This window comes from Brevibacillus parabrevis, from assembly GCF_022701015.1.
Classification (GTDB): Bacteria; Bacillota; Bacilli; order Brevibacillales; family Brevibacillaceae; genus Brevibacillus; species Brevibacillus parabrevis.
The window spans coordinates 1,859,688-1,974,335 of the sequence record NZ_CP064090.1 but is presented as its reverse complement, the minus strand read 5'-3'; the positions used below and the strand labels follow the sequence as shown (position 1 = coordinate 1,974,335).

Here is a 114,648-nt window from a genome sequence, read left to right as displayed (position 1 = left end):
TGCTACTCTCTTGGACTCGCTGTTTTTGGTTGGCGTGAGCATGCTGGTTTTCAATCCGCTTCGCCGCAATCTCGGCGTATCCGGCGACTTTCTTTCGCTGATCGATCTGTTGGAAGCGCTGTTCGGTCTGCTTTATTTAGTTCTTTTGACATGGTGGACAGGTCAGACGCTGGGCAAGCAAATTATCGGCATCCGCGTCATCAGCGCCAGGCACGCTCGCGGCAGGCTGACTGGCGGACAAGTCATTTTGCGCGAGGTGCTTGGCAAGCTGCTTTCCTCGCTCGTCTTTTGCATCGGCTACATGTGGGTGGGCTGGAATCCGCAAAAGCAGGGCTGGCACGACTTGCTCGCCAAAACGTACGTCATATGGGATCGCAAATGACAAGCCTCCACTCTTGCAGTGGGGCTTGTTCCTTTTTTCGACATAAATTGCATCCTTAGCCTCTGTTTTTCGCCTGTGCATACACCGATACTTGTATCAACCAAAGCTTTTCCATCCGAGGAGGTAGACAGATGAACAAGAAAAAAGTAGCCAGCATCCTCGCCTTTGGCCTTTCCCTGGCGCTGTTGGGTCAGCTGCAGCCCACTTTTGTGACAGCGGCTTCCCCTGTCTCCACCCAGCAAGCTGCCGTCAAATCCGTGTCGACCTACGGGATTGCGCTCGGAATGACTGCCGCGCAAGTCGAGCAAAAGCTGGGCAAGCCAGCACGCAAAGACCCGAGCCACACAGGAGTGGAATGGTGGATTTACAATCGGGATTTGAACCATTACATACAAGTAGGCATCCAGAATGGCAAAGCCGTCACGCTGTTTTCCAACGGAGCGAATGTAAACGTCGGGGGAGTGACCATCGGTTCGACCACGAAAGCTTTGCAAGATGCGTGGGGAGCGCCGAAAAGCACTTTGCCGATCACGTCTGGCTTGCGCATTCAGGAAAATACGCTTAGCCATCCGACCTATATGCAAAACAATCAGGTATTCACCTTTTCCATCGACCAATTGGGCGGAAACAAGGTCGCAGGTGTCCGCATCTCTACGCCCGAGCACTTTGCCACTATTGCCATGGGCTTGATGTATCCGATTGTGTACACGGAATTGCCCGCTGCACCCAAGCTGACGGATGCGCAAATCAAGCAAGTGGCAATCGCCTATGAGAAAGAAAATTTTGACTTGCTGAACGTAGCGCGGCAGCGTGCCAAGCTGCCTGTCCTGACGTGGGACGAGCAGGTAGCAGTCGTCGCCCGTGCGCACAGCAACGACATGGCGCAGCATAATTATTTCAGCCACAATTCGCCGACGACCGGAAGCCCGTTTGACCGCCTGAAAAAAGCGGGCATTCGCTACAGCTATGCGGGAGAGAATATCGCCTACGGCCAGTTGGACGGCATTGAAGTCCACATGGGCTGGATGAACTCCTCCGGGCATCGCCAAAATCTTTTGAATCAAAACTACAAGCAATTGGGCGTCGGTGTCGTGATCAAAGCCGGTCAGCCGTTCTACACGCAAAACTTCGTCACCAAATAAACGCTATAGCCAAGAAAAACACGCCAAGGACTGACCTGGCGTGTTTTTTGTGGGCAAAACGTCGCGACGTCCTGCCCCAAAGTTCATGTAACCGAGCGTGTCTACAAGCATAGTCGCAGCTGTCTTTGCTGCACCAAATCGTTCCCCGCCATTACGGCTGGGCAGCAGCGTTCGCAGCAGGAGGATTCGCGGGCGGTGTCTGGCCCTCGTCAGAAAAGAACGGGATAACGACCAGACTGAGAACGAAAAACAAAATCCAGACGAGTCCCCGCTTGAATATGCACGGAGTCAGCATCGGGTCAACCCCTTCCACAAGCATTTCTACTTTATTCATACGCTTCCCTCCCCTGCGCCCGTTTATGCTTTTTTCCCGCAGAAAAAAACCATCCCTCGAACAAACACGAGAAATGGCGATCTGGCTTGCCCCCTGTCACCCTTGTTTTTGCAAAGGCAACGAGCATTGTGTATCTTGCGACTTGCTGTTTTTCGCAAACAGGCAGGCTGCGGCAAAAACAACCAGCAGCGCCCCCATTACCCAAAACATCGTCCACGGCTCCCACCACTCCATGAGCACGCCGTTGACATTCGGCGCGAGAATGCTCGCCACGCCGAAATTGATTCCGGCAATGATCCCTGCGGTTGGCACCATCGCCGCCGGCAAAATATCGGCGGAATAGGCCAAACCGAGCGAATAAAATGAACCGACTGCTGCTCCGGCAATCGCCAGCAAAAGCATCATCAGCCAAACGTTTTCCCCGGCGAGCGGGAACAGGAAAAAAGCAACTCCGCCGACGATGGCGCAAGCGAGCATGACTTGCCTGCGGCCGATCCGATCGCTCAAAGTGCCAAGCGGCATTTGCAAAATGATGCTGCCTACCACAAACGCCGGGAGAATAAGCGATACCCATTCAATCGACAGCCCGGTACGCAGCGCGTAGACCGGGAAGCTGCCGTTCAAAGAAGTCTCCATGAATCCGTACAAGAAGGAAGGAATCAGGGACAGCCAGCCGATGCGCAAAACCGTGGCGTACTTGTTCTGTTTCTTTTCCGCCTGCACAATCGCTTCGGGAAACTCGTTTTGAATCCGCAAGATGAGCAAAAAAGCGATGGCGTACAAAAACAGCAGCACGCCAAAAGGCACCCACAGCCCCAGTGGCAACAGATTCAAGCCCAGCGGCCCGATACTGAAGCCCACTCCGTACGCCAAACCGTACAGGGACAAGTCGCGCCCGCGCGTTTGCGGCGAAGCGATCTTCGTTACCCACATTTGACTCGAATAGTGCAAGCTGGTATCCCCGATCCCCATCAGCATCCTGAGCACGAACCACACGGCCAGATGGCTGAACAGCGGAATCAGCCCTGTCGCGACGGTAAGCAGCAGCATCCCCCACAAAATCGTGGATCGGTAACCAATCCGCCGGAGCGGAATTTCCAGCAAGGGCGAAACCAATACCATCCCGATGTACAGGGCGGCGGCGTTCAGTCCGTTCATGACAGATGACACGCCCTGCTTTTCCAACAGCACAGCCAACAACGGAATGCTCAACCCTTGGCTCAGTCCCGCTATGGCTACCACCAAAATCAACACCCAGAAGGTGTAGCGCGATGAAGACATGGTGTTGAAGCTCCTTTCTCTCCAAAAAACCTCTATCCACCCAGTTTAACAGAAACACTGCCCTGTTGAAGCTGGTACATTTTTTGATACAGTCCATCCTGCGCCATCAGTTCCTCGTGATTGCCCCGCTCCACAATTTCTCCCCGGGAGAGGACGAGAATCTGGTCGGCATGCTGAATCGTCGAAAGCCGATGGGCAATGATAAACGTCGTACGTCCACGCGACAGGACGTGCAAAGCTTCCTGGATCGCCAGCTCTGTTTCGCTGTCGATACTGGCGGTCGCCTCGTCGAGAATCAGAATGGCCGGATCGGCAGCCAGCGCGCGGGCAAAAGAGATGAGTTGCCGCTGACCAGCTGACAGCGTCATCCCGCGCTCCACGACTGGTTCCTCGTAGCCGTTCGGCAGGCGGGTAATAAATTCATCAGCCCGCACCGCCTTGGCTGCCTGCACGACATCTTCATCCGAGATCGTGTCGTCGTACATGCGAATGTTGAAGCCGATCGTTCCCGTAAACAAAAACGGATCTTGCAGCACAAGCCCTACGTGGCTGCGCAACGAATGCGTATCGATCTCGCGCATGTTTTGCCCGTCAATCAAAATGCTTCCTTTTGTCACCGGATAAAAACCGAGCAGCAGATTCATCAGCGAGCTTTTTCCCGATCCGGTATGACCGACAAGCGCAATCGTCTGACCAGGCTTTGCCGTGAACGAGACGTTTTTGAGCACGTAGTCATCCTCGTTGTAAGCGAAGGATACTTGGTCGAAAACGACTTCCCCGCGCGGCCGCTCGATTTGCTTGCCGGCCTGCTCCGTTTCCGGCGCCGTATCCAATATATCGAACACGCGAGCCGCGGCGATCGTTGCCTGCTGCATTTGCGACAGACGATTCATGATCATGTTGATCGGCTCGAAAAAACGTCCCATGTAATCGACAAAGGCGAACAGCGCCCCAAACGAGATGACACTGTGAAAAGACGCAGAACCGTAATACCAGATGATCACCGTCAGGGCGATTTTCCAGATCAAGTCGACGGCAGGCCGCAGCAAAAGAGATTCCAGGTTGATCTCCTTCATCCGCATCTTGAAGTAGCTCTCATTCACCTGCGCGAACTCTTCCTGCACGCCTTTTTCGCGGCGAAACGCCTGGACAATCGTCATGTTTTGAATCATTTCATTAATAGTGGCATTCATGTCGCCCAGCTTCGCCCGAATCACCGCATAGTAGCGCGAGCTGTATTTTTGGTATACATAAATCAAAGCGACGAGCAGCGGAACCGTCAAACAGCAAAACAAAGCGAGCTGCGGCTGGAGCACGAACAGCGCGATCAAAATCCCGACCAAATAAATGCCGTTCTGGACAAAAGTAGCCAGCACACTCACGTAAAGCTCGCGGATCGCTTCGGTATCGTTGCTGACGCGGGAGACGAGCGAGCCGACAGGTGTCTTGTCAAAAAAGGACACCGGGAGCTTTTGCAAATGAACGAACAGCTTCATCCGCATGCGCTGAATGATGCGCTGGGCGGTCGTCTGCAACCACAAAATCTGGATGTAGTTGAAGCACGCCGACAGCAAAATCAGCGCCCCGTACCCGACTGACAGCCAGATGATCGGCTGCACGTCGTTTTGATACAGCGCCAGCACTTCGTCGGCTGTCAGCTTGATGCCCGTCAACGTCGTTTCCGTTCCGTCAGCAGCTTCCGTCGTTACCGCGAAGCGCTCCCGGCCATTTTCCGGCTCGACTGGCGCAAACTTCTTTTCCGTATTTTGGGCATTCTCACTGAGCTTGCCCTCCATTAAATAGTACGTAGCTCCTTCGGAAAGCACGGTCATTTCTGCGCCTCGGACGCTTTCCGGAGTCAACCCCGCCTCCTGGAGCGCATCTTCGCGCATATAATACCGATCCTGGATGGCGACCGCTTTTTCGGCTGACGCTTGCGGCCGTTCTTCCAGCTGATACCACGGCTTCTGGATCGCCAAAATGTGATTGTCGATCATCACCTTGGCGAGAAAAGGGCCTGCCAGCTCCGCGCTGGTTCCAAGTAAAAGCAGGAACAGCGCTCCCCATATTTGTTTCTGAAACGGCCGGGCAAATTCAACCAGCCGCTTCCAGCTTTTTTCTTTACTCACGAAACGCTCTCCCTCCCTCTATGCCGATTTATCCAGCAACGTCTTGCTCCATCTGCTGCCTGCGATACTGCTCGGCGTACCAGCCGTTTTGCTGCATCAGCTCGGCATGTGTTCCCCGCTCGACAATTCGCCCCGCATCGAGCACGAGAATCAGTTCGGCATGCTGGACGGCAGACAGGCGATGCGCCGTAATAATCGTCGTCTTGTTGGCACGCTCCTGGCGCAGATGGCGCAAAATCGCCTCCTCCGTGCGTGCGTCAACCGCCGACAAGGAATCGTCCAAGACGAGGATGCCCGCATCGAGCAGCAGGGCGCGGGCAATCGAGATTCGTTGCTTTTGTCCCCCGGAGAGCGTCACGCCTTTTTCTCCGACCATCGTTTTCAATCCTTCGCGGAATTGCATCAGGTCGCTCTCCATTTCCGCCAGCCGCATCGCGTGCAGCACTTCCGCCTCGCTCGCACCCGGCTTGCCGAACGAGACGTTTTCCGCAATCGTGCGGGAGAACAGCAAGTGCTCCTGGGGCACATACGCGATCTTTTGCCGCAGCGTATCAAAAGACAGCTCCTCAATCGGCACGCCTCCGACGAACAGCGTCTGACTTTTCATTTCATACTGGTGCAAAAGAGCGCGGCACAAGGTCGATTTCCCGCTCCCTGTCCGGCCGACAATGCCCAGCGTCTCCCCTTCGCCCAAAGAAAACGTAATGTCGGACAGCGCCAGCTTGTCACTGCCCGGGTAGGCGAACGAAAAGTGGCGAGCTTCTACTGTATGGGGTGTCTCTGCCGCAATCGGATGGTCAACCTCGTGCACATCGGGCTGCTCCACAAGCAGCTCGGACAGACGCTTGTGGGACGCGCCGCCACGCTGCAACACATTGACTAGCCAGCCAAAAGCGAACATCGGCCAGATCAACAGCCCGAGGTACAGGTTGAAGGCGACCAGATCCCCCAAAGAAATCGCGCTCGTAAAGACGAGATATGTTCCATAGCCAAGCCCGATCAAAAAGCTGAAACCTATAATGATGGCAATTGTCGGCTCGAACAGGGCGTCGATCCGCGACACGCTGACGTTTCGCTCCAGCGTTTTCTCGCTGACTCTTCTGTAGGCTTCAATATCTTCCTTTTCCTGCACAAACGCCCGCAGTACCCGCACGCCGGAAATCGACTGCTGGACGTGATCGTTCATCTCGCCGAACGCTTCCTGCGCCAAGTAAAAGCGCTCATGCAGCAAGCGGCCGTAATAGGCAGTCGACCAGGCCAGAAAAGGCATCGGGATCAAAGCTGCGAGCGTCAGCTTCCAGTCGATCGCGGTCACCATGACTCCGAGCGTCAAAAGCGTCATGAACAACGAATCGACCAGCGTGAGCACTCCGGTACTCGCCGTCTGCTCGATGGCGGGAATGTCGTTGGTTGCCACAGCCATCAAATCACCGCTGCGCTTGCGATGGTAAAAAGACGGCGTCATCCGGGTCAAATGCCCGAAAAGCCGCTCTCGCAAAGTTCGCTCCAAAATCAACGCGCCGCCGTTCAGCAAATACCTCCAGGCAAAGCGCATCGCGTACAGCCCGACCCCAAGCGCGAGCAAAATCGTGACTGTCCGCGTCAAGTCTTGGGCAGTCAAAGAGCTGTTGCGCATCGCGTCGACAGTCTCGCCGATCAGCCGCGGCGGCCAGAGCATCAAAATGTCGATGAAAAACAAAAAGGCTATGCCGATCGTGTACCGCTTCCAGTGGGCACGAAAAAACCAGGATAGCTCCTTGAGTGTCTTCAAGCTAATCACCTCTTTTTATCGAGCAAAAAAGGGCGTGCGAATCGCGCAGCCCCTTTTTGCTTCCTTCATCGTAATTGACTGAATTTTCTTTGTCAATCTACCTTTTTTGTCTGGCTCTTTCCTGCCATTCTTCCTTCAACATGCTGTACACGGCATGGTCGACAAAATGGTCATACAAAAACTCATTGCGCCGCAGGATTCCCTCCAGTTGAAAGCCGAGTCTCTCGGGGATCGCTCTGCTTTTCGTATTGCCTGTCGCCGCCTGAATCGTGATTTTCTCCAAGTTCCATGAACCGAAAACAAGGTGATCCATATACGCCGCCACTGCTTTGGTCATCAGCCCCTTGCCCTGAAAGCCGGCGCCAAGCCAATAGCCCAGTGATGTCTTCTTGTTGATCCAGTCCAGATTGTGCACACCGAGAGTCCCGGCCATCCGTCCGTTATACCAGATTCCGTAGTGAATCCCTTGATTGTCGTCATACTGTTGAATCGTTCTTTGGATGAAATAGCTCGTGTCATCCTCGCACTTCGTGTAATTCAGCCAAGGCAGCCACTCTTTGAGGTAGGATCGGTTCGTATCGGTGAGCCAAAACATTTCGCTGGCATCCGACAACTCCAACTGTTTGAGAAATGCTTCTTCGGAAATCGGGATCGTTCTCATGATAACCGCTCCTCCTTCTCATTCGCTTTCAACGGGCAAGCAACTTCTTACGCTCGATTATGCGGCTGGTTCCATAATTTAGCAAGAATCAGACGATCTATTCCTGAAAAAAAGCGCCCGCCATAAAAAGGCAGACGCTCCTGATACGACGGACTATTGTTTGCTTTTCGCGATCTCTTCCGGCTTGAAAATGCCCGTCTCTGTCACAATTGCGGTAATGTACTGGGCTGGCGTCACGTCAAACGCCGGATTGTACACCTTGATATCATCCGGTGCTACCTGTTTGCCCAAGCCGTGTGTGATCTCTTCTGCCGGACGTTCCTCAATCGGAATTTCCGCACCTGTCGCCGTCGCCAGATCGACAGAGGACAGCGGCGCCGCTACATAGAAAGGAATGCCATGCGCTTTTGCCAAAACGGCTACTCCATACGTGCCGATTTTGTTGGCGACGTCGCCGTTGGCCGCTACACGGTCTGTTCCCACGACAACGGCCTGCACTTTGCCTTGCGACATGACCATAGCTGCCATGTTGTCGCAAATCAAGGTGACGTCAATCCCAGCCTGCTGCAATTCATAGGCGGTCAGGCGAGCGCCTTGCAATACGGGGCGCGTCTCGTCGGCGTATACTTTCAAATCCCACCCGCGTTCTTTTGCCAAATAGAAAGGAGCGGTAGCCGTACCGTATGCAGCAGTAGCCAGCGCACCCGGATTACAGTGTGTAAGCACGCCCATGCCGTCTTGCAACAGCGTCAGCAAATGTTCGCCGATCGTGCGACATACTTCTGCGTCTTCTTTTTGAATCGCCAGTGCTTCGTCGAGCACAGCTTTTTTCAGCTCGTCAACGGGCAAGGCGGAGTTTTGTTGCACGCGTGCTTTGATCCGGTCAAGCGCCCAGAACAGATTCACAGCAGTTGGCCGGGACGTTCCCAAATAGTCTGCCTGGCTGTTCAGCTCTTGCCAAAACTGTTCATACGTTTGCGCTTCGCTGCCGCGGATTCCCAAATACAGTCCGTAGGCGGCGGCCATGCCGATTGCCGGTGCTCCGCGCACTTCCAGGCGGCGAATCGAGCCCCATACTTGTTCGGCGGTCGTCAGCTGCAAATAAATCGTTTCTACTGGCAAACGCGTCTGATCAAGCAAAACGAGTACGTCGTCTTCCCACTTGACTGGCGTTGTTTGTGTACTGGTTGTCATACTGTCGTTGCCTCCTGATAGTAGCGTGCGGTTACGTTGCGGACGATGTCCGTGATGTCTGTCGATTCCTCAATGTCGTTGCGTCCGAGAATCAGCGCTTCCCCGATCGCCAGCGCCAGTCGTTCTGCTTCGGCGCGTTTTTCGGCGTCTGCGATGGCATTCAGATCAGCCACTCCTGCCAGGCCGATCACACGGCGCAAAATTTTGCATCCGGCATAGCCTGCCGTATCCTGAATCAGTCGTTTCACGTAGCTTTGCCACAAGCCCTCGACATGAGCGCTGCGTTCTTTAGCCTGCTTGTGCCAGAGCTGGACAAACTGGGAAACAAATTCGTTCCAGACATCTTCAACCGTTTCCAGTAAGTATTCGCGGTAGGAGTCGCGTTCTCCTTGGTCATTTTGCAAGCCGTGCTGACCGGCGTAGTTGAGCAGCAGGTTGGCGATAACGGCACCGATGTCAAAACCGATCGGCCCGTAGTAGGCAAATTCGGGGTCGATCGCTTTCAGGCTGCTCTCGGTGATGAAGATGCTGCCTGTGTGCAAATCGCCGTGCAAAAGTGCTTCTGCGCGAGTCAGGAAATCGAATTTCAGCTTGGCGATTTCCAGCTTGAGCGGCTTGTTGTTCCAGATGGCCTCTACTTCTTTGCGGATCAGCGGGTTAAAGTCGTTGGTCGGCGCATTTTCATACGGGTCGGTAAAGACGAGATCTTCTGTGATTTTGCATAATTCCGGATTTATGAATGTTCCGACTAGCGCTTTTTTGTCGTACGGATGCGCCCCCAAATCGGATGTGTAGAACAAGGTTTGCGCGAGAAAACGTCCGATCTGCTTCGGAAAAAGCGGGTAGCGCTTGCCCTCAATCAAGCCTTTGCGCATGATGACGTGGTCGCCTACGTTCTCCATCACCGTCAGCGCCAGCTCCTGATCGAAGTGGTATACTTCCGGCACCAGGTCAGGCACGTATTTGTGCTGGATGCGGAGCGCTTCACTCTCGATGCGGGCACGGTCAATCGTCAGCGGCCATGATTCTCCCACGACTCTCGCAAACGGCAACGCTTGCTTCACGATGACTTTTTTTCCGGTAGCCGGCTCCTGGATATCGAACACGAGGTTCAGATTCCCGTCACCGATTTCGCGGCTGGTCAGCTCTGCTCCTTCTGTAAACAGACCCGGCAAGCCTTTTACGTACTCTACTGCTTCCTGCTCAGTCAATGCGCGGTATGCCATGATTGATTACTCCCCTCACAAATCGTTTTTTTCTCTATCTCGAACGGAATGACAAAATGGTCAGGAATCCGTGTCCAAACGCACAAAAAAGACCTCTTTCCCGAAGAAAAGAGGTCGCTGTCGCCACGTATAATAAACGTGTCATGTCCCCCTTATCTTCCAGACCACTTTTGTTTCTGCAGGAATTAGCACCGTGCACGTCGCTTTTTGTTTCAGCCGCTGCTCGCGTTGAAATAGCGTCGTGTCGGTTGCCGGGTATCATCGGGCCAGTCCCTCCACCTTCTCTGGATAAGGTATCCAAACGTATGCGGTTTTGATTTAGTTTGAATCATACAACCTGCCGTTCCACGATGTCAACACCCTTTTTTCGCAAACCGCGCTTCTCTCCTACCAGACGTGCTGAGTGCCGGAAGCAGCCGGGCGATCCCAGTTCCACCAGTCAATTTGGCCGACAAAGGCAGCGGTAATCGACTTCTCATCCTTGAGTTTGAGCAGTTCCTTCGTCGGTCCGGTCAGGACTGCTCCGTAGAGGCGAACGCCTTTTTCCTGCAAGTAGCGATAGCGCTCCTCGACTTGCGGATCGCTTCGCGAGACCAAATATTGTCCCATGTCGCGCGCGAGGCTTTTTTGCTCGACAAGGTAGGCCATTTCCCCCAAAAAGGCTGCCATCCGTCGGCTTCCTTCTCCGTTGACCTGAATCGGAGCCGCTCCGTAATTCAGCTCGTGCTCCGCAAATCCCCATGCTTCTCCCGGCCCCAAGAGCAGGTAGCCGTCTTTTTGGTCTTCGTGCCTGGCTTCCACTCCGGTGTCCACTGCCAACCAGACCGTATCCTGGTTGGCGGAGCTGATGTAGCGGGAGATTCGCTCATAATACTGCTCGTACGTCAAAAAATCAGCAAAAGAGACAGCCAACTGGGCAACGGTTCCTTCGGGGAGCTTCTCCAAAGTCGTCCAGGCTGGCGTGCGCCAATGCGCCAGTTCGTCTGCGTCCGGTTTTTGCCCGCTTTGAAGCGGATAGCGGAAAAACAGCTTTTGCTCCCTCACTCCGTTGGTCCATTGCGGCTTGGCGTTGACGTTCCACAACACGTTGGTGCTTTCAAAGCGGCCTGCGTTTTTGATGTCCGCCCCTACTCGCTCGCGAAGCTCCATCTGGATGCTGCCGTACAGCAGTCCCACCTGCGCGCCGCTGCTGCCCACGCTGACACCCGGCTGCGTAAAATTGACCATGTCCTTCGCTACCCGGTGCAGATCATCGTGCATCGACGACCCTACCCATCCGTTGACGCCCAGAAATACCACGCCAATTACAAACGGGATGGCAAAAGCGTACACGGAACTGAGCAAGCGATTTTTCCATTTTCCCCGCCGGACAATCGCCCTCTGCTTCGCTTCGGAAAGCTGGCTGTGCCCGCCCTCGTCCAGCGCGTCGAGTTCCCGTGGTTGCTGCTCTCCTTCTTCGCCCAGCAAAAGCCGCTCCAGCCGCTCTGCGCATGCCTCATCGGCTGCCAGCTCCTCGCCAAGCCGCTTTGCTTCTTCCCCTGTCAGTTCCCCTCTCAAATAAGCGAGCAGCTTTTGCTCGCGATCATGACCGTTTTGGTGCGTCATGGCCCTTCCTCCTTCCACAGCTTCCGCATCTTTTGCCGACCGCGAAACAGCGAGCGTTTGACGTCCGCCAGTTCGATCTCCAACACCTCTGCCATTTCCGCGTAGGAAAATTGCATGGCTGACAGCAAAATGACCTGTCGTTGCTTGGGCGGCAATTGCTCCAGATGCGCATATGCCTCTTTCCACAATTCCTGAGCGACCAACAGTTCCGCCGGGTCGCTCGCGGATGCGTCCGGTCGTTCCGGCATCTTTTCCATGTAGTCGACCGGGCGGCGCTTTTGCTTGCGGTGCCAATCGATAAAAGCGTGGTAAGCGACCTTGAACAGCCATGGCCTGACCTTTTCGCCGCGGTAGTCTTCCAGGGAGGCATACGCCCGGAAAAAAACCTCCTGCGTCAAGTCCTCCGCATGCCTGGTATCGCGTGTCAGCCGGAAAAGGTAGCGGTATATGTCGTTTACGTGCATCTGGTACACATACTCCAAGCCTACTTTCCCAATGCCTCCACATCCCTTCTTTACGTACCACGCCCTCTAGCGAAAAAAGTTTCACTTCCGGCCGCTTTTTCCCTCTCTACAGAGAGCACATTCCGGCAAAAAACAAAGATTGACTACGGACAACAGAAGTCATATCATGGGTGTAGCACACACGGCTGACTGGCCTGTGAACCACATAACTCTTATCGCGAGCTGGCTGAGGGACTGGCCCTATGATGCCCGGCAACCGGCGCTATTTTTTTCTTGAATAGCGAAACGGTGCTAATTCCAACGGATAAGAGTCGGTACGAGAAGCGGCATTGTTGCGTCTTCTTTCCCGACTACTGACCCGAGAGATGAGAGGAGACGAGACGTTTTTATAGTCGACAACCGCCTCCCCGCTCTGGGGAGGCTTTTTTACATGCCCGAAAGCTTCACGAAACTTTTCAAGCTGCCCAAGGAGGACTAGCATGAGTGATCAACGCATCCTCGTCACTTATTTGACGCAAGCCAAAGACTTACACAAAAAAGCAGCCGCCATCGCCGTTGGCATGACGGTCGGCTCCTGGACGGATTTGCCCGCAGCGAAGCAAGCTGAGCTGGCCCCTTATCTCGGGGAAGCCGTGAGCGCTACGCCGCTTGAGACATTGGAAAACGGCGAGACGCGCGGACTGATCACCGTCAGTTACCCGACGCGCAATTTTACGCACGACATTCCTTCGCTTTTGACCGGAATCTTCGGGAAACTGTCCATGGACGGAAAAATCAAGCTGGTGGACATCACTTTCCCTGAGTCGTTTCTACAAGCTTTTCCCGGACCAAAGTTCGGCATTGACGGACTGCGCGGACGTTTGGATGCACAAAACCGCCCGCTGTTGATGAGCATTTTCAAATCTTGCCTCGGTCTTCCGTTCGAAGATTTGAAGACGCAATTCCGGGCACAGGCGCTCGGTGGCGTCGATCTGGTCAAAGATGACGAAATCTTCTTCGCAGACGATCGCGCGCCGTTTTTGGAGCGTATCCGCGCCTTCAAGGAGATCGCGCAGGAGACAGAAGCGCAAACTGGCAAGCCTGTCCTCTACGCGGCCAACCTGACTGGCCCGATCAACGAGCTGAACGAAAAAGCAAAGCGTGCCGTGGAAGCTGGCGCAGATTGCCTGCTGTTCAACGTCCTCGCTTTTGGCTTCGATGCCTTGCACCGCCTGGCAGCCGATCCGGACGTCAACATCCCGATCATGGCCCACCCCGCTCTCGCTGGCGCTTACTATCCGTCGCCTGATTACGGGATCGCCACTCCGCTTTTGCTCGGCACCCTGATGCGAATTGCCGGAGCAGACCTGGTGCTGTTCCCGTCGCCATACGGCAACGTCGCCCTGGACAAAACAGAAGCGCTGCAACTGGCGACCAACTTGACCACTCCGCTGGAAGGCGTGCGCCGCTCGTTCCCGGTTCCATCAGCCGGCATCCATCCGGGACTCGTCCCGCAGCTTTATGCGGATTTCGGTCTGGACCAAATCGTCAATGCTGGCGGCGGCATTCACGGACATCCGGGCGGCGCTACCGCAGGGGCCAAAGCGTTCGTCGATGCAATCGCAGCAGTCACGGCTGGACACACCCTGGGAGAAGCGGCGAACCAATCGCCTGAACTGGCGGCAGCCCTGGAGAAATGGGGTGGCGCACGATGAGCAAAAAGCTCGTGCTGTTCTGCGATTTTGACGGAACCATTACGGAAAAAGACAACATCGTCGCGATTGTAAAAAAATTCGCTCCCCCTGAGTGGGAAGCTCTTACCGAACAAATTTTGTCGCAAAAAATCAGCGTACAGGAAGGCGTCGGCAAGCTGTTTCAGCTCTTGCCCTCCTCCCTGCGCCAGAACATTGTGGACTACATCGTGAACGAAGCGACCATTCGCCCCGGCTTTGCCGATTTTGTCCGCTTTTGCCGCGAGGAAGGCATCGAACTGCTGATCACGAGCGGCGGCATCGACTTTTTCGTAAAGCCGATCCTCGCTCCGTTTGATTTGGATCATGTCCCGATTTACTGCAACGGCAGCGACTTCTCCGGAGAGAACATCACGATTACGTGGCCGCATTCCTGCGACGAGCATTGCACAAACGGCTGTGGCATGTGCAAGACAACCATTATTCGCCGCTACGATCCCGCCACTCACTATCGTGTCGTCATTGGTGATTCCATCACTGACCTGGCTGGCGCCAAAATTGCCGATTTCGTGATCGCCCGCTCCTTCCTCGCGCAAAAAGCCGAGGAGCTACAGCTGTCACACAGCACTTTCGCCACCTTCCACGACGTGATCGCCACACTTACGCAACTGAAACAGGAGGTTGTCTGACACATGACCGCAACACTCGAACAGCGTCTGGACGCGTTTCGTCGTCTCGATGACGCCAAGCTGACATTTGCCCGCCGGGACTGGTTTCCCGGCACAAGCGGCAATCTCTCCATCAAGATTCAAGACGAGCCGCTGCAATTTGCCGTGACGGCAAGCGGCAAGGACAAGACGAAGCTGTCGCCGGAAGACTATCTGGTGGTCGATCAAGATTCCCGTCCCGTGGAGGCAACCTCGCTCAAGCCGTCCGCCGAAACGTTGATCCACGCAGTCGTCTATCAAAAGTTTGCCAAAGCAGGTGCCTGCTTCCACGTCCATACGGTCTGGAACAATCTCATCTCCGAGCTGTACTTCGGCCAACGGGCTTTCACCATTCAAGGCCAGGAGCTGATCAAGGGCCTTGGGATTTGGGAGGAAAATGCGCGGATCACTGTTCCGATTGTTGAGAACTTTGCCGATATTCCGACCCTCGCAGCCGCGATCGAAAAAGTCATCACCCCGGAAATTCCGGGTGTTCTGATCCGCAACCACGGCATTTACGCCTGGGGCGGCAACGACTTTGAAGCGAAGCGCCACCTGGAAGCATTTGAATTTCTGTTTGAGTACCACGCCCGCTGGCTGCAGCTGCGCCAAGCTGTCGTGTCCACTACATCCAACTAATCAAGGGAGGCAAGCATCATGGCACAAATTCGTTTCCACGACAACAACGAGTACATTTCCGCTCCGGAGGAAGTCATTTCCTTCCTGGACACCCAAGAAATCATTTATGAAAAATGGGATGTAGCTCGCCTCGATCCGAAGCACCGCGACAACTACAGCCCGACAGACGAAGAAAAGCAAGAAATTCTCGACACCTTCAAGCCGGAAATCGATGCGATCAGCCAACGCCGCGGCTACTTGACTGCCGATATTATCGTCCTCTCCGACAAAACGCCGAACCTCGACGAGCTGTTGGTAAAATTCAAAGGCGAGCATCACCACACAGATGATGAGTGCCGCTTCTGCGTAGACGGGCACGGCATTTTCGCGATCAAAGGAAAAGACGGACGTTACTTCGACGTTGAGCTTTCCCCTGGCGATCTGATTTCGGTACCGCCGAACTTCCGCCACTACTTCACGCTGATGGATGACCGCAAAATCAAAGCGATCCGTCTGTTTGTCACACCTGCTGGCTGGGAAGCTATCTACTAATACAAAGTGCGGAATGCGAAACACCCTGGAGCGAATGCTGCACCAGGGTGTTCTTGTTTCTTTTAACGTATTTTAGCGGATGACGCCGTTGCCCTTGATCGACAGCTCCGGCACGAACTTCACTTCCGCCTGGGCAAAAGCTTTGGGCCAATTATCTTGCACCTTTTTCCACTCCTGATACGCATGCGCTCGCGCGTACAACCCGAATCCGAATGGATCGACTTCATTTTGCTGGCACTTCACGACCAGTTTCTCAAATTCTTTGCGCAGCTCCGCATTAACCATCTGCTCCATGTCCTTATAATCCTTTTCCATGTCAAAAGGGAACAATCTCTCCGAAATACCGCCGCCGAACTTCATCTTTACTTCGAAATGAAACTTGCCGTCCCGAAAGGTCGTCTTCACTTTTTTGGATGCTTGCTTTGCGATGAGGCTGACTCTGTGCTTGATCATCTTTTTGCTGTCATTGGGCGCAGGGATCGGCACCGTAAAGGTCACTTCGCCCTCTTTTCCGTGCAGAAACAACTGGAGCAGCATCGTTTCCTGACTTTGCAGCAGCTCGACATACGTGCCCTCCTTGCTCAGCACCGCTGTTCCCAAAATCTTGATCGCTTTTTCTTTGCCCACAGCCGTGATGGTTGGATTAATCCCTTTTTCAAACATTTGCCGATGAAAATCTTGCGCCCTCGTCCGCACGGTCAAATTCCGCTGATTAGCGGTATCGATCAGCTTGGTCAGATGCAGGGACAGCCTCGGCTTGTCTGGCGGTTGAAAGTGAAACAAGTCACCTACCTCGCCGTCAAAATAGACCATCCGGGCGTTGACCGTAAAGCGCGCATCACGGAAAATGACGTCGAGAATCTTGAACCAGTCAGGGTGCTCCAAAAGTCGCTTTCCCAGCACGATCGCCTGGATTTTCCCTGAAAGAGTAAGCCCCGTCACCATCTCGTCCAATCGTGCCCGCGCCTGTCGGAAAGACTCCGCTTTTACGCCAAATTCTTCGCTTTTTTTCTTCGCTTCTCGGCTGAAAACCGGACTGGACAAATAAAACAGCAGCTCATCCTTCTCATTCACGTCAACTCCGGCCATCAGCGTAATCGTCGCATCTTCCAAATCGATTCGATCCATGCAGCCCGACAAAAAGAAAAACAGCGCCGAGATCAACAGCAGCTTTCCGGCTTTGCTCATCCCTTTTGCCCCCCTTTTCCGCGCCGAAACAACTGGATCGCCAGCCACCAGATCACGGGGATGATGTATCCGCCAACCATTCCAGTCATGCTCCACACCTCGCTCCACTTTTTCAGATCGATGAACGTGGGCGTATACAGCCAGGCTCCCACGACGATCAGGATCATCAGAATGAACAAGTGCTTGCGATGATCGGCTGACCCGACCATTTGGCTCGTCGTGAACACCGTAAAATACATGTACGGCAGCGTGGTCGTCGACAAAAAGAACAAGTAGAACGCAAGAAAAATGATGTCGATTCGCTCCAGAAAGCGATACTCGATTACTTTCCACAAATTGAGTGTCGGCCACGTATATTGCGTGATTTCATCCGGACTAAAAAAGGAAAAGCTGAACACAGTAATATGCATAAAAATCAGCATGGACAATGTGTTTGCCACCACAATTCCCAGCGAGGCATACTGTTTTCGCTGCAAAAACGGGTACAGAAAAAACGCCAGCTCAAACCCGAGAAAGGACAAAATCGTCGATTTGGTTGCGGAGAAAACCGGCATCCACCCTTCTTTTAGCACAGGCAGCAAGTGAAGCCAATTGGAATACGGCAAGATGGAAAAGACAACGATCGGCATCCACAGCGTCAAGTAAAAAATCAACTCGGCATACCGTCCCAGCACCCGCAGCCCGCCCTGCACAACCATATAGGTAGGGATCACCGTCAATATCGCCAAAACGTATCCTGGCGTCTGGGACAAAATCCACACGTTCACAATCCCGATCCCGTTGGCGATTACCGTCATGGCGGCGAGGGCGCAATAACAGGCGACAAGCGCGGAAACGACCATTCCCAGCCATTTGCCAAAAAAGACGGGAATCAAATCGACGATCGTTTTGCCCGGATAGCGCTTCATGATGTTCACAATGAGGAGGCTTGCCACAGTAGCGCATACCCAGCCAATGAGAATGGAAATCCATCCGTCCGTTCCCGCTTCCTCGGCCAACTCTCGCGGCATGGACAAGACTCCGATCCCCACTTGTGTTCCATGAATAAAAAATACGTACTGGAGGACAGTCAGCTCGTTAAATGCGTATTTTTTCATTCGCCATCCCCCCGAGGACGGTTATCCCCCTGACGCTTGGACTGGACGACGCGGGCGCTGGCCGGACGATTTTTCATGCTCCACAACGGCAAGCGCAGAAACAAGTCCTTCCAGTCTGAAAATCGTACGGGTGCCAGGGGACTTCCGTAAGGCACGCCCAAAGATTCCAGCGAGATCAAATGACCGATCAGCCCCATCATCCCGATCACAATGCCAATAATCCCGAACATCGCAGCCAGTCCCATCATCAAAAACCGCAGCAGCCGCACTGCTGACGCCATGTCGTAGTTCGGGATGATAAAGGAAGAGATCGCGGTAAAAGCGACTACAATCACCATGATGTTGCTGACGATCCCGGCCTGTACAACCGCCTGTCCGATAACGATACCGCCGACGATGCCCACCGTCTGTCCGATCGGCGCAGGCAGCCTCACCCCGGCTTCCCGCAACATTTCCAGCGTCAGTTCCATGATCATCGCTTCCAGCAAGGGAGGAAACGGCACTCTCTCCCGCGACTCTCCCACTGACAAAATCAAGTCGAGCGGAATGACCTCGTAGTTAAAAGAGATCACCGCGATGTAGACGGCTGGCAAAAAGGTAGCCACCAGAAACGCCATGAAGCGCAACAGCCGGATAAAAGTGGCGACCAGCCAGCGGGTACTGTAGTCGTCCACATTTTGAAAAAACGAGGCAAAAGTCGCAGGGCCGATCAAAACGCTGGGAGAGCGATCGACGACAACAGCAACCTTTCCCTGCAAAATGTGCGAAGCAACCGAGTCCGGCCGTTCTGTCATCATGAATTGCGGAAAAGGCGAGTACGGGTTGTCCTCCACCAGCTCCTCCAGCTCTCCCGTGTTCAAAATCGAATCGATCCGAATCAGCTTGATTCGATCCTCAAACTCTTGCAGCACCTCGGGATGAACCACATCTGCCAAAAACAGCAGCGACACCCTTGTCGGCGCCCTGTCCCCCACCCAATACTCCTTGATCTTCATCTCCCGATTGGGAAGATAGCGGCGGATCAAGGCGATGTTTTGCATCCCTGTCTCGACGAAGCCTTGATGCGCTCCCTTCAAGGACGCTTCAAGCTGAGGGTCCTCGATGGCGCGCTGCGGCCAGCCATGTGTCTCGACAGCGAGCGCTTCTTTGCGCCCCTCGATAAACAGCAAGCTGCTGCCATCGAGAATCTGCCTTTCGACCTCGTGAAAATCGTATATATTAAACACTTTTCCTACGGACAAAAGATCGTAGATGCTGGCAGGCCCTTCGCTTTGCTGGGAAAGAAGCGGCCGAAGCACATTGTTGTTCACCGAGCTTTTGTCTACCAAACCCGTCAAATAGACCAGCGCGACGCTTCCCTCGACAAACTTGCTCTCGAACGTACGGATTACTAGATCGGGCGTCAGGGTAAACATCGTGCGCAACTCTGTGATGTTATCGCTTAAACTGTCACTGATCTCACGCGCAGGCACCGGGACAGAAGAGTGACTGAATCTGTCTTTTGCCGATGCCCTTCTTCGTCTCAGCCATCCTCTCATCCCCATCTGTTTTGGTTCCCATCCTCTGCGTAGTTTGTTGTATTAGCGTTCGTGACTGATTCCAAAAATATGCATTCAACTTCTCACAAGCGAACGCGAAAATCGCATAAATCCAAACGACCTGCAAATACTGACAGGAGAACTGGAACAGTTTGGCGGGAGACTCATGAAAAATGGACTAGCCTTTACCCAAATCGTAGTGATGCTGATGCTGACAAATGGACTGATGAATCACGTTCTGGTCATCCCCATGATGTTGGACTCGGCCAAAAGAGATTCCTGGATATCCGTCCTGTTTGCAGGCGTCTTATACCTTATCTGGACGGCTCTGCTCTATTTCATTTACCGCAAAACAGGCAGCGAGCCGCTCCTGCAATGGATGAAGCAGCGCTATGGCCCGGCTGTCGCTTACTTTCTGGCCATCTTGATCTCGCTCTATTGCTTTGTCATCGCCACGACCACCTTGACAGATACGGTCACGTGGATCAATTTATCCTTTGCCCCGCAAACCCCGCTCTCTGTCCATGCAGGTCTGTTCGCCCTGCTTTGCCTGGGAAATGCTTTGCTCGGCATCCGGTCGATTGCCGTGACTTCGACCGTTTTATTGCCCTTTGTCGTAGTGCTCGGATTTTTCGTGATGGCGACCAATTTCCAAAACAAAGACTACAGTCTGCTGCTCCCGATCATGGAAGATGGCCTGGCGCCTGTAGCCAAAGGCATGGTGTACGCAGGGGCAGGCTTTACCGAGATGATCCTGTTTTTGCTGATCAAACATCACTTGCGCGCTCCAATGCCCTACTATCAAATTTTTTTGCTTGCTGTCATCTTCATCGGTTTGACCATCGGACCGACCATTGGCGCCATCGTGGAGTTCGGGCCGCTGGAGGCGACCAAGCTGCGCTATCCGGCTTACGAGGAATGGCGGCTGGCCAACATTGGCCTGTACATTGAGCATCTGGACTTTTTAAGCATCTACCAGTGGTTTAGCGGAGCGTTCACACGCGTCTCCCTATCCCTGCTCCTCATTGTCGATGTATTTTTAATTCCAAAAGGACGCTCGCGCTTCTGGTGGCTGCTCGGACTTTGTTTCCTCGCGACCGTGCTTTCGCTCTATCCGATCAGTACGATTGAATTTTACAGTTTGCTGTCCAAGCTGATTCTGCCTGCCATGCTCGTCCTGGCTGTATCGCTTTCCCTTTTGCTAGCGCTCCTGACAGCCTTTGCCCCAAGGAGGAAGCCACATGAAAAATCGTAGGTTTGCCAAGGTGAAGCAGGTGCTGGAACACTCTACTGCCACAGCGGACCATGCAGAGCTTTCCTCCCTTAGCATGCGGTCTTTTCATGAGCTGTTTACGGACTGCAATGACGTTTGCATCGAGGAACATACATTGATCCCTGGCCCCGAGCCCTGCTATGTCTCCTTCGTATACTCCGACTGCATTTGTGACCTGGACCGGATCAGCGAATATTTGATGCCGCAGCTGACCCGGCTGTTTTCCGACGAGGAGATCAGGAGCGCGGATGATTTGCGCGAGAAAAAGCTGTTTTTCATGAACGAGTTGACGTACCCGACCGATATTGGCTGGATTTGCAGGCACGTCTTTAGCGGAAACCTGCTCATGGTGTTCGAGGAGTTTCAAATCGCTTTTTACGTCGAGACAGGCAATCCGCCCAAGCGCGATCCCGAAGAGTCCAATACCGATGTGTCCATCCGCGGACCTCGGGATGGGTTCACGGAGGAGATCAGTACGAATCTGGCTTTGATTCGCAAAAGAATGCGGACACACCAGTTGAAGTATCTCCCATACATCCTGGGCAGCCACACCCACACACGAGTCGGTCTCTTGTACCTGAAAGACCAGATCGCGCCAGAGCTGGAACGCGAGATATGCTCGCGCCTGGATAAGTTGGGCAGCAAGGGCATCATCAGCGGGTTGCAAGTAGAAGAGAACTTATCCCACACCCCATTGACATTGCTCCCGGAGTACCAATACTCGGGAAGACCTGACTACGTGACCAACGCTTTGTTAAAAGGACGTTTTGCCATTTTAGTTGACGGTTCCCCGACCGCCTTGATCGGCCCTGTCAACTTTTCCATGCTGCTGAACGCCGCAGAAGATGCCAGCTCCTCTGTCTTCTCGATCGCCTTTGTCCGGTTTCTGCGGATTTTCTGCGTGCTGATCGCCCTGTTTTTGCCCGGCTTTTGGGTCGCCCTGATCACTTATCATCAGGAACAGCTGCCCTACACATTGATCGCCACCATCGTAAAATCGCGGCAAGGAGTGCCGTTGCCTGCTGCCCTCGAAGTGTTGCTCATGGTGCTGCTGTTTGAGCTGTTCAAGGAGGCTGGCCTGCGTCTGCCCATGGCGATCGGCCAAACGCTTTCGGTCGTCGGCGGATTGATCGTCGGACAAGCTGCGATTTCAGCCGGACTGACCTCTACAGGCAGCCTTGTAATTGTGGCGCTTTCTGTCATGGCAACGTTCACCCTGACGAACCAGCACATTGTCGGAACGATCACCTTGCTCCGGCTTGGCATCAGCGTAGTCTGCTCGCTTTTGGGGATGTTCGGTTTTATGATCTCGGCTCTGGCGACACTTTTGTACTTTGCCAACATGCGTTCCTTTGGCTTGTATTACTTGTCTCCGCTCGCACCGACTTTCTGGCCCGATTTGTACAAAACCGTGTTTCGCACGCCATGGCGCAAAGCCGAACGAAGTCCCGAGTTCCTGCACGACCCTTCGGAAAAAGGGGAGGGCCAACGATGATGCCCCACCTTCGAGCGATTGCAATCACACTCGTTTTCCCTGTTTTGCTCTGCGGTTGCTGGAACGCGCGGGAAATTGAAAATTTGCTTTACGTCAACGCCCTCGGCATCGATTACGTTAACGATGAGTTTGTCGTGTACGCGCAAATCTTGAGCTTTTCCAGCATCGCCAAAACAGAAGCTGGCGGCGCGCGCTCCACCAGTGGATCGGCTGTGGCCAAAGGAACTGGCAAAACGTTCGTAAACGCGCTGTTCAACATTTATCCCACCAGCCAAAAGCAAATGACCTGGAGCCATATCCGCTCCATCGTCTTTAGTGAAAGCGCCTTGGAAAAGAAACATATGGAGGAGATTTTGGACGAGCTGGACCGTTTTTACGAGTTTCGCTACACGCTCTGGACGTTTGCCACCAAAGACCCGATTATCGACATTTTCAATGCAAAGCAGGTGTTCGATTTGCCTGTGATTTACTCGCAACTGGCGAATCCATCCGATCTGTATGAGCAAAACTCTGTGCTGCGTCCGATGAAGCTGTTTCAATTCATCGCGAGAAGAGATGAACCGAACCTCGTTGTCTACGTCCCGATTCTTTCGATCAACCGAAACAGCTGGAGCGAAGACAAGAAAGCGTTGCCCAAATTAAAGATGATCGGCGCATGCCTGCTGCAAAACTTGGAGTCCCGAGGCTGCTGGCCGCGCTCAGACTTGCTGGGGCTGCGCTGGCTCGATGAACACACCGTCCGGACACTGCTAGGGATCAGCAAAGGAGGGCAACTGCTGGCGATGACCATCCTCGAAAAGCCCAAAGTGAAAATCGAGCCACGATTGCAAAACGGCACCGTAACCTTCGCCATCGACATTCACGCCACTGGCTATATCACGCAGGTAGTGACAGTCGGGCCGATCAATGAAATCGAAAAGGAAGCAGCGAAAAAAATCGAGGCGGAAGTACGGGCGCTTTTTGCAAAGGGCCGAAAACATAACATCGACACCTTGCAGCTGGGACACGCTCTCTATCGCAAATACCCGCAAGAGTGGAAACGATTGCAGAAAAACAACGCGCTCCCGCTTTCGCAAGAATCGCTGTCTGCCGTCAACGTTCAGGTGAAGCTAAACAACGGGGGCATCTCGAAAGTGAAGCAAGCCAACTGAGGCAATCCGTCGACTGCAAGCAAACATCTCCCGTATCAGAAAAGTCGGCGGGACATTTTTCGCACACAAAAAAGAGCAGAGATATGTCCCTGCTCTTTTTTCGTGCCTGTTTTAGCTTATACGACGTAGCCGCCTGCTTCGATCACGCGATCAGCAATAGCCCGCTTCAATCCAACGGTGTTGATCGGTGTGCGGCGAGTCAGTTTTTTCAAAATGGAGAGACGCAGGCGCAGTTCATCGCCTTCTTCCATCGCAGCGAGCGCTTCTTTGGCCCACGCCTCAACGCGGTCAAACGCTTCATGCACATACACTGCTGTCAGCGCGAGCTTGTGCTGCTCGGCTTCCAGTCCGTTTGCGGCAACCGCTTTTTCCGTACGCTTCACGATGCTGTCCATCGCGTACAGCTCGATCAGCATGTCGGCAGCAAAAGCGAGCAGCTCCTGTTCTTTGGAGATCGCTTGCTGGTATTTCATCAGCGCAGAGCCTGCGACCATCAAAATGATTTTGCGAGTCATGCCGAGCAGATGCTTTTCGACAGCAAGCGGCGCATCCTCGATTTCCTCCGGGTAGTAGCTCATCAGCTCGGCTTGCAAGCTCGTCGCTGCTTGCATGAGAGGCAGTTCGCCTTTCATCGCCTTTTTCACCAGCGTATCCGGGATGAGCAAGCGGTTGATTTCATTCGTCCCTTCAAAAATCCGGTTGATCCGCGAGTCGCGGTACATGTTCTCAATCTCGTATTCCGACATGAAGCCGTAGCCGCCGTGGATTTGCACGCCCTCGTCCACGCAGTAGTCCAGCACTTCCGTAGCAAACACTTTGTTGATCGAGCATTCGATGGCGTAATCGGCAATCGCCTTCGCTACTTCCGCGCCGTCATCCGCTTTCTCGCCCAGGCGGCTAAGCGCGGTGTCGAACAAGCCAACCGTCCGGTAGACGGAGCTTTCTGCGGCGTACGCTTTGGTAGCCATGTTCGCCAGCTTGTTTTTGATCAGCGTGAAGTTGGCGATAGGTGTTTTAAACTGCTTGCGTTCCTTCGCGTAGTTCGTCGCCAGCTCCAATGCTTTTTTCGCCGAGCCGACCGCCCCAACAGCCAGCTTGTACCGGCCTACGTTCAAAATGTTGAAGGCGATGACGTGGCCTCTGCCCGGCTCGCCCAACAGATTGGCTACTGGAACAGGCACATCCTGCAAAATGACCGTACGAGTCGAGGAGCATTTGATGCCCATTTTCTTCTCTTCCGGGCCAAACGATACGCCAGGGAAGTCCCGCTCCACGATGAAAGCCGTGAACTTCTCGCCGTCAATTTTTGCGTACACAATGAACACGTCTGCAAAGCCTGCGTTGGTGATCCACTGTTTTTCCCCGTTGAGAATGTAATGGGTGCCGTCTGCGGAAAGAGTCGCTGTCGTCTTGGCGCCAAGCGCATCAGAGCCGGAGCCTGGTTCGGTCAGGCAGTACGCTGCGATCCGTTTTCCATAGGCCAGATCGGGCAAGTAGCGCTGCTTCTGATCCTCGTTCCCGAAGTACACAATCGGCAAGGAACCGATTCCTACATGGGCGCCGTAGCTCAGCGCGAAGCCGCGTGCGAGCGAAAATTTCTCGGTGACGAGCGCGGTGCTGACTTTATCCAGACCAAGCCCATCGTATTTCTCCGGCACATCGCCAGCCAAAAGTCCCAATTCCCCTGCTTCCTTCAGCAACCGCACGGAAATGTCGAAGCTGTGCTTTTCCAGTTCCTCCAGATGCGGGCGAACTTCATTGACGACAAAATCTTCCGTCGTTTTCGCGATCATTTTTTGCTCGTCGCTGTACTCCTCCGGCACGAATACATCGTCAGCCGAACCAGCATCAATCAAAAAGCTCCCACCGCGGATCAATTCTTTTGTATCTGCCATACTATCCCTCTCCTTTTATGAAAATAGACGTACCTACTCCCCGACCATTTCAAAAACGCCAGCGGCCCCCATTCCTCCGCCAATACACATCGTAACCACTCCGTATTTGCCGCCCCTGCGCTTCATTTCGTTCAGAAGCGACACGGTCAGCTTGGCTCCGCTGCAACCGAGCGGATGGCCCAGTGCGATAGCGCCGCCGTTGACATTGACCTTTTCCGGGTCGAGTCCAAGCTCGCGAATCACCGCGATCGACTGGGACGCGAACGCTTCGTTCAGCTCGAACAAATCCACATCTTCCAGGCCGATTCCTGCCAGCCTCAAAGCTTTAGGGATAGCGACAACCGGACCGATTCCCATCACATCCGGGTCGACCCCGCCTACCGTAAAGGAACGGAATTTGGCAATCGGCTGGACACCCAGCTCGGCTGCCTTTTCGGCTGACATCACCAATACTGCTGCCGCTCCATCGCTTGTTTGCGACGAATTTCCGGCCGTTACGCTGCCCTGGACGTGAAAGACAGGCTTCAGCTTGGCGAGCGCTTCCAGGGACGTATCTGCACGAGCACCTTCATCCTTGTCAAAAATAGCTTCACGAACATGCACCTTGCCCGCGTCATCGACGGAGTAATTTTTCACAGTCAGCGGAACGATTTCGTCCTGGAACTTGCCTGACGTGATCGCTGCCGTCGCTCGTTGATGGCTGCGGAGGGCAAATGCATCCTGCTCTTCTCTCGTCACGTTGTATCGTCTTGCTACTTCCTCTGCCGTGTGCCCCATGCTCATGTACGCTTCCGGCTTCGTTTCGACCAGCGCCGGATTCAGCGCGACCTTGTGGCCGAGCATCGGCACCAGACTCATGCTCTCCACCCCGCCTGCCACCAGGACGTCAGAGCTGCCGACCATAATTTGCTGCGCTGCATAGGCAATAGTCTGCAAGCCCGAGGAGCAAAAACGGTTGATCGTAATTCCCGCTACATTCGTCGGCAACCCGGCGCGCAATCCGATCAGTCGCGCCATATTCATGCCTTGCTCCGCCTCCGGTACGGCTGTTCCCATAATGACGTCCTCGATGTCCGCCGGGTCCAGCTGCGGGACGCGCCGCAACAAATCGGAAACGACCGCCGCTCCCATATCGACTGGATGCACGTCCCTGAGGCTTCCTTTTTTCGCTCGGCCGACCGCTGTGCGGGCTCCTGCGACGATAACTGCTTCTCTCATCGTTATCCCTCACCCTCCCCTAGTTGCGCAAAGGCTTGTTTTTCGTCAGCATATGCTGCATTCTTTGCTGGGTTTTCGGCGTCTTGATCAGGGCAAGGAACGCTTGCTTCTCCAGCTCCAAAATGTAGCTTTCTGTCACTTCCGTACCCGCCGGCACATTTCCGCCGGACATGACATAGGCGATTTTGCTTGCGATCAGCTCATCGTGCTCGGAAATGTAGCCGCTCTTTCTCATCGCGTAAATGTTTTGGCGCAAATTGGCGTAGCCCGTCTCCCCGATCACGCGGATTTTGCGCGGCGCAGGCGGCGTGTAGCCTTCTTGGTCCATCGCAAGCACAAGCTGTTTCGCATCGTACAAAAGGTGGTCCGCATTGACACTGATCCGGTCGGTCGGCCGCAAATAACCGAGATTGATTGCCTCCTGTCCGCTGGTCGACACTTTTGCCATCGCAATCGTTTCAAAAGCTCTTGCGACGAACGGGAACGGATCAACTGGCATGCTGCCTCCTTCCGGCACGTTTTCCATCGCCCTAAACAGCATTTCCTTCGTTCCCCCGCCGCCTGGCAACAGCCCGACACCGACCTCGACGAGTCCGAGGTACGTTTCTGCCGCTACTTGTACACGGTCAGCGAGATAGGTCACCTCGACGCCGCCACCGAGCGTCATGCCGAAAGGTGCTGCGACGACTGGACGGTGCATGTAGCGAATCGCGCGAGCGGCTTTGTGGAAGTTGCTGACGAGCATGTCTAGCTCCAGCCAGTTTTCATCCTGCGCCTCCATCAAGGCCATCGCGAGATTCATCCCGACGCAGAAGTTTTTGCCCTGATTGCCGATGACCAGACCCGCGAAGTTTTTTTGCACCTCTTCCGCAGCCTGGTTCGCCATTTGCAGCACATCCAGACCGAGCGCGTTATGGGGAGAGGTAAATTCCAGACACGCAACGCCGTCGCCAAGATCGATCAACGCCGCGCCTGCATTTTTCTTGATCAGCTTGCCTTGTTCTTTGAGGGCAGCGAGATTGATATTTTTCTTGTCTTCCTCTATCGCTTTATACTTGCCGCCGATCGAAAAGGCTTCGCGCCGTCCTTCCGCTTTCTGATAGAACGTCGTTTTTCCACTTGCCAAAAGCTCCTCGACCAGCGCCGGAATCTGTTCGTTCTCCGCGCGCATTTTGGCGACTGATTTTTCCACGCCGATCGCATCCCACGTCTCGAACGGACCAAGCTCCCAGCCGAAGCCCCATTTCATCGCCTGATCGACTGCGACGATGTCATCCGCGATTTCGTAAGCTTTTTCAGCGGAATACAGCAAAACTTTCTTGAAGACGCTCCAGACAAACTCGCTGCCCTTGTCCTTGCCGTATGCGAGCGCGCGCAGTTTTTCCGGCAACGTTTTTGCCGTCTTCGCAGCATCTAGGGAAGGGTACTTCGGCTTCACGCTCGGGCGATACTCCAAGGTGTTGATATCGAGCGCCAAAATTTCTTTTCCTTGCGCCGACTTGACCTGCTTGAAAAATCCTTGCCCGGCCTTTTGACCGATCCAGCGCTTCTCCACCATCTGCAAAACAAACTCCGGCACCGCAAAAACAGCCCGTTCCGCTTCATCCGTGCTCTTGTTGCGGACGTTCCCCGCCACGTGCACATAAGTGTCCAGACCGACGACATCCAGCGTGCGGAACGTGGCGCTTTTCGGCCTGCCGATGACCGGACCAGTCAACGCATCGACTTCATCCACTCCCAGGCCGAGGCGCACCATCTCGTGGATCGAGACTTGCAGCCCGTATGTACCGATGCGATTGGCGATGAAGTTCGGCGTGTCCTTGCAGACAACCATGCCTTTTCCGAGCACATGCTCCCCGAATTGCTTCATGAACGAGACGATTTCCGGGTCGGTATCATGCCCCGGGATCAGCTCCAAAAGCTTCAGATAGCGCGGCGGGTTGAAAAAGTGCGTGCCGAGAAAATGCTTGCGAAAATCGTCCGAGCGCCCTTCTGCCATCTCGTTGATCGACACACCGGATGTATTCGAAGTGACGATCGTCCCTGGCTTGCGATGGGCTTCTACCTGGGCGAAGACGCTTTTCTTCACATCGAGATTTTCCACGACTACTTCGATGATCCAGTCGACTTCTGCGAGGAGTGGCAGATGATCCTCGAAGTTGCCTACCGTGATCAGTTCCATGTTCTTTTTATCGTAAAGCGGTGCCGGCTTTTCTTTCAAAAGCCTGTCTTTGCCCGCTTGTGCAATCCGGTTTTTGACGACAGAATCAGCCAGTGTCAGTCCCTTTTTGCTCTCGTCCGCCGTCAATTCCCGTGGCACGATGTCAAGCAAATAGGTAGGAATCCCGACGTTTGCCAGATGAGCTGCAATTCCCGCACCCATGACACCGGAACCGAGAACCGCCGCTTTGCGAATTTTGCGTTCCATCTCCAAATCCTCCTTTAGAAATCCTCTGTCGAGGCTACTCACGGTTGTTGCCATAATCCCATAATTTTCTGACTACTAGATCATTTTATTTACTTCTACCATTCTTAAAGATATTCCTGTATGCAAAAGCTCATGTCTTAGTTGAATGAATACTCATTCATTAGATGGGCCAAAAAATACATCTCGCATATTGGCTAAAGCTCCCGCCTTGAGATGTCAGATCCGGCTGCCACTTACTGAGTCACCGTTCAGTTTTATTGTAATCGAAAATTCTGTCATTTGCAATCGTCACTTGTCGGTGCGGTATTAAAAAAATCAGGGCATTCGCTATGGATGCCCTGATTTTTTTGCCTATTTTTCGCTGTAGATTACCGCAGTAATTTTGCGTCCAAATGCATTGGCGTCTGCCTGCTCCAGCTTGTATTCGATTTGAAAATCTCCTTTTACCGGATCGGGATAAAAACCGATCAGCCAGAGAATTTTCGGATCATTGATGTCTACTTTGCTCGTGATCGTTACCGGGCCGTTGTACTTGGGAACTTGTGGGAGCGTGGCCATGCTTTTCAATGCGTCAGGACTAAATACGACGGACAAACGGGCCTGATCTTTTTTCTCCCAGGCCAAATTGGCTGAACGCAAATACAACTGAGCGATTTTTTGCTGCTGATTGATCGCGGCACGAAATTGGGCCAGCGTGTCTATGCGATAATAATCAAGCAAACGCTTCATGACTACAGCGTATTCTGCCCGCGTCATGACCTTGTCAGGCGAGAATGTCTTTTCCGTCAAAAACAGCTGAAACTCTCGAATAGCCAATGGGTAAGGCGAGTATGTATCGCGGTAATACCGATCCTGCTTCCACTCATAGAAGCTGTCGAAGTACGTAGCCGCGTCCTGTGGTTTTAGATTGGCTGTTCTGAATTTTTGCGGTGCAAGCACATGGAAGAGCAACAGGCTGGCCTCTTCTCTAGACAGCGACTGCTGCAAAGCTGCACTGGACAGCCACCATTTCGGATTTTCTTTCTGTTGCTTTTTGATCAACTGACCGCTTTCAGCGAGATACAAGTAATAGAGCATCCTGTCGCCAGGATCGTACGTCGACAGGGCATTTGTCTCGACTTGCCAAACCGTTTTCATATTGACCAGCAGCTGTTCTACTTCCCCCCGGAGCAGAAAGTTGTAGTCAAGATTTTCCTTCCGCTGCGGAAGATCGAGCGAACCGTATACTTTCTCAACAACGCGATTGAGCAGCGCCAAAGCTTCGCCGCGTGAAATCGGCTTGTTGGGATAAAACAAGTGTTTGCCGTTCGACTTGATAATCCCCAGGCTCGCCAGTTCATTAATTTGTTGCTCTGCCCAGTGTCCATCGATGTCGTCAAAACCAGCGGCGGCATTCGCTCCGTTCGTCCACACAGCCTGAACAAGCAGCCATGCCATCAAAAAACAGAGAGCAAAACGCTTCATCATGTTTGCAGTTACTCCTTTCTCCTTTGCCAGAGTCTTTATTCCCTTTTCCCTTGCGAGCGTCGCCCCGGAACCGACTATAGTCCCGAATGCAAAACGATCTCCCTTACATGTATCGGGCGGTATCACGCACTTCTTTATACCCTCTTTTCGCAAAATGTGCTCGGTAAAACGTCATAAGCAAAAAAAGCCGCGCTCCATCAAGGGGAGAACGGCTTTTGCAAGCATCCTAGCGTATCCTCACTCTTCGATCTTTTCCAGCCATCCTGGTCCTTTGGCAACAAGCAGTCTGTAAATCAAAAAATCGAGGAGTACAAAAAGCACAAAAAGTCCCAAAGCCGTGACCCAAAGCGAAGCCCCGATCAGGAAGTTAGCCACAACGACCAACCCTCCCGCCACCAAGCCGATCATAAACAGCAGCAACGTATTCATGTTTTGCTTTACTGCTTCCTGTTCTGAACCCCATCCAAGCTTGGGATGAAGCAGATCAATCGCGATGCCAGCCAGGTTGATGAACAGCACGGACGGAATCACGCACAAGGCAGCGAACAAGAGGAACTCGCCAGGCAGCGCCAGCAGCCAGGCAGCTTCGGCCAGCAGCACAAGAACACTGATGCCACTGAGGAGCAATCCCGGCAGCACCTTCGCCAATATTAGCTGCCCAGGCCCGATCGGCAATGTTTTATTGTAAAAAAACCCTTGCCCATCTCTGGAGATGGCTGTTACCGATGTACTATTCATGCTGCCCAGTATCAAAAACGCCCCGAACACGATCGCCAGGCCGATCCCGCCCGCCTGCTCGCCTTGCATGAGGCTTTGCAAATGCGCAATCAGCTTTTCGCTATCCTCGCGTGCCAAAAGCGGCAGCAAAACAAGAAGCGGAACGAGGATGCTGGATAACGTACAATTCAGCAAAAACGCGGGCGTTCGCCAAAGTATTTTCCATTCTTTTAAAAAGTAAGACGCAAGCCTGGAGCGCTCACGGATCAGCTTTTGAAAAGCGGCCTCACCGACCATTTTTCGCTTGGCTACCGCTTCGCTGATTCCCATTACCCCGGCAAAGTAAAAACGGTTTCCAATCACCAGAAACACGCCGAAGCTCGCCAGTGCCACCAGCAGGAAACTGGCGAGAAAGCCCCAGGAGAGCAACGTTCCGCTGTTTTGCAGGGCGAGGGCTGCCAGCTTGCTTGCCGGAAAGAACTGCGTAATCATGTTCAGCAGTCCGTTTTCCTGGCTGACGATCATCTGTTGCAACTGTTCAATGCTGTCCGCCTTGCTGCTGACCTGACGCTGCACAAACATCTGGAAGCCGAGCGCGACACCAATCGCCAGCAAACCGCTGATCAAGCGGAAGCGTTCCTTGCTTTTGCCTACGTTTGTGAAGCGCATGAACAGCATGACGACGAGAGCCGCCATCACGAGCGGCAAGATCGGCACCAGCAAAAAAATGAACAGGGCAAACAAATAGTAAAAAAAGCCCCCTCCGCTCTTCACTCCGTATGTTATCAGAAGCGGCCCCAGCAAGACCAGTGCCGTAAGATACTCATAGACCAGTGCAACCAGGAATTTGGCACTGAGAATGTGCCCAGGCGACAGAGGCAAAGGCAATAGCTGCTCCACATCCTGCGAGTAGTAAAAAACGCTCAGAACGTACAAAATTCCGAACATAAAAATCGCCAGGGAAGCCACTGTCACCCCGAGTCCGAGCAATGCGGCCTGCTGCCCAATCAGTTCCAGCCCGTCATATAGCGCGGAAAGAAAGACGACAGCCCCGAGAATCATCGGGATCATTCCCATGGCAATCGCAATCATAATCAGGACCGTCTTCCAGGCGCTGGCTTTTTGCTTCGTCCCTCCTGCATTTTTGAGCAGCACTTTTGTCAAACCCACTACTTTATTCATGCTTGGTCAACTCCAGGAACAAGCTTTCCAGCGACACGTCCGACTGAAAATGCTGCTGCATCTCTTTAAAGGTGCCGCAAAACAAAATTTTCCCCTTGTTGATGATCGCGACCCGATCACACAGCTTTTCGGCCACCTCAAGCACGTGGGTGGAGAAAAACACGGTCCGTCCACTGTCTGCATGCTCCCGCATCATTTCTTTCAACGTAAACGACGATTTCGGATCAAGTCCTGTGAGCGGTTCATCGAGAATCCACACTTCCGGATTGTGCACGAGCACGCCCATGATCATGATCTTTTGCCGCATGCCGTGCGAATAGCTCTGAATGGAATCGCCCAGTGCGCTCGTCATGTCGAATCTTCTGGCCAGCTCCATGATTCTCTGCCCCCGCACTTCTTTTGGCACCTGGTACATATCGGCCATGAAGTTGACGTACTCCAGCCCCTTGAGCCGCAAAAACTGATCGGGACTATCGGGCACATAGCCAAATTGCTGTTTGGCTTCAAGCGGGGTCGTGCCAATATTTTTTCCGTTAATCGTGATCTCGCCCTGGTCGGGGCGAATCACTCCTGTCACCATCTTGATCGTCGTTGTTTTTCCGGCGCCGTTTGGGCCAAGAAACCCGAATATCTCGCCTTTTGGCACGGTCAGCGTCAACTGGTCGACTGCTTTTGTCGCACCGTTGTAGCTTTTTGTCACATTCACCAGTTCAATCATGTTTGTCCCTCCTAGCCCGCGCTCTTTCCCAGCCTGTTTCCAGCAGCTTCCACCTTATGTATACGAACGGTCTTGCCCAAAAGTTGCGAATACGCAAAAGAGCCGTCGGTTCTTCCCACGGCTCCTGATGTATTCTGCCCGGCACGAGCCAGCAGATACCTTACGTATTTTCGTTTTAGTTTTGCGGCACAAAGCTGCCGTCGCGCAGCATGGTCAACTCGCCCATGATAAAAGCCAAATCCTCGGATTCTCCCATCGCTCCGCTCTCATCCAACGCTTCCAGACGGCGCAGCAGCATATTGGCGAAGTCAGGAATTTGAATAGGATGTGCTTCCATGTCAGCATCGTCGAGCACGTCATAGCTGGTCAGCGCTTCCAGATGGGTAACGATCCGGAATCCGCCGATTTCCCCCAAAAATTCTTGCTGGTTGATTTTCGATTTTTCCAGTTTTTGCAGCATAGACAGTACATCATTTGCTACTACGCTCGGAAAAGCTACCTGGTAAAAATTACGGTTTTTGGCATCGACCGTTTTGATGATCAAAATATCAATACCGTCCAGTTTTTTTGCCTTTTTTCCAAATCCAAACATTTATTTTCCACCTCAATTGTTCGATCTGCACAACTCTCTTCATGATAGACATAATCCGTGTGTCAGACAACCCCTATCCTGTTTCCTTTTTCCGCGCAAACCTCATCCTTTGGCAACTGGCAGCTTTTCTCTTGGTTATTGATCTCTTTTCCCACACACGCTAACAGGAAACTACCGTTTTTTCAAAAGAGGTGCGCCATGAAAAACAACTGGAAAAACTGGGTGATTTTTCTTTCTCTTTCCTTGCCTCTGTTCTCTGTCGGCTGCACGATGCCCGCCAAAGAGGAGAGCAAAAGCAAGACGAAAGCCCAAAACAAGCCTGTGAAGCTGTCCGCTATTCAGAAGCTCGGCGACAACAAAATGGACGTTGTGCTGTTTTTGAACCGCGCAGAGCATGTACTGGAAGAAGTGTATTTCGCGGCGCTCGACAACGCGAAAGGCAAAACCGTCTACGAAGATGGGCTGGTCTTCCGGGAGCTGCCGAAGCAATTTGAGAGCAAAGACAAAATCGTCGGCTACTTCGGTCGTTATTGGAGCATGCCGCTTGCTCTGTCCATGTACGACAAGCTGACTACCAAGCTGATCAAGGACAAAGTATTTGTCGCCATTCCGCGCGTGGACTATCCGGTTCTCATCTCCGTGCGCAATACGACAGTAGCCAAAAGCAACGGCGAGTTGGATGTCACGGTGCAGGACGCAACCGATTCGTCTTTTGCCTCCGACCGCACGCTGCGCTACCGTCTCGTCCGCGATCAGAAGACGAAGCGCTTCGAGATCAAGGCCAGGTCGGGAGCATATGGCAGCGAACAATTTCAATAACCCTCTTGACATTTCTTGTGGGCCTACAGAATAATAGTGAATTAATAAGCGCATAGTGATCGGCAATGACGGGGAACAGTAAAACCGCCCTTCAGGTCCAGAGAGCGAAATCCAGCGGCTGAGAGGTTTCGCCCATGAATCGGTTCGAACCCACCCCAGAGCATCCAGGGAAGACCTGGACAGGTTTCTTTCACCTGTTATCAAAGAAAGAGAGCCGGATGTTTGCGACTGGACTTCCCTGTCCGCAAACGTCAAATAAGGTGGTACCGCGTAAGGCTAAACATGCCCTTTCGTCCTTAATCAAAGAGACGATTGGGCTTTTTTTATTGTCCTAGCTAGGAGGTTAAAGCATGAAGAAGGGAAAATTGCGTCTCGTTGTCAAAGTGGGCAGCAGCTCGATTGCCGCTGTGGGCGGTGGAGTTGATCCCGCAAAAATGTCGCTGCTCGTCGCAGCCATCAGCAAGCTCCGCGCGGCCGGGCATCAGGTTGTACTCGTTTCTTCGGGAGCAGTCGCAAGCGGTTATCAAAGTCTCGGCTATCAGCAGCGCCCCCGCTCGTTGGCAGCAAAGCAGGCTGCCGCAGCCATCGGCCAAAGTCTGTTGATGCAAACGTACACGCAAATGTTCGCTGCCCACCACTTCAGCGTGGCGCAAATTTTGCTGACGCGGGGGGACTTCTCGCACCGGGAGCGGTATCAGCACGCTTTTCAGACGCTGTCGCTTTTGCTCGACAAAAACATTTTGCCGATCATCAACGAAAACGACACCGTATCGGTCGCAGAGCTGACCTTTGGCGACAACGACATGCTCGGCGCACTGGTCGCAGGCTTGGTACACGCCGATTTGTACATGATTCTCACCGATACGAACGGACTGTATGACAAAGACCCTCGCTACCATCCTGACGCCCAGCGGATCAGCTCGCTTGCAGAAGTCACGGACGAAATCGAGGCACTGGCAAAAGGGGCGTCGCAGCTAGGTACTGGCGGGATGCGCTCCAAACTGATTGCAGCGCGAACGGCGCAAGGTCTGGGGATTCCAAGCTTTATCGGAAAATTGGCGCAACCAGCAGATCTCGTGCAAGCGCTGGCAGGCAACGGCGATGGCACTTATGTCGGCTATCACCCGGAAGCTCCTTCCTCCTCCGGCGTTTCTACCCGCAAACAATGGATTGCGCTGCACTCCCCTGTTCGCGGCACGATCACGGTCGACAGCGGAGCGGCAGAAGCGATTTTAGAGAAAAGCCGCAGCCTGCTTCTCGCGGGGGTGCGCGAAGTCTCTGGGAAGTTCGCGGAAGGCGAAGTCATTGAAGTGTATTGCGACGGTTCCCTGATCGGACGGGGCGTCAGCAGATATGGCGCTGACCAGTTGCTCGCTTCTCTTTCTCCTTCCAACTTGACGCGACGCAGCGGCACAGTCATACATCGCGATGAATGGACACCGACACGGTAAGCGTTTTTTAGCGCCTTTTTATAGACAAAGAGACAAACAAGGAGTTGGGGAGAAAATGAAAAGCTTGAAGGAAAACGTGCTGGCACAACTCTCACTGGCAAAGCAGGCTTCGCGGCAGATGGCTCTGCTTGGCCGAGCGGAAAAAGACAAAGCTCTCACGGAAATCGGGAAAAAGCTGCTGGCAGATACAGAGATCATTTTGGCAGCCAACGAACAAGATATCGCCAAGGCGGAAGCTGACGGGCAACCCGCTTCCTATCTCGATCGCTTGCGTCTGACGCCTGCGCGGATGACAGATTTGGCAGACAGCCTGACTTCGCTGGCGGCTCTTGACGATCCCGTCGGGCAGCAAATCGACTCATGGACCCGGCCCAACGGTCTTGTCATCGAGCAAGTTCGCGTTCCGCTTGGCGTCATCGGCATGGTGTACGAAGCCCGGCCGAATGTCACGGTAGATGCGGCAGCGATCGCGCTCAAAACCGGGAATGCCATCGTCCTGCGTGGCAGCCACAGCGCGGTTCACAGCAATCTGGCGCTCGTCCGCTCGATTCGCGAAGCGCTGGCGGTCGCTGACCTTCCGCAAGAAGCTGTCCAATATTTGCCTTTTGCCGAACATGAATCTGTCGACGTTTTATGCACCGCCAACGGACTCGTGGACGTCATCATTCCTCGCGGCGGCGCCGGGTTGATTCAGCGGGTGCTAAAGCTGGCAAGCGTGCCTGTGTTGGAGACAGGGGTGGGCAATTGTCACATCTACGTGGATCAAGCCGCCCGCTACGACATGGCGGAAGCAATCGTGGTCAACGCCAAAACAAGCCGACCTGCCGTTTGCAACGCTGCGGAAACGCTGTTGATCCATGCAAGCTGGGCGCACGATTCCCAGCGCTCCCTTTTGCAGAAGCTGCTGGCAGCCGGGGTCGAGTTGCGCGTCTGCGAAAAGACGCGAGCAGTTCACCACGATCTCGCCGACTTGTTGGTCAGCGCTGAGCCGACTGACTGGGATACGGAATACTCCGATCTCGTCCTGGCTGTCCGCACGGTGGACAGTCTGGCAGAAGCGATTGAGCACATCGCCACACATAGCACAGGTCATTCCGAAGCAATCGTGACGGAGGACTTGGAGGCAGCCCGGCACTTTTTGGCTTCCGTCGATGCTACTGCCGTCTATCACAATGCGTCTACCCGCTTCACCGATGGCGGCGAATTTGGCTTCGGGGCCGAGATCGGCATCAGTACGCAAAAATTGCACGCTCGCGGGCCGATGGGACTGCCTGCTCTCACCTCTTACAAATACGTCGTGCGCGGCACGGGACAAATCCGCTAGTCCAAAAGGAGGATAACAGCTATGAGCAACCAAGCAACCGCCATCACAAACGGACGAATCGGCTTTCTCGGAGCCGGCTCCATCGTCGAAGCGATGCTCTCGGGAATTTTGAAAAAAGGCTTGATTCAGGCTGAGCGAATGACGGTGACAAACCGGAACAACCTCGAACGGCTGGAGGAGCTGGCTACTGCCTACGGCGTAAGCACCTCGACGGACAAATTCGCAGTAGCCCGCACGTCCGATATTTTGATTTTGGCAATCAAGCCAAAAGATGCGGGGGAAGCGCTGATGGAGCTTCGCGGAAAAGTGTCTCCCCATCAGTTGATCATTTCCGTAGTCGCTGGCGTTTCCACCAGTTTGATCGGGGAATGGCTGGGCGTTGACTGCCCGATCATTCGCACGATGCCCAACACTTCTTCTGCTGTCGGGCTGTCCGCAACCGGGATGAGCGCCAACGCTTTTGTTCAGCCAGAGCAGCTTACTCTCGCTACGCGCCTGTTCGAAGCGATTGGCACCGTGTACGAAGTCGCGGAAGAAGAGCTGGATATTATCACGGGTCTGTCCGGCAGCGGTCCCGCCTACATTTACTACCTGGTCGAAGCCATGATGGGCGCTGGTGCGACAGCGGGACTGGATCGGGAAATGGCCCGCCAACTGACGCTTCAAACCGTAATCGGAGCCGCTACGATGCTGCTGGAAACAAGAGCGGAGCCAGCCTTGCTGCGCAAGCAAGTGACCAGTCCGGGAGGAACGACGCAGGCTGGGCTTGCCGTGTTGGAATCGTATCAATTTCAGGAGGCCGTCACCGCCGCGATTTTGCGGGCGACAGAACGGTCCAGAGAAATGGGTGCCGAGTACCGCTGAGCTTTTGTCCCTCTTCTGCTTCTTGTATAATAGAAAAAAACAGTCGAAGGAGGGATTCCATGGAAATCTACGCCCTGTACGGAACCAGTGGCACAGGAAAAAGCTCCAGCGCACTAGAACTCGCCCATCGCATGAACATCGACGCCATTATTGACGATGGCATCCTGATCTACCAGGGGCGCAAGGTGGCCGGAACCTCCGCCAAATACGAAAAGACGAAAATCCAGGCTGTCAAACGGGCGATTTTTCATTACGAGGAGCACGCCGAGGAAGTGCGGCGCAGTCTCGAACAGCATCAACCGGGACGGCTGCTGATTCTCGGCACGTCCCAGCGCATGATCACCCGGATTGTAGAGGCGCTGCATTTGCCCGCTTCCATCGAATACATTCCCATCGAATCGATCAAACCGCCGCAGGAAATCGAAGCTGCCCGCTATGTACGGGAAACGATGGGCAGACACGTCATTCCGATTCCGCGCGTCGAAGTGGAAAAAGACTTTTTGCAACGGCTGATCTCCTCCGCCACCCAAATATTCAGTTCGAAAAAAGAGGTCATCGGAGAATCGACCGTCGTGCATCCGCCTTTTTCCGGCGGACGGATCGTCATTCACCCGCAAGTTTTGCGCAAAATCGCTCAGGCTACATGCAGCCGCTACGAGGAAGTCAGCCAGGTCGTCAAAGTGCTGTTCTCGTTTGAAGATTTGCCGCGGCTTCAAATTACATTGGCGCTCAAGCTGCCTTATTTGACGGATATAACCAAGCTCGTCCGCGACATTCAGGAGGATTTGCACAAAGAAGCAAGCTTTTGCCTGAATATCGCTCCTGCCAGCATCGACATCCAGGTCGCCTCGCTGGAGCTGTCTCATTCGTAATATATGGAACCGATCCTGCGCTGATCGGTTCTTTATTTTTTGCCGGAAACAGGCAGGGTTACTTGCTTCCGAGTTGTCCATCCTATACATGTATCTCAACATGAAAGGAGCAATCAGATGCCATCCATCATGTCTTCCCTGCCTTTTACGCAAGCGCCGATTCCCGAGCCGCCCAAAGTCATTTCGACAAAAGACTTGAGCTATATAAAGGACGCGCTCTCCTGGGAGCTGCTTGCCTTTAAGAAGCTGCATTTCTTTGCCCAGCAAGCGACTGACCCGGATGTAAAACAATGTCTGGAGAAAACCGGACGCATGCACCAACAGCATTACCAGAAGCTGCTCTCCCATCTCCAGAACAACAACACAGCGATCATGGCTACCTTGCCGCAGACGCAATCCCAACAACAGCAGCAACAAATGCAGTAAGGGAGGGAAAATGACGATGCCAAACCAAAATCAGATCGCCAATCCGCAATCCGGTCAACTGCCACAAGTCAAAGGTCCGCAAATGAACGACCGCGACTTTATCAACGACTGCCTGGCAACATGCAAATACGTGACTGACGGCTTGAACGTCGCTGTTCGTGAAGCGAGCCACCAACAGCTGCACGCCGATATGATGCAGATGCTGGATGAAACGCACCAATCAGCGCGGGAAGCGTACAACTTGATGTTCCAAAAAGGCTGGTACAAGCTCGAAGCGGCAGAACAGCAAAAGCTGGAGCAAGCGTACCAGCAGTTCTCCGGGTATTCCACCCAGTTCCCTTATCATTAAGCCTGCTCACGCAGCATCCGTCTTGGACAGCCACGGCCCGTTCTGTTTTGCGGGTCGTGGCTGTTTTGCGCTGACAATCTGGCGCAATTCATTTTCATTGATCGCTTTTCACTCGCTTGCCCTCAATAGCTTGGCGACAGTGTGTAGCGCCCGCTCCATTTCTGCCTCATCTGCATACGCATAAGACAAGCGCAAATGCTGGCTGTCCGTCTGGTCGTACACATAGCCAGGATTGAGCAAAATGCCTTCCGCCAAAGCTTGGGTAAACAGCTTGCGCATCGACACAGCCTGGCGCAAGCGGAGCCAGACGTAAAATCCTCCTTGGGGAACATGCCAGTCGGCCAAATCGCCAAACCAGCGGGCAAGCAGCTCGCACATGCGATCTCTTCGCACACGCAAGGACTGGCGAATGTGCCTCAGATGACGCTCGTAGCGTCCTGACGTCAGCCACTCGGTTGCGGCCCATTGCGAGAGGGCGCTGGAGCCGTAATCAATCTGCATTTTCACATCAGCCAGCCGTTCGATGACCGGCTGCGGCCCGACAATCCAGCCGATCCGCAAGCCAGGACTTAGCGTCTTGGACAAGCTGCCCATGTAAAGCACCAGCCCGCTTCGATCACTCGCTTTCAGCGGAGCAGGTCCCGGCGCGTCCAGCCACAGCTCCCCGTACACATCGTCTTCCAAAATCGGCAATTGCGCTTTTTCGCATGTCGCCATGATCTGGCGTCTGCGCTGTTCGCTCATCAAAATGCTGGTCGGATTGTGAAAGGCGGGAATCGTATACAACAGCGCCCCGTTGTGAAGCTGCTTTTGCCGTGTGAGGGCTTGTGGCGATATTCCTTGTTCATCCATCGGAACACCTGCCAGTCTCATTCCCGAAGACTGAAACAGCGGCAGCGAAAACAAGTAGGATGGCTGTTCAAGCAAAATCGTCGAGCCTTTGTGCAAAATGCCGAGGGAAATCAGCTGCAACGCTTGCAACGCTCCCGATACAACCAAAATCGATGCTGGCGAAGCTGCGATTCCTTGCTTGAGCAACTGCGCGCTGATGGCTTCGCGCAACGGAAGCAGCCCTTTTGGTTCCGGGTAGCCAAGCTGCGTCATTTTTCCCCGCAAATCAGCGAGAACATCCTCCATCTCCGCTGTCGGAATCAACCGTGGCGACAGCTCTCCCGTTCCCATCCGGATGTAGCGCGGATCTGGCTCGTAGCGATTAATGTCTTGAATCGTCGGCAAATTGGGCAAATGCGTGCCCGACTGCACGTACCCGAGCCAATCAGGAGGCGGCGTAGTGGCCAAGAGCGACCACGAGTTATTGCAGACGACCGAACCGCTGCCGACCGTCGCTTCAATCAGTCCTTCCGCTTTCAGCTCCTCCAAGGCGGTCACAACCGTGCTGCGGTTCACTCCGAAAGCTGCGGCCAAAGCGCGCTGCGCAGGCAGCTTGCTGTTGATCGGCCATTCGCCCCCGGCAATCTTCCCTTTTATATAGGCGACAATCTGGGCATACACAGGCATGTCTCCCGCTTTGTCCGGCTTCCAGTCAATCGTCAGCATCCGTTCTCTCCTCCTCTTACGTCCATTTTACAAATTGGTTGGGATGCGAGCAAACCAATTGGCTGGAGACATTCCGCCCTTCCTCCGCCATAATGTCGGTAACGCAATCACTCATGTGCTTATGGGAAAAAGGAGGAAGAAATCGTGGCCGAAGCCATTTTGCACGGTTTTGTGCTCGCCTTTGGGCTGATTTTGCCGCTTGGAGCGCAAAACGTGTTTGTATTCAATCAAGGAGCTTCGCAGCCTACGTTGTGGCGAGCCGCACCTGTCATTGTTACGGCTGCCGTATGCGATGCCATCCTGATTTTGCTCGCTGTTCTCGGCGTATCCTTGATCGTGTTGACTGTGACCTGGTTGAAAACGGTCTTGTACATAATCGGCGTCTGCTTTTTGCTGTACATGGGCTACTTGACCTGGCGCAGCCGTCCCGATCCGGAAAACAGAGAGAAGGAAAGCTTTTCCGCGAAAAAGCAAATGATGTTTGCCGCTTCGGTGTCGCTGCTCAATCCGCATGCGATCCTCGATACGATCGGCGTAATTGGGACCAGCTCGCTCAGCTATGCAGGCACGGAAAAGTGGGGCTTTACGCTCGCCTGCATTCTCGTCTCCTGCCTCTGGTTTTTCGGCTTGGCGCTGGCAGGCAGAATCACGGGCAAGCTGGATCGCTCCGGCAGCTTGCTGCGCACATTGAACATCGTTTCGGCGCTGATCATGTGGGGTGTCGCCGTTTACATGGCAAGCCAGCTCCTTTCGCTCTAGATTTGCGAAAAGTGAATAACGAAACCCGCCTCCACTCACACTATGTCTAGTCGACTTACGATGTGGAGGTCTTTTTATGCTTTTTACCAAATCGGATGCCCTTTTGGACGACTTGTACGAAATCGCCAAAAACGTGCATGATTCCGCTGTGTATTTCAACCAATATAAAATCAATTCGCTGGACACCTTAAAAAGCTTTGCCGAGGAAATGAAAGTGTTCGAGTCAAAGGGCGACAAGCTGATCCACGAAATCATTGTGCGCATCAACAAGACGTTCATCACGGCAATCGAGCGTGAAGACGTGATGAACCTGGCGATCAAGCTGGACGATGTGCTGGACGGTCTGGAAGGGTGTGCGGCTCGCCTTTACATGTACGACATCATGGAGCCGGATGAAACAATGGTGCGGTTCGGCCAGCTGATCGAGGATTCTACCCAGCAAATTTTGCTCGCCATCGAGCTGTTGCAAAAGCAAAAGCTGCCAGGCATGAAGGAGTACATTATTCGGATCAACGATTTGGAAAGTACCGGGGATGAGCTTGAGCGGGAAAGTATTCGCCGGCTGTTCAAAGCGTCGAGCGATCCGATTCACATTATGCAGTTCAAGGAGATTTACGAGGTACTGGAGGACGTCATGGATCATTGCGAGGATGTCGCTGACGCGATGGAGACTGTAATCATGGGCAATACATAAACCAAGGAGGCTACTCTCATGCATACAAGCCTGCCTCTTGTTGTGGCTGTTATTGTGCTGGCTGTTTCTTTTGACTTTATCAACGGCTTCCACGATACGGCCAACGCGATCGCCACCACCGTCTCGACAAAAGCATTGCCGCCGAAAACGGCTATTGCGCTGGCTGCCGTGATGAATTTTGTCGGCGCTCTCGCCTTTACCGGAGTCGCCAAAACGATCGGAGGAAAAATCGCCGATCCCGCCAAGCTGGAATTTGGCGTATTGATCGTGCTGGCTGCGCTGTTGGCCGCGATCTTCTGGAACTTGGTTACGTGGTGGTACGGCATTCCCAGCAGTTCTTCCCACGCATTGATCGGCTCAGTCGTGGGAGCGGTTCTCACTTCGGCCGGCGTGCAGCAAATTAACTGGAACGGCTTCGTCGAAATTTTCGAGGCGTTGATTTTGTCGCCGATCATCGCGCTCGTCGCCGCTTTTGTGTTGATGAAGCTCGTTTACGCCGTGTTTCGCAGCATCCACATCCCGCCCGCCAAAGTGAACCGGGGCTTTCGTTACTTTCAGATCGTCACCGCCGCCCTGCAATCTTTTACACACGGAACGAACGATGCACAAAAAGCGATGGGCATTATCGTCTTTGCTCTGGTAGCTGCTGGCTTGCATACTGATACGGCGACCATTCCGTTTTGGGTCCAGCTGATTTGCGCGATATCGATGGGGCTTGGCACCTCTGTCGGCGGCTGGAAAATTATCAAGACCGTCGGCGGCAAAATTACGAAAATCGAGCCGATCAACGGCGCTACCGCCGATTTAAGCTCCTCCACGATCATTTTTACCTTTACACAGCTGGGGCTTCCGGTCAGCTCCACCCATGTGATTTCGTCGGGAATTATGGGCGTCGGGGCGGCAAAACGGCTGAAAGGGGTCAACTGGGGCGTCGCCAAGCGAATCATCATTACGTGGTTTATCACCCTCCCCATCTCCGCGCTGCTTGCTGCTTTCTTTTACTACGTGTTAAGCCTGTTTTTTTAATGGGGGGTGCTGTATTCAAAGCCGCCTTCGCGAATGTGATCGCCAGTACGCCATCTGAATCAGCTTGATGTACAATGGGGAAAAGACATTCGGAGGAATAGATCATGCCGATTCGTGCAGAAAAACCGAGCGATTATCTCGCAACCGAGCAAGTAGTACAAACCGCCTTTGCCGATGAGCCTTTCAGTGATCACAGCGAGCATCTTTTGGTTTCGCGCTTGCGAGCATCCGACGCATTCATCCCTGCCCTGTCACTCGTCTATGAAGAGCACGACAGCATCGTCGGACATTTGCTGCTGAGCAAAATCGAGATCGTTCACGCTGGCGGCTCTTGCCATCAGGCGCTCGCCCTGGCTCCCGTCTCCGTCCGCCCCTCCCAGCAAGGAAAAGGAATCGGGACTGCGCTGATCAACAAGTCGATCGAGATCGCCAAAGAGCTTGGGTATACAGCGATCGTCGTGCTCGGACATGCGAAATACTACCCCAAGTTCGGCTTCCGTCCCGCTTCCCAATGGGATATCCGCGCTCCTTTTGAAGTGCCGGACGAAGCATTCATGGCAATGGAGCTTGTTCCTGGCGGTCTGGATGGCGTCCATGGAACGGTTCGCTATTCTCCAGCGTTTTTTGCCTAAGGCAAGCGCAAGCGGCCCTCAAGCCTGCTCCCGGCAAGCCTTCCCCTGCTTGCCGGGAGACGGGACTGACCCCCAAACAGAAGACTTCTTGCTTTTGCTACCTCTACTGCCGCTTTTCTTGCAGCAGCTTCACACTCTCTGCCAAAAACGCCTCGTCTCTCCACTTCTCCTGCGCTTCGGACCGCCACTTATCTGTCGTCAACAGCGACTCCAAATCGTCTCCAAACGCTTTTTGAATGTCGGCGCGGGCAATCGTCAGCGTCTCGTCCACGAACTGGTACTCGATGATTTGCAAATTGTCAATCAGGGCAAAAGCCGCAACAGAATTGTACAGCAGAGCTTGCCTGATCTTTTTCTCGTCGGAACGCAACTCGCTGGCTTCGTACTTGACCTCAATCGCAAATTGCTCGGGACGCAGCTGAAACGAGCGCCGCTCATTGCTCAACGGCAAATGGTTGAACAAATTCAGGTTGGAAACCGCCCCCATGTATTTGTGCTTGTACGGCAAAATCGTTTGCAAATCGTGTGTCAGCGGATTTTGCTGGTCTTCCAAATACTGTTTGGCAGCAAGCTCTCTGTCAGGAATGATGACGCCCTGAATCAAGGCAAACATGCCCAAACCGATTACCGCGAGCAAAACAATCAGCTTCGTTCTCATCTCAATCTTCCTCCCTCGCTTCGCACTGCATCATCACATCTGGGACGACGTGCAACAACAGCGGCACGATGATAGAGACGAGGGGCAACACATACTCTACGGCGACCGTGGCGAACTGATACGGCCCGGACAGGCTGATCTCCCTGGCGAACCAAATATCGCTGCCAAAATGCAGCGCTGTCGTATACGCAACCGATACAGCCATGTACAATCCCCACAGCAACCAGGCCGTTTTTCGCAAGGTAAAAGCAGAGCGAAGGCTCAGCTCGACAGCTTTTCGCTTGCCAGTCTTCCGATTTATCCCGAGCAAAGCAGCAAACACAGCTCCTTCCAGCAAACAAAGGGCAAGCAAACTGTGATTCAGCAAAATGCCCATTCCCCATATCCGCAGCGGCATCGTCAGCACCCAGGCGACCAAGGTGTACAAAAGCACGCGCTGTACCAGCTCCTGCATGAAAACCGCGGCGTATACCTTGCGCTTTTCCCCGACGAGCTGATCCGCCGAAGGAAGCTGCTCGATGGCGACACGCATCGCTTCTTCCAGCTCCATCCCGTCTGCGACCAAATCCGCGACTCGCGCTTCCAGATTGCTCAGCACTTCCCACTTCAACTCTTCTATCTGGCTGCTCTTTTTGTATTTGTAAAACAGCTTTTCCACATGAGCTTGCAGATGTTCCATCACACTTCCTCCTGTCTCGCGATCAGCTTGTCTATCAACCGTTTGGCGACCTGCCACGAAGCGAGCGCGCTTGCATATGCCGCCCTGCCTTCTGCGGTGATCTGGTAATATTTGCGCCTGCCGCCCTGACTTTCATCGCCCCAATATGACGAAATGAGCTTTTGCCCCTCCAATCTTTTCAGACTGGTGTACAGGGAAGGCTCCTTCAATTCATATTGCTGCTCGCTGTTTTGAAAAATCGTTTTGATGATCTCATATCCGTAACTGTCTTTTTCACACAAAACCCGCAGAATGATCGTATCGATGTGTCCGCGGATCAAATCGCTGCTAATGCCTTTGTCACTCATCCGGCTCACCTCGCAAGTACAGCATAGCACATATTACTATGTATGACAAAGTAATATGTGTGAGATAGATTGAATCTCTCTGTTCCGCAAAAAGAAAAAGCCCTCTTTTTCAAGAGAGCTTTTCACTATTCACTCCTGCAAGACACAGACCTTTCGCCCGCCATGGCAGCATTTCGCCTTGCGTCGGGGGCTGAGGAAAAATGTGTTTATTGGGCAATGACTGAGGACAGGATAATAGTACAATCTACAACCACCATGTTATTGCCGCAAAGGAGCTGAATGCAAAATGTCTCGTCAATGGTTCCGGCAGCTTCGCTATCCACTCCTCGCACTTGCCGTGACATTAACGCTGCTTTGGACGCATCATCATCAACACATGCTTACTTCCTACGCCGCCACAACGCGGACGCACACCGTCACGATTTCCGGCGCCGGCTTTCTCCCCAGCCAGCTGTCTGCCAAAGAAGGCGAGCGAGTCTCCCTCATGATCGTCAACACAGACACCCGGCCGCACAATCTGTCCATACGCGAGCTGAACCTGGCTTCCATGGAGCTGAAGCCTACCCAGTCGACCATGTTGCAGTTTTCCGCCGCTAAAAAAGGGCGGTTCTTCTTCGTTTCGGATGCACCTGGCTATCCGGAAAGCGGCTATCAGGGCATGCTCATTATTGAGTAACCTCCGCGTCCTCGTCGAACGAACGCTGCTTCCACGGCCCGAATTTGATCATCACCAACGGAATGATCCCGATTACCGTGATGATCCCGAAAAACAAATAAATGCCTAGCGTGGAATAGGAATCTTTGATCCAGCCAGCCGCCAGATTGCACAGCATCGTTCCCAGCCCGCCTCCCACGGAAAAGAAGATGGCCAGCGCCGTCACCTGGAGGGAAGCGGGCGTATTTTCACGCACAAATTGGGCGGAGGTCGCCAAGTAAAATCCGACTGAGATTCCCTGGACGAAAAACATGGCGATGACCAGCGTCGTGCTTGGAGCCGAGCTGTACCAAAGCCAGCGTGCCGCTCCGAATACAGCGGCGAGCAAAAGCGTCAGCTCCAGCCCCCACCTCCGCACGATCATGCCTGCCAGCTTCATGAACGGCGCTTCACTGCCTGCGAACAACAGAAAAGCCAGCCCTACTCCCGCCACAGTGCCGCCAATCTCCTGATAAAACAGCGAAAACCAGATGTTGTTCGCGTTCACAGCTCCGAGCACGCAAAACGACGCCAAAAGAAACAACAAATAGCGCGGCATCCGCAGCAGATCGCGCATGCCAGCCAGCATGCCAACCCGAAAGCGCGGCGTCTCCTGCGACTCATCCGGTACGCGCAACACAAGCAGCACGGCGATCAACAGCGCGAAACAGTAAGAATAAAAGAGCACTGACGGCCCCAGCTTCTCAACCAGCAGCCCTGTGACAAATGCCGCAAGCGCAAACCCTACCGCTCCCCATAAGCGGATGTCGCCGAATTGCAGCCCGTTTTTTTTCGCATATCCCAACGCCAGACTGTCGGAGACCGGGATAATCGCGCTTTGAAAAAACGACAGGATCAGGTAAAGCAAAAAGACAAAAGCAAAGGCAGACGTCCCGATGAAAAACAATCCTACCAATCCCGAGACAACAAGTGTCAGAATCAACACAGTTTTGCGAATTTGAAAGCGGTCACAAAAAAGGCCCCACATCGGCTGAGCGATAATCGAAACGACTGGGGCTACGGCACTGATCAATCCAATCTGGGTGCCTGTGAGCGAAATGGAATTGTAATACTGGGTAATGAGCGGAGAAAATGCCCCAAACCCGTAATAAATAAAAAGGTAAAGGGCGCTGAGACTGAAGTATCTCCCGCCAGCGCCCGATAATCCGATACCGACCTGTGATCCTGGCATATGGCTCTCCTATTTCACCCTCGGCAAAATTTTCGTCATGTCGACAGTCCGTTTCTTTTCCCATGTAGCCGGGTTGAACTCGTCAAATTGCTCCAGGAACGAAATGACTTCCTTGGTCAAAGGAGTTGGCGTAGACGCCCCGGACGTAACCGCCACGTTTTTCTTTCCGCGCAGCCATTCGATGTCCAGCTCGGACAAATCGGCAATCCGATAGGACGGCACATTCGCGATCTCCTCCGACACTTGGGCCAATCGGTTCGAGTTGTTGCTTCGCGGATCGCCCACGACGAGACACAGATCGGCTTCTCCTGCCTGGCCAGCCACCGCTTCTTGACGAACTTGCGTTGCCAGACAAATCTCGTTGTGCACTTCCACCCCCGGGAAGCGCTCCAGAATGGCGTCCATCAAATGCTTGACATCCCACTGGCTCATCGTCGTCTGATTGGTCACGATGAGTTTGTCAGTCGGTACGTCGAGCTGCTCCAGCTCTTCGATTTTTTGCACGAGATGCACGCGATCCGGCGCAATGCCGACAGCGCCCTCCGGCTCTGGATGCCCCTTTTTCCCGATGTAAATCACATGGTAGCCGTCCGCGATTTTTTCACGGATCAGATCGTGTGTTTTGGTCACGTCCGGGCAGGTCGCATCGACTACTGTCAGCCCTTTGTCCCTTGCTTTTTTCCGCACCTCGGGAGAGACGCCGTGCGCGGTGAAGATGACGGTTCCTTCGTCGATCTGATCCAAGAGAGCCATCCGGTCTTCTCCGTCCAACGTTTTGACGCCTTGTTTTTCAAACGCCTCAACGATGTGGGCATTGTGTACGATCATGCCCAATATGTGAATCGGGCGGGGAAAGTCGAGATTGTTGGCTGTACGCGCTGCCAAGACCATGGCCTCGACAACACCATAGCAATATCCGCGGGGGGAAATCTTGATGACTTCCATCTATAACCCCTCCTAAATTTCTAATGATGTTCGCCCACTATTATACCTTATTTGCCTTCTTCCCGCTTCAGTTCGTAAACCTTCAGATTATTGTAGACAACTTTCAAAAGCGGAGTGGACAAGCCTCTTTGCTCGGCTCGCTCCAAAAGGTAGCCTTGCAGATGGTCGGCTTCGACCGGAAGCCCTTTTTCCATGTCGCGGAGCATGGAGGACTTCGTCTGCGGGCGCTGGTTTTGGAAAGTCTCCATTTGCTTTTCGACGATGTCCGGCTTGATCGGTGCTTCCAGAGCTTGCATGACCGAAACGATTTCCTCAGCCAGCTGTCTTGTCAGCTCTACACCGTACGCCGCTTCGCGAATCGGACCGACAGCAGAGTTCATGAGCGTAGTGATCCCGGAGAACGTCGCAATGAACAAGTATTTGTGCCAAGCCTCTCGCTGGATGTTGTTGCTGGCCCGCATCGTTCCGTTAATATTGGCAAAAGCTTGCTCGATCTTCTCGACACGCTCGCTTTTTCCGCCCTCCCATTCCCCGAACACCGCATCGTGGATCGGGCTGGTTTGCACGACATCGCCCTCTGCATTCAGCGTTGTTTCAATAAAACAAAGCCCTCCCAGCACACGCTCGCGCCCGAAGCGATCCCACAGCAGCTCCATGTGAGCGATTCCGTTCAGCAACGGGATGACGACCGTATGTTCACTGACGTAGGGAGCAATCGCGTCGATGCTTTCTGTTAGCGTGTACGCTTTGTTGGACAACAATACGACGTCAAAAGGCCCCGCAGCTTCCCCCGCCTGAATCATCTGCGGCTGTTCCAGATGCAAGTCGCCGTGAATGCTTTGCACCCGCAATCCCCGCTCTTGCATTTGCTTGTATCTACGTTCGCGCACCAGAAACGTTACATCCACCCCTGACTCCGCCAATCTGCCGCCAAAGTAACCGCCAATTCCGCCCGCTCCCAGTACCAATACTTTCATCGCCGTTCGCCTCCATTTATTCGTAATAGTTCGTCTATATTCTACAAAACCGGAACCAATTTCAAAACCCCGCAATATCATGTTAGAAAAACTAACATATAAAGTTAGAAAACCTCTTGACGAACATTGTTTGTTATCGCTATAATTCGAGATATAGAAATTCACGAAAACACGAACAATAATTTACCAAATACGAAAATATTTCGCGATTGGAGTGGGTTGTTTTGGATATGAAAACTGTTTTGTCCACCATTGATGCAGAGAAAGTGGAATATGTAGATTTCCGTATCGTCGATCTGCTTGGCCGTCAACACCACGTTACCGTTCCTGCTTACGCCGTAGATGAAGGCACCTTCCGCAATGGCGTTGCCTTCGATGGTTCCAGTCTCGTCGGCTACAAATCCATCGAGGAAAGCGACATGGTTGCCATGCCGGACCCGTCCACCGCTTTTATCGATCCTTTTGTAGAAGCAAAAACAATGAACATCGTCTGTAACATTGCCAATCCGGACAACACCACATACACTCGCGACCCGCGCGGCATCGCCCTCAAGGCAGAAGCGTACTTGCAACAAACTGGTCTGGCTACCGCAGCCTACTTCGGCCCGGAATCCGAGTTTTTCCTGTTCGACAGCGTGCGCTACGACTCCGGCCCATCCGGCTCCTACTTCCATATCGATTCCGAGGAAGCGTTCTGGAACACCGGAAAAGAAGGCCAAAACCTGGGATACAAAGTTCGCAACAAAGGCGGATACTTCCCTGTGCAGCCGACTGATTCCCAAATGGATATCCGCAACGAAATGTGCACCTTGATGACTCAGGCTGGACTTTACGTGGAGCGTCATCACCACGAAGTAGCTACTGCCGGCCAAGGCGAGATCAACTTCCGTTTCGACACTTTGACACGCACTGCCGACAACTTGCTGCTGTTCAAATACATCGTGCGCAACGTAGCGGCAAAGCACGGCAAGACAGCGACTTTCATGCCGAAACCAATCGTCGGCGACAACGGCTCCGGCATGCACGTCCACCAAAGCTTGTTCGACGGCGACACTCCGCTGTTCTACGAGCAAGGCGGCTATGCAAACCTGAGCGAGACTGCGCTCCACTACATCGGCGGCATTTTGCACCACGCGCCTGCCCTGATCGCCTTGACTAACCCGAGCACCAACTCGTTTAAACGCTTGGTTCCTGGCTACGAAGCGCCAGTCAATCTCGTATTCTCCAAAGGAAACCGCTCCGCCGCTGTACGGATTCCGGTAGCAGCCGTGACTCCGAAAGCGTCCCGGATCGAATTTCGCACGCCAGACTCTACCGCCAACCCATACCTGGCCTTCGCTGCCATGCTGATGGCTGGTCTGGACGGCATCAAGCGCAAAATCGACCCGCGCGAGCTTGGCTACGGCCCGCTGGACAAAAACATCTACGACTTGACCGACGCCGAAAAACACGAGATCAAGCGCGCCCCTGGCTCTTTGGAGGAAGCATTGACTGCCCTGGAGCAAGACCACGCTTTCCTGCTCGAAGGCGACGTGTTCACGAAGGAAGTCATCGAAAGCTGGATCGCCCTGAAACGCGCCGACATCCAACAAGTCGAGCGCACGGTGAATCCGAAAGAGTTTGAGTTGTATTACGATCTGTAAGATTTAAGGGAGACAATTCGCGGACAAATACTACAAAAAGAACACATGCTCCCGATAAATGATTAAGCCTTCCTGAATGGAAGGCTTTTTTTACATTAAACTAGGGTCTGTCGTTCAGCAGAGCTTCATGAGTTCCCATACCAAAGTTACCAACCCGAGTGCGAAGTTCTTTTTTGGGCAGTGCGCAGGCATTTGTTGTCGAGCTGGCACTGGCGGGCAGGTCGTGTCGCGAACGACTGAAACGATACCGATCGGCGACGGGGCCAGGTTCGTTTACATGTCAGATTATATGGACAGGTACTGAACGAAAACAGCCCGTCTCCTTAAAACAGGGACGGGTGAGCTTTTTCTTGGATGCACTCTGGCAAATCGTTTTTGGGACTTCCTACTATAAAAGGAACCGGGTATGCTCGCATCTGAGATGGGCATATGGCATGAGCAGTGGCTGCAAAAGATTGGCGTCAAAGTTCTCCCGATCAATCTAGTTACAAAAAATCAACACAACACAACCACTGAGTAGCCCGCTTTATCCTGTCTTCATAATATTTTTTGTTAAAACCGTACTTCATCATCAATTCACTGAATTTTATAGTTTCTACTAGGATAAATTCGACAAATTCTTTTTTAGGCAGAATAGTTTTTATCTCAAAATCAAAAATGGAGTCAGCGGCTTTAACTGAATATTGAATTGTATTATTCGGAAGATCCTCTAGCGAGAAATAACTCTGTGTGCTAGTGAATTGAACATTAGCAAAATTAAACTTGATAAATCGACCCACAAGGGATAAAAGATCGCCCCACAGATCGGTATCGAAGACATGTTTATGCAACAATGTATCCTCGTTGAAGGTAAGTTGAATGGCTGTATCAACATACCGGCGACTTCTTTTACACGAGAAGTATTTATTCATTTCTTCACTATCACCTATCGGGACAAAAACTAAATCAAAGCAGTCAATTAAGGTTTTGTTTTCTTTACACATTTCTTCTTGGTCTATGAACTGATTTGGTTTTAAAATATATGTTTCTTGTGCAAACATATGGCGTTCCCTTTCTATATACCAGTCATAAGTGTAGCTCGTAATCAAAGATATATAAATCGTAGTATATTCCCCAATACTTTTCTCAATTTCTTCTGGATTAGCACGTTCCTCCGGGATAAAGGAATGTTTTTTTCCCCAACTGAATAATCCTGTCCAATATTCTGAAGTATGAAGTGATATAGGTAATGTCTGTACGATTGCCTCTTTACGTCATAATACTTCCGTTTCCTGCGAATGCGTGATTGGCTGCCCAATTCTGTAAGTGCAGCCACTGATAGTAACCACTTTTTGATACTTGAGCAATTTTGCATAGTAACAGAACTGGATAACGTTCCGCAAACGAGAGCAAGAAACCCTCACTTCCCCCTCAACCCCCACGCCATTTTTCCATTTCCGAGCGCGACATTCACAAACACTTCCATATGGAAAATTTAGACAAAAAAACCCACCTGCTTCTGCTACCTTTAAGTGCGGAAGGAGGTGATTTTCATGACCCAGCATCTGTACTTCATCGTCAACCTTCAGGATGCGTTGCAATTCAGCCACGGGCTTACGCGACTAGGATTTACCCACTATTATCTCGTGCCCCGCGGCAATCAGGTCGCATTTGTTTTCGAACGGACTTCGACCCACAACCGCATCATCCTGAGGCGTTTCTTCGGTGCAGATGGCGTGTCCCCTCACATCTAGACTAGCATCCGACTGCTGCTCTTTTATCAGGGCAGCAGTCCCTATTCGTCCACACACATCCGCCATTTTTCGGGCATAGGATGCCTTATCCTGACGCCTCGCCTCTCAAACAACAAAGAAAGGATTGTCTGCTGCTTTTCACACCGCGCGCCCATACAGGCGAGGACGAAAGAAGTAACGCTGCCCTCATCTGCCAACGGACCACCCAGCTTATCGCGGCAAAAAAAATGGCGCCGACTATTCTGCACGATTAGTCGAACGCCTATCCCCAATTGCGAACTTATACTAGATGACATTATGTTTATCGGTTGCGCAAAAACTGGCGTTTATATATAAATAATGGAAAATACACACCGCAGCGGAAGTCCCTCCGCCTGATCCAAGAGAAACTTTTTGACGCTCGCTCCTCGCATTCGCCTTTTGCTCAGTTACTCTTCCCTGCTTTTTCCAAGCTTCCGACCCGTTTCTCCAGCTCAGCCAGCTTCTTGCGAAAACTAGACCAAACGGCAAAATAAGTAACAATTCCAACTGGCACCCCAATCAAAATCAAATCCAAGAAAAAAGATACCCAGTCAAAAGTGACAGCACCAAAGTCCAACATTTCCATTAACCTCCATGATCAAGCAAATCCCTTTTTCCACTGCTCCTTCAGTTCCCGATACGTCTCTCCATATTGGATGGCATGCTCGATATGCGAATATTTCAGCACCAGATCGTCGCCCTTGCTCTCACAGCACGCGAAAAACAAGCTTTCCATCAGGTTGTGGTTTTCAATGGAGTTGGTGATATGGATACACTCGTCCAGCGAATCGCTGTCGTCGCGCTTGTAAAACAGAAAAGTCCCTTCCTTGAACGGGCCTTTCTGGGTTGCGTCCTTCCAGATCAGCATGCCGAGCGTGATGAAATAGCCCTCCTTGAAGCGGATGACACCTGTAATCACAGAATCGATCGTGGTTGGAATGATCGCGATGGAGCTGCTCAACTGATGCACATATTCATACAAAGCTTTGTTCGTTTCCTTCAAGTCAAAGCCGGAAACGTGGACAAGCTCTTTTTCTCTCAATTTCTCCACAAGCTGCTGAACACAGAGCGTCTTATTCAAAGCTGAAATCACAATCTCACCACTTCTCCCGTTTTAAGTAGGTCCATTCTCTTTTATTCGCTAAAAACAGACATTTCCCTACAAAATCCGGCCGACATTTCTCAAGATGGCAAAGTTGTGCGTATACCCATTTCCGTCCGAACGGCTCCGCATATGATACAAGGGACAGATAACCTATGGAAGTGAGGCTGAACCATGAAGCAGAACAATGGTTTTTCTGCGGAAGACCTGGCGTTGATGGCGGCCGTTGTGGTTCTGCTGGGCGATTTCTTGGCCTTCTTGTCCATTTTGAAAGAACGGCAAGAAAAAGAAGACAAAGGGAACAACAACTGAGCAAAAAAGCCCCTCTCGTTCTTGTTAGCCGAGAAGGACCTTTCGGTAATGACTACGATTTTCCTGTCAAATATTCGTCTTTCGCTTTCTTTTCCTTTTCTTCGGTCGTCATTTCCTTTTCCAACACGTTGAACATGAGCTGATCTTTGACCTTCTCGGGAAACTCTTGTTGCTCCTCGCCAGCAAGCGAAGAACTCATCAACGAATCGTGCTCCATCAGGGATACCTCCAAAAGGAATTTTACGGATAGAATACCCTTGGATTGTTCTTGCCATGCGTCAAGAAATCGCGCACAACAAAAAACGGCCGCCAGCGCGACCGCTTCTCCGTCGCTAACGGACAGCAACCTGTCCAGTCAGCAGACGCTTTTTCAATTCCTCCAGCGAACAAGGGACGCGCTCTCCAGCTTCTTGTCGCCATTCCTGCGGCAAAGCTTCCCACACGTCAGCGATGAGCGGCATGCCGAGATGCAGGCTTTCCAGCAGCTCCCTTTGTGCCAATGCCTCTTGCGGCTCCCCGGCAAATACGAGTTTGCCCGCATCCATCACGCAAATCCATTCCGCCCACTCAAACGCGATATCCATATCATGCGTCGCCATTAGCACCGTTGTCCCGTTTTGGTGAATCGCATCAAGCTCGCGCAAAAGATTTCGCGTCTGATAGCGGTCGAGATACGCCGTAGGCTCATCCAAAAGCAACAGCTCCGGTTCCAGCACCATGACCCCGGCCAAAGCCAGTCGACGCTTTTGCCCCAGGCTCAGGTGATGAATCGGCACGTCAGCAAGCTCGGTCATCCCGAACGCCTGAAGAATCGCCTGTACCTTTTGGCGAATCACGTCCGCCGGCAGGTTCCGGTTGCACAGCCCGTAGGATACATCCTCCGCTACGGTACTGGCGATCAGTTGGTGCTCCGGGTCCTGGAAGACAAGACCGACTTTTTGCGTCATCTCCTGCAAGGCAGCGCGTTTGTAGCTGAGCGGCGTCCCTTTCCAGCTCACTTGCCCTTGCTGCGGCTGGATGATCCCGTTCCCGTGCAAAAACAAAGTAGATTTGCCGCAACCGTTTCGTCCGAGCAGCGCGCATTTTTTCCCTTCTGGAATGCCCAGGGACAGTCCGCGCAGCACAGGGCCGCGGCCACCCGGATAGGCGTAGTGCACGTCAGCAAATTCCAACAGCCATGATGTCAAAGCATTATCCCCCTGTCCACCACTCCAGCAAAATCAGCAGAACACAGCCTGCTATCGACTCCCATTCATATCGTCTGGAGCGGGAATGACTGTGCAAAGAAAGCACTTGCAAGCTTTCCCCGAAGCCTCTGGCTGCCATCCCTTTGTACAACGCATCGTATTTGCGCATCGCCCTGACGAACAGCTGGGCAGCCAGACCGCCGATGTCGCGCATCGTCGCGCGAAATCCCCGGTGTCCGCCACGCGAGCGCTGAGCAATCCACAACTGATGGGAGACGCCGAGCAACACGAAAATAAAGCGGTACATAATCATCAGCAAATCCGTAACGATGACCGGAAGCCGCAGCTTGCGCAACACCTGCAAAATCTCGGCAAACGGCACCGTAAACAAAATAAAGGAAAAGCAGGCAAGGCTGGCCATCGTTCGCCAAAACAGCACCCACACCTTGCTGATGGCGCTCATTGGAACGTATATCAAATAAGGGCCGACATGCCACGCCACTGCCATCTGAGTCACAGGAGCTGTCTCCGCCCTTGTCGCTTCCAGCAGAAGTGCAGGCAAACCCAAAACAAAGAACGAGAGAGACAAAAGAAGAAATCCGAAATAGAAACGGACGGGAATACGGGCATATCCGATCACCCATACTCCCATCCAAATGCAAATCGCCATTTGCAACCACTCATGTCCTGTCAAAACGAGCAAAATCAACGCGCTCGCAAACAGAAGCTTGTGTTCCGGCGGCAAAAATCTCAGACGGTTTTGATACGAAAGAGAGTCAAGCTGCTGCCAGTTCATTTTTTGTTTTTATCCAGCCGACCTTTGTACAAGCCCATCGCATAGCCGACAATGCCCGCTCCCAATGCCGCTTGCACGGCAAACAGCAAGCTCTCCGTCTCGCCTCCTGGCGGTTCAAGCAGCGGCTGGAACCACGGCTCGTACGCAGGGGCAATCTCCTTGATCGCTTCCTCTGCCGCTCCGTCCGCTCCGCCGAACTCCGAGTCCTGCACCAAAAGCAACGGCACGATCGCAAGCACGACGACACCCAGGAGCAGCAGCCAGTTCATTCCTTTTTTCACAGCGATTCCTCCCGTTTCAGCAAGCGCAGCTCCGCCAGCTCTTTTGCATTGTAAGATTGAAGCCAGTTCCAGACGAGCACGGTCAGAAGCCCCTCGCTGATCGCCAACGGAATTTGTGTGATGGCAAAAATGCCAGCGAACTTGGCGAAAGAAGCCAATACCCCGCCAGACTCAGCCGGAAAAGCCAGCGCCAACTGAACAGATGTCACTACATAAGTCGCCAGGTCAGCAAGAGCTGCCGCAGCGAAGACAGCCAAACGTTGTCCTCCGTTGGCACGGACAATCAGGCGGTACACCCCGTAAGCCACCATCGGCCCGACAACCGCCATCGAAACGGCGTTGGCGCCAAGCGTGGTCAATCCGCCATGCGCCAACAGCAAGGCTTGGAACAACAGCACCAGACTGCCCAGCACAGACATCACCCACGGGCCGAACATGATCGCCCCAAGTCCTGTTCCGGTAGGATGGGAGCTGCTTCCCGTCACCGAAGGAATTTTCAAAGCAGACAGCACGAAAGCAAAGGCACCTGATACGCCAATAAGCAGCTTCATTTGCGGGTGTTCTTTGACGATTTTGTTTAACGAACGAATGCCAAGAATGAAGAACGGAATAAATACTACCCACCAGAACAACGCCCACGACAGCGGCAAATACCCTTCCATAATGTGCATCGCGTAAGAAGTTTGCGGTTCATTTACGAGAAAGTAAAGAACAAAGCCCGCAATCAATAAACAGGTCGAGACAAAGCGTGATCGATTCAAGGCAACTTCTCCTCCTTTGCTGTTCTTTTTACCGTTTTTTCCAATCAAAAAAGCCCCATCCGATAGCAGACGAGGTATGCGCACAAAACAATAGACATGAACTTCTGTCCAATTGCTCCGTATTCACCGCTCCTTTCCGCGAAGGTCTCCAGGGTGTGGCAAGTAGGTAGGTCTCCTGGCTTTCAGATCGATGCGCTCTTTGTCCTTCCCCATATGAATATGAGTGGAACTTCATCAAAGAGAACTCCCTGATTACAGTGGCGGGACCGCTCGGGACTTTCACCCGATTCCCTGTTACCCTTCGTGCTCATGCACACAAAGGCACCTATTGCCGACAATATCCAATTGTTTGACAGTTCTTGCTTGTCCTACATTATTATACTCAATCGCCCAATCCAGCGTAAAGCTTATTATCAAAAGGCTCCTGCAACCGATGACCTTTTGGCGAATGTCATTGACTGCACGAGCCTTGTTTTTGGTTCTACGTTTTTGATTCTACGCTTTCGCGTCCACGCCAACCGCTTCGTTGATGTGGGAAAAACCGTCCCGCTGCATCAGCTTGAGCAATTGCTTGTTGATCTGCTTCGAAATGCCAGGCCCTTGATAAATCATGCCAGTATAAACCTGGACCAGGCTGGCGCCCGCGCGTATTTTCTGATAGGCGTCTTCTCCGGTAAAAATGCCTCCGACACCGATAATCGGCACTTTGCCTCCGACTTCCTGATAAATCTCTTTCACCCACGCTGTCGATCGCTCTGTCAGCGGCTTTCCGCTCAAACCGCCCGCTTCCTCGGCGTACCGATGCCCTTGAACAGCTTCCCGCGACAGTGTCGTATTGGTGGCAATAATCCCGGAAATGCCTTCCGCCACAGCCCCTTGCACGACATCGCGCATATGCTCGTCAGACATGTCTGGAGCTACTTTGAGCAAAATCGGTTTTTTCTGAATGCCGCGCGCTTCCAGCTCAGCCGCTTTCTCGCGTATCGCCCGCACCAGCTGGCGCATGCTTTCTGTCTCCTGCAAGTCGCGCAAATTCGGCGTGTTCGGCGAGCTGATGTTAATGACGAAATAATGGCCGTACGCATAGAGCATGTCCAGACACTTGATATAGTCAGAAGCCGCTTCCTCATTAGGAGTGACTTTGTTTTTGCCAATATTGATCCCGATCGGAACATCGGAATAAGCGTAATCTACCAGATGCTGCGAAGCCAAATACGCACCGTGGTTGTTGAAGCCCATTCGGTTGATCACTGCTTCGTGTTCAGGCAAACGGAACAAGCGGGGCCTCGGATTGCCAGGCTGTCCCTGCGGCGTCAAAGTCCCGATTTCCACAAAGCCGAACCCGAGCGCACCGAGCGCATGATACACTTCGGCATTTTTGTCAAAACCGGCGGCGAGTCCTACCGGATTGGGAAAAGTCATTCCCCACAGCTTTGTCGCCAGACGCTCGTCCTTCAACTGGAACATCATTCTGAGCAAGCTTTTTCCCGGAGCAGAATCTTCCATCAGCTTCAAGGCACCAACCGTTTTTTCATGAATCTCTTCCGTATCCATCTGGAACAGATATTTTCTTATGAGCTTATACATCCCGGCTGCACTCCTTACTCCATTTTTACCTCATTGTAGAATACCACACTTTGTTTCTCGTGGGCTAACCTTTATACGCGATACATATTTCCAGTCGAGCAGACAAACTATAACAAAACCAGCGATTTAAAAGGGGACGTATGTTTCATGAAAGCAGACGGAAAAATCGGGATTGGCCAAGCGATCATGGTCATGATGCTCTCAATCGGAATAACCAACCATGTTACCCTTATTCCTCTGCTGCTCAGCAAAGCTGGGCGCGATGCCTGGCTGAGCGTCATTATTGGCGCCATCCCCTTTGCCGTTTGGGCATACGCCCTGTTTTTCATCAATAGACGGATCAAGCAGATGTCGCTGTCCCAGTGGCTTCTTTTGCGATCAGGAAAAACCGTCCGGCATCTGCTCCTCGCCCCGATCATCCTTTGCCTGTACTTGATGGCCCTCGTCAATTTAATCGATACGCAAACATGGACTACCGTCAACTATTTGCCGCAGACACCGGAATGGGTGACAGCGCTTGCCCTGATCATTTTGTGCGTGTTCGCCTCTTACGGCGGCATAGCTTCTGTCGGCATTACTTCCGGCATCCTGCTGCCTGCCGTTTCGTTATTGGGCATGTTCGTCGCGTTTGGCAACATTCCCAAAAAAGATTATACCCAGCTTTTGCCGCTGTTCCAAAACGGGCTTATGCCCACCCTGCACGCCATGGTGTTTGTAGGAGGAGGATTTACCGAGCTGTTCCTTTTGCTTTTGCTGCAACACCACATTCGCAAACCGCTTCGCGCCGTCCACTATATCATCATGATCGCGATCGTCCTGGTACTGACCCTCAGTCCGCTTACAGGAGCCATCGCCGAGTTCGGGCCTGTGGAATCGACGCGCCAGCGGTTTCCCGCCTTTGAGCAATGGCGGCTTTTGACGATCGGCAAAGACATCGAGAACATGGAGTTTTTCTCGATTTTTCAGTGGCTGTCCGGGTCGTTTATCCGCATTACGCTTTGCTTGCTGCTGCTCGGGGAGCTGCTCGTCCTGCGCACGAAAAAGCAAAGAAAATACGTCATGTTCGTCCTTGGCGCCAGCATGATCGCCCTGACCAGTCTTCCTTACAGCGACATGCAATTCGTGACGTTTCTCTCGAAGATTTACTATCCTTTTTACTTGCTGGTTATGGTAGTCGTCACACTCATCTTGTTCCTGCTGTCGCTGCGAAAACCAACCAGATTGGAGGATGTGAGCCATGACCCTTGAAGAGGAGCTGCGTGATAGATTTGCGCATTGTGCTGATGTCGTCTTCCTGCGGGCTGTCACCCCGAACGATCAGTCTGTGCTCATGCTGTACTGCGAAGGTTTGGCGGACGTACGGCATTTGCAGGAGACGGCTTTGCCTCAATTGGAGCACTGCGTAAATTCTGGCGATCTGCGCTCGCTTCCGCTCGTCCCTTTGTTCACCAATCCGGAGCTGTGGACTGAACGGCTCTTCGCGGGAGACTTGCTGATTTTTTTGGGGGATTCGCCGCCTTTTTCCTGGGATATTTCCAATCGGCCGCAGCGGGGGACAGAAGAAGCCAACACGGAAATTTCCATCAAAGGTCCGCGAGACGGCTTCGTGGAGGATTTGTCGACCAATGTGGCCCTCATCCGCAAACGCATGCGAACGATTACCCTCGCTTATGAGCCGTTCATTCTCGGCACCCGCTCCCGCAGCCGGGTTGCTCTGTTGTATTTGACAGACACTGCCGCTCCCGACCTGCTTGAGATGATTCGCGATCGGCTGATTGCCTGCGAAAACAAAAAAATATTGAACAGCGCGCTGTTGGAAAAAATGCTGAGCGACAATCGCTATTCCTTGTTTCCGCTTGTCGACTATACGGGACGCCCCGACTATGCGATTTACTTGCTTCTGCAAGGAAAAGCTATCGTGATGGTGGACGGCTCGCCCCTGGCCCTTATTGCTCCTGTCTCCCTCCTGGAGCTGATCAAATCTCCAGAGGACGATCAATATCCGATCACGTACGTATGGCTGGAGCGCATGCTGCGTCTCGGCGGTTTTTGGATTGCCGCTTTTCTCCCCGGGTTCTGGATTGCCTTGTCTGCTTACAACGTCGAGCAGTTTCCGTTCCAGTTGCTTGCCACGATTACCCAGGGACGAAAAGGCTTGCCATTTTCCGCGCCGATGGAGCTTTTCGTGATTTTGTTCATTTTTGAGTTTCTGCGGGAAGCGGGAGCCCGTCTGCCGAAAAACGTCGGGCAAACGCTGGCGCTTGTCGGAGCGTTGATCATCGGAGACGCCTCCATTCGCGCCGGGTTGACTTCGCCCTCGATGCTGTTCGTAGGCTCGCTGACAGTCGTCGCTTCGTTCACTCTCGTCAACCAGGCGCTGAGCGGTGCTGTCACGGTCACCCGTTTTGTTGTCTTCCTCCTGTCGTCGACGATCGGCATGTACGGATTCGTCATCGGAATGATTGCGATTATTTACTACTTGTCCACTTTGACCTCGTTTGGCCGTCCCTACGTGTTGATGGGCTCGTCCAACGTGCTGTCCAATCTGTATCTGGTCTTGTTCCAGCCGCTGATTTACTTTTTCCGCAAAAAGCCTGAAAAGGACGGGAACACCAAATGAAATACGCCCGAATCGCTTGCGCTTTGCTGCTGCTTGCCACAACGCTTTTGAGCGGCTGCTGGGATCAGAAATCGATTCAGGATTTGAGCTATTTGTCTGCTTTTGGCGTTGACTTTATCAACGACGAATACGTCCTCTACGCCCAGTCTGTCGACCTGTCCAGCGTCGCCAAACAGGAAACGGGAAGTCAACCGGATTCGCCTCCCGCTGCTATTTCGATCGGGAGAGGTAAGACGCTGATGTCCGCTTTTGACAACCTGCAAAAAAACTCGCAAGTGCCGCTGTTCCTCGGATTCGTCTCGTCTCTCGTATTTCACGAGCGCATCCTGCAAAAAGGCATAATCACGACGCATGACATCTTGAACCGCTACGGTTTGATCCGCTATACAAAATGGGTGTTCGCGACGAGGGAGCCGGTCGACAAAATTCTTGGCAATCACGCCCTGACTGGCTTCTCTCCGCTGACGTCCCTTTTGCATCAGCCAAAAGACGTGTATCAGCAGCGCTCCTTTATCGAGCCGACCCAGTTTTACCGCTTCATCAGCAACTTTTGGGACCCTTCGAATACCGTGCTGCTGCCCAATGTCACCATCTACACCCACTCGTGGAAGGAGAACAATCACTACACCTCGCGCCTGTCCATCGACGGGGTGCACGCGCTGCATCGCGGCAATTGGAAAGGCTATTTTCCCAGCCGCGATCTGATGGGCTTGCGCTGGATGAACAAAGACACCGAGTTTGCCGGCCTGATCATCCGCGAAAACAACACGCCCAAAGCGACAATCCGCATCAAGCACGTAGGACTGCAAATCGTCCCGCTCACCACCGGGCCGATTCCCCGCTATAAATTGAAGGTGCATCTGCTAGGCTTTGTTCGCGAGCTAATGAGCCCAGTCAGTCCTGCGCACATTCAGAAAAACTCGGAAGAACAGGTCCGGGAGCAAATCAGGGACACCTTTTTAAAAGGATTGAAAAAGGGCACTGACTTGTACGGCCTGGAAAAAGAGTTGTTCAAAAAAGACTACCGGGCCTGGCGGGCGTATGAAAAAGAGCATCGTACGGCGCCGACCGCAGATTCGATTGCCTCGATTCATATACAGGTGCATTTGAGCGACTCAGGCAAAATGAAGATGAACTCCTCCAAATACCCCGATCCACTCGGCCCTGAGTAAGTAAGGATTTGCCCACAAAAAAACTGCTTGCCAAAATTTCTGGCAAGCAGTTTCGTTTATGGAAGCGCGATTAGTTTTTCACCAGCAATACTTCTTCTACAGAAGCGTATGGCAGGTTGTGAGCATCTGCAACCGCTTTGTAAGCCACTTTTCCGTCGATGACGTTTACGCCTTTCGCCAGAGCGCGGTTGTCGCGGATCGCTTGTGCGTAGCCTTTGTTCGCCAGTTGAACAGCGTATGGAACCGTTACGTTCGTCAGCGCCAGAGTGGAAGTGCGAGCTACCGCACCAGGCATATTCGCTACTGCGTAATGGATTACGCCGTGTTTTTCATAAGTCGGGTTGTCATGCGTTGTGATGCGGTCGATCGTTTCGATGGAACCGCCTTGGTCGATTGCCACGTCTACGATCACGGAACCAGGCGTCATTTCTTTTACCATCGCTTCTGTTACCAGGCGAGGAGCGCGTGCGCCAGGGATCAGAACAGCGCCTACGAGCAGGTCTGCTTTTTTCACTGCGCTTGCGATGTTGAAAGAGTTGGAGATCAAAGTTTGTACGCGGCCTTGGAACAGGTCATCCAATTGGCGCAGACGATCTGCGTTCACGTCGATGATCGTTACATTTGCACCGAGACCAAGCGCCATTTTCGCAGCGTTCGTACCTACGATACCGCCACCGATGACAACGACTTCGCCTTTTGGCACGCCAGGTACGCCACCGAGCAGCACGCCTTTGCCGCCGTATTGTTTTTCCAGGAATTGCGCACCGATTTGTACGGACATGCGGCCCGCAACTTCGGACATCGGCATCAAGAGCGGCAATGCGCCGTTGTCGAGCTGGATAGTTTCGTACGCGATTGCGATTACTTTTTTATCGAGCAGCTCACGAGTCAATTCAGGCTCTGGAGCCAGGTGGAGGTACGTGAACAAGATCAGACCTTCACGGAAGTAGCCGTACTCGGCAGGAAGTGGTTCTTTTACTTTCATGACCATGTCAGCGGCCCACGCATCTGCTGCGGTCGCGACAATCTCAGCGCCTACTGCTGTGTAGTCTTCGTTGGTGAAACCGCTGCCAAGTCCTGCACCTGTCTCTACGCGAACAGAGTGTCCGTTTTGTACGAGGGCTGCTACGCCTGCTGGCGTGATGGCAACGCGATTCTCGTTATTTTTAATCTCTTTTGGAATGCCAACGATCATGATAGGTAGTCCTCCTTGGAAACGCCGATTTAATGAGAATACTAACATTGTACAGCGTTTACACGGGGCGTTTCCTTGGGGATTCCTTTAATTTTGCCATCCTTCTGTTTGTGAAAATCCACAAACGAACTATTGTTCCTGATCGAGCTTCGCCATTTTCAACTCCAGGTAGAGGGCGGCCCGCTGGTTCATGTTCTCCAGATCGACCCGCATGATCTCCTCAATCCGCCGCAATCGGTAGCTCAATGTGTTGATGTGGATGTGCAGACGCGAGGCGGTCACGTTCACCTTGCCTGCCGCGTCCAGAAACGTTTCCAATGTCTGCAACATCGCCGTCTGATTGTCCCGGTCGTATTGCCTGAGCTTTTCCAAGCGCTCGTTTTCATAGCCTTGCTCCGCCTCCCACTGCTTCAGTTGCAGGAGATAACGGTAAATGCCCAGCTCGTGATAGCCGTAAATGCCTTCGTTTTCCTTGGGAAACAGCTTCTTGATCTTGAGCGCGTGCAGCGCCTCCCTGTAGCTTTTCACAATCTCTGTATACGTCGACTGATAGCCGAGTCCGTAGCCTGCAATCACCTGTCGTCCTTCTGTGACATGGGCTTCCAGCTTGCCGAGCGAGTCGGCGAGAAACTGCTCGACTTTGCGGACGAGGACTTCCCGCACATCTTTTTTGACACTGCCGTCAAGGCCGATCAGCAAAATGATCTGCGAACCGTCGACAACCCACAACAGCTTGTCGCGCATGAGCAACGGGTACAAATACTGGTCGAGCCGCGCACCTGCCGCTTCAATAATGCAAATCAAATAAGCGGTCGGAAGCTGCATTTGCAGGCTGTCAGCTTTTTGCCGGATCGTGCTTTCGCTTTTGTGGTTGCCGAGCAACAGCTCCCACAAAAACTCCTTGCGCCGCTGCTCCTCCGCCTTGCGCTTCCCTTGCCGCTGCATGAGCCTTGAGACGGCTACCCGTGCCGCCTGACGCAAAATCTCGTCATCCTCGCGCGTGATCGGCCGATTCACTTCCTGCGCCCATATGTACCCGAGCACGTCACTGCCGCGCCTGATCGCGATCGCCACACGCTTGCCCAGGCCGACCTCATCCTTGGCCGGAATATGTACAGGGTCGTCTTGCGTCAACAGCTCCTGGAACACGCCGTCCTTCCACAGGCGGGTCAACACCTTTTCCGGCACCCGCCTGCCCATGATGGTCGACCAGCGCGCCTGATCGGTGCTGTCTCCGTGGGAGCTGTAGGCAATCAATTTGTGATCCGCATCTTCAACCGTAATCGGGTTTTGCAAAAGCTCTCCAATCACATCGGCTAGTTCGTCTATATCGGCATGCTGATACTGTTGAAAATAGTTAGGCTCAACGGACACATTTCCACCTCTTTACCGCGCATTCGTACGTGTCCTTTTATTATACAAGAAAGCGTAAGCAGGGCGCACTTTTTCCGCTTGCCGGACGCTCGCGCTACTGGTCTTTTTCCGCAGCGGAATTGACGCACAAAAAACGGACGACTTCCCCGGTACGATTCAGCCAGTTATGCGGTGTAGTCGAGTCCATGTGAATGCTGTCGCCCGGATGCAAATCGTGCTCTTCCTCTCCGAGCAACAGCGTCAATACCCCTTCCAGCACGTAGACGAACTCCTGCCCTTTGTGGACAAAAGGCGTCCCGCTGTCCTCGTGGGGCTGCAATGTGACGAGGATCGGTTCCAGCAAGCGGTTCGCCAAATCGCCAGACAAGTCCTCATACACGAAAGGAAAGCCGCTCGGCATCGCAGGCTTTTGTCCGCCTCTGCGCACGCGATCGCTCTGTGCCGAATGCTTTTCCGAAAAGAAATAGCTCGGACTCACTTCCAACGCCTCGGAGATTTTTTTCAGCGATTCCAGCGTAATCGACGATTTTCCCCGCTCCACCTGGGACAAAAAGCTTATCGAGAGTTCCGTTTTTTCAGATATTTGTTTCAGTGTCTTTTTTTTGCCAAGCCGCAGTGACTTGATCAAGACGCCAATCGTTGGTTCCATCCGCTATACCTCAAATCTCGCAAGATAGGTCTATCATACCGCTTGCGGGAAAATGGTGCAAAACGCTGTTGCGATGAATCCTTTTATCTTTTATAATCTTTACTATTATCAGACAAAAAGCGTTTTCACTTTTTTTATGAGCGGAAATTGAAGTGACGCTTCAATTCACGAAACGAAGGTGTCCCCCGCCCGCTGCTACTCGCACTCCAACGCCATTCTGCAAAGCATCGTCATTTACACACCAAGGGAGGATCTGCAACTGATGGCACTTCAACCACAAGCGGGAGTTTCCAAACAGGTTCAAAACAAGGCGTTGATCGCCAGTTTGATGGGCAGCTCCATCGAATGGTAGCACGCTTCCTGAAGAGCAGTTTTTGGCCTGGGGCTGGCGCGTTCCGTTCATTTTGAGCGTTGCACTCGTGTTTGTGGGACTGTGGATTCGCAACGGCATTGATGAAACAAAGGATTTGGATTTTGACAAATCCTGACCGAAAGGATGAGAGTCATGCTCATTTTGAGCCGGGAAAATATCGAGCAAATCTACACGATGAAAGATTGCCTGGAAGACGTGGAACACGTTTTTCGCGAGCATATGCAAGGAAACGTAACGACTCCGGTGCGCACCGCGGTTGACCATCCCAAATACGATGCGACCAGCTTGTACATGCCGTCTTACTTGGCGAGCGATGATTACGTCGCGGTGAAAATCATCAGCATTTTTCCGCAAAACCATAAACACAACATCAAGTCTTTGCAAAGCGTCATTGTGCTGACGGAAGCCAAAACGGGGCAGCACGTCGCCATGATGGATGCCAGCCTGCTGACCGTCATGCGGACCGGGGCGAGCAGCGGTGTCGCCACCAAGTATTTAGCCGCAGAGGATGCGGACAGCTGCGCGGTGCTTGGCTGCGGTGCCCAGTCGCTCGGGCAAATCCAGGCTGTCATGGAAGTACGGGCGCTGCGCCATATTTACTTGTACAACCGGACGCGAGCCAAAGCTGATGAAATGAAACAAAGCCTGCTGGCGCTCTATCCGGATTGGCACGGAGAGATCACGGTGGTGGAAAACGCCGACGAAGCCGTCTCGCTTGCCCGGATCGTCATTTGCAGCACCAAGGCGACCGAGCCGCTGTTTGCCGCTTCCAGCCTGCGTCCTGGTACCCATATCAACGCAATCGGCGCGTTCCTGCCGCACATGCGGGAAGTCGATTCGGCCACCGTACAAACCAGCAAAGTCGTCGTCGATACGCTGGAAGGTGCCGAGCACGAAGCTGGCGATTTGCTCATTCCAATCGCGGAACAAGAGTGGAGCTTTGCTCAATTGCACGCTGAACTGGGAGAAATTTTGATCGGGCAAAAGCCGGGGCGGGAAAATAACGCAGAAATCACGCTCTACAAATCGGTCGGAGTCGCTTACCTGGATACAGCGGTAGCCAAGACCGTGTACGAGCGGGCAAAAGCTGCCGGAATCGGCACTGCAGTCTCGTTATAGAACCGTACAGCCGCCAAAGCGCTTCAAGCTTGGCGGCTGCTTTTTTGCTTACAGCAGGCGGGTGATGGCATCGAGTATTTGCTCTTTCTGAAAAGGCTTGACGACAAAGTCGCTCGCGCCAGTCTTCATGGCCTCCAAAACCTTTTGCCGATGCCCGACTGCCGAACAGATCAACACTTTGGCATCCTGATCGTAATCGAGAATCTCGCGCATGGCCTCAATTCCATGCATGTGCGGCATCGTGATGTCCATCGTCACAATGTCCGGCTTCAGTTCCTTGTATTTCTCAACAGCCTCCAAACCATTGCACGCTTCTCCGCAAATCTCGTGTTGCTCGCCTAGCATATCTGTCAACATCCTTCTCGTGAAGGCTGCGTCGTCTACAATCAGCAACCGGGCCATGGTGTCCTATCCCCTCACATCTCGCTCGCATTTCTCTCTATTACTTTTGCAGAAATCGCAAGCCTTGTCCACGAGAGAAAATGACTTCTTTTGTCGAAATGAACATTCGGCGTTTTCGACGTTTACGGACGAAAACCGATCGGCTCCGTGGTTTCGCCTGAGCCTTGTTCACCTGTTGCTTGCCCCGCTACTACTTTCGCTGCCTGCGGACTCTCGGGCTTGGGATGAGGAGTAGTCTCTGTGATCTCTGGCAAATCGACTTGCCGTACTTCATCCGGTATATCCGGCTGCGGGATTTCCACGAAATCCTTCTCCATGCGAAAACGCCTCCCTTTTTCTCTGCTTTTTGCCTTAATAGGCTGTCCTGATCTTGCCTTTCCATGCACCCCCACTCCCGTCATTATTTTCCTCATTTTTTCATCGCGCTACTTTTCCGATATAATAGGAGTGCACTTGTTTACCGTCTCACGATCGAACGCTTGTTTTTTAAAAGGGGAAATTTTTCCATGCCAAAGCTGAAGCCTTTTTTCGCCCTGTTTACCTTCCTGGTTGTCGGGCTGCTTCTGCTCATTACCAGTCAGTTTTTTACCAGCATGAAACATTTGGACGAAGTGATCAATGACCGCGGGCCTTCTTCTGAAATATTGCGCGTTGCCTTGTTGCTGGAAGGGCCAACCTACGATCAGGGCTGGAACAGCAGCGCGATGGAAAGCATTACGGAGATGCAGAAAAGGTTCGGCTTTTCACTGGAGATTGCCAACAATATCAAAGCCGATCAAATCACGAATGTGGCGCAAAAATACGCAGCAAACGACTATGATCTCATTTTGGGGCATGGGGTGATTTTCTCCGAGCCGTTTACCAGTGTCGCACGCAAGTATCCGCAGACCCGCTTCATCTCCTTCAACGGTGAAGCCCCGCATTCCAACCAGACGACGATTCGCTACGACATGAAGCCTGCCGGTCAGCTCGTCGGCATGCTGGCGGCGAAAATGTCCCGCACGGGCAAAGTCGGCTATATTCTGGTCGACAAGCCGCCGGAAATGGCTCAGGCGGAAGGCTTTCGCGCAGGAGTCAAAAAAGCTGCGCCCAACGCGGAAATCGTGATCGGGAAAGTATCCGACTTCAATGACATTGAAAATGCCGTACAAAAAACGCGCGAGATGATCGCTCACGGTGTCGATGTCATCTACACCACCGGAGACAGCTTCAATCTCGCCGTCATTACCGAAGCACAGCGCTCCAAGGTGTATACGATCGGCTATATCGCCGACCAGCGCTACATCGCGCCGGACTATGTGCTCGCTTCCCTGGTGCAAGACGTGCGGCAATGTTATCGCATTATTTTCGAGCAGTACATGGCAGACAGACTCCCGAGCGGCAAGGTTGTCTACGGTCTGGCCGAAGGCGTGAACCACTTCAGTCCGTTTGGCCCGATGGTGCCCCCGGAGGTTCGCGCAGATATTGAACGGGAATTGCAGCACTTTATTTCTTCCCGTGGCTCGTTTGGAGGTTAATTGGCATGTCCCTGTTCAGCAATCTTGGATTTCAGAAAAAAATGATGCTCAGCTATCTCGTCATGATGCTGCTGATCGGCTGCGTCACTACCCTGTTCAGTTACCATATGACAAAGGTTACTTCCGACGAAGTGCACCTGACTCAAAACGTTTTGCCGCAAACGAGCGCTCTTTTAGAGGTCAAAAACCAGATATACACCAAGACATTCGCCCTGAACATGTACACTTTGACCCGCGACGAGTCTTATCTCGACCAGTATTACACCAATTTGATCGACACATCCCGTTTCGCCTCGCTGACGAAAACAGAGGAAAACAGCGGCTTGTTCTCCATCATTGAATCGATTTCCAAGCTGGATTTTCTGTTTTTGAACAAAATCAATCCGCTGCTCAAGGCAAACAATGTGCCCGCTGTCAGCTATGTGCTCAGCCAGGAAGTCCAGCCGTTGATCAACCAGCTGGAACGTGAATTGTCGTTCTCGCTCAATCAACTGGAGTACAAGACAAACAAAGAGTTTCAGCATACAAACGAAAGCATTCGCGTATCGCTGATTCTTACTTACACGGTCTCCGTAGCTGCGATTTTGTTCGGGTTTTTCTGCACCTTTTACTTCCGCAACGAGCTGCTTCGTCCCATCGAGTCGCTCATGAAACAAGTACGCGAGGTGTCCAAAGGGACGTTTGGCCAGCAAATTATTTATACCCATCATGACGAATTTAGCGAGTTGGCCCAGGAGTTCAACAAAATGTCGAGCAATATCGCCAATTTGTTCGCCCAGGACGCCATGCAGCGTCAAATTTTGACGGAAGAAAAAAATATTCGCGAGCAGATTCTCAACTCGCTTCCTGTCGGGATCATCACGCAACCGCACGCCGGGGCGAGCATCCACGTCAACAAACTGGCACAGCATCTGGTCAAAGTCGACGAGGCCGGGTATCCGATGTCCAAAGCCGCTTCGTTCACGGCGTCAACAGACAGCGAGGATGCCCCCTGGTTCGTCAATCGCAAAATGACGCTGTACAAGCAGGATGACTCGCCGTTTACCGCTCTCGTCTCGTATGTGCCGCTGCACAACCAAAAGCACGATCAAGACTCGGGCTGGATGGTCGCTTTTCTCGATATTACGGAGCAAGAACAACTTCAAGAATACTTGAACCAATCGGAAAAACTGGCGATGGTCGGGCAGCTTGCAGCCGGAGCAGCGCACGAAATCCGCAACCCGCTCACCGTTATTTACGGCTTCATTCAATTGCTCGAACAGCGCTTGTCCGATCAGGAGCGGGATCGCTACTACCTGCCGCTGATCTTGCAGGAAATTGAGCGGGTCAACCGGATTGTGACGGAGCTGTTGATGCTGTCCAAGCCGTCCAAGCCGGACTATCGCGAAGTGAATCTCGCAGGTGTCGTCCACTCGATTCTGCCGCTGATGAATGCCGAAGCCATGCTGCACGGCATCCAGATTGTCGACCGCTGTGCGCCCAATATTCGCCTGCACGTCGATGTGGAGCAGCTGAAACAAATTTTGCTGAATCTGATGAAAAACAGTATTGAGGCCATGAAAGAAGGCGGCATTCTTTTGATCGAAAGCCACCTGGACGATAAAGCCGTGCATATTCATGTAAAAGATACGGGTGAAGGGATTCCGGCGGAGTTTCTCGTGCGGATTTTTGATCCGTTCTTCTCGCTGAAAGAAGACGGCACCGGACTTGGCTTGCCGATCTCGCGCCGCATGGTGGAAAACCACGGCGGCGACCTGCAAGTAAAAAGCAAGCTGGGGCAAGGAACAGAAATCATCATCACGCTGCCCCTCGACCCAAAAGTGGACTGAGTTACGCTGTTTACGCGTTAGCTGGCGCGATCCGCTCCTGACCGCGCTCGTCCAGCCAGGCGAACATGTTTCGTGTATACTTTTCGATTTCTTCTCCGACGAACAGATGGCTGGCCCCTTCCGCCAGCCATTTTTCGTGCCAGACGCCAGCCTTTTGCAACGCGGCTGCCAGCCTGTGGGCATGCTCGACGCTCACATTTTCATCTTCTGTGCCGTGGATGATCAACACCGGACAAGCGATCTCGCCTGCGCGATACAGCGGGGTGCGGTCGCGGTACGCTGCTTCCTGCTTGTCGGGATGGCCAATCAGCCTGCGCAACATTCTGCGCATGTCCACCCGCTCTTCGTACGTCAAAAACATGTCGCTGACCCCGCTCCAAACGACAGCAGACAGCAAGCCTTTGCATTCCATCGCCGCAAACAAAGCCATGACCCCGCCGCGGGAAAAGCCGTACGCGCTGATCCGCCGGGAATCGACGATGTTCAGCTTGCGCAGCAGCTCGTAGGCTGAAAAGACGTCCTGCCGATCCGCCCCGCCAAATTCGTCCCGTCCCGCACAGCCTTCATTCCCCCGATAGTGCGGGGCGAGAACGACATAGCCAAAGGCAGCCATCTGGCTGATCCGCTCCGGTCTGACCCGTCCGATTCCTTTGATCCCGCCGCGGCAATAAAGCAGCGCGGGAAGCCTTGTCTCTTCCGCCAGAAAATGCTCCGGCACCGCCAAAAGCGCTTTGACCAGCAGATCGTCGCTATAATAGCTGACCGTATAGAGCGCGACCCCTGAGACGACGCTCTCTTCCGGCGCAAAAGCGACAAAGGGGGCAAAATCAACCTGCATCCTGCTCACGATTCCTCTCTCTGCTGCCCCGGCGCCAGCTTTTCCACAAGGAACTGCATGGACGGCGACAGCCATTTCTTTTTATGATGCACCACCTGAATGAAAAACGGAGGCTTGTCGCTGCGAAAAGGCACGCCAGCCAGCAAGCCTTCCGCCTGTTCTCTTTTCACAGCCATGGACGGCAAAAGCGCCACCCCCAGACCGCAGCGCACGCACTGCTTGATCGCTTCCGGGTTGCTGAACTGGCAGGCGATTCGCGGCGTTATTCCTTGCTCGCCAAGCACCTCCGTAAGCATCCCTCTGTACGTGCAGCCTTCTTCGGTGAGGATAAGCGATTCGCTCGCCAAATCGCGGGCTGTCAGCACAGGCAAGCTCGCAAGCCGATGTTCGGGAGGCATGACGATCACCAGCTCCTCCTGACGAACGACCTCTGCCACCAGCTCCTTGTCTGTACAGCGGCGATCGAAAATGATCCCGATGTCCAGGTAACCATCGCGAAGCTGCTGCAAAATCACCTCTTCACTCGCCGTCCGCAGCACGAGATCGACCGCCGGATATTGCTCACGGAAGCTTTGCAAGTACGGGGGCAAAAAGAAAGCAGCAAGCGTATCAATCGTGCCAATCGCAAGCGGGCCGCTCGCCTGACGGTTCACGATGTCTTTAGATTCCCCATATAGCCGGATCATTTCCCTCGCATACGGCAACAGTGCTTCTCCCGCCTGAGTCATGCGCAGCCTGCGTCCGTAGCGCTCAAACAGCGGCACTCCATAGGATTGTTCCAGCTTTTGCATCTGGGCAGTCACTGTCGGCTGCGCATAGCCAAGCTCCTCCGCCGCCCGCGTAAAGCTGCCCCATCTGGCTACCTCGCGAAACGTATGCAAATACACCAGCTCCATCGACACACCTCCTGTTCAATCATAGAAATCACTGATGTTTATTATCAAATAGTATAGATAACTGTGATGATTCGATCAATGCTAAGCTGAAGTCATCCCGAATCAAGGAGGAATGAACGTGTCTGTCGTATTGCAAATTCCGGCCGCGCCCCCGGCGCAAGCCCATCGCCATTTTCTCGCCAAGCTCTCTTTGGAAACAGACGTATCAGATGTCTGGAATGACCTGCAAAACGGCGTGGCGGATTATATCATCGTCGATGCCCGCAGCGAAAAAGCGTATCAGGAGTGCCACGTACCTGGCGCCATCTCGTTGCCCCACGCGCTTATCAGCGGGGAAACCACTGCGTTTTTGGATCGCTGCAAGCTGTTGGTCGTCTACTGCTGGAGCCCTGCGTGCAACGGTGCGGCAAAAGCGTGCGCCAAGCTTGCGGAGCTTGGCTTTTCCGTCAAGGAGATGCTCGGCGGGATGGAATATTGGCAGCGTGAAGGGAATCGGATAGAAGGAAGCATTTTGCCGGAAAAAAATCCTCCCCGTCCGCTTTTTAGTGAATAGGCGAGCAAGCATTTTGCATCACACGCCGAGAATCGTTACCTTTGTCACCTTGTCCAAGAGCTACAGGTGCAAAGCGTGGAAGCGGACAAGTGACAGCGCAAAAGAGCCCTCCTGCACGAAGGGCTCCTTGCTTTGTTTAGGCTTTGGCTTTGGTTTTAGTTGCCGTTGGCGACGTTGGGGACTTTGCTGCGCTCCGCTTGCCAGGAAAGCTCCTGCACGAGCTGCTCCACAGAATCTTGCAGCCGCTGCGCCGCTTCCTCCTCCAACGAGTTTGCCCCGTCCTCGCCTTTTTTCACCAGCGAATCGAGGATAAAGGCACCCGCCAGCAAATGTCTTGCGTCCAGTGCGGACAATACTGGCTTGAGAGCGTAATCGATCGCCAGCAGATGGGCGATCGTCCCGCCGATTGCCACGGGCAAAATCACCTTGTTCTCCAAAGCTTTTTGCGGCAGCAGGTCCAAATACACTTTCAGCACACCGGAATACGCCGCTTTGTAGATCGGGGTCGCGATGACGAGCGCGTCTGCCTCGGCGATCCGCTCGTTGGCCTGTACGATAGCAGGACTGTCAAAACGAACGTGCAGCAAATCGTCCGCAGGCAAGTCGCGCACATGAACCCAGTCTGTTTCGTGTCCAGCTTCCAGCAACAATCGATCTATGTAGGTCAGGACGGTGTCCAGTCTGGAGCCTGCATAGGGACTTCCTGATACAATCACGAGTTTTGCCATAGCTTGATCTCTCCTTTTTTATTTGGCAAGCAGCGATGTCCCTGCCTGCCGCGCAAGTTTGTCGATTTCCTCAGTTCCTGTGCCGCATCGGGCGTTTGGCCCGCTTCCTTTTTTCCGATCCGTTCTTGTTGCGCTGAATCCATGCCAGCCCTGCGGCTTTTTACCCGCCGTAATGATCCCGCCATTTGAGCCATTTTTTCTCCAGGTAGCGCACCAGCGAATCCGTCGCCTTGCCGACCAGCGCAAAGATCACGATTCCTACAAACACGATGGACGTTTGCGAAAATTGGCGCGCATCCATAATCAAGTAGCCGACCCCTTCGCTCGAACCCATCAATTCTGCCACGACCAGTCCCAGCCAGGCAGCACCCAGAGACAGCCGGACACCGAGCAAAATATTCGGCAGCGCTGCCGGGATAATCAGCTTGGTAATTTGCTTCCAGCGGCTGAACTGCAACACTCGGGCGACGTCAAACAGCTTGGCGTCAACACTGCGTATCCCGAGAAATGTATTTACGTAGAGCGGAAAAAATGCTCCTTTGGCAATCAACAGCACCTTGGACAGCTCGCCGAAGCCAAACCACAAAATAAACAGCGGAATCACCGCCAGATGCGGAATCGTCCTGAGCATTTGCACCGATGGATCGAGCGAATGCTCCACCCGATTGGAAAAGCCTACCGCCAGTCCTGCCAGCAGTCCGATTGCTCCGCCGAGCAAAAAGCCTGTCGCCGCCCGCATGATGCTGATTTGCAAATGTCCAAGCAGCTCCCCGCTCGCCAAAAGCTCGCCCGCCGCAGTCAAAATTTGCAGCGGCGTCGGCAGCATAGTCGCCGACACCATGCCCAATTCGCCTGCCGTCTGCCAGACGATCAGGACAACGACGGGCAGGATCAAGCCTTTTAACCAGATCGCCAGTTTGGTGCTGTTGCCTGCCCTAGCTTTTGCTTTCGTCGGCAGGACGGGTTTGGCCGAAGCGGTCGCGGCGACCGAGATTCCCTCTGCTTGATTGCTCATTCTCTTTCACCTCCGTCAAATCCCTGAGCTATCGACCAATTCCAGTTCGTCCACCTTTTCGAACTCGTTCAAGACGAGATGGCGCAGCTCCTGAAAGGAACGGTTTGCCTTTTTCCGGGGAAAAGGCAGATCGACAGGAACGATGCGCTTGATGGAGCCCGGGTGTGCGTTCATGATCACGACCCGGTTGGCCAAGTAGATCGCTTCGTCGATATCGTGTGTCACGAAGATCATCGTCGTCTTGTTTTCCTGCCAAATGTCGAGCAGGACTTCCTGCATGTGTGAGCGGGTAAAGGCATCCAGCGCTCCGAACGGTTCGTCCAGCAAAAGCACCCGGGGATTGCGCAAGAGCGCACGGGCGATCGCCACCCGCTGCGCCATGCCGCCAGACAGCTCGCGCGGATACGACTTGGCAAATCCTCCGAGTCGGACGAGCTGGATCAGCTCATCTACGCGCTCGCGAATCGCCGGATTTTTGAGCGACAGGTTGGCGGCGATGTTTTTTTCCACCGTCAGCCAGGGAAAAAGCCGCGGCTCCTGAAAAATGAAGCCTTTGTCGATACCGGGACCGCTCACTGGCTGTCCGGCAAGCCTGACGCTCCCGGCGTATTCCGTGTCCAGCCCCGCGACGATTTTCAGCAGTGTGCTCTTCCCGCAGCCGCTCGGCCCGATGACGGTGAGGAACTCGCCTTCCTTTACAGTCAGCCGGATGTCGCGGAGCGCCTGCGTCGCTCCTTTGGACGTCTCGAATGTCTTGTCGAGTCGGGTGATCTCCAGCAGCGCGGTCATACGCCGACTCCTTTTGCCTGCTGTCGTTGCTCCAGCTTCTGTTTGACGACAGGCAGCAACAGCTCGCCAGTGATCGCCGCTTCCTCCAGATGGGGGTACCCGGACAAAATAAAAGACGAGATGCCCAGATCGATGTATTCCAAAATGCGTTCTGATACTTGCTCAGGGGTACCTACCAGCAGGACGGCACCGCCGCCGCGCACGGTCGACAGGCCAGACCACAGATTGGGACCAATCACGTAGTTGTCTTTTTTGGAGCCTTCCCGCAGCTCATTTTGCCGTTTTTGTCCGATGGCATCGGTGTGGCTGAACCGCTGGCCGGACTGCTGGAGCGCCTGCGGATCTACCTTGCTGATGATTTCCCACGCTTCTTTCCACGCCTCTTCCTCCGTCTTGCGCACCAGCACCTGGGCGCGAAGTCCGTAGCGCAGCTCGCGGTCGCGGCCAAGCTCTCGCTTCAGCTCCTCCACCTCGGCAATCTGCTGGCGAATCCACTCCAGCGGTTCCGCCCACATCAAGTAGACATCGGCTGTCTGGACCGCAACCCTTTTGCCTGTGGGCGAGCTTCCCCCGTAGTAGAGCGGCGGGTGCGGCTGCTGCACGGGAGCAGGCAAGCTCGCCCCTCCCTTGATCTCATAAAAGCGACCGGAATAGTGAAGCGGCTGCGCTCCCTGCTGAGCGGTCTGGTTGCTCGCCAAAAACCGCTCCGGCTGGGCGTGCGAATTTGTCCAGACGCTTTTGACAATCTCCAGAAACTCCCGCGTGCGCTCATAGCGGCCGTCGTGATCGTGGGCGAGCGGGTCACCCGTGGCGAGCAAATCTTGCGGGCTGCCGCCTGTCACGACATTAATCAGTGCCCTGCCGCCCGACACCTGATCGAGCGAAGCAGCCATCCGCGCAGCCAACACAGGGGCGATCAGCCCGGGACGCATGGCGACCAGCGGCTTGAGCACCTGTGTATGGGCAGCGATCGTAGCCCCGACGATCCAGGAATCGATGCAAGCTCCGCCAGTCGGAATCAAGGCAAAAGTAAAGCCTGCCCGCTCGGCTGTTTGCGCCACCTGAACCATGTAGTCAGCAGTCGACTCGCGCTCCGGCTCGACGCCGATATACTTGCCGTCTCCCGTCGTTGGAATAAACCAGCCAAATTCGGCTTGTTGCTTTGATTTCCCCATCGGCTCCACTCCTTTGAATTGATTTGGAATGAAAAAGAAGGCACAGTCGCGGTCATCTCCGCAACTGTGCCTCCAGTTTTCTGGTTGGCAAAACTCAATAATTCACACTTGATTAGTCGGTATTGTGCGCAATCGTATCATCGGCTTCCAGCGGCTGTCAATAGGGTCAACAAAAAATTTGCTCCGCTATTCCGGCTATTCTTACTATATTGCATATTGGGATTGACTCTTCTCCCATTTGTTGCTATCATCCATTTCATACTTTGCAACTCGGAATTATCCTTTTACCGACCAGACCACTGGAGGTCTCCTTCCAACAGCGAACGATTGCTGTTTGGGACGAGGCCTTTTGTGCGTCCTGCACTCCCAATTTTTCTATGAGGTGATACACATGGGCAACCAAAAACGCACGCTCCACCTGAACTTGTTTTTGTCGAGCTTGGGTCATCATGAGGCGGCATGGCGCCATCCTTCCTCCCGCGTGGAGGATATCATCGACTTTTCCCACTTTCAGCGGCTGGCGCAAAAAGCGGAGCAAGCCAAGCTGGATTCCCTCTTTTTGGCCGACCGCTACGCCACCTCGCGCAAAGCTGTCAAGTACGGGGCGATCAGCGGACTGGAACCGCTCACCCTCCTGTCCGCTCTCGCCGTCGTGACCAGCCGGATCGGGTTGATCGCTACGGTCTCCACCAGCTTCAACGAACCGTTCAACCTCGCCCGCCGCTTTGCTTCCCTCGACCATCTCAGCAAAGGCCGGGCGGGCTGGAACATCATCACGTCCGGAACAGATGGCGAGGCGCAAAATTTCAACTGCGAGCGAATCCCCGAGCATCACCTTCGCTACGAACGGGCGGCAGAATTTCTCGATGTCACTCTCAAGCTGTGGGACAGCTGGGAGGCCGACGCGCTAATCCAGGACAAAGCCTCGGGCATTTACGCAGACAACAGCAAGGTGCACGAATTCAACCACAAAGGCAAGCATTTTGCCGTGCGCGGCCCGCTGAACTTGCCGCGCTCTCCCCAGGGACGGCCACTGCTCGTCCAGGCCGGATCTTCCGAGGACGGAAAAGACTTCGCCGCCCGGTATGCCGAAGCCATTTTCACCGCACAGCAATCGCTGGCGGACGCCCAGGCGTTTTACGCCGACGTCAAATCGCGCGTCGCCCGCTACGGACGCTCCCCTGAACAAGTCGTCATCCTGCCTGGCATTTGCCCGATCATCGGCGAGAGCGCGGCAGAGGCAAAAGAAAAAGAGGCGCAGTTGCACGAGGTGACGCATCCCGCCTACAGCCTGCTGCAACTATCCAATCGCATCGGCTACGATCTGTCCTCCTACCCATTGGACGGCCCGCTGCCCGAGCTTCCCGCAACGGAACAAATCGCCGGGCATCAGAGCCGCGCCCAGCTGATCCGCGATTTGGCCGAGCGGGAAAGCTTGACGCTTCGCCAACTGCTGCTTCGTCTCGCCGGAGGTCGCGGCCATCGGACAATCGCAGGCACTGCCGAGCAAGTGGCGGACGAGTTGGAGGCGTGGTTTACCCAAGGCGCGGCAGACGGCTTCAACATCATGCCGCAGTTGACGAACGGAGGGCTGGAGGACTTCATCGACCAGGTCGTGCCGAAGCTGCAACAGAGGGGGCTGTTCCGCACAGAGTACACCGGGCACACCTTGCGCGAGCATTACGGGCTGGATGTTCCAGCCAACCAGTTTGCCAGTGCGCCACAAGTCCATTAGGACACCCATAGACCCACAGAAAAGAAAGGATGAACAAACATATGCAGTCTTCCCCGAAAACAATCGGCTGGCTCCGCCTGATCGTCGTCCTGTCCCTGCTGTTGTTGAGCGCTTGCGGCAAAACAGCAGCACCCGAGCAACAGCAGACTGTTGCCGCCAGTGCAGAGGCAAAAGAAAAAGTCGTCGTAAACATCGGCATTCAAGGCAGCACCGGGATTTTCTCCTACGCCAGGGACAAGGGCATTTTTGAAAAAGCTTTTGCCCAAGCCGGAGCCGAAGTAAAGTGGCATGAATTTGCCAGCGGTCCTCCCCATTTCGAAGCGATTGCCTCCGGGCGGCTCGACTTCGGCGCGACAGGCGGCACTCCGGTCGTCTCTGCACAAACCGGAGGTGTCGATTTCAAAGCGATCGCCGTAACGAGCGACGGCAAGCGCAACAACGCGATCGTCATTCCGAAAGGCAGCCCGATCACCGATATCAAACAGCTCAAGGGCAAAAAGATCGCCGTCGCCAAAGGCAGCAGCGCCTACAACTTCCTGTACATGGTGCTGAATCGGGCCGGGCTGAACGACAAGGACGTGGAAATCATTCACCTTCAGCCGGATGAAGCGCGGCCCGCCCTTGACACCGGAGCCATCGATGCGTGGTCGACTTGGGAGCCTTACGTGACGACCGCTGTCGTGCAGACGCAGGCCAAGACGCTCGTGACAGGCGACGATCTGAACATTTTCGCTCCCGGATTTTTGATCGCGCGCACTGGCTTTACCGCAGACCACCCCGAACTGACGGTCCTGTTTCTCAAAACGTACGAAGAAGTGCGCCGCTACTACGTCAGCCACCTCGACGAAGTAACGGACGAATTTGTCAAAACCAAGAAGCTGGAGCGGGAGATCATCAGCAAGGTTTTGCAAAATTCAAGTCCCATCCTCTCCCCGATCACGCCGGAATTTGCCAAAGCGCATCAGGAGCAGGCCGATTTTCTCTTCTCCGTGGGCGCGATCAAAAAGAAGCTCGACACTTCCCAAGTATTGGAGAGCAAATTCGTCGAGCAGGCGTTGAAGGAAGTCGGGAACTAACCCTGCTGCCGTGCAATGCTAGGCGAGATTGGAGTTCCAAACACGTTACGATGCAAAATGACTTTAGGGATTTTCAGCGGGAAGGGAGATGAGACGGAGGCACTTCGTCATCGAGCGTGGTGATGCGCATAAGATGAATCTCTCGCAATTTGTTCGTTCAAAAATGCGCAAAAAAGACAGGGAAGCTCCCTGTCTTTTTTGCTTTAGTGTCAACCTCGTAAAAAAAAGGACGGGATGTCCCGTCCTTTTTCTGTTATCACAAGGCTTAGTAGCCACGTTTTGCGTTCTTTTTGTTGATAGTCGCAAGGTTCTCTTCGCTGTGCTTCAACCATTTTTTCAATTTGTCCTCGAAGGAAGCTGCGTTGTCGCGTTTTGCATTTCCTCCGCGATCGCCTCCACGATATCCACCACCACGGCGCTCTTCACGCTCCGGACGCTCAGGCGCTGGGAGTGCGGCGCGAACCGAAAGCGAGATTTTACCTGCATCATCAATGGAGAGAACTTTTACCTTTACTTGTGCCCCCACGGTAAAGTGATCATTGATATCTTTTACAAAACCGTTTGCTACTTGGGAAATGTGGACCAGCCCCTGCTCGGTTTCGCTGACTGCTACGAACATCCCAAACGGTTTAATCGCTGTCACTTTTCCTTCGATGATGCTTCCCACTTGTACTGCCATCCAGTTTGCACTCCTTTTATTATTTCAGAAAAATGGTGAGAACCTCAAACCAGAAGCCTCATTCTCCTAGTATAGCAGAGAAATTCCAATACTGAAAAGCCTATTCTTTCTAGATGACGCACTTCATGCTAGTGAAAAGACAGCTGGTACGCGTCTGTAGCCATTACAAGCTCTTCGTTGGTAGGAATTACCATGACTTTGACCGGAGAATATTCCGTACTGATAAATGCTTCACCTTTGCTGCTGCGATTGGCTTCGCGATCCAGATTGACCCCGGCAAATTCCAGTCCGGTGCAAACCATTTCGCGTACGGTAGAACTATTTTCTCCAACACCTGCTGTAAAAATAATCCCGTCTACGCCATTCAGTCGCGCCAAATACAGCCCAATATGTTTATGCAAAATCGTTGTGAACAATTCCAGGGCAAGCTGGCTGCGATAATGTCCCGCTTCTGCCTTTTCCATAACGTCGCGCAAATCGTTGGACACACCGGATACGCCCATCAATCCGCTCTTGTTGTTCAAAATCGTAATGGCTCCGGCTGTATCCGTTTTTTCGATTTCTTCAATATACGGAATGATCCCGGGATCGATGTTGCCGCTGCGGGTTCCCATGGACAGTCCCGCCAAAGGCGTCATTCCCATCGACGTATCAAACGATTCTCCGTAGCGAATCGCGGTAATGCTGACCCCGCTGCCGATGTGGCAACTGATCAGCCGCAGCTGTTCTTTCGGACGGTTCAACATCTCTTCGGCGCGGCTCATGACATAGCGGTGAGACGTGCCGTGGAAGCCGTACTTGCGGATTCCGTAATGCTCGTAATACTCGTATGGCAGCGCGTATAGATAGGAGGATGGAGGCATGGTCTGGTGGAACGCTGTATCGAAAACAGCTACGTGTTTCACGTCGGGATAGATGCTTTGGGCGACTTCGATCCCGAGCAGGTTGATCGGATTGTGCAACGGTGCAAAGCGGGACAGGCTGCGAATCTCCGCTTTCACGCGATCGTCCACGACGACAGACTGTTTAAATGCTTCTCCGCCGTGCACGACCCGGTGGGAGATAATATCAATTTGATGTTGCTTTAATGTTTCAAACACGCTGCGAATCGCATCCTCGTATTCGTCGCGTTGGATTTGCTGCAAGTAATCCTGGGCAATCAGTTCTTTGCCCGGCATGGAGTAAAGCTTGTACTTAACCGAGGAGCTGCCGCAGTTCAGTACGAGCACGTTCTTTTTGTCTGACACGAATCTCATCCACTCCCTAATCGTTCAATAAGCAGCTGCCCCGGTCAGGATGGCTGCCGCTCACTTCATTTTATAATGATATGTTCTTCGTGAATACATGTAATTGAGAAGAATTATCAACAACATCGTGACAGATCCGGCTAAATCCAGCAAGACGTCATTCACCATGCCTGTCCGATCCGGGGTAAAAGTCTGATGCCACTCGTCCAGAACAGCCACAAGCAGGCTGCAAAAGGCGCTCCATGGCAGGGCGACCGCAAACGAAAGACGGTGGGAAAAAACGCGATAGAAGCTGAAAGCCAACAGCGCGAACACGGTAAAATGCGTTCCCTTGCGAATAAAAAACTCGATAAAGCCCGCCGCTCCCTTGTTCTCGACGCTGATTTCCTTGCCGGCATACGGAACGGATACCCCTTCCATCCGCTCATTCCAGCTTTGTTCATCGACTACCTTGGATATCGTCCCCCGCAAATCTTGTTTGTAGTATGGCTGGGAGGACGACAGGAACAGTCCCACCAAAATCGCAGCCAACAGCAGATAATCCAAAAGCTTTTTCAATCGGCGCAAGCCAGGTTTCCCTCCTACACTCGTTTCTCCTCTCATCTTACCCGAGATTTCCCGAAAAGTCCTTGCCGAGCCTGTGAACAAAACCGTCGCGGCGGTTTTTCCTCTTTTCGGGAGCAAAAGTGGTGGGCGCAGGCGGTCGCGGCGGCTTTCCCTCTCTTCGGTAGCAAAAGCGTTGACCGCAAGCAGACGCAGCTGCTTTACGAATGCCGCTGAGCTGTTTTCACAGCAAAAAAAGACGCCAGCCGTTACGGCTTGGCGTCGTCTGTTCCCGTTGGCAACGGCAAGAAGTCCTCTTTTGCCAACTCTCTTTTCTTGTTTGCGGAACCATCCTGCGCTTCCTTGCGCATTTCTTGCGCCAGTTGCTGCTGTCTCTTTTTCCGCGCTCGTGCGTCACTGCGGCGAATCCGCTCATTTTCCTGCCAGTCCCGAATGCGGCGCACCAGGACGGGAATCGACACATCCGACTGGGCGGCCTCTCGCCATTCAGCCGCATGCTGCATGCCAGGCACAAGCACAAGAGTGGCAAACAGCGCGAACACTGTCCCGAACAACAAGGCACTGGCGAACGATACGAATGTTTGCCCATCCGCGAGCGAGCCTGCGGCAATCGGCAAGCTTGCCAGCACGATGGCGATCGCTATCGCTGCGGATGTGGCCCACGAGCGCTGCATGCCGCTGCGCACTCCGTTCCAAATACTCGACTGCTCGCTACTTGCTGCAAACATGTCATCGAGCTGAACCAAGGCCAGCGAGAGAAGCACAGCGCAAGCCGCAGCCACTCCGTAAAAGCCCATCAAATTCATCGGATGATCCAGCAAAAGCAGTCCCAGCGTGACGCCGCCCGACAACACAGGCAGCAAGAGGAGAGCAAACCAGCCATCCCGCGCCCGTCGTTGCACCAGAAGGCTGGTCAAGAGCACAAGCGCGACCATGGCGAGCATGACGATCAGACGTCCGCTCCAGTCTTTGTCATCGGACTGCTCTTCACGCAGTTTCTTCAGCTCATCCTCGTTCAGTATGGTGTAGCCTTTTGGAACCGTGATTTTTTCTTGCATGGCCAGCGGCAAATTGTACGCCATGCTGTCAATCCATCTTGCATCTGCGATGGCGCTGCTGACCTTGAACACGTACATGCCATCCTCCCGCTGATAAACCTGCGGCTGCTCCCCGCTCGACCAGTCGACCAGATCAGACAGGCGAACCGCCCCTTGCTGCGTGCGAATCAAAATATGTCTGACTTGTTCGGAATGGTCCATCCACTTGTCGGGAAAGCGGGCAATGACTGAAATATTGCGGTCGTTGACGAAAATGCTGCCCGCCTGTTTTTCGCCGAGATAGCTTTGCAGCTGGCGTTTGATTTCTTCCTCACTCACACGATAGCGCGCCAGCATGTCCGGTTTCGGGCGAATATCGATAAACGCGGTATTTTGCGCCGGACCGATCCGCTCATCTGTGACGATTTCCCGATTGTCTCTGTCCCGCCAGCTCATTTTTTGCAAGTAAACGAGAATTTCCTTGGCAATATGCTGCGTCGTCTCCATGGAAGGTCCCTTGACCGTGAACTCCAGGCGCGTCTTTTGCTCGCTGTTGACGACGAGCGCGAACGGGTCTGTCTGCGGAATGTCGCGGAGCTGCTTGTCCAGCTCCTTTTCCAGATCGTATACGGAGCGAGTCCACTTGGATTTGTCTGTCAGCTTGACATGCATGGTCAAGCGCTCGCGGGAGGCATCCGTATACAGATCAGCTACTTCCGGCAGTTGGCGCAGCCGTTCCTCCGCACTTTTCGCCGCTTTGATGGCATCGTCGATGTTGCTTTCCTGAACCATCGGCAGCGACAGTGTCTTCTCTTTTGGCGCCACTTGCGCAAAAGGATCGACTAGCACAAACGATTGCAAAAGCAAAACAAAAACAACCGATGCGACGAGTGTGAGTCCAAACGGCAAGTAGCCTTGCTGCACCATTTTCTCCCAGCGGACCGTCAGAGCACGCGTCACTTTTCCCGGCGTTCGAGGGATGTTCTCTCCTGCGTCAGCTGGCTCCGGTTCCGCCAGCCATGTCGCTGTCAGTACCGGGATGATCCAGCCATACACCAGGGCAAAGCTCGCTGCGCCGAGAGCGATGACAGGCCAGGCGTCAAACAGGACGGCTTTATCCTCCGCTTTGAGCATGTCTGTCATGACGATGGTGAACCAGGCCGCTGCCATCACCACGAGCGCGAGCAGCAGCGGCTTCACGACCGTCCAGGCTGTTTTCAGGCTTCCCGGGAGCGAATAGGCGCCAAGCCTGTCCAGGCGGGAAAAGAAAGTCGCGCCTGCGACGAGGTAAACAAGCACAAACACAAGCAGCGGCCCCAACGCGGAAAAGGTAAACTTCATTCCAAAGAGCCACAGCGCCCCCAAAACGGTTCCGCTTGCCATGAATACAGCCAAAAGCGACAAGGCGGCAGGGCCGATCCTTTTCAAGGAAGCGAGCAGATAAAGCGCGATGAGAACAGCCGCCACGCCGACAAGCAATGTCAGCTGAGCAACCGCCGCAGAGATCGGTTGCGCCCGATCGTCGAACAGTGTCAGCTCGTATTTGCCGCCTGCATCGGTATTCAGCTCCGCCATCATCTTCGCAGTCTCTTGCCGGATGGCAGGAACTTGCCCCACTTCCGAAGCGTAAACCGATATGCCGACTGCCGGAGAACCTTGATAAACGCTTATCTCCTCGCCTTTGCTTCCTCTTGTGTCGCGAATATCAGCGAGCGTTTTCAGCGGCACATACCCTTTGCCTGTAGAAATCAGTTGCTTGCCCAGCCCCTGCGGCCCTTCTGTCTGACTCGTCCAGGTAAAAGCTGTGCGATCCGCCGTCTTGCCAACCGTCCCGATTTGTTCGCGAATCACATCCTGCGGAAGCTGGCCCAGCACATCCTCAGGAGTCAAACCGTACGCCAGCAGCATCGACGGGCGAAAAACGATCTCGATCTGCTCCCGGACGGCTTGACCGTCGATCTCGACGCGAGCAATGCCCTGCGCCTGGATCAACTTTTCATAGACGGTATACCGCGCCACATCGGAGAGCGTCTGAACATCGCTGCCGTGAAGCAAGTAAAACCCGACCAAATTGTCTCCGAGCTTCTCCTGGCTAATGCTGTATTCCTTGACAGGCAGTGTCTTCATGATCTCGGACACCTTCTGCTCCAGGCGGTCCTTGTAGTCAGAGCCGAGATTTTCTGTCGTTTTGACCGTAATCGTTCCCGATCCGGCACGAGAATCAGAGGAAATCTGCACAGCACTGCCCAGCGCGCGTACCGCCTCCTCTACCTTCCGCGTTACGGATGACTCTACCTGATCCGCTGTCAGTCCTGACGCAGTCAGGTGAATCGTATACTCCGGCAATCCCCTGTCGGGAAACGTCGCCACATCCAGTCTGAACAAGGCGCCAATCGCGAGCAGACAGAGAAGCACGGCCTTCCAGCGGGCCAGAGCAGGCGCAATGGCTAAAAACGTTTTGTTATTCATCCGCCACCTTCACCGCCTCGCCGTCCACCACATAGGAAAGACCCGCCCCTACAATTTGGTCGCCCGGCTCAAGTCCCTCCAGAACTTCATAAAACGTACCGTGCAGCGCCCCTACTTTTACAGGCGTCTTTTCCACTGTGTTTTCCTTGATTTTCATTACGTAATATTCTTCATCGGAGATGCCGATGCTTGCGACCGGAACGATCGGCGCATTTTTTCCGGCTACCGGGTAGTGGCAAGTCACGGTCATGCCGCCTTTCCAGTTCACAGCGCTTCCGTCGACGGTCACTTCAACCGGATAAGCCCCCACATTTTGATCCATGACAGGTGAAACAAAAGTCACTTTCCCTTCCGCCTCGCTGCCATCTGCCGATTTGACCTGCACCGTTGCTCCGGTTTGCCACAAGCCGATCTGCTCGCTGTCTACCTGAAGCTTGACGATCCAACTGCTCGTATCGACGAGGCGAATAACCTCGCTGCCCGGTCCGGTTTGTTCGGACGAAAGCTGCGAGACGGCTGCGACGACACCGGAAAAAGGCGCTTTCAGTACAGCATCGGCAGCCTCTTGCTTCGCGCGGCTGAGCTGAACGTTGGCCTGGCTCACACCGACCTGTGCCTCTTCGACATCCAGTCGGTCTGCGCCCTTCATCAGTTTGTTGTACGCGATCTCCTCTTCCTCCAGGCTGAGCTTGGCTTGCTTCTGTGCCAGAGCCAGCCTGTCCAGCTCGTCTTTGGCGATCGCCCCGTTTGCAAACAGAACAGTCGCTTGCGCATACTCCCGCTCCGCCTTCGCCGCAAGCTCCTTCGCCTTTTCCACCTGGAGCTTTCTCGTCTGAATCTCGTGGCTCTCCGGGCCTGACAGTGCCTTGCTGCGCCGGATATTCGCACTGGCTACTTGCCCGGCTGCCGCCTGAATCCCCGCTTGCAAACTGGATTGATCCAAGGTCGCCAAAGTTTGGCCCGCTTTCACGCTCGCCCCTTTCTGGACGAGAATGCTCGCGATTTTCCCGGAGGTGCCAAACGAAAGCCCCAGCTCCTGCTTCGGCATGACCACGCCTGCTGTCTCCAGCATTCGCGCTTCCTGGTTCTCTACCACTGTGTAAGCACTTACCGTTTTCACCTTGATTACAGTCTCTTCTTCCATCCGTTTAAGTTCTCCGGTTCTTTGATCCAGCTTTTCGCAGCCTGTCAAAAGCAGGACAATGATCGAGAGGCTAATCCATTTTTTCATACTTTCACTCCTGCACCCTTGCGTAATGCGCCTCCTGGTGGCAGCGTAGCCCCTGCTGACCCTTCGGCAAAAATCAACGGTTCTGAGCAATCATTAAGAAAAATAATTGACAAAATATATTTTACAGAAAATAAAAACAGTTGTATCACTTTTCTGTCATTTTTTATATTTTTTTATTATCGGCCGAACTTTCGTCACTTGTTTGTAACTCGTATCCTGTATGATGAAAGGGCGGAAATATTCAAGCAACTGTCCACTTGCTTGTGAGCGCTTACAAAATCTTTTTCTCGCGTCAACGACATTTTTTCATGGTGGGAGTGATCGTCATGGCAAAAATTTACTCTTCTTATGCGGACATCGTGGCTGATATTCACGATGGAGCTACACTGCTGGTAGGCGGCTTCGGGCTGGTCGGCATTCCAGAAAATCTGATCATCGCGCTTCGCGACAAGGCCGTTAAAAATTTGACTGTCGTCTCCAACAACTGCGGCGTGGATGATTGGGGCCTCGGCCTGCTCCTGCGCGAAAAGCAAATCAAAAAAATGGTTTCCTCCTACGTCGGGGAAAACAAGGAATTTGAACGTCAATTCCTCTCGGGAGAGCTTGAAGTAGAACTGACCCCGCAAGGCACGCTGGCAGAGCGCATCCGGGCTGGCGGCGCAGGCATCCCTGCTTTCTACACTCCTGCTGGCGTCGGCACCCCGATTGCCGAAGGACGGGAAACGCGTTCCTTCAACGGCAAGGAGTATTTGCTTGAGCATGGGATTACGGGCGATTTTGCGCTGATCAAAGCGTGGAAAGCTGACAAGATGGGGAATCTCGTCTTCCGCAAAACGGCGCAAAACTTCAATCCGATGATGGCTGCCGCCGGAAAAATCACGATTGTCGAAGTGGAAGAAATCGTGGAAACAGGCGAGCTGGACCCGGATCACATCCATACGCCAAGCGTGTACGTCCAGCGTCTGATTCTCGCTCCTTCGTTTGAAAAACGGATCGAGCGCCGCACGGTCCGCTCCTGACCTGACGATCGGATCACATACAAGCTCATTTTTAGGGAGGAAACCATTATGTCGCTTACTCGTGAGCAAATCGCCACTCGTGCTGCACAAGAAATCGAGGATGGCTTTTACGTAAACTTGGGAATCGGGATGCCTACACTGGTTGCCAACTACATCCCGGAAGGAAAAACTGTCGTCCTGCAATCGGAAAACGGGTTGCTCGGCATCGGGCCTTATCCGACCGAAGACGAACTTGATCCTGATCTGATCAATGCCGGAAAAGAAACCGTTACGGCGATACCGGGCGCTGCTTACTTTTCCAGCGCGGAATCTTTTGCGATGATCCGCGGCGGCCACATCGACCTCGCCATTTTGGGAGCGATGGAAGTTTCCGCCGAGGGTGACCTGGCAAACTGGATGATTCCGGGCAAAATGGTCAAGGGCATGGGCGGAGCCATGGATCTGGTGCATGGGGCGAAAAAAATCGTCGTCATCATGGACCATGTCAACAAGCATGGCGAGACAAAAATTTTGAACCAATGCGCGCTCCCGCTTACAGGCAAAAAAGTGATCAACCGCATCATCACGGACAGAGCCGTCCTCGATGTCACACCGGATGGACTCGTTCTGGTCGAAGTCGCGGAAGGCTACACCGCGGAAGACATCCAGGCATGCACCGAGCCGAAGCTGATCATCTCGCCTGAGCTGAAAACGATCGGTCTGTAACTTTGTCTGCTCTCCTGCGCCGGAAAATGAAGCGCAGATGAATCATCGCCATACCCTCGGCCCCGGCTACCGCACAGGTGACGGGGTCTTTTCTTTGAGAGCTGCACCCGCGCAGTCGCTTCCTTCCCTCATTCGGTATATAATACGTACACAAAACCAAATTCCCAACATTTGAGAGGAAGAGATCAAGATGTCAGGAACAGTCGGTTGTCTTCTCATCCACGGATTCGCAGGAGACATCAACGACATTTTGCCGCTCGCCAAAGTGCTGCGCGAGGCTGGCTACCAGGTGGAATGCCCTACTCTGGAAGGACACGGGACGACTCGCCGCCAAATGGCACGGAGCACGCGCAACGACTGGCTTCGCTCTGCCGAAGAAGGCTACAAGCGCCTGTCCATGCGCGCCGAGACGATCGTCATCATCGGCTTTTCCATGGGCGGCCTGCTCGCTTTTCATCTGACGACCCGCTACCCTGTCGAGCTGTTAATCACCATCAACACACCATATAAATACTGGGATGTAAAAGAAGCCTTGCACTATTTGCGCGAAGACTTCCCCACCCATTCGCGCCGCTACATAAGAAGCATCGGCCGCATCCCGGTCAGCAGCATGCTCCAGTTTCGCCGACTGTTGTCCGAAACAAAGCCGCTTTTGCGCCAGGTGAAGACGCCGTATTACTTGTTGCAAGCGATGCGCGACGATACGGTCCACGCCGTCAGCGCGCAACTGCTCGCAACCAGCGTGGACCAATCCGCTTCGCCGCAAATCACCTGGTACGAGCATTCGAATCACATGCTTTTGCACGGCCCGGACAAGGAAGCGGCGATTCACGATGTGCTCGCGACGCTCAAGGAACGCTTCCCTGACTCCCCTGCCCTCGTCTGACGCTCCAAGACAGCGCGATCAGGAAGAGCGCAATCGAGAGTCCGAGGTACATGACGGGCAGGCCCGCGTGCTCATCCAGCCAAAACGCAATCAGCGGGCCCAACGCCGCTCCGAGATCGGTAATGACGGAGTAGCAGGTCATCACGGCCGTGCTGTTTGTCTGTCCGGCTGCTTCGTCGGCCGCCAGCGTATCCATTACGGTCGTGATGATCGTCGCCGTCAACTGGATGCCGAGCAAAACCGCGAGCCACGCCTCCAGAGGCAGACCGCCCTGAATGCAGGCAAACAGGAGCGAGCCTGTCAAAAGGGTCGCGACGAACATTTTTCTCCGGCCGTATCGGTCCGCCAGCCTGCCGACTACCGGGGCTGCCCACGGTTCCCAGCACCAGCGAACGCCTTGGGCCAGACTGGAAAGAACAGCGGCTCCCAGTACCAAGCCCCCAAGCACAAGCAGCGGTGTTCGCTGCTCGATGAGCCTGCTCAATGTCGAGGCAAACATCCCTTGATACACCATGGTGACCAAAAGCGCGGTCAGCATGGTCTTTTGTATGCTTGCCTGCCGCCACAAACTTCGTGACGGTGACGCCCCTGTCTCCTCCACATCTACCGCCGTTTGGTTGGTGAAGCTCGGGCGAATAAACAGGAAGACGAGCACAAGGGCAACAAGCGAACAGCAGGCGAGCACGAGCGCAGCAGGCAACAGGCCGTACCAGGTGGCGAACAGCGCTCCGGCGAGCATCCCGCCAAGGCTGCCCAGACGATACAAGCCGTTGTACAACCCCATCAGTTGTCCACGGTTATGTCTTTCCGCCACCGTCACAATCAACGAGTAAGCCCCCAGCCGCAAAAACGTCCAGGCGACACCCCACAAGGAGCGCATCGCCAGCCACAGCCAAAAACCTTGAAAGCCGTACGACAAAGTCGTCACAAAAGCCAAAATGACCGCCACCACCAGCCCGGCACGCCCGCCTGTCCGTTCGTACCATTTTCCGACCAGCGGGCCGAGCGGAACACGGATCAAGCGGTTGATCGACAACAGCACGCCTACTTCCCACAGCGAGTCCAGCCCGGCCTCCTTCCAATAGAGCGGCAAAACCACGTACAGCATGGAATCCCCCAGCATGCAAAGCGCTGTGATCAAAGCCACAGCGATGACTTGCCTTCTCCCGCTGATTTCTCTCATCTTTTGTTTGCTCCTTTACTCCTTGCCTTCTATCGCTTACCATACAAGGAATCATTCATCCGATCTAATACATATTCATACACGATTCATAAGTAATGATTATGAATGAAGGAGCGAGCAGCCAAATGAACCTGCATGCCTTGCGCATTTTTGTCGAAGTCGCCTCACGCCAAAGTGTCACTGCCGCGGCAGAAGCGCTCGCGATCAGCCAGCCTGCCGTAAGCGCCCAAATCCGCAAACTGGAGAACGAGCTGGGCTTATCGCTGCTCGCTCCCGACGGGCGGGGAATTTCGCTCACCGATGAAGGGCGGTTTCTGTTTGAAAAAGCGCGCCGCATCTACGACTGGGAACGGGAAATCGAATCCCAGCTGGCCGAGATCAGACAGGGCGAAAAAGGCAAGCTGCGCATCGCTTCCACCTACTTGCCCTCGAACTACCTCGTCCCGAAGTGGCTGGCTGAATTTAAACAGCACTACGAGCATGTCGACGTGGAAATCCGCACCCGCAATTCGCTGCAATCGATTGAGCTACTGCTGAGCTGCCAGGTCGACCTCGCCATCGTCATCAAAGAAGCGTGGGAGGATGATCTGCCCATCGATCGCGTCCACATGACAGATGTGCTCTACTGGTTCATCCTCCCCGCAGCCCATCCGTTGGCAGGCAAAGAAATCAGCATCGAGCAGCTCGTCCAGGAACCTTTTTTGCTCCGCGAACAAGGCAGTTCCACGCGCGAATGGCTGTTCTCCCTCTGCCGCGAGCACGGCGTCAGACGCCCGCGGGTCGGGCTGCAATACCACGGACTGATCGAGTCGATCCAATCTGTACGTGCAGGGTACGGAACGATGCTGGCCCCGGCGCTTGCTGTCGAGGAAATGGTCGAGCGCAACGAAATCGGGCGCGTAACCGTGCCCGGCGTCGAGATCAAGCGCCCGGTCTACATCTGCACGCGTGCAGGGGAAAGCAGCCATCGTCCTGTGGTGGAGCGGTTTTTGGAGATGGTATTGGGGAAGGGCGCCGTTTCAAATAAAAAAGCTGATCCTCAGTAAAAAGCTACTGTAATGGATCAGCTTTTGATTGGATTAAGGCTATTGCTGTGGCTTAAACGTTCCTTTATTGAGGATTCTGGTCTACTTTTCCTCCACAGATGTTAAAGCCCAAGATCGCTGCTGTTCACTTTCTGACCTCAGGCTTTTATTTTTATTGCTGTCCTGCTCTTTCAAGACTAATTCAACAGAAGTTCCCGTTCCATCATTTCGTTGAAAGACGATAATCGTTTCGCTTAAATCATCTTTAACTAGAAGCATGGGCATCAAGTCGCCTTCTTTTCGCACACTGTTAACAGCTTGGAGAATAGCATCAGAGTAACTCATTCTCTCTTCTGCCGGTAATTGCTCTAAAATGACTTTTCTATCGAAATAATCGTAAGCAGTATATTGGTCGGTATCAATATCAAACTTGTTAATCGATACTTCCCATGATTTCTGAAGTTTTTCATTCAATTCAGCAGGTCGGGTGCTTTCTGCAGCTACAAATTTTTGCGGCTTGCTGGGAGTAGCTTTTTCACCAGCCAGAGCAAAAGATCCAAGAGCGCCAGCAATCCCCGCCACAACTAACAAAGAAACAATTGCTTTTCTTTTCATTTCGTATCATCACCTTTTTTCAAAATTTTATTAATGCGGATAGTAATCCCGAGTGTCAAGTTGATCGAATGCTCCTTCAGTTTTAGATCTATACCATTTATGCGTGGTATATCCTTCGATAAAGTTATCACCTTTGGAAGATTTCGCTGCTTCAACCATTGCCTCAGCTTCGTTTCCATATTTCATGCTAACTTTCGCTGAAGAGTCATTGTCAATATATTTCCCATCACGATAAACTTCAATATATGATTTCCCCCACAAATCATCGTCTTCAGAGTCAGTTATTCCCTTGCAATAAAATTCTGGGTATCCACCTGTCTTTCCACACTTTGTTCTAGTGTCACTTCCCCACGAAGCAAAAGCTGAAGTAGCTGAGAAAATAAAAACTAAACTCAATACCCAAGCTGCTATCTTTTTCATTAGACTTCACACCTCTTATTGTTACAAAAATGGTTTTATATGTAAATTTTATTGTCAATTTAGCATCAAATCAATAAAAATATTAATTTTGTATTTTTCAATCTTTTCCCAGATTTAAATACTCCTTCTAAATTAGTTGACGCCCTTTTTTAAAATTTTGTTTCATCAAATACTTAACTAATATTGAAAATTAGAGAGTAGCTTACTTCTTTATGATTAGGTTCTTTCTCCCGATTATCTGTTTTCAGATACTTGACTTTCAAAAAGCACTTCCGCTAAAATGAATGATAATCAGTCATTTTCGATTGGAGAGTCGGACTCATGGATAAAAAGGAAAAGATCATTCAAGCGTCCATCGAAGCGTTCAAGGAAAAAGGCATCGAAAAAACCAAGATCGCCGACATTGCCCAAAAAGCGGGCATCGCGCATGGAACGTTTTATCTTTACTTCCCTTCCAAACTGTCTGTCATGCCTGCCATCGCCGAGCAGATGGTCGTGCAATTCATGAAAAAGATCGAGGCGGCGATTGCTCCCGAAGCTCCCTTGCAAGAGCAGCTGAGCCAACTCGTAGATGCCATTTTCCAGGTTACCGCTGAATACCGCGACGTTTCCGTCCTAATTTACGCGGGCCTGTCTACGACGGAACACATCAGCCAGTGGGAGACGATCTACACTCCCCTGTACGATCTGGTGGCTTCCATGCTGGAAGCGGACAAAAAGCGCAAGCTTGTCCGCGACACACTGAATCCGGCTCTTGCCGCGAAGCTGCTGATCGGACTGATCGAGTCTGCGGCCGAGCAAGTCTACCTGTACGCAGGATATGACGCTGATAACGAAGCCAAACAAAAAGCTGAATTGCTGACCCTCCTGGAACATGCTTTGCGTCCGTAAAGTATGTTTTCTTTTGAGGGGAAATGACTGAATATCATTCATTTTTCGAGGTGTATAAAAGATGAGAAAATACTGGATGTATGTGATGATGACGTGTTTGCTGGAAATGGTCTGGGTGTACGGCTTCAGTACCGCCCAGTTTTTGTGGCAGTGGGCACTGCTGGTGGCCGTGATTATTGTCGACTTCTACTTTTTGACCAAGTCGTGTGAAGGCTTGCCGACAGGTACCGTATACGCGATCTTTGCAGGCGCTGGCTCTGTCGGAACCGTGCTCATGGACTTCTTTTTGTTCGGCGGCAGCATGAACGTGCTGAAACTGCTCTTCATCGCGCTGCTCGTGCTGGGAGTCATCGGCTTGAAGCTGGCTGACAATCGAGGAGAAAAAGAGGTGCATCAATAATGGGTTGGCTGTTTGTCTTTCTCGCTGCTAGTTGTGAAATCGTCGGAGTGGTAGGCTTGAAGCTGTTCAGTCAAAAGAAGAACGCGCTCCATACCGCTTTGTTTGCAGGCGGGTTCGCCCTGTCCTTCGCTTTTCTGTACCAGGCGTTCAACTACCTGCAACTGAGCGTGGCCTATGCCGTCTGGATCGGGATCGGTACGGCAGGCGCTGTTTTGCTCAATATGATTTTCTTCGGCGAATCGCGAAGCGTGGCCCGTATCGCCAGTTTGCTCCTGATTATCGTCGGCGTGACTGGCTTGAAGCTTGTGTCCTGACCTAAGTCCTAAGCCTAAAAGAAACGGTCGTCGAAGCGAGACTTCTTCCCCCTTTGGACATCGCCTTTAACGCGCCAAACAAAAAAGCTTCCCTGCCTGGGGAAGCTTTTTCCTGTTGATCCTGCTGAACGCCTAATCGATTCAACCTGTTACGGGAAAACGATCGTCTTGTTGCCGTAAACCAGTACGCGATCTTCCAGATGCCAGCGGACAGCCCGCGCCAATACGGTGCGCTCTACCTGGCGTCCGAGCTGCTTCAGCGCTTCTACATCTTCCTGGTGCGATACGCGTTGCACGTCCTGTTCGATAATCGGCCCCGCATCCAGCTCCTCGGTGACATAATGCGCCGTCGCCCCGATCAGCTTCACGCCGCGGCGGTACGCCTGCTCGTACGGCTTCGCTCCCACGAAGGCCGGGAGGAACGAATGATGGATGTTGATGATCCGCATCGCGTAGTCTGTGAGAAAACGCGGGGACAAGATCTGCATATAGCGGGCCAGAACGATCAGATCGACGCCCTCTGCCGCCTCCAGCTGTTCTTGCTCAGCCTGCGGCTTGTTGTCCTTCGTCACCGGGATGCAGCGGTACGGGATGCCAAAAGACTCCACCGTCTCCTGCATGTCCGGGTGATTGCTGACAACCACCGAAATGTCTGCGTGCAGCTCGCCGGACTTCCAGCGCCAGAGCAGTTCCAGCAAACAGTGATCTTCCTTGGAAACAAACAGGGCGACTTTTTTGCGCTTGTTCGCTTCCACCAGCGACCAGTCCATGCTGAAGCTTTCCGCTACCTGACTGAACTCGGCCTTGATCGCTTCAAAGCGCTCCTCCAGGTTGATCAGATCAAATTCGATCCGCATGAAAAAGCGGCCTGTTTCCGGGTCTGTCGTGTACTGGTCAGACTGAACGATATTCGCGCCTTGCTGAAACAAAAAGTTCGATACAGCCGCCACGATTCCCGCGCGGTCCGGGCAGGAAATGAGCATGCGCGCACGGTCTTTGTTTTTTTCCCGATACGCGAGCCAGTCTCTCTCTGATAACAAATGCATGGTTTCTCTCTCCTCCAAAAGCAAACAGCAAAAAGTTGTTTGCAATTATACCACTTTGCGGCCTTTCTGTTACAGCCAATTAGAGAGAAAACGTTCCCTTATCGATAAAATCTCATTTGCCAATTCCGTTCAACAAAATATCTACGGTCAAAGCGATCTGTTCTTCATCGCTATAATGGGCGTAATCTTCCTTGTCCAGCACCTGGCGGAACAGCACCATTCCGATCAAGGAAGACAGCACGACCCGAAACACAGCCTGGCTCGGCAGTGGACGCAGCTCGCCCGCGTCGATTTTGGCTTCGATCAGCTTTTGCACCATTGCTTTTGCGTCTTCAAATACGGTTGCGATCAGCGCTTCCCGAATCTCCGGATGGAAAAACGCCTCCTGCAGCAAGATGCGGATGTGCTTCTCGTTGGCATCGACCAGATTCAAGCGATTGCGGTACAGCTCCGCCACGATTTCTCCGAACGGCTTTTGCGCCTGCTCCCGGAAAATCTCGCGCAAGTCCTTCAAGATGAACGGTGCCGCGAACTTCACCAGGACAGGGGCGACAACCGCAAGCAAGATGTCTTTTTTCGATTTGTAATGACGGAAAATCGTTCCTTCGGCCACTCCTGCCTCTTTGGCGATCTCCGCGGTTGAGCTGGCGTGAAATCCTTTTTCCGCAAACAGCTTGACAGAGGCTCGCAAAATATTGCGCTGCTTCTCCGTCATCTCGCTCTCGTCCTTCAGCTCCTCCACATATTGCAACAGGCCCTCTTCAAACGATGGCGGCTTGTTCATACGTCACGTACGCTCCTCTATTCAATCTTCTTGCGGAACCTTCCGATGGCGACAGCCAAAATCAGCAGACTGAATGCTCCCATCCCGACGATGTCTTTCCAGAGCGCCTCGGCGCCCACGCCTTTCAAAAAGATTCCGCGCAGAATTTCCAGAAAATAAGTCAACGGGACCAGCCCGCCCAACCATTGTATCACGACAGGCATCGAATCGCGCGGGAACATGAAGCCGGACAAAAGCACGCTGGGCAGAATGAGTGCGAAAGCCATCTGCATCGCTTGCAGCTGTGTCTTCGCTACCGTAGAGATAAAAATCCCGAGGAGCAGCGTCGTCACGAGAAACAGGACTGACAAGGCGACCAACAGGCCGATGCTGCCTTTGACAGGCACTCCGAACCAGGCTGTTCCGACCAGGAGCACGAGGCAAAAGGAAAACAGGCCGACACCGACGTACGGCGTAATTTTGCCCAGCATCAGCTCCAACGGACGAATCGGCGTCACCACGAGCTGCTCCATCGTTCCCCGTTCTTTTTCGCGCACGAGTGAAAAGGCGGTCAAGATCATCGTGACATTTTGCATAATCAGCCCGATCAAGCCCGGGATGTTGAAGACGATGCTTTCCATATTCGGGTTGAACAGCACCCGTGTATCCAGCTCAAGCGGCAGTTGCAGCTCGCCCAGCCCTTGTTTTTGCAGATTTTTTTCCTGGAGCGCGATCGCCTGATGCTGCACGATCAGTTGGGCGTTGGACATGGCGGTGCGCGCGATATTCGGATCAGAGCCGTTAATGAGCAGCTGGATGTGGGCTGGCTCGCCCCGATCTTTTTTGCGCGTGTAGTCCGGCCCGATCACCAAGCCTACGTCCACCGTGCCTTCGTCGAGCATCGCTTCCAGCTCGCGGTACCCGCTGACACTGGCTGTTGCCTGAAAAATTTCCGTGTGGACAAACTGCTCGACCAACTCCCGGCTTGCCGCAGAAGGACTTTGGTTCCAGACTGCCATCTTGATGTCGCTCACGTCTGTATTGACGGCGTAGCCGAACAAAAACAGCAGCATTAGCGGCATGACCAGGGCAATCGCCAGACTGGGCCGATCGCGCTTGATCTGGATCACTTCTTTTTTGACGACGGACCAGTAGCGCTCCCAGACGAACCGCTTCATCGCGCTCCCCCCTCTGCTGCCTGCCTCGCTTCCTCCCGCCGTACCAGCTCGATAAACACGTCCTCCAGATTGTTCGCTTCCATGCGCTCAATCAATTCCCCGGGAGTTCCTTCGGCAAGCAAATTGCCAAAGAAAATGAAGCCGATCCAGTCGCACGTCTGGGCCTCATCCATGTAGTGCGTGGTCACGAGCACAGTAATTCCTTGCTTCGCCAGCTCGTGAATGACGTCCCAAAAAATGCGCCGGGACACCGGATCGACTCCCGCGGTCGGCTCATCCAAAATCAACAGCTCCGGCTTGTGCAGCAAAGCGCAGGACAAGGCAAGACGCTGCTTCCAGCCGCCGGACAACGAGCCTGCCAGCTGCTTCTCGCGTCCCGTCAAACCAGCCATCTCGATCAGCTCGGCTTTTCGCTGCTTGCGCTCTGCTGCGCCAAGCTGATACACGCCCGCGTAAAAATCGAGATTTTCTTCCACTGTCAAATCTTCATACAGGCTGAACTTTTGCGACATGTAGCCGATTCGCTGCTTGATCTCCTCGCTCTGTGTCATCACGTCGTAGCCAAGCACCGTGCCGCTGCCAGTCGTGGGCGTCATCAGCCCGCACAGCATGCGAATCGTCGTCGACTTGCCCGAGCCGTTCGGGCCGAGGAAGCCGTAGATCGAACCTTTTGGCACTGTCAAAGTCAGCTGGTTGACGGCGATGCGCTCTCCGAAACGCTTTGTCAGTTGCTGGCACTCAATGGCGACGTTCATTGGGCGTTCTCTCCTTCTGGCAACAGCACGTCTGCTGGCATCCCCGGCTTGATTTTCTCCTGCCCTTTTGCCACGTCAATCGTCACCGCAAAAACGAGCTTCGTCCGCTCATCTTGCGTCTGCACATTTTTCGGGGTAAATTCCGCCTTTTCCGAAATCCGGCTGATCGTCCCTTTAAACGTCTCGTTCGGATACGCGTCCACCTGTATGCCGACTTCCTGCCCTTTTTGCACGCGATTCAGCTGCGCTTCCGGGATGTAGACGACGAGTTTGAGCTGATCGGCCTTCATCATCGTGAACAGCGTAGCTCCGGTTTTCGCCACTTCGCCCTGCTCGACGGAGGACCGCAACAACACGCCGTCCTCTGCTGCGACTACCCGGGTCTTGTCCAGTTGCAGCATCGCCTGGTCGAGCCTGGCCTGAGCCTGCTCCTGCGCGGCAAGCAAAGCGCGGATCGTATAGACCGTGCTGCCTTCCCGGGCCAAATCAAGCTCTGCCTGCGCCCCTTGCTCCTGCGCCTTGGCTGTGCCGATCTGGGCTACCGCCGCAGCTGCCTCCTCCTCTGCCGAGCTGTACGCCGCTTTGACTTGCGCCACCTGGGCCGTCCACTGGTTCAGCTGCGTCGTCGCCTGGTTCACCGCTTCTTTTTGCATGTCCAGGTCTTTTTGCGAGATCGCGCCTTTTTCGTACAGAGCCGTCACTTCCTGAAGCCGTTTTTGCTGAAAATGCAGCGTCTCCTCCGCTCCCTCGCGCTGCGCCTCGACCTGCGCCAACTGCTGTCTCGCTCTGGCAATCCCCGCTTCGGCCTGACTGCTTCTGGCCTGTGCCAAGCGGATGTTGGCGTTCGCTTGCTGGACGGCTGCCACTCCCTTCTGAATCGTCTGGTCGCGGGAGCCTGCCTTCGCTTCCTCCAGTTTGGCTTTCGCCTGTTCCAATGCTGCTTTCGCTTCTGCGACGCTGATCTGGTAGCTGCGCTGATCGATTTCCGCCAGCACTTCGCCTTTTTTCACCGTGCTTCCTTCCTCGGCGATCACCCTCGTCACCGTCCCGCCTACTTCTGCCACGACAGGCCATTCATCTGCTTCAATCGTTCCGGACAAAGACGGCTGCTTGTCGCCGAACAGCCCGCAGCCTGACAAGGCAAGAGCCAGACTGCCGATCCATACCGTGCGCAAAATACGCTTCATGCAACATCTCCTCGTTTCGTATAATAGTGAGCGCTCACTTTTGCTGATGTGTAAAAAAAGAGCGCGTTTTCGCTTGCTTTTGCATGTTCATGGGGGATTCGTTTATCCATGATGGCTGGTTATCATTTTGTAAAACATAAAAGCGGGTGATTACTCACTTTTATACTCTGAGTATATGCCCCTTCCGCCCGACATGCAATCGCTTTTTTTCGCTACTCAAAGAAAAAACGCCCCGGTCCATAGGGGGGGACTGACCCCCGTCCGTAGGACAGGGATCAAAACACCTTAGCTATTTAAGCAGCCAGTTGCCGAAATTGAATCGGTGACTGGTTGTTTAGTTTCGTTTGAATGCGAATTGAGTTATAGTAATGAATGTAGCTTTGGATAATCTGCACAACGATGGCCGTCGTCGTACAGATAAAATTATCGAGATAGAACGTTTCAGACTTTAGTGTGGAATGAAACGACTCGATGGGGGCATTATCAGCGGGCGTACCCTTACGGGACATGCTCATGGTAATGCCTTTTCCCTTAACTGCTGCTTGATACGCCTGAGACGTATACACGCTGCCCTGATCGCTATGTAGCATCATTCCAGGTTGGTCTGGCAGTTGATATAGCGTATCGAGGACAAGCGATGTGTCTTGTTTGTCAGAAATACTGTATGCCACAATCTCACCATTGTACAAGTCCATGATGCTCGATAAATATAAAAGTTTACTTCCGTAAGGTAAATAAGTAATGTCGGTCACTAATTTCTGCATGGGGGTACTTGCTTGAAATTGTCGCAGCAGGAGATGATCTGCTACATAAGAAGGTTGTCCTGTTGTCTTTCGTTTCTTCATCCTCACTCGGCATTGTAGTTGTTCACGCTACATGATACGTTGTATTCGTTTATGATTAATTGACATCTCAGCTCGCATCAGTGCTGTAATCTTTCTGTACCCATAACGGAACTTATGTTGAATACAGAGTTGCCGAATCTTTTCCACAACTAAATCCTCGTTTCTTTTCGCGTATGCAGCTTTCCAACGGTAGTAGGTAGAACGAGGGATACCAAGCCACGCGCAAGCTTGGCTCACGCTTACTTGCCCACGAATGGACTCCATCCAAGGAACGATTACTTCTGGTGACACCTCTTTTCCCACTCCTCTAACTTTTTTAGAACGTCCAGTTGTTGTTTAAGAAAACGATTCTCTGCTTTGACTTGTTCCAGTTCAGAATCGTACATCGGCCCTTTTCCATAACTATATTGCTTTCCTACAGGCTGTTGGAGACGATGAATGTCTCCGCTCTGATACCAGCGCATCCACTGTTGAATTTGGGTCTTATTTTTAATATTTAGTTCCTGCATGATCTGCTTTTTGGTGACACCTGCAAGACGCATTTCAATTGCTTTCATTTTAATTTCTACGGGATAACTAACTCTAGTTGCCAACGCAAAAACACCTCCAAGGTTGTCCCCATATCTTACGACATGGTCAGGTTCTCTTGAAGGTGTTTTGATTTGTCTCACATTACGGGGTCAGTCCCATATGCGACCTGGGCGTTTGCGAGTTGTGCTGCGATTACTCGAACTTGAATTTGGACAAAGCGTCTTTCAGCGCAGAGTTGATGCCATCGTCGTCGGTATGCTCCTGCTTTTTCAAGTAGTTGGCCACTTCCTTTTTGGACAGCTTGCTGCCCTTTTCCTTGTCCCGGCGATCCTTGAAAGTAGACAGCTTCTCTTTGTGCCCGCACGCGCATACAAACATTTGCCCTTCTCCCTCACCGCGCATCTCCAGCCGCTTGTGGCATTTCGGGCATCTCGCGTTTGTCTGCTTGGAAATGCTTTTGCGATAGCCGCACTCCCTGTCCTGGCAGACGAGCATTTTGCCGCGCTTTCCGTTGACTTCCAGCAAAAGCTTGCTGCACTCCGGGCATTTGCTTCTCGTCAGGTTATCGTGGCGGAAGGCTTTGTCGCTGTTTTTGATTTCCTGCACCACTTCTTTGGCGTACGTTCGCATTTCCTCGATAAACGCTCGCTTGTTCAAGCTGCCTTTGGCGATTGCGGCAAGCTTTTGCTCCCACTGGGCGGTCAAAGTAGGCGATTGCATCTCGTCGGGAACAAGCTCCAGTAGCTGCTTGGCTTTCGCCGTCACAAACACATGCTTGCCCCGCTTTTCCAACAGGAAGCTGTTAAACAGCTTTTCGATAATATCTGCGCGCGTGGCGACCGTACCAAGCCCGCCCGTTTCTCCGATCGTCTTGATCAGCTCTTTGCTCTCGTTTGCCATGTATTTGGCCGGATTTTCCATCGCGGACAGCAGGCTTGCCTCTGTGAACGGCTCCGGCGGCTTCGTCTCGCCTTTTGTTTGCGCCACATTTTGAATCTGAAAGCGATCGCCTTTTTCTATCTTGGGCAGCCATTGCTCTTTCAGTTCATCCTGACCTTCTTCGTCTGCCACATCGTGGTCGTACGCTTCTTTCCAGCCTTGGGCCAGCACCGTTTTGCCTTTGGCGACAAACCACTCTCCGCCGATTTTTGCCTGGATCGTGGTTTGTTCGTACTCAAACGGCGGCAAAAGCACGGCAAGGAAGCGCTTGACGACCAGGTCGAAAATTTTGCGCTCCTTGTCGCTCAAATCCCCGAGAAACACCGCTTGCTCTGTCGGGATGATCGCATGGTGGTCAGATACTTTGCTGTCATCGACAAACGACTTCGCCGCTTTGATCGGCGACCGCAAAATTCTGGCTGCGAGTGGCGCGTACGGCTTCATCTGCACCGCCTTGACTCTGTCTGGCAGCGTCTCTACGATATCTGCCGAGAGATAGCGGGAATCGGTGCGCGGATAAGTGACGGCTTTATGATGCTCATAAAGGCTCTGCATGATGGACAGCGTCTCTTTTGGCGAATAGCCGAACATCCGGTTGGCGTCCCTTTGCAGTTCAGTCAAATCGTACAACTGTGGAGCGTACGTCTTTTTGTGTGCGCGGGTGACTTCGCTTACTTCCGCGCTTTTTTCCTGCTTCAAGGAGGCGAGCAGCTGGTCTGCCTTCTCTTTGGAAAACGTTTTGATGTCTTTCGTCTTCTGATCTTGCCATTGGAGCGAGATCGCCTGGTCTGTTACAGCTCTCAGGCCGTAAAAAGGCTTGGGCGTAAAGCGGCGAATTTCTTCCTCTCGGGAAGCCACGATCGCAAGCGTAGGCGTCTGGACGCGGCCGCACGACAGCTGGGCGTTGTGCTTGGTTGTCAAGGCGCGGGTCGCATTGATGCCGACGAGCCAGTCCGCTTCTGCGCGAGCGGCTGCGGAGGCGTACAGATTTTCATACTGCTTGCCGTCCTTCAGATTGCGAAACCCATCGCGAATCGCCTTGTCGGTCACGGAGGAAATCCACAGACGCTTAATCGGCTTTTGCACATGGGCCATCTCGATGATCCAGCGGGCGACAAGCTCGCCTTCGCGCCCGGCATCGGTTGCAATGACGATTTGCGAGACGTCGCTGCGCCGCATTTGCTGCTTCACAGTCTGGAACTGCTTGTTGCTCTCCCTGATGACGACAAGCTTCAAAGGCGACGGCATGATCGGCAAATCTTCGATGCGCCAGGAGCTGAACTGCTGCCCGTAAACCTCCGGATCGGCCAGCGTCACCAGATGCCCCAACGCCCACGTCACAATATATTTATCACCTTCCAGAAAACCGTTCCCTTTTTTCTGGCATTGCAATACTTTCGCGATATCTCGCCCGACGGACGGCTTTTCCGCCAGCACAAGTGTTTTGCTCATCTGTGACACCCTTTCAATCAGTCGCTATCTTTCCATTCTAAACAAAAAACCGGCGCGGGAGGACTTTATCTGCTGGTTATTTTTCCTAAGGGAGTCATTTCCGGTGCTTTCTTCTTCATCTGATAGTTCGCTAAGCTCAATTTTCAGTGGTAAAAAGTGCTTTTCTCCATGTCATCACCTTCCATGCTTCCTGTTCATTCGCAAAACAAAAGAAACTGCCTCACTAAAAAAGCCGCCCTTTTTTAAAAAGGAGCGGCCTTACTTCGTTTTGCCCTATATTGCCTATCACTTGTAAACGGCTCTGCCGTCTTTGCTGATAAATGTTCCGACCTGCTCTCCGCGACAGATTTGCGCCATCGCTCCAGGCTCGTTGAAATTGAAGACGTGCAGCGGCAAGCCGTAATCTCTCGCCAAAATCATCGCGGACTGGTCCATGACGCGCAGGTCTTCCCGGACTACCTCGTCAAACGATACTTCCACATATTGGCGTGCCGTCGCATCTTTGCGCGGATCGGCCGTGTACACGCCATCTACTCCATGCTTTGCCACCAGCAGCGCATCTGCTTCCACCTCCAGGGCGCGTTGCACCGCTGGATAGTCTGTCGTTACGTACGGCTGACCGTTTCCGCCAGCAAAAATGATTACGTAGCCCTTTTCCAGATGATGCACGGCGCGCAGGCGGATATACGGTTCCGCGACCGCATTGATCGGCACAGCTGTCATGACCCGGACTTCCGTATTGACGCGAGCCTTTAACACCCCGCGAAGCATCAGGCTGTTGATCACGGTTGCCAACGTTCCGATGTTGTCTGCCTCGACCCGCTCGATCCCCCACTGGTCCGCCATGTTTCCCCGGAAAATGTTGCCGCCGCCAATGACGATTGCGACCTCGACGCCCATGTCCAGCAAAGAATAAATTTCCCCCGCGATATGCTCCAACTGAACCGGATCAAATCCAAACCCGTTCTCCTGTGCAACCGCTCCACCGCTCAATTTGACCAACACCCGCTTATACCTCATGGCGTCTCCTCCTCAATTCGCTTTTTCTTTTGCTTCCAAACAAGCGATAGCGATAGATGCCCTGCTCGCCTCCATCCCCTTTTACGGCTCAAAAAAAGAACGAAAGCAATGACAGCCTTCGTTCTTCACAAAATACAGGGGAATTGGACTTGCTTGCTTTGCATTGGCATCGTCATTCGGATTCCCCCTCCTTCATCTTCATCGTAAAATGGTCTGGAACTCATCCTCATTTTATGCACGTCTTGCCCATTATGCAAAGAAATTCGGAAAATCAAAAGCATCTCGCTTACCAGCCAAAATATCCCGCAGGAGCTGATCGGCAACCTCGGTAGCGAAGCTGTGCTCGTCGCTGTCAATCACACCTTTTTGCAGCGCTTCATCCAGTTCATCCTGGTCGAGCAAATACACTTCGCCCTGCGGCAGCACCACAATGTCGAGGTAAAGATCGTCATACCAGATATGACCGCTCTCGTCCTTGCCATGCGCCTTGCAGATGTCGATGTACCACTGGACGGTATTTCCCAGCTCGTCCATCATCTTCGTGACGGCATAAGGCTTTTCATGTGGAAAGTATTGCAGGTACACATACCCTCTGTCGCCTACGCACAGCAGCTTTTCCCCAACAGGCATGTAGGCAGGCTCCGTTACTTCGTCCAGAGTCAAACGAACAGCATACCCGGAAAAAGACAAAGCCTCTACCCACTTTTCCTGATAGCCCATTCGCTTGACGCGTCTCCATCCAGGTCGGTCTGCTCGTTTTCGCTTCATGGCCAGTGCTCCTCGTCATTTTGGTTCCTTTTACTCTACCACGAATTGGATGGTTTTGTCAGATGCAAACAAAGACATGTTCCCGCAAGAACATGCCTCATCTGTCGCTATTTGCCATCCCGCAAATGGCTGTGCCTGCGTCCGTACAAAAAATAGACGATCGCGCCAGCAATCAGCCAGGCGATGAAGCCGATTTTGGTAATAGACGGCAAGCTATACACCAAATAGCCGCAGAACAGCACTGCCAAAATCGGAACGAGCGGAACAAGCGGCGTGCGAAACGAGCGCCGCAATTCCGGATTCGTCCTCCGCAGCACAACCACACCGATGGAAACGAGAATAAACGCGAACAGCGTTCCGATGTTCGTCAGTTCAGCCAGCTTGTTAAGCGGCAACAATCCGCTGAAAATGGCGACGAGAATGCCGACGATGATTGTGCTTTTTTGCGGCACTTGCGTCTCTGGGTTCACCCGTGAAAACACAGCGGGCAACAAGCCGTCACGGCTCATGGCAAAAAACAGCCGGGTCTGCCCGTACATCATCACCAGCAGTACCGTCGTAATGCCGACAATCGCCCCGAGTGAAATGAAGCCAGCCACCCAGTCCTGCTTGACGTAATTCAAAGCAAAAGCTACCGGATTTTTCACGTTCAGCATGTCATAAGGCACGATGCCTGTCAGCGTCAGGGAGACGGCGATATAGAGCAAGGTGCACACCAGAAGCGAAGTAATGATTCCGATCGGCATGTCGCGCTGCGGGTTGCGCACTTCCTCGGCAGCCGTAGAGACTGCGTCGAATCCGATAAAAGCAAAGAAGACAGTAGCAGCGCCCGTCGCTACCCCGGCAAAGCCAAACGGCATGAACGGACTCCAGTTTTCCGGCTTGACGTAGCCGATCCCGACAATGAGAAACAGGAGAATGACCGCCACCTTGATCAGCACCATGACCGTGTTGAACTTGGCCGACTCTCGCGTCCCCTTCATAAGCAAAAGCGTAATGACAAAAATAATGACGACCGCTGGCAAATCAATGATCGTGCCTTTGGAAGTGTCGAATGCATTGGTCAAGGCTACAGGCAAATGAATGCCAAAACCGGCAAGCAGTCCTTGCGCATATCCCGACCAGCCGCTCGCCACCGCAGCCGAAGCTACCCCGTACTCCAAGATCAGGTCCCAGCCGATCATCCAGGCTACCAGTTCGCCAAAAGCCGTATAGCTGTAAGTATAGGCGCTCCCCGATACAGGAACCGTCGAGGCGAACTCGGCGTAGCACAAAGCGGCAAACACGCAAGCAAGCCCGGACAAGACAAAGGACAAAACCAGTGCAGGGCCAGCGTGCTCAGCCGCCGCCACTCCTGTAAGCACAAAAATGCCTGTACCGACAATCGCCCCGATGCCAAGCATGGTCAAATCAAACGCGCCCAGCGATTTTTTCAGCGACCCATGCTTGCTCTCTACCTGCGCGAGCAAGCTTTCAATCGATTTTTTCCTCAATAACTGTTCTTTTAACGCCATATTGTGCGTACCTCCCGCCCGGACATTCCAGCTGCAATCGAAACAGTTGGAGTATGAGCAGGCAGGAGGAAAATTATGCATGCTTTCCCAAGCGGGATTGCGCTCAGCGCTTAGCCGTTGCTGCGCATAAGCCCTCTGCCGATGAAATTGGCAGAGACGGGAGGACGTCCAAGCTCTCTTGCCCAAACAGACAGCTGCCCCATATGGTGAATTTCGTGAGCGATCACATGGCGCAAGATTTCACCTTTGACGTATTCCTCCGTGCTCCATTCCACACGCACAGGCTCCGTCTCGCCAGCTTGTGTCCAACTGTCCAGAAACTCGCGCAGCTCTTCTCGCCACTCGTCTGACAGCGCTTTGATTTGCCCAAGCGATTGATGCTCCTCGTAGGACAACTGGACATCGGGCTTCCCCTGTACACCGCGCAGCCAGCTATACTCCACATCAGCTACATGAAACAGCGTGTACAGGATGCTCCCCGCTCCGCCGACTCTTTTTTGCAGCAATTCTTCGTCCGGCAGCTTGGCACACCATGCAAACCATTCATCCCGCACCAGCCAGTTATAGGCAAACAGCTCTTTCATCCCCGATACCTCCCGCAAAAAAGTTTCCATTTCACTCATATTAGCACATACGTTCGCATCCGTGCTATCGGTAACGGATAAGCCTGCAAAAAAGCACCGCTTTCGACTGAAAACGGTGCTTTTCCTTTGAACCTCTGAGCCTCTGGTCCTTCATCCTGCGGCTAAGTAAAACGGATCGAGTAGCCTCCTGACAGCAAATACAGATGGCTTTCCACTTCCCGGGAAGGGTTGATAATTTGTTTGATCGCCCGAATGTAGAGACTGATTTGCCCATTGTATCTTCGTTTCATTTCTTCCATCGCGTTCGCTGAAGCTTCCTTCGCCATCCAGTCTGTCTTGAAGTCGATCAAAACAAGACCGCCGTCCTCTTCCTCCAACAGACAGTCGATCACCCCTTGGACGATGATTCTCTCAGCAGCAGCTTCGGCAAGCTGTGGCTCTACCTCATGGGCTGGAAGCGCCAAGGTAAATGGCAGCTCGCGGTGGACAGCCTTGGCCGCTTTCATGCGCTGTCCAAGCGGATCGGCAAAAAATCGGGCAATCTGGGCAATGTCTACCGCCTGTACCTGCTCCTCCGTCAAAAAGCGGCGCGCCGCCAGCTCCGCGACTTGCTCGCGAATATCCGCCTCATCCAGCGCTCGCTGCAAGTCAAGATGCTGGAAGACCAGGTGCGTGATCGTCCCTTTTTCAGCCGCCGTCAAACGATTCGACTTTTGTTCAGCCAAAAACTTCGGCTTTTCCGTAATGGAAGGCAAGGCGAACGGCTGACCATTTTTCGTGACCTTGGCCATTCGCGTAAGCTCGCTGACGCTCCACTTGGCTGCTACTCCGGGAGTGATCGGGTGCGGGTCAGACCAGCCGAGCCTGGACTGTACCAACTCTCGCAACGCTTCGTCGCGAGGCCGCTCCGCGATTGCTTCCCGTCTCGTCACTCGCTCCCACAAATTCATGTCGTCGCTGGCAGCTTCCTGTTGTGCCTTTAGCTCGTCTGCCTGGTAAAAATGAAAAGACCAGTCGGAGTCGTCGATAATCGTTCTGACCCGTACTGCTTCTCCTGCTCCTTGCGTCTGCGGATAAGCGCGCAAGTCTCCCGCTGACGGATGCCGCAGCAAGGCACGGCCGACCCAGTCAAAATATCCTTTGGCCTGGATCAAATCTTCATCGCTGAGCCGCTCCCCGTCGCCTTGCCTGCCCCAATCCGTCACGCTTTTGGCCAAGTCTTTCGCCGAGCCGACGAGAATCAGCTTTTCGCGGGCGCGCGTCAAAGCGACGTACAGCACACGCATTTCTTCCGCGAGCATATCCCGGCGCAGTTGCTGGCGAATACCCAATGCCGCGATGCTCGGGTAGCGAAGCTGCATGGATGGCTCTACGGCCATCGGACCAAAGCCCAAGTCCTTGTGCAGCAAAAAGGAGCTTTTCAAATCCATCGTGTTGAACTGCTTGCCCATGCCTGCCACGAACACGACAGGGAACTCCAGCCCTTTGCTCTTATGGATCGTCATGATCCGCACGACATCCTCGTTTTCTCCGATCGTGCGCGCCTCTCCCATGTCATTGCCTGCTTCCTGAAGCCTGTCCACGAAGCGCAAAAAGCGGAACAAGCCGCGATAAGAGCCCGCTTCGTACTGGCGTGCCCGATCGTAAAGCGCGCGCAAATTGGCCTGCCGCTGCTGCCCGTTTTCCAGCGCTGCCACATAGTCGAGGTAGCCTGTCTCGCGATACAAGACGGACAACAGCTCGGACAGCGCCCCTCTGCGGGCATGCGTCCGCCAGCCTTCCAGCTTGTAGAAAAAGTGGCGCAGCCGTTTTTCCCACGCTTCTTGCGCCGCCCGCTCCTCTGCATACTGAATGACAGCCAGGTGAAACGGCCCCGTTGGATACTCGATGCGGATGTGCGCAAGCTGCTCCTCACGCAGACCGACAATCGGCGAACGCAAAACGGCCGCGAGCGGAATGTCCTGCAAAGGATTGTCAATCACGCGCAGAAGCGACAGCATCGTCTCTACTTCTGTCGCAGCGAAATACCCTGCCGTCTGTTCGGCGTAGACAGGAATCCCCGCAGCGTGCAACTCATCCTGCATCGTCTGCCCCCAGCCAGAGGTCGCACGCAGCAGGATGACGATATCCCGGTACGCAAGCGGACGCATTCCGCCTGCTTTTTTATCAAAGACAAGCAGGGGAGACTCTCCCTCTCCCGGTTCCATCCAGCGGCGAATGCGGCTGGCGATCAGCCGCGCCTCCAGTTGGGCGACGCTCGCTTCTTCCACCGTCTCACCAGCTGTATCGGGAACGCCTGCCGTCTCGCCCTCATCGCTCGCCTCTGCCGACCACGTCTGTCCCTGCTCTGGCTCGGCCGCGCTGCGATTGATCAGATGCACTTCCGCCTGCAGCCTGCCTGGCTCCGCTTCGGGATACGATGCGCGGTTGATCAGCTCGGCTGACTGATCGTAGTCAATCTCCCCGACGCCCGGAGACATGATTTGCCGAAACAAAAAGTTGACCGCATCGACAACCTCGCGTCTGCTCCGGAAGTTGGCTGCCAGATCGATTCGTCGTCCCGGATCGGCTTCGCCTGCTTGACGGTAAGTCAAATACTTTTCCAGAAACAGCTTCGGCTCAGCCAAGCGAAAGCGGTAAATGCTCTGCTTGACATCGCCTACCATAAAGCGATTTGCCACAGACTCGTTTGTTCCGTCGCGCGAAACCATGCGCAAGATCGTTTCCTGCACGAGATTGATATCCTGATACTCGTCGACGAGCACTTCCGCGAACTGATCGCGCAGCTGCTCGGATATGGAAGAAGCAACAAGCTCGCCAGCGTCATCGGTCGTCATTAAAATGCTCAAGGCAAGATGCTCCAGATCGCCGAAGTCCACCAAGCCGCGCGAGCGCTTTTCCAGTTGGAAAGCGTCGGAAAACTCGGTAACGAGTCGCGCCAGCGTCTTCATGTGCGGAGCAATCCGCTGCAAATCGGCAGCATACTGCTCGGCTGTCATCGAAAAATACTGCTCGATCAGCTCGGACAGCTCCTTTTTCACGCCGTTGCGCAGCCCCTGAACCTGATCCTTCGTATCCGGGTCCGTTCCCTTCACGGGTGGCAGCTTGGCAAACGTCACCCCGCAAACAGCCTGGCTCGCTGCTTCCCAGCCTTGCTTGCACGAAGCCGCAGCTTCTTTTAGCGCCTGAGCCTCCGCCTGCAAAAGCGGCAAGTACGCCGCCGGACCTTCTGGAGACGCCGCCAGTTCCTGCGCCCTGCTCATTTTCCCCGCCATGCCGACGAGTTGCAGCTGCACAGATTGCAGCACGCTGTTGGCCCAGACTAGCCCGTCCAGCCCTTTTCCTGGCGGGATGTCAAACATAGCGGCTGCCTCGGCAAGCCATTGCTCCGGTGAGGGATGGCTGCGGGAAAACTCGTACAATCGCAACAGCAGCACAGCCAGTGACTGATCGTCCTGCCCGTCCAGCATGATATCTGCCAGCGCGTGAAAATCCGGGTCGGTTTCATACCAGTTCTCCAGCTGTTCCTCCAGAACGTCTTGCCGGAGCAGCTCGCCTTCCATCTGGTCGGCGATGCGAAAATCCGGGTCAAGCTCAAGCAAATAGTAATACTGCCGCAGAATGCCAAGGCAAAAGGAGTGCAGCGTCGTAATCGTGGCCCGCTGCAAGAGCGCCAGCTGTCTGCGCAAATGCGCGGAATGCGGCTGCTCCTTGAGCGCCTTTTGCAGCGCATCGCCAATCCGGTGACGCATCTCGGCCGCCGCAGCATTGGTAAAAGTCACAACCAAAAGCTGGTCGACGCCGACAGGGTCGTGCTCATCCATGATGCGCCGGATAATCCGCTCGACCAGCACGGACGTCTTCCCCGAGCCTGCCGCCGCCGCGACGAGCAGATTGCTCCCGCGCTGAATGATCGCTTGCCATTGTTCGTCCGTCCACTGCTCAGGCTTGGCCTGCATCGCTTGCTCCGCCATCCGTGGCATCCCCCTCTCCCGTCAGTTGCTGTTCGGCCAGCATGCTCCAGATTTGTTTGTTGTTCCATTTGGACAGCTGCCTGTGCTCATTGCCGCCCGTCTCCCCGTCAAACTGGCACACAGGCTTGTACGAACAGTAATCGCACGCCGTCATCGTCCCGTTGGAATAAGGCTGGATTTGTATTTCCCCGTCCGTCATCCGCGTGCTGATTTGCTTCACCGTATCGCGCACGTATGTCGTCAATGCCTGGAATTGCTCGGCTGTCGCCACAGAAGAACGCGAAGAAAGCGTCCCGTCTTTTTTCAGTTCAAAAGGAACCAACTCGGACGGGCCTTGCTCGACATATCCGTCCATCATCCTGGCCAGCTCCGGATCAGCCAGCATCAGCCCTTTCATGCGCAAACGCTTGGCCCGCTCCTTGGCTGCTTCGTCGGCTGTCAGCAACCGCTTGGCTGTCACAAACGGGTCCGCCACCTGGTAGTAGAAGACGCCGCCCATTTCCGCCTTTTTGCCCAGCCATGCCTCTGCGTTTTCCACGACGACATCCAGGTAGACGAGCAGTTGCAAGTTCAGCCCGTTCCACACGTCTGAAAGCGATAGCTGCTTGGGACTTGATTTGTAGTCGATGACGCGCAAATACGGAACCTCACTGTCCAGCGACTGATCCACACGGTCGATGCGTCCGATCAACTGCAACTCCACGCCGTTATCAAGCGTCAGCACCAAGCCTGGCAAATCCGAACCCGGCCCGAAGGAAACTTCCAGCCCTACCGGAGCAAAACGGCTGCGCTTCGCATGCTCTCCCAGCACGTAAATGGCGCGGCCAACCGCTCGCATCAGCTTGCCGGACAAATAGCGATAGCGAGCTGTCCGGGTGAGGATGCTGCTTCTCGTCTGCGGCACCAACTCAGACACGACTTCGCTGGCCAGCTGCATGCTGTGATCTTCCGTCAGCCTGCTCCACTCCAGATTTTCCTGATTCATTTTTTCCACGGCGCGTTTGAGCGAGGCGTGGAACAATTCCCCCACATCGAACCGCTCCAGCTTGTACATCGTCCGTTCGGACAGCCGCAAGCCGTGCGAGGAAAAGTGGGAAAACGGACACGCCTGAAAGCGTTCCAGACGCGACACGCTCATTTTCAACTGCTTTCCGTACAAAGTCGCGCTCGTCTGCCTGTCCAGCTCTTCCGGGAGATTGCGGTAGCGCAAGCCGCCCAGCAGCCATTTTTCCCGCAGCTCCTCTGTCGAGGAACGAAGGTACCAGTCGTACACTTCCCACCAGAAGACAGGCAGCTCGCCCGTCTTTTTCATCGAGCGCAAAAGGGTAAGCAGGTGGCGAAACACCCTTCTCGGCTGCCCAAGCAAAAAGGCGTCTGTATCCGCTTCGCCAGTCGGCTCATTGTAAAACACTTCGTGCGACAAACCCGGCAGCACTTCCCTGATGCGCGAGAACACCGCGGACGGCAATAGTGCCTTGCCCTCTTCATCGGCCAGGGCACAGCTCATCGTCAGCCGCTCGGACGGCCGCGTCATCGCCTGGTACAAAAGATACGGCTCTGCCATCAGCTTTTGCTTGGCACTTGGCGCAAGCGATTGTCCCATTTCTGCCAGCCGCTCGCGCTCAGCTTCATCCAAAATGCCTTCTTCTTTCGGGCGCAAAGGAATAATCCCTTCATTTACTCCGAGAATAAACAGCGCCTTGACGTCAGGCTGGCGGGAACGCTCCATGGCCCCGACCAGCACTTGATCCAGCGCGGGCGGTACAAGTCCAAGCTCAATCGACTCCAGTCCGCTGTCGAGGACACGCGCATAAGTAGCCAAATCCATGCTTTCGTCGCCCATGACCTCTACGACTTGATCCATCAGCTCGACAAGCCCGGTCCACACCTGACCATGCACCTGCGCCGCATCGAGATCGCCCTCTTTTTCAGCTTTTCGCTGCCAATATTCCAGCTTGTTTGGCACATCGAGAGCGATCAGCAAGTTGTACAGGGCGAGCGTCATGTCCCGAACGCTTTTGCCCGTGGCCTGCTTCAGCTCCCGTTCAAAGGCAAGCAGCGGAGCAGCGTACTTTCGCCTCAGCTCATCAGCCTGCGCATCTTCCGCAGCCCCGGCTTGTCCGCGAAAACGCCACGCAGACTCCTCCGCCCATTGGTAGCCGAATACGCCGTGTGCCAGCACATAGTTTTCCAATCGGTCGATTTCCTTGCGAGCCGTGCGTTCGTCCGTAATGTCCATTACGAGCAAGTCTGTTTTCAAACAGCGAAAAACCGCGTCATACCGCCATTTCGTTGTGACGACCTCCAAAGCCGACCGCACAAGCTCCACCAACGGATGATTCATCACTGTACGCTTCTTGTCCAAAAAGTGCGGGATGCCGTAATCGGTAAATACAGCCGAGATTTCATCGGCATACGTGCCGATTTCCCGCAGCAAGATCGCCATGTCTCTCCAGCGGTATCCTTCTTCCCTGGCAAGCGCGACAATTTTCAGCGCGACGGCTTCCACTTCGGCCCGCCTGTTCACGGCAGAGAGCAGAGCTACCTCATCCGTGCGCCCAGCCTCACCGACAGGCGGCGGCGCTCCCCATTGGAAATAAGCCTGCTCAAGCTGGCGCAGCCACGGACTGGTCACAAAGCGCCTTGTCTCGTTCAAAAGCAGCGGTTTGGCGATGGAAACGCCCGCTTCTCGCGCCATAAGCGACAGCGCCTGATACGTGCGCAACGTCGGATGGAACAATCCAAGCTCATCGACAGAAGCATCCCGTTCGTCCGGGTCCAACGTCAGGGCAATCGTCACCTGTCTGGCATGCAGCATCAGCTGCTCGATGACTCTCAGCTCCTGGTTGGTAAAGCCGGTGAAGCCGTCGATAAAAATTTCTGCTTGTCGGATGTACGCGGAGTCAGGCACCATGACCGCTACCCGGTTCAAAATATCGTCCGCATCGCAGTAGCCCTCTGCCATGTAT

At 53.5% G+C, this 114,648-nt stretch carries 107 protein-coding genes, 1 pseudogene and 3 riboswitches (2 of these 111 running past the window's edge); of the genes and pseudogenes, 40 read left to right on the top strand and 68 right to left on the bottom strand.

What is annotated here, in order from left to right:
- Together IRJ17_RS09365 and IRJ17_RS09360 are read left to right on the top strand one after the other, a co-directional pair.
- Positions 1–382 carry the 3' portion of an RDD family protein gene (locus tag IRJ17_RS09365; protein WP_122964432.1) on the top strand. Its footprint begins 89 nt before the window's first position, so 382 of the gene's 471 nt are visible here — the last part of the coding sequence; the start codon falls outside the window, past its left edge; it ends in the stop codon at positions 380–382.
- Positions 383–513: 131 nt separating this feature from the next.
- Complete coding sequence (locus IRJ17_RS09360; protein ID WP_122964431.1) at positions 514–1,524, top strand: CAP domain-containing protein; 1,011 nt, start codon at positions 514–516, stop codon at positions 1,522–1,524.
- 151 nt (positions 1,525–1,675) lie between these two features.
- Here the strand turns inward: IRJ17_RS09360 and IRJ17_RS09355 are convergent, their stop codons facing one another.
- From IRJ17_RS09355 to IRJ17_RS09315, 9 genes are all read right to left on the bottom strand, one after another.
- Positions 1,676–1,858 carry a hypothetical protein gene (locus tag IRJ17_RS09355; protein WP_122964430.1) on the bottom strand — a complete coding sequence of 61 codons (183 nt, stop codon included), beginning with the start codon at positions 1,856–1,858 and terminating at the stop codon, positions 1,676–1,678.
- Positions 1,859–1,954: 96 nt separating this feature from the next.
- On the bottom strand, positions 1,955–3,139 hold the full coding sequence (locus IRJ17_RS09350; protein WP_122964429.1) for an MFS transporter: 1,185 nt from the start codon (positions 3,137–3,139) through the stop codon (positions 1,955–1,957).
- Positions 3,140–3,171: 32 nt separating this feature from the next.
- Positions 3,172–5,268 carry an ABC transporter ATP-binding protein gene (locus IRJ17_RS09345; RefSeq protein WP_242774437.1) on the bottom strand — a complete coding sequence of 699 codons (2,097 nt, stop codon included), beginning with the start codon at positions 5,266–5,268 and terminating at the stop codon, positions 3,172–3,174.
- A 28-nt stretch (positions 5,269–5,296) separates the two neighbouring features.
- A complete protein-coding gene (locus IRJ17_RS09340) occupies positions 5,297–7,039 on the bottom strand; it encodes an ABC transporter ATP-binding protein (protein ID WP_242774435.1) in 1,743 nt (580 codons plus the stop codon).
- A gap of 97 nt (positions 7,040–7,136) precedes the next feature.
- Positions 7,137–7,700, bottom strand: a complete 564-nt coding sequence (locus tag IRJ17_RS09335; protein ID WP_242774433.1) for a GNAT family N-acetyltransferase — start codon at positions 7,698–7,700, stop codon at positions 7,137–7,139.
- 153 nt (positions 7,701–7,853) lie between these two features.
- A complete protein-coding gene (gene mtnA, locus IRJ17_RS09330; protein ID WP_173596712.1) occupies positions 7,854–8,894 on the bottom strand; it encodes an S-methyl-5-thioribose-1-phosphate isomerase in 1,041 nt (346 codons plus the stop codon).
- Positions 8,891–10,120, bottom strand: coding sequence for an S-methyl-5-thioribose kinase (gene mtnK / locus IRJ17_RS09325; protein WP_122964424.1), 1,230 nt, complete (start codon positions 10,118–10,120; stop codon positions 8,891–8,893). Before mtnK ends, mtnA begins: the two co-directional genes overlap by 4 nt.
- Before the next feature lie 149 nt (positions 10,121–10,269).
- Positions 10,270–10,415: riboswitch (SAM riboswitch) on the bottom strand.
- Between the two features lie 92 nt (positions 10,416–10,507).
- Positions 10,508–11,725, bottom strand: coding sequence for an anti-sigma factor (locus tag IRJ17_RS09320; protein WP_173596711.1), 1,218 nt, complete (start codon positions 11,723–11,725; stop codon positions 10,508–10,510).
- Complete coding sequence (locus tag IRJ17_RS09315) at positions 11,722–12,198, bottom strand: sigma-70 family RNA polymerase sigma factor (protein WP_173596769.1); 477 nt, start codon at positions 12,196–12,198, stop codon at positions 11,722–11,724. Before IRJ17_RS09315 ends, IRJ17_RS09320 begins: the two co-directional genes overlap by 4 nt.
- Positions 12,199–12,398: 200 nt before the next feature.
- A riboswitch (SAM riboswitch) is annotated at positions 12,399–12,500 on the top strand.
- Between the two features lie 168 nt (positions 12,501–12,668).
- On the opposite strand from IRJ17_RS09315, the gene IRJ17_RS09310 reads away from it, so the two are divergent.
- The 4 genes from IRJ17_RS09310 to IRJ17_RS09295 are packed head-to-tail and all read left to right on the top strand — an operon-like array spanning position 12,669 to position 15,736.
- Positions 12,669–13,883, top strand: a complete 1,215-nt coding sequence (locus IRJ17_RS09310; RefSeq protein ID WP_122964422.1) for a 2,3-diketo-5-methylthiopentyl-1-phosphate enolase — start codon at positions 12,669–12,671, stop codon at positions 13,881–13,883.
- On the top strand, positions 13,880–14,548 hold the full coding sequence (locus IRJ17_RS09305) for a 2-hydroxy-3-keto-5-methylthiopentenyl-1-phosphate phosphatase (protein WP_122964421.1): 669 nt from the start codon (positions 13,880–13,882) through the stop codon (positions 14,546–14,548). The genes IRJ17_RS09310 and IRJ17_RS09305 overlap by 4 nt, the downstream gene beginning before the upstream one ends.
- A 3-nt stretch (positions 14,549–14,551) precedes the next feature.
- The gene (locus IRJ17_RS09300) at positions 14,552–15,205 is read left to right on the top strand and encodes a methylthioribulose 1-phosphate dehydratase (RefSeq protein WP_122964420.1); all 654 of its coding nucleotides are present in this window, start codon (positions 14,552–14,554) and stop codon (positions 15,203–15,205) included.
- A gap of 18 nt (positions 15,206–15,223) precedes the next feature.
- Positions 15,224–15,736, top strand: coding sequence for a 1,2-dihydroxy-3-keto-5-methylthiopentene dioxygenase (locus IRJ17_RS09295; RefSeq protein WP_063227299.1), 513 nt, complete (start codon positions 15,224–15,226; stop codon positions 15,734–15,736).
- Positions 15,737–15,808: 72 nt separating this feature from the next.
- On the opposite strand, the gene IRJ17_RS09290 is transcribed toward IRJ17_RS09295, so the two are convergent.
- From IRJ17_RS09290 to IRJ17_RS09280, 3 genes are read right to left on the bottom strand one after another with little or no spacing between them, the layout of a single operon-like run.
- A complete protein-coding gene (locus tag IRJ17_RS09290) occupies positions 15,809–16,924 on the bottom strand; it encodes a Ger(x)C family spore germination protein (protein ID WP_122964419.1) in 1,116 nt (371 codons plus the stop codon).
- The gene (locus IRJ17_RS09285) at positions 16,921–18,021 is read right to left on the bottom strand and encodes a GerAB/ArcD/ProY family transporter (protein WP_173598513.1); all 1,101 of its coding nucleotides are present in this window, start codon (positions 18,019–18,021) and stop codon (positions 16,921–16,923) included. The genes IRJ17_RS09290 and IRJ17_RS09285 overlap by 4 nt, the downstream gene beginning before the upstream one ends.
- Positions 18,018–19,565 carry a spore germination protein gene (locus IRJ17_RS09280; protein ID WP_122964417.1) on the bottom strand — a complete coding sequence of 516 codons (1,548 nt, stop codon included), beginning with the start codon at positions 19,563–19,565 and terminating at the stop codon, positions 18,018–18,020. The genes IRJ17_RS09285 and IRJ17_RS09280 overlap by 4 nt, the downstream gene beginning before the upstream one ends.
- Before the next feature lie 160 nt (positions 19,566–19,725).
- Between IRJ17_RS09280 and IRJ17_RS09275 the strand changes: the two genes are divergently transcribed.
- The 3 genes from IRJ17_RS09275 to IRJ17_RS09265 are packed head-to-tail and all read left to right on the top strand — an operon-like array spanning position 19,726 to position 23,478.
- The gene (locus IRJ17_RS09275; protein WP_122964416.1) at positions 19,726–20,814 is read left to right on the top strand and encodes an endospore germination permease; all 1,089 of its coding nucleotides are present in this window, start codon (positions 19,726–19,728) and stop codon (positions 20,812–20,814) included.
- Entirely contained in the window at positions 20,801–22,327 is a 1,527-nt protein-coding gene (locus tag IRJ17_RS09270; RefSeq protein WP_242774431.1) for a spore germination protein, read from the top strand. Before IRJ17_RS09275 ends, IRJ17_RS09270 begins: the two co-directional genes overlap by 14 nt.
- Positions 22,324–23,478, top strand: coding sequence for a Ger(x)C family spore germination protein (locus tag IRJ17_RS09265; RefSeq protein ID WP_229049748.1), 1,155 nt, complete (start codon positions 22,324–22,326; stop codon positions 23,476–23,478). The genes IRJ17_RS09270 and IRJ17_RS09265 overlap by 4 nt, the downstream gene beginning before the upstream one ends.
- A 116-nt stretch (positions 23,479–23,594) precedes the next feature.
- Here the strand turns inward: IRJ17_RS09265 and IRJ17_RS09260 are convergent, their stop codons facing one another.
- The 7 genes from IRJ17_RS09260 to IRJ17_RS09230 all read right to left on the bottom strand — a co-directional run bounded on the left by IRJ17_RS09260 (position 23,595) and on the right by IRJ17_RS09230 (position 33,695).
- Positions 23,595–25,373: an acyl-CoA dehydrogenase family protein gene (locus tag IRJ17_RS09260; RefSeq protein ID WP_122964414.1), complete on the bottom strand. Its 1,779-nt coding sequence runs from the start codon at positions 25,371–25,373 to the stop codon at positions 23,595–23,597.
- Positions 25,374–25,406: 33 nt separating this feature from the next.
- Entirely contained in the window at positions 25,407–26,591 is a 1,185-nt protein-coding gene (locus IRJ17_RS09255; protein ID WP_122964413.1) for an acetyl-CoA C-acetyltransferase, read from the bottom strand.
- A gap of 19 nt (positions 26,592–26,610) precedes the next feature.
- Positions 26,611–29,019 (bottom strand): 3-hydroxyacyl-CoA dehydrogenase/enoyl-CoA hydratase family protein, encoded by a 2,409-nt coding sequence (locus IRJ17_RS09250; RefSeq protein ID WP_173598515.1) that lies wholly within the window; start codon positions 29,017–29,019, stop codon positions 26,611–26,613.
- A gap of 351 nt (positions 29,020–29,370) precedes the next feature.
- Complete coding sequence (locus IRJ17_RS09245) at positions 29,371–30,486, bottom strand: S-layer homology domain-containing protein (protein ID WP_242774429.1); 1,116 nt, start codon at positions 30,484–30,486, stop codon at positions 29,371–29,373.
- Between the two features lie 237 nt (positions 30,487–30,723).
- On the bottom strand, positions 30,724–32,385 hold the full coding sequence (locus tag IRJ17_RS09240; RefSeq protein WP_173596704.1) for a putative ABC transporter permease subunit: 1,662 nt from the start codon (positions 32,383–32,385) through the stop codon (positions 30,724–30,726).
- Entirely contained in the window at positions 32,378–33,103 is a 726-nt protein-coding gene (locus IRJ17_RS09235) for an ABC transporter ATP-binding protein (RefSeq protein ID WP_122964409.1), read from the bottom strand. The genes IRJ17_RS09240 and IRJ17_RS09235 overlap by 8 nt, the downstream gene beginning before the upstream one ends.
- Positions 33,104–33,278: 175 nt before the next feature.
- On the bottom strand, positions 33,279–33,695 hold the full coding sequence (locus tag IRJ17_RS09230; protein ID WP_063227286.1) for a hypothetical protein: 417 nt from the start codon (positions 33,693–33,695) through the stop codon (positions 33,279–33,281).
- Between the two features lie 198 nt (positions 33,696–33,893).
- Here IRJ17_RS09230 and IRJ17_RS09225 point away from each other — a divergent pair, with 198 nt between their 5' ends.
- The 7 genes from IRJ17_RS09225 to IRJ17_RS09195 all read left to right on the top strand — a co-directional run bounded on the left by IRJ17_RS09225 (position 33,894) and on the right by IRJ17_RS09195 (position 39,800).
- Positions 33,894–34,514 (top strand): hypothetical protein, encoded by a 621-nt coding sequence (locus tag IRJ17_RS09225; RefSeq protein WP_122964407.1) that lies wholly within the window; start codon positions 33,894–33,896, stop codon positions 34,512–34,514.
- A gap of 350 nt (positions 34,515–34,864) precedes the next feature.
- Positions 34,865–35,965: a glutamate 5-kinase gene (gene proB / locus IRJ17_RS09220; protein ID WP_122964406.1), complete on the top strand. Its 1,101-nt coding sequence runs from the start codon at positions 34,865–34,867 to the stop codon at positions 35,963–35,965.
- A gap of 55 nt (positions 35,966–36,020) precedes the next feature.
- On the top strand, positions 36,021–37,289 hold the full coding sequence (locus IRJ17_RS09215; RefSeq protein WP_242774427.1) for a glutamate-5-semialdehyde dehydrogenase: 1,269 nt from the start codon (positions 36,021–36,023) through the stop codon (positions 37,287–37,289).
- A gap of 21 nt (positions 37,290–37,310) precedes the next feature.
- On the top strand, positions 37,311–38,153 hold the full coding sequence (gene proC, locus IRJ17_RS09210) for a pyrroline-5-carboxylate reductase (protein WP_173596700.1): 843 nt from the start codon (positions 37,311–37,313) through the stop codon (positions 38,151–38,153).
- Positions 38,154–38,212: 59 nt separating this feature from the next.
- Complete coding sequence (locus IRJ17_RS09205; protein ID WP_122964403.1) at positions 38,213–39,025, top strand: hypothetical protein; 813 nt, start codon at positions 38,213–38,215, stop codon at positions 39,023–39,025.
- Positions 39,026–39,142: 117 nt separating this feature from the next.
- Positions 39,143–39,451 (top strand): ferritin-like domain-containing protein, encoded by a 309-nt coding sequence (locus IRJ17_RS09200; RefSeq protein WP_122964402.1) that lies wholly within the window; start codon positions 39,143–39,145, stop codon positions 39,449–39,451.
- A gap of 16 nt (positions 39,452–39,467) precedes the next feature.
- Positions 39,468–39,800: a spore coat protein gene (locus IRJ17_RS09195; RefSeq protein WP_122964733.1), complete on the top strand. Its 333-nt coding sequence runs from the start codon at positions 39,468–39,470 to the stop codon at positions 39,798–39,800.
- Between the two features lie 108 nt (positions 39,801–39,908).
- Here the strand turns inward: IRJ17_RS09195 and IRJ17_RS09190 are convergent, their stop codons facing one another.
- The gene (locus IRJ17_RS09190; RefSeq protein WP_242774425.1) at positions 39,909–41,357 is read right to left on the bottom strand and encodes an aminotransferase-like domain-containing protein; all 1,449 of its coding nucleotides are present in this window, start codon (positions 41,355–41,357) and stop codon (positions 39,909–39,911) included.
- Between the two features lie 144 nt (positions 41,358–41,501).
- Here IRJ17_RS09190 and IRJ17_RS09185 point away from each other — a divergent pair, with 144 nt between their 5' ends.
- The 4 genes from IRJ17_RS09185 (at position 41,502) to IRJ17_RS09170 (ending at position 44,468) form a co-directional block, all read left to right on the top strand.
- Positions 41,502–42,116, top strand: coding sequence for a LysE/ArgO family amino acid transporter (locus tag IRJ17_RS09185; RefSeq protein ID WP_122964400.1), 615 nt, complete (start codon positions 41,502–41,504; stop codon positions 42,114–42,116).
- Positions 42,117–42,192: 76 nt separating this feature from the next.
- Positions 42,193–42,810, top strand: coding sequence for a DUF47 domain-containing protein (locus IRJ17_RS09180; RefSeq protein WP_173596698.1), 618 nt, complete (start codon positions 42,193–42,195; stop codon positions 42,808–42,810).
- Positions 42,811–42,828: 18 nt separating this feature from the next.
- Positions 42,829–43,836, top strand: a complete 1,008-nt coding sequence (locus IRJ17_RS09175) for an inorganic phosphate transporter (protein WP_217022213.1) — start codon at positions 42,829–42,831, stop codon at positions 43,834–43,836.
- A gap of 104 nt (positions 43,837–43,940) precedes the next feature.
- Positions 43,941–44,468 (top strand): GNAT family N-acetyltransferase, encoded by a 528-nt coding sequence (locus IRJ17_RS09170; RefSeq protein ID WP_242774423.1) that lies wholly within the window; start codon positions 43,941–43,943, stop codon positions 44,466–44,468.
- 103 nt (positions 44,469–44,571) lie between these two features.
- On the opposite strand, the gene IRJ17_RS09165 is transcribed toward IRJ17_RS09170, so the two are convergent.
- From IRJ17_RS09165 to IRJ17_RS09155, 3 genes are read right to left on the bottom strand one after another with little or no spacing between them, the layout of a single operon-like run.
- Positions 44,572–45,126, bottom strand: coding sequence for a DUF4825 domain-containing protein (locus IRJ17_RS09165; protein WP_242774421.1), 555 nt, complete (start codon positions 45,124–45,126; stop codon positions 44,572–44,574).
- 1 nt (position 45,127) lies between these two features.
- Positions 45,128–45,805: a permease prefix domain 1-containing protein gene (locus IRJ17_RS09160; protein WP_122964395.1), complete on the bottom strand. Its 678-nt coding sequence runs from the start codon at positions 45,803–45,805 to the stop codon at positions 45,128–45,130.
- Entirely contained in the window at positions 45,805–46,152 is a 348-nt protein-coding gene (locus tag IRJ17_RS09155) for a PadR family transcriptional regulator (RefSeq protein ID WP_242774418.1), read from the bottom strand. The genes IRJ17_RS09160 and IRJ17_RS09155 overlap by 1 nt, the downstream gene beginning before the upstream one ends.
- Before the next feature lie 286 nt (positions 46,153–46,438).
- Between IRJ17_RS09155 and IRJ17_RS09150 the strand changes: the two genes are divergently transcribed.
- Positions 46,439–46,828 (top strand): cupredoxin domain-containing protein, encoded by a 390-nt coding sequence (locus IRJ17_RS09150; RefSeq protein WP_122964393.1) that lies wholly within the window; start codon positions 46,439–46,441, stop codon positions 46,826–46,828.
- Here IRJ17_RS09150 and IRJ17_RS09145 read toward each other — a convergent pair.
- Genes IRJ17_RS09145 through panE form a run of 3 tightly spaced genes read right to left on the bottom strand, consistent with a single transcriptional unit; the run spans position 46,818 to position 49,960 of the window.
- Positions 46,818–48,038, bottom strand: a complete 1,221-nt coding sequence (locus IRJ17_RS09145; RefSeq protein ID WP_242774416.1) for an MFS transporter — start codon at positions 48,036–48,038, stop codon at positions 46,818–46,820. The genes IRJ17_RS09150 and IRJ17_RS09145 overlap by 11 nt on opposite strands.
- A gap of 9 nt (positions 48,039–48,047) precedes the next feature.
- Complete coding sequence (locus tag IRJ17_RS09140) at positions 48,048–48,983, bottom strand: 4-hydroxy-3-methylbut-2-enyl diphosphate reductase (RefSeq protein ID WP_122964391.1); 936 nt, start codon at positions 48,981–48,983, stop codon at positions 48,048–48,050.
- A 47-nt stretch (positions 48,984–49,030) separates the two neighbouring features.
- Positions 49,031–49,960 carry a 2-dehydropantoate 2-reductase gene (gene panE, locus IRJ17_RS09135; protein ID WP_217022212.1) on the bottom strand — a complete coding sequence of 310 codons (930 nt, stop codon included), beginning with the start codon at positions 49,958–49,960 and terminating at the stop codon, positions 49,031–49,033.
- Positions 49,961–50,184: 224 nt separating this feature from the next.
- On the opposite strand from panE, the gene glnA reads away from it, so the two are divergent.
- Positions 50,185–51,603, top strand: a complete 1,419-nt coding sequence (gene glnA / locus IRJ17_RS09130; protein WP_063227267.1) for a type I glutamate--ammonia ligase — start codon at positions 50,185–50,187, stop codon at positions 51,601–51,603.
- Between the two features lie 485 nt (positions 51,604–52,088).
- Here glnA and IRJ17_RS09125 read toward each other — a convergent pair whose 3' ends face one another.
- Complete coding sequence (locus tag IRJ17_RS09125) at positions 52,089–52,643, bottom strand: hypothetical protein (protein ID WP_242774414.1); 555 nt, start codon at positions 52,641–52,643, stop codon at positions 52,089–52,091.
- Positions 52,644–53,135: 492 nt separating this feature from the next.
- Between IRJ17_RS09125 and IRJ17_RS09120 the strand changes: the two genes are divergently transcribed.
- On the top strand, positions 53,136–53,336 hold the full coding sequence (locus IRJ17_RS09120; RefSeq protein WP_122964387.1) for a hypothetical protein: 201 nt from the start codon (positions 53,136–53,138) through the stop codon (positions 53,334–53,336).
- A 424-nt stretch (positions 53,337–53,760) separates the two neighbouring features.
- On the opposite strand, the gene IRJ17_RS09115 is transcribed toward IRJ17_RS09120, so the two are convergent.
- Both IRJ17_RS09115 and IRJ17_RS09110 read right to left on the bottom strand, forming a co-directional pair.
- Positions 53,761–53,937, bottom strand: a complete 177-nt coding sequence (locus IRJ17_RS09115) for a hypothetical protein (RefSeq protein WP_173596692.1) — start codon at positions 53,935–53,937, stop codon at positions 53,761–53,763.
- Between the two features lie 18 nt (positions 53,938–53,955).
- The gene (locus IRJ17_RS09110; RefSeq protein ID WP_122964386.1) at positions 53,956–54,450 is read right to left on the bottom strand and encodes a hypothetical protein; all 495 of its coding nucleotides are present in this window, start codon (positions 54,448–54,450) and stop codon (positions 53,956–53,958) included.
- 183 nt (positions 54,451–54,633) lie between these two features.
- Between IRJ17_RS09110 and IRJ17_RS09105 the strand changes: the two genes are divergently transcribed.
- Positions 54,634–54,771, top strand: a complete 138-nt coding sequence (locus tag IRJ17_RS09105; protein WP_217022210.1) for a hypothetical protein — start codon at positions 54,634–54,636, stop codon at positions 54,769–54,771.
- 52 nt (positions 54,772–54,823) lie between these two features.
- On the opposite strand, the gene IRJ17_RS09100 is transcribed toward IRJ17_RS09105, so the two are convergent.
- The 6 genes from IRJ17_RS09100 to IRJ17_RS09075 all read right to left on the bottom strand — a co-directional run bounded on the left by IRJ17_RS09100 (position 54,824) and on the right by IRJ17_RS09075 (position 59,383).
- Complete coding sequence (locus IRJ17_RS09100) at positions 54,824–54,988, bottom strand: hypothetical protein (RefSeq protein ID WP_167470292.1); 165 nt, start codon at positions 54,986–54,988, stop codon at positions 54,824–54,826.
- Between the two features lie 115 nt (positions 54,989–55,103).
- Positions 55,104–55,958: an energy-coupling factor ABC transporter ATP-binding protein gene (locus tag IRJ17_RS09095; protein ID WP_122964385.1), complete on the bottom strand. Its 855-nt coding sequence runs from the start codon at positions 55,956–55,958 to the stop codon at positions 55,104–55,106.
- 4 nt (positions 55,959–55,962) lie between these two features.
- Entirely contained in the window at positions 55,963–56,754 is a 792-nt protein-coding gene (gene cbiQ, locus IRJ17_RS09090; protein WP_173596690.1) for a cobalt ECF transporter T component CbiQ, read from the bottom strand.
- The gene (locus IRJ17_RS09085; RefSeq protein WP_063230912.1) at positions 56,751–57,035 is read right to left on the bottom strand and encodes an energy-coupling factor ABC transporter substrate-binding protein; all 285 of its coding nucleotides are present in this window, start codon (positions 57,033–57,035) and stop codon (positions 56,751–56,753) included. Before IRJ17_RS09085 ends, cbiQ begins: the two co-directional genes overlap by 4 nt.
- Positions 57,032–57,796 (bottom strand): energy-coupling factor ABC transporter permease, encoded by a 765-nt coding sequence (locus tag IRJ17_RS09080; RefSeq protein WP_063230911.1) that lies wholly within the window; start codon positions 57,794–57,796, stop codon positions 57,032–57,034. Before IRJ17_RS09080 ends, IRJ17_RS09085 begins: the two co-directional genes overlap by 4 nt.
- A gap of 148 nt (positions 57,797–57,944) precedes the next feature.
- A riboswitch (cobalamin riboswitch) is annotated at positions 57,945–58,140 on the bottom strand.
- Positions 58,141–58,291: 151 nt separating this feature from the next.
- Entirely contained in the window at positions 58,292–59,383 is a 1,092-nt protein-coding gene (locus IRJ17_RS09075; RefSeq protein WP_173596689.1) for a quinone-dependent dihydroorotate dehydrogenase, read from the bottom strand.
- Positions 59,384–59,530: 147 nt separating this feature from the next.
- Between IRJ17_RS09075 and IRJ17_RS09070 the strand changes: the two genes are divergently transcribed.
- The 3 genes from IRJ17_RS09070 to IRJ17_RS09060 are packed head-to-tail and all read left to right on the top strand — an operon-like array spanning position 59,531 to position 63,175.
- Positions 59,531–60,631 carry a GerAB/ArcD/ProY family transporter gene (locus IRJ17_RS09070; protein ID WP_173596688.1) on the top strand — a complete coding sequence of 367 codons (1,101 nt, stop codon included), beginning with the start codon at positions 59,531–59,533 and terminating at the stop codon, positions 60,629–60,631.
- Positions 60,621–62,003: a spore germination protein gene (locus tag IRJ17_RS09065; protein WP_173596687.1), complete on the top strand. Its 1,383-nt coding sequence runs from the start codon at positions 60,621–60,623 to the stop codon at positions 62,001–62,003. Before IRJ17_RS09070 ends, IRJ17_RS09065 begins: the two co-directional genes overlap by 11 nt.
- Positions 62,000–63,175, top strand: a complete 1,176-nt coding sequence (locus tag IRJ17_RS09060) for a Ger(x)C family spore germination protein (RefSeq protein WP_122964380.1) — start codon at positions 62,000–62,002, stop codon at positions 63,173–63,175. Before IRJ17_RS09065 ends, IRJ17_RS09060 begins: the two co-directional genes overlap by 4 nt.
- Positions 63,176–63,245: 70 nt before the next feature.
- Here IRJ17_RS09060 and ald read toward each other — a convergent pair whose 3' ends face one another.
- The 3 genes from ald to IRJ17_RS09045 form a co-directional block, all read right to left on the bottom strand.
- A complete protein-coding gene (gene ald / locus IRJ17_RS09055) occupies positions 63,246–64,370 on the bottom strand; it encodes an alanine dehydrogenase (protein ID WP_173596686.1) in 1,125 nt (374 codons plus the stop codon).
- 129 nt (positions 64,371–64,499) lie between these two features.
- Positions 64,500–65,744 (bottom strand): PucR family transcriptional regulator, encoded by a 1,245-nt coding sequence (locus IRJ17_RS09050; RefSeq protein ID WP_173596685.1) that lies wholly within the window; start codon positions 65,742–65,744, stop codon positions 64,500–64,502.
- 94 nt (positions 65,745–65,838) lie between these two features.
- Positions 65,839–66,393 (bottom strand): helix-turn-helix domain-containing protein, encoded by a 555-nt coding sequence (locus IRJ17_RS09045; RefSeq protein WP_173596684.1) that lies wholly within the window; start codon positions 66,391–66,393, stop codon positions 65,839–65,841.
- Positions 66,394–66,898: 505 nt separating this feature from the next.
- Between IRJ17_RS09045 and IRJ17_RS09040 the strand changes: the two genes are divergently transcribed.
- Positions 66,899–67,885 (top strand): ornithine cyclodeaminase family protein, encoded by a 987-nt coding sequence (locus tag IRJ17_RS09040; RefSeq protein ID WP_122964376.1) that lies wholly within the window; start codon positions 66,899–66,901, stop codon positions 67,883–67,885.
- Between the two features lie 48 nt (positions 67,886–67,933).
- Here the strand turns inward: IRJ17_RS09040 and IRJ17_RS09035 are convergent, their stop codons facing one another.
- Entirely contained in the window at positions 67,934–68,287 is a 354-nt protein-coding gene (locus IRJ17_RS09035; protein ID WP_122964375.1) for a response regulator, read from the bottom strand.
- 122 nt (positions 68,288–68,409) lie between these two features.
- Complete coding sequence (locus IRJ17_RS09030; RefSeq protein WP_122964374.1) at positions 68,410–68,604, bottom strand: hypothetical protein; 195 nt, start codon at positions 68,602–68,604, stop codon at positions 68,410–68,412.
- Between the two features lie 189 nt (positions 68,605–68,793).
- Here IRJ17_RS09030 and IRJ17_RS09025 point away from each other — a divergent pair, with 189 nt between their 5' ends.
- Both IRJ17_RS09025 and IRJ17_RS09020 read left to right on the top strand, forming a co-directional pair.
- On the top strand, positions 68,794–69,804 hold the full coding sequence (locus tag IRJ17_RS09025; RefSeq protein WP_173596683.1) for a BMP family ABC transporter substrate-binding protein: 1,011 nt from the start codon (positions 68,794–68,796) through the stop codon (positions 69,802–69,804).
- Between the two features lie 5 nt (positions 69,805–69,809).
- Positions 69,810–71,633: a sensor histidine kinase gene (locus IRJ17_RS09020; RefSeq protein ID WP_122964372.1), complete on the top strand. Its 1,824-nt coding sequence runs from the start codon at positions 69,810–69,812 to the stop codon at positions 71,631–71,633.
- A 10-nt stretch (positions 71,634–71,643) separates the two neighbouring features.
- Here IRJ17_RS09020 and IRJ17_RS09015 read toward each other — a convergent pair whose 3' ends face one another.
- Both IRJ17_RS09015 and IRJ17_RS09010 read right to left on the bottom strand, forming a co-directional pair.
- Entirely contained in the window at positions 71,644–72,471 is an 828-nt protein-coding gene (locus IRJ17_RS09015) for an alpha/beta hydrolase family protein (RefSeq protein WP_173596768.1), read from the bottom strand.
- A gap of 5 nt (positions 72,472–72,476) precedes the next feature.
- Positions 72,477–73,367 (bottom strand): LysR family transcriptional regulator, encoded by an 891-nt coding sequence (locus IRJ17_RS09010; protein WP_173596682.1) that lies wholly within the window; start codon positions 73,365–73,367, stop codon positions 72,477–72,479.
- A 118-nt stretch (positions 73,368–73,485) separates the two neighbouring features.
- Here IRJ17_RS09010 and IRJ17_RS09005 point away from each other — a divergent pair, with 118 nt between their 5' ends.
- Positions 73,486–73,920 carry a rhodanese-like domain-containing protein gene (locus IRJ17_RS09005; RefSeq protein WP_242774413.1) on the top strand — a complete coding sequence of 145 codons (435 nt, stop codon included), beginning with the start codon at positions 73,486–73,488 and terminating at the stop codon, positions 73,918–73,920.
- Positions 73,921–74,075: 155 nt separating this feature from the next.
- On the opposite strand, the gene ssuE is transcribed toward IRJ17_RS09005, so the two are convergent.
- Genes ssuE through IRJ17_RS08980 form a run of 5 tightly spaced genes read right to left on the bottom strand, consistent with a single transcriptional unit; the run spans position 74,076 to position 77,627 of the window.
- A complete protein-coding gene (ssuE, locus tag IRJ17_RS09000; RefSeq protein WP_242774411.1) occupies positions 74,076–74,648 on the bottom strand; it encodes an NADPH-dependent FMN reductase in 573 nt (190 codons plus the stop codon).
- A complete protein-coding gene (locus tag IRJ17_RS08995) occupies positions 74,633–74,791 on the bottom strand; it encodes a hypothetical protein (protein WP_242774409.1) in 159 nt (52 codons plus the stop codon). Before IRJ17_RS08995 ends, ssuE begins: the two co-directional genes overlap by 16 nt.
- A 17-nt stretch (positions 74,792–74,808) precedes the next feature.
- Positions 74,809–75,663 carry an ABC transporter permease gene (locus IRJ17_RS08990; protein ID WP_242774407.1) on the bottom strand — a complete coding sequence of 285 codons (855 nt, stop codon included), beginning with the start codon at positions 75,661–75,663 and terminating at the stop codon, positions 74,809–74,811.
- A gap of 15 nt (positions 75,664–75,678) precedes the next feature.
- Positions 75,679–76,452 carry an ABC transporter ATP-binding protein gene (locus IRJ17_RS08985; RefSeq protein ID WP_242774405.1) on the bottom strand — a complete coding sequence of 258 codons (774 nt, stop codon included), beginning with the start codon at positions 76,450–76,452 and terminating at the stop codon, positions 75,679–75,681.
- Complete coding sequence (locus tag IRJ17_RS08980) at positions 76,449–77,627, bottom strand: LLM class flavin-dependent oxidoreductase (RefSeq protein WP_242774403.1); 1,179 nt, start codon at positions 77,625–77,627, stop codon at positions 76,449–76,451. Before IRJ17_RS08980 ends, IRJ17_RS08985 begins: the two co-directional genes overlap by 4 nt.
- 391 nt (positions 77,628–78,018) lie before the next feature.
- Here IRJ17_RS08980 and IRJ17_RS08975 point away from each other — a divergent pair, with 391 nt between their 5' ends.
- Both IRJ17_RS08975 and IRJ17_RS08970 read left to right on the top strand, forming a co-directional pair.
- Positions 78,019–79,362, top strand: a complete 1,344-nt coding sequence (locus tag IRJ17_RS08975) for an LLM class flavin-dependent oxidoreductase (protein ID WP_242774400.1) — start codon at positions 78,019–78,021, stop codon at positions 79,360–79,362.
- A gap of 29 nt (positions 79,363–79,391) precedes the next feature.
- The gene (locus tag IRJ17_RS08970) at positions 79,392–80,438 is read left to right on the top strand and encodes an aliphatic sulfonate ABC transporter substrate-binding protein (RefSeq protein WP_242774377.1); all 1,047 of its coding nucleotides are present in this window, start codon (positions 79,392–79,394) and stop codon (positions 80,436–80,438) included.
- Between the two features lie 265 nt (positions 80,439–80,703).
- On the opposite strand, the gene IRJ17_RS08965 is transcribed toward IRJ17_RS08970, so the two are convergent.
- From IRJ17_RS08965 to IRJ17_RS08945, 5 genes are all read right to left on the bottom strand, one after another.
- The gene (locus IRJ17_RS08965; RefSeq protein WP_063230894.1) at positions 80,704–81,117 is read right to left on the bottom strand and encodes a S1 RNA-binding domain-containing protein; all 414 of its coding nucleotides are present in this window, start codon (positions 81,115–81,117) and stop codon (positions 80,704–80,706) included.
- 128 nt (positions 81,118–81,245) lie between these two features.
- A complete protein-coding gene (locus tag IRJ17_RS08960) occupies positions 81,246–82,364 on the bottom strand; it encodes an acetate/propionate family kinase (RefSeq protein ID WP_122964361.1) in 1,119 nt (372 codons plus the stop codon).
- 60 nt (positions 82,365–82,424) lie between these two features.
- A complete protein-coding gene (locus IRJ17_RS08955; protein WP_122964360.1) occupies positions 82,425–82,931 on the bottom strand; it encodes a VanZ family protein in 507 nt (168 codons plus the stop codon).
- 245 nt (positions 82,932–83,176) lie between these two features.
- Entirely contained in the window at positions 83,177–86,434 is a 3,258-nt protein-coding gene (locus IRJ17_RS08950; protein WP_242774351.1) for an efflux RND transporter permease subunit, read from the bottom strand.
- Complete coding sequence (locus IRJ17_RS08945; RefSeq protein WP_242774349.1) at positions 86,427–87,665, bottom strand: efflux RND transporter periplasmic adaptor subunit; 1,239 nt, start codon at positions 87,663–87,665, stop codon at positions 86,427–86,429. The genes IRJ17_RS08950 and IRJ17_RS08945 overlap by 8 nt, the downstream gene beginning before the upstream one ends.
- A 326-nt stretch (positions 87,666–87,991) precedes the next feature.
- On the opposite strand from IRJ17_RS08945, the gene IRJ17_RS08940 reads away from it, so the two are divergent.
- The 3 genes from IRJ17_RS08940 to IRJ17_RS08930 all read left to right on the top strand — a co-directional run bounded on the left by IRJ17_RS08940 (position 87,992) and on the right by IRJ17_RS08930 (position 90,275).
- Complete coding sequence (locus IRJ17_RS08940) at positions 87,992–88,684, top strand: CoA transferase subunit A (protein WP_122964357.1); 693 nt, start codon at positions 87,992–87,994, stop codon at positions 88,682–88,684.
- Positions 88,685–88,732: 48 nt separating this feature from the next.
- Positions 88,733–89,389, top strand: coding sequence for a CoA transferase subunit B (locus IRJ17_RS08935; protein WP_063230888.1), 657 nt, complete (start codon positions 88,733–88,735; stop codon positions 89,387–89,389).
- A 190-nt stretch (positions 89,390–89,579) separates the two neighbouring features.
- Entirely contained in the window at positions 89,580–90,275 is a 696-nt protein-coding gene (locus IRJ17_RS08930; protein ID WP_122964356.1) for an alpha/beta hydrolase, read from the top strand.
- On the opposite strand, the gene IRJ17_RS08925 is transcribed toward IRJ17_RS08930, so the two are convergent.
- Positions 90,238–91,458, bottom strand: a complete 1,221-nt coding sequence (locus tag IRJ17_RS08925) for an MFS transporter (RefSeq protein ID WP_122964355.1) — start codon at positions 91,456–91,458, stop codon at positions 90,238–90,240. The genes IRJ17_RS08930 and IRJ17_RS08925 overlap by 38 nt on opposite strands.
- Positions 91,459–91,583: 125 nt before the next feature.
- Between IRJ17_RS08925 and IRJ17_RS08920 the strand changes: the two genes are divergently transcribed.
- Positions 91,584–92,504, top strand: coding sequence for a LysR family transcriptional regulator (locus IRJ17_RS08920; RefSeq protein WP_122964354.1), 921 nt, complete (start codon positions 91,584–91,586; stop codon positions 92,502–92,504).
- A gap of 81 nt (positions 92,505–92,585) precedes the next feature.
- Here IRJ17_RS08920 and IRJ17_RS08915 read toward each other — a convergent pair whose 3' ends face one another.
- Both IRJ17_RS08915 and IRJ17_RS08910 read right to left on the bottom strand, forming a co-directional pair.
- Complete coding sequence (locus tag IRJ17_RS08915) at positions 92,586–93,098, bottom strand: hypothetical protein (RefSeq protein WP_122964353.1); 513 nt, start codon at positions 93,096–93,098, stop codon at positions 92,586–92,588.
- A gap of 30 nt (positions 93,099–93,128) precedes the next feature.
- The gene (locus IRJ17_RS08910; RefSeq protein WP_122964352.1) at positions 93,129–93,518 is read right to left on the bottom strand and encodes a hypothetical protein; all 390 of its coding nucleotides are present in this window, start codon (positions 93,516–93,518) and stop codon (positions 93,129–93,131) included.
- A 321-nt stretch (positions 93,519–93,839) separates the two neighbouring features.
- On the opposite strand from IRJ17_RS08910, the gene IRJ17_RS08905 reads away from it, so the two are divergent.
- From IRJ17_RS08905 to IRJ17_RS08895, 3 genes are all read left to right on the top strand, one after another.
- The gene (locus IRJ17_RS08905) at positions 93,840–94,409 is read left to right on the top strand and encodes a TetR/AcrR family transcriptional regulator (RefSeq protein WP_122964351.1); all 570 of its coding nucleotides are present in this window, start codon (positions 93,840–93,842) and stop codon (positions 94,407–94,409) included.
- 61 nt (positions 94,410–94,470) lie between these two features.
- Positions 94,471–94,809, top strand: a complete 339-nt coding sequence (locus tag IRJ17_RS08900) for a DMT family transporter (protein ID WP_063230881.1) — start codon at positions 94,471–94,473, stop codon at positions 94,807–94,809.
- Positions 94,809–95,123 (top strand): DMT family transporter, encoded by a 315-nt coding sequence (locus IRJ17_RS08895; RefSeq protein WP_122964350.1) that lies wholly within the window; start codon positions 94,809–94,811, stop codon positions 95,121–95,123. Before IRJ17_RS08900 ends, IRJ17_RS08895 begins: the two co-directional genes overlap by 1 nt.
- Positions 95,124–95,272: 149 nt before the next feature.
- Here the strand turns inward: IRJ17_RS08895 and purU are convergent, their stop codons facing one another.
- The 13 genes and pseudogenes from purU to addB form a co-directional block, all read right to left on the bottom strand.
- On the bottom strand, positions 95,273–96,169 hold the full coding sequence (gene purU / locus IRJ17_RS08890; protein WP_122964349.1) for a formyltetrahydrofolate deformylase: 897 nt from the start codon (positions 96,167–96,169) through the stop codon (positions 95,273–95,275).
- Positions 96,170–96,281: 112 nt separating this feature from the next.
- Positions 96,282–96,953, bottom strand: coding sequence for a TetR/AcrR family transcriptional regulator (locus IRJ17_RS08885; protein WP_242774345.1), 672 nt, complete (start codon positions 96,951–96,953; stop codon positions 96,282–96,284).
- Positions 96,954–96,970: 17 nt separating this feature from the next.
- The gene (locus IRJ17_RS08880) at positions 96,971–98,110 is read right to left on the bottom strand and encodes an ABC transporter permease (RefSeq protein WP_122964347.1); all 1,140 of its coding nucleotides are present in this window, start codon (positions 98,108–98,110) and stop codon (positions 96,971–96,973) included.
- A complete protein-coding gene (locus tag IRJ17_RS08875) occupies positions 98,107–98,865 on the bottom strand; it encodes an ABC transporter ATP-binding protein (protein ID WP_173596665.1) in 759 nt (252 codons plus the stop codon). Before IRJ17_RS08875 ends, IRJ17_RS08880 begins: the two co-directional genes overlap by 4 nt.
- Positions 98,862–100,052: an HlyD family secretion protein gene (locus tag IRJ17_RS08870; RefSeq protein ID WP_242774342.1), complete on the bottom strand. Its 1,191-nt coding sequence runs from the start codon at positions 100,050–100,052 to the stop codon at positions 98,862–98,864. Before IRJ17_RS08870 ends, IRJ17_RS08875 begins: the two co-directional genes overlap by 4 nt.
- 293 nt (positions 100,053–100,345) lie before the next feature.
- A pseudogene (locus tag IRJ17_RS08865) lies at positions 100,346–101,490 on the bottom strand (IS3 family transposase).
- Positions 101,491–101,620: 130 nt separating this feature from the next.
- On the bottom strand, positions 101,621–103,819 hold the full coding sequence (locus tag IRJ17_RS08860; protein WP_242774339.1) for a DNA topoisomerase III: 2,199 nt from the start codon (positions 103,817–103,819) through the stop codon (positions 101,621–101,623).
- Positions 103,820–104,104: 285 nt separating this feature from the next.
- Positions 104,105–104,839, bottom strand: a complete 735-nt coding sequence (gene pyrH / locus IRJ17_RS08855; protein ID WP_122964343.1) for a UMP kinase — start codon at positions 104,837–104,839, stop codon at positions 104,105–104,107.
- A gap of 249 nt (positions 104,840–105,088) precedes the next feature.
- Positions 105,089–105,607, bottom strand: coding sequence for a ribonuclease FAU-1 family protein (locus IRJ17_RS08850; RefSeq protein WP_122964342.1), 519 nt, complete (start codon positions 105,605–105,607; stop codon positions 105,089–105,091).
- A 107-nt stretch (positions 105,608–105,714) separates the two neighbouring features.
- A complete protein-coding gene (gene bcaP / locus IRJ17_RS08845; RefSeq protein WP_242774336.1) occupies positions 105,715–107,121 on the bottom strand; it encodes a branched-chain amino acid transporter BcaP in 1,407 nt (468 codons plus the stop codon).
- A 110-nt stretch (positions 107,122–107,231) separates the two neighbouring features.
- Positions 107,232–107,705 carry a DinB family protein gene (locus IRJ17_RS08840; RefSeq protein ID WP_173596663.1) on the bottom strand — a complete coding sequence of 158 codons (474 nt, stop codon included), beginning with the start codon at positions 107,703–107,705 and terminating at the stop codon, positions 107,232–107,234.
- A 161-nt stretch (positions 107,706–107,866) separates the two neighbouring features.
- On the bottom strand, positions 107,867–111,679 hold the full coding sequence (addA, locus tag IRJ17_RS08835) for a helicase-exonuclease AddAB subunit AddA (protein WP_242774333.1): 3,813 nt from the start codon (positions 111,677–111,679) through the stop codon (positions 107,867–107,869).
- Positions 111,648–114,648 carry the 3' portion of a helicase-exonuclease AddAB subunit AddB gene (gene addB, locus IRJ17_RS08830; RefSeq protein WP_173598545.1) on the bottom strand. The gene runs 497 nt beyond the window's last position, so the window shows 3,001 of its 3,498 coding nt (coding positions 498–3,498); its start codon lies off the right edge, out of view; its stop codon occupies positions 111,648–111,650. Before addB ends, addA begins: the two co-directional genes overlap by 32 nt.

Coding starts and splice junctions, on each gene's coding strand:
- IRJ17_RS09360 (WP_122964431.1), top strand. CDS start 514: ATGAACAAGAAAAAAGTAGCCAGCATCCTCGCCTTTGGCCTTTCCCTG.
- IRJ17_RS09355 (WP_122964430.1), bottom strand. CDS start 1,858: ATGAATAAAGTAGAAATGCTTGTGGAAGGGGTTGACCCGATGCTGACT.
- IRJ17_RS09350 (WP_122964429.1), bottom strand. CDS start 3,139: ATGTCTTCATCGCGCTACACCTTCTGGGTGTTGATTTTGGTGGTAGCC.
- IRJ17_RS09335 (WP_242774433.1), bottom strand. CDS start 7,700: ATGAGAACGATCCCGATTTCCGAAGAAGCATTTCTCAAACAGTTGGAG.
- mtnA (WP_173596712.1), bottom strand. CDS start 8,894: ATGACAACCAGTACACAAACAACGCCAGTCAAGTGGGAAGACGACGTA.
- mtnK (WP_122964424.1), bottom strand. CDS start 10,120: ATGGCATACCGCGCATTGACTGAGCAGGAAGCAGTAGAGTACGTAAAA.
- IRJ17_RS09320 (WP_173596711.1), bottom strand. CDS start 11,725: ATGACGCACCAAAACGGTCATGATCGCGAGCAAAAGCTGCTCGCTTAT.
- IRJ17_RS09310 (WP_122964422.1), top strand. CDS start 12,669: ATGAGTGATCAACGCATCCTCGTCACTTATTTGACGCAAGCCAAAGAC.
- IRJ17_RS09305 (WP_122964421.1), top strand. CDS start 13,880: ATGAGCAAAAAGCTCGTGCTGTTCTGCGATTTTGACGGAACCATTACG.
- IRJ17_RS09300 (WP_122964420.1), top strand. CDS start 14,552: ATGACCGCAACACTCGAACAGCGTCTGGACGCGTTTCGTCGTCTCGAT.
- IRJ17_RS09295 (WP_063227299.1), top strand. CDS start 15,224: ATGGCACAAATTCGTTTCCACGACAACAACGAGTACATTTCCGCTCCG.
- IRJ17_RS09290 (WP_122964419.1), bottom strand. CDS start 16,924: ATGAGCAAAGCCGGAAAGCTGCTGTTGATCTCGGCGCTGTTTTTCTTT.
- IRJ17_RS09285 (WP_173598513.1), bottom strand. CDS start 18,021: ATGAAAAAATACGCATTTAACGAGCTGACTGTCCTCCAGTACGTATTT.
- IRJ17_RS09280 (WP_122964417.1), bottom strand. CDS start 19,565: ATGGGGATGAGAGGATGGCTGAGACGAAGAAGGGCATCGGCAAAAGAC.
- IRJ17_RS09275 (WP_122964416.1), top strand. CDS start 19,726: ATGAAAAATGGACTAGCCTTTACCCAAATCGTAGTGATGCTGATGCTG.
- IRJ17_RS09270 (WP_242774431.1), top strand. CDS start 20,801: ATGAAAAATCGTAGGTTTGCCAAGGTGAAGCAGGTGCTGGAACACTCT.
- IRJ17_RS09265 (WP_229049748.1), top strand. CDS start 22,324: ATGATGCCCCACCTTCGAGCGATTGCAATCACACTCGTTTTCCCTGTT.
- IRJ17_RS09260 (WP_122964414.1), bottom strand. CDS start 25,373: ATGGCAGATACAAAAGAATTGATCCGCGGTGGGAGCTTTTTGATTGAT.
- IRJ17_RS09255 (WP_122964413.1), bottom strand. CDS start 26,591: ATGAGAGAAGCAGTTATCGTCGCAGGAGCCCGCACAGCGGTCGGCCGA.
- IRJ17_RS09250 (WP_173598515.1), bottom strand. CDS start 29,019: ATGGAACGCAAAATTCGCAAAGCGGCGGTTCTCGGTTCCGGTGTCATG.
- IRJ17_RS09245 (WP_242774429.1), bottom strand. CDS start 30,486: ATGATGAAGCGTTTTGCTCTCTGTTTTTTGATGGCATGGCTGCTTGTT.
- IRJ17_RS09240 (WP_173596704.1), bottom strand. CDS start 32,385: ATGAATAAAGTAGTGGGTTTGACAAAAGTGCTGCTCAAAAATGCAGGA.
- IRJ17_RS09235 (WP_122964409.1), bottom strand. CDS start 33,103: ATGATTGAACTGGTGAATGTGACAAAAAGCTACAACGGTGCGACAAAA.
- IRJ17_RS09230 (WP_063227286.1), bottom strand. CDS start 33,695: ATGTTTGGATTTGGAAAAAAGGCAAAAAAACTGGACGGTATTGATATT.
- IRJ17_RS09225 (WP_122964407.1), top strand. CDS start 33,894: ATGAAAAACAACTGGAAAAACTGGGTGATTTTTCTTTCTCTTTCCTTG.
- proB (WP_122964406.1), top strand. CDS start 34,865: ATGAAGAAGGGAAAATTGCGTCTCGTTGTCAAAGTGGGCAGCAGCTCG.
- IRJ17_RS09215 (WP_242774427.1), top strand. CDS start 36,021: ATGAAAAGCTTGAAGGAAAACGTGCTGGCACAACTCTCACTGGCAAAG.
- proC (WP_173596700.1), top strand. CDS start 37,311: ATGAGCAACCAAGCAACCGCCATCACAAACGGACGAATCGGCTTTCTC.
- IRJ17_RS09205 (WP_122964403.1), top strand. CDS start 38,213: ATGGAAATCTACGCCCTGTACGGAACCAGTGGCACAGGAAAAAGCTCC.
- IRJ17_RS09200 (WP_122964402.1), top strand. CDS start 39,143: ATGCCATCCATCATGTCTTCCCTGCCTTTTACGCAAGCGCCGATTCCC.
- IRJ17_RS09195 (WP_122964733.1), top strand. CDS start 39,468: ATGCCAAACCAAAATCAGATCGCCAATCCGCAATCCGGTCAACTGCCA.
- IRJ17_RS09190 (WP_242774425.1), bottom strand. CDS start 41,357: ATGCTGACGATTGACTGGAAGCCGGACAAAGCGGGAGACATGCCTGTG.
- IRJ17_RS09180 (WP_173596698.1), top strand. CDS start 42,193: ATGCTTTTTACCAAATCGGATGCCCTTTTGGACGACTTGTACGAAATC.
- IRJ17_RS09175 (WP_217022213.1), top strand. CDS start 42,829: ATGCATACAAGCCTGCCTCTTGTTGTGGCTGTTATTGTGCTGGCTGTT.
- IRJ17_RS09170 (WP_242774423.1), top strand. CDS start 43,941: ATGCCGATTCGTGCAGAAAAACCGAGCGATTATCTCGCAACCGAGCAA.
- IRJ17_RS09165 (WP_242774421.1), bottom strand. CDS start 45,126: ATGAGAACGAAGCTGATTGTTTTGCTCGCGGTAATCGGTTTGGGCATG.
- IRJ17_RS09160 (WP_122964395.1), bottom strand. CDS start 45,805: ATGGAACATCTGCAAGCTCATGTGGAAAAGCTGTTTTACAAATACAAA.
- IRJ17_RS09155 (WP_242774418.1), bottom strand. CDS start 46,152: ATGAGTGACAAAGGCATTAGCAGCGATTTGATCCGCGGACACATCGAT.
- IRJ17_RS09150 (WP_122964393.1), top strand. CDS start 46,439: ATGTCTCGTCAATGGTTCCGGCAGCTTCGCTATCCACTCCTCGCACTT.
- IRJ17_RS09145 (WP_242774416.1), bottom strand. CDS start 48,038: ATGCCAGGATCACAGGTCGGTATCGGATTATCGGGCGCTGGCGGGAGA.
- IRJ17_RS09140 (WP_122964391.1), bottom strand. CDS start 48,983: ATGGAAGTCATCAAGATTTCCCCCCGCGGATATTGCTATGGTGTTGTC.
- panE (WP_217022212.1), bottom strand. CDS start 49,960: ATGAAAGTATTGGTACTGGGAGCGGGCGGAATTGGCGGTTACTTTGGC.
- IRJ17_RS09125 (WP_242774414.1), bottom strand. CDS start 52,643: ATGTTTGCACAAGAAACATATATTTTAAAACCAAATCAGTTCATAGAC.
- IRJ17_RS09120 (WP_122964387.1), top strand. CDS start 53,136: ATGACCCAGCATCTGTACTTCATCGTCAACCTTCAGGATGCGTTGCAA.
- IRJ17_RS09115 (WP_173596692.1), bottom strand. CDS start 53,937: ATGTTGGACTTTGGTGCTGTCACTTTTGACTGGGTATCTTTTTTCTTG.
- IRJ17_RS09105 (WP_217022210.1), top strand. CDS start 54,634: ATGAAGCAGAACAATGGTTTTTCTGCGGAAGACCTGGCGTTGATGGCG.
- IRJ17_RS09100 (WP_167470292.1), bottom strand. CDS start 54,988: ATGGAGCACGATTCGTTGATGAGTTCTTCGCTTGCTGGCGAGGAGCAA.
- cbiQ (WP_173596690.1), bottom strand. CDS start 56,754: ATGAACTGGCAGCAGCTTGACTCTCTTTCGTATCAAAACCGTCTGAGA.
- IRJ17_RS09075 (WP_173596689.1), bottom strand. CDS start 59,383: ATGTATAAGCTCATAAGAAAATATCTGTTCCAGATGGATACGGAAGAG.
- IRJ17_RS09070 (WP_173596688.1), top strand. CDS start 59,531: ATGAAAGCAGACGGAAAAATCGGGATTGGCCAAGCGATCATGGTCATG.
- IRJ17_RS09065 (WP_173596687.1), top strand. CDS start 60,621: ATGACCCTTGAAGAGGAGCTGCGTGATAGATTTGCGCATTGTGCTGAT.
- IRJ17_RS09060 (WP_122964380.1), top strand. CDS start 62,000: ATGAAATACGCCCGAATCGCTTGCGCTTTGCTGCTGCTTGCCACAACG.
- ald (WP_173596686.1), bottom strand. CDS start 64,370: ATGATCGTTGGCATTCCAAAAGAGATTAAAAATAACGAGAATCGCGTT.
- IRJ17_RS09045 (WP_173596684.1), bottom strand. CDS start 66,393: ATGGAACCAACGATTGGCGTCTTGATCAAGTCACTGCGGCTTGGCAAA.
- IRJ17_RS09040 (WP_122964376.1), top strand. CDS start 66,899: ATGCTCATTTTGAGCCGGGAAAATATCGAGCAAATCTACACGATGAAA.
- IRJ17_RS09035 (WP_122964375.1), bottom strand. CDS start 68,287: ATGGCCCGGTTGCTGATTGTAGACGACGCAGCCTTCACGAGAAGGATG.
- IRJ17_RS09030 (WP_122964374.1), bottom strand. CDS start 68,604: ATGGAGAAGGATTTCGTGGAAATCCCGCAGCCGGATATACCGGATGAA.
- IRJ17_RS09025 (WP_173596683.1), top strand. CDS start 68,794: ATGCCAAAGCTGAAGCCTTTTTTCGCCCTGTTTACCTTCCTGGTTGTC.
- IRJ17_RS09020 (WP_122964372.1), top strand. CDS start 69,810: ATGTCCCTGTTCAGCAATCTTGGATTTCAGAAAAAAATGATGCTCAGC.
- IRJ17_RS09015 (WP_173596768.1), bottom strand. CDS start 72,471: ATGCAGGTTGATTTTGCCCCCTTTGTCGCTTTTGCGCCGGAAGAGAGC.
- IRJ17_RS09010 (WP_173596682.1), bottom strand. CDS start 73,367: ATGGAGCTGGTGTATTTGCATACGTTTCGCGAGGTAGCCAGATGGGGC.
- ssuE (WP_242774411.1), bottom strand. CDS start 74,648: ATGGCAAAACTCGTGATTGTATCAGGAAGTCCCTATGCAGGCTCCAGA.
- IRJ17_RS08995 (WP_242774409.1), bottom strand. CDS start 74,791: ATGGATTCAGCGCAACAAGAACGGATCGGAAAAAAGGAAGCGGGCCAA.
- IRJ17_RS08990 (WP_242774407.1), bottom strand. CDS start 75,663: ATGAGCAATCAAGCAGAGGGAATCTCGGTCGCCGCGACCGCTTCGGCC.
- IRJ17_RS08985 (WP_242774405.1), bottom strand. CDS start 76,452: ATGACCGCGCTGCTGGAGATCACCCGACTCGACAAGACATTCGAGACG.
- IRJ17_RS08980 (WP_242774403.1), bottom strand. CDS start 77,627: ATGGGGAAATCAAAGCAACAAGCCGAATTTGGCTGGTTTATTCCAACG.
- IRJ17_RS08975 (WP_242774400.1), top strand. CDS start 78,019: ATGGGCAACCAAAAACGCACGCTCCACCTGAACTTGTTTTTGTCGAGC.
- IRJ17_RS08970 (WP_242774377.1), top strand. CDS start 79,392: ATGAACAAACATATGCAGTCTTCCCCGAAAACAATCGGCTGGCTCCGC.
- IRJ17_RS08965 (WP_063230894.1), bottom strand. CDS start 81,117: ATGGCAGTACAAGTGGGAAGCATCATCGAAGGAAAAGTGACAGCGATT.
- IRJ17_RS08950 (WP_242774351.1), bottom strand. CDS start 86,434: ATGAATAACAAAACGTTTTTAGCCATTGCGCCTGCTCTGGCCCGCTGG.
- IRJ17_RS08945 (WP_242774349.1), bottom strand. CDS start 87,665: ATGAAAAAATGGATTAGCCTCTCGATCATTGTCCTGCTTTTGACAGGC.
- IRJ17_RS08940 (WP_122964357.1), top strand. CDS start 87,992: ATGGCAAAAATTTACTCTTCTTATGCGGACATCGTGGCTGATATTCAC.
- IRJ17_RS08935 (WP_063230888.1), top strand. CDS start 88,733: ATGTCGCTTACTCGTGAGCAAATCGCCACTCGTGCTGCACAAGAAATC.
- IRJ17_RS08930 (WP_122964356.1), top strand. CDS start 89,580: ATGTCAGGAACAGTCGGTTGTCTTCTCATCCACGGATTCGCAGGAGAC.
- IRJ17_RS08925 (WP_122964355.1), bottom strand. CDS start 91,458: ATGAGAGAAATCAGCGGGAGAAGGCAAGTCATCGCTGTGGCTTTGATC.
- IRJ17_RS08920 (WP_122964354.1), top strand. CDS start 91,584: ATGAACCTGCATGCCTTGCGCATTTTTGTCGAAGTCGCCTCACGCCAA.
- IRJ17_RS08915 (WP_122964353.1), bottom strand. CDS start 93,098: ATGAAAAGAAAAGCAATTGTTTCTTTGTTAGTTGTGGCGGGGATTGCT.
- IRJ17_RS08910 (WP_122964352.1), bottom strand. CDS start 93,518: ATGAAAAAGATAGCAGCTTGGGTATTGAGTTTAGTTTTTATTTTCTCA.
- IRJ17_RS08905 (WP_122964351.1), top strand. CDS start 93,840: ATGGATAAAAAGGAAAAGATCATTCAAGCGTCCATCGAAGCGTTCAAG.
- IRJ17_RS08900 (WP_063230881.1), top strand. CDS start 94,471: ATGAGAAAATACTGGATGTATGTGATGATGACGTGTTTGCTGGAAATG.
- IRJ17_RS08895 (WP_122964350.1), top strand. CDS start 94,809: ATGGGTTGGCTGTTTGTCTTTCTCGCTGCTAGTTGTGAAATCGTCGGA.
- purU (WP_122964349.1), bottom strand. CDS start 96,169: ATGCATTTGTTATCAGAGAGAGACTGGCTCGCGTATCGGGAAAAAAAC.
- IRJ17_RS08885 (WP_242774345.1), bottom strand. CDS start 96,953: ATGAACAAGCCGCCATCGTTTGAAGAGGGCCTGTTGCAATATGTGGAG.
- IRJ17_RS08880 (WP_122964347.1), bottom strand. CDS start 98,110: ATGAAGCGGTTCGTCTGGGAGCGCTACTGGTCCGTCGTCAAAAAAGAA.
- IRJ17_RS08875 (WP_173596665.1), bottom strand. CDS start 98,865: ATGAACGTCGCCATTGAGTGCCAGCAACTGACAAAGCGTTTCGGAGAG.
- IRJ17_RS08870 (WP_242774342.1), bottom strand. CDS start 100,052: ATGAAGCGTATTTTGCGCACGGTATGGATCGGCAGTCTGGCTCTTGCC.
- IRJ17_RS08860 (WP_242774339.1), bottom strand. CDS start 103,819: ATGAGCAAAACACTTGTGCTGGCGGAAAAGCCGTCCGTCGGGCGAGAT.
- pyrH (WP_122964343.1), bottom strand. CDS start 104,839: ATGAGGTATAAGCGGGTGTTGGTCAAATTGAGCGGTGGAGCGGTTGCA.
- IRJ17_RS08850 (WP_122964342.1), bottom strand. CDS start 105,607: ATGAAGCGAAAACGAGCAGACCGACCTGGATGGAGACGCGTCAAGCGA.
- bcaP (WP_242774336.1), bottom strand. CDS start 107,121: ATGGCGTTAAAAGAACAGTTATTGAGGAAAAAATCGATTGAAAGCTTG.
- IRJ17_RS08840 (WP_173596663.1), bottom strand. CDS start 107,705: ATGAAAGAGCTGTTTGCCTATAACTGGCTGGTGCGGGATGAATGGTTT.
- addA (WP_242774333.1), bottom strand. CDS start 111,679: ATGGCGGAGCAAGCGATGCAGGCCAAGCCTGAGCAGTGGACGGACGAA.